We start from the raw sequence: 115,343 nt of genomic DNA, 5'->3' as shown, positions 1-115,343 counted from the left end.
CGCACCAGATCCGGCAGTTCCTCGACGGCTACGTCATCGGGCAGGGTAACGCCAAGAAGGCCCTCGCGGTCGCGGTCTACAACCACTACAAGCGGGTGCAGGCGCAGGCCAACGGCCCGTCCAAGCGTGGCGACGACGACGGGGTGGAGCTCGGGAAGAGCAACATCCTGCTGATCGGTCCGACCGGCTGCGGCAAGACCTACCTCGCGCAGACCCTCGCCAAGATGCTGAACGTCCCGTTCGCCATCGCCGACGCGACCGCGCTCACCGAGGCGGGCTACGTCGGCGAGGACGTCGAGAACATCCTGCTCAAGCTGATCCAGGCGGCCGACTTCGACGTCAAGAAGGCCGAGACCGGGATCATCTACATCGACGAGGTCGACAAGATCGCCCGCAAGAGCGAGAACCCGTCGATCACCCGTGACGTCTCCGGCGAGGGCGTGCAGCAGGCGCTGCTGAAGATCCTCGAGGGCACGTCGGCGTCGGTGCCCCCGCAGGGCGGGCGCAAGCACCCGCACCAGGACTTCATCCAGATCGACACGACGAACGTGCTGTTCATCGTCGGCGGCGCCTTCGCCGGCCTCGAGCACATCGTCTCGTCGCGTGTCGGCAAGCGGCCGCTCGGCTTCAACAACAATCTCGACTCGCGCAAGCCCGAGAGCGAGGACCCGTACGCGGACGTCCGCCCCGAGGACCTGGTCAAGTTCGGCCTGATCCCCGAGTTCATCGGGCGTCTGCCGATGATCGCCTCGGTCGCCCCGCTCGACCGCGACGCGCTGATCCGCATCCTCGTCGAGCCGCGCAACGCGCTCGTCAAGCAGTTCAAGAAGCTCTTCGAGCTCGACGGCGTCGACCTCGAGTTCTCTCCGGACGCCGTCGAGGCGATCGCCGACCTCGCGCTGCTCCGCGGGACCGGCGCCCGCGGTCTGCGTGCGATCCTCGAAGAGGTCCTGCTGAACGTCATGTACGACGTCCCCAGCCGCGAGGACGTCGCCCAGGTCGTCATCACCGGTGAGGTCGTCCGCGACGCGGTCCTCCCGACCCTCGTCCCGCGCGAGAAGTTCGCCAAGCGCGAGCGCCGCGAGAAGTCCGCCTAGCCCTCTGCTCGTTCCGGAAAGTGGTCAGTCCGAGCCTTTCAGCACCGTCTGGAAGCGCTCGGGCTGACCACTTTCTGCCCATGGAAGGGCTGTACGCCAGTGGCTGAGGGCCCGTGAGCGACCGGGCCGCCTCAGCATCGACGCGTTGAGCAGGTCCTCCCAGGCCCGCAGGCGTGCGCCGTCCCACTCCCGGCCCAGCAGGTCGTCGGTCGACCGGATGATCGACGCGGCCTCGTTCAGCAGGTGCCGGGACGTGAAGCCGTGGCGCTGCCAGCTCGCGTCCAGCAGCAGACGGTCTCGCCTGAGGTCGTCGTCCTGCACCTCCGGCTCTCGGTGGACGCCGCCGTCGTACTCGTGGATCCGTCGCGTCCCGACCACCCAGAAGTCGGCGCGAGCGAGGAAGCGGCCGGCCGAGTCGTGGACGTGGTGCTGCGGCTCGACCGGGATGTCGGCTGCGATCTGCAGGACGCGCATGATCGACTCCCATGCGGACTCACTCCGCTCGTCCAGCAGCGGAATGACCTCGCGCAGCAGCGGTGCGCCCCGACGACGGTGCGACGCACAGATCTCCAGCTCGGTCCGCGTGACGTGCCCCGCACGGAGAGCGGAGTCGCCGAGCATCACGAGGTCGAGGACGCCGAGGTCGCGAGCCGCCGCCAGGATCGTCTCGGCCGGGGTGGTGAGCCGGAGACCGTCCTGGACCGTGACGCCGAACGACCGCGGGTGTCGGCACACCAGGAGCCCGGGACGTCGAGGGCGCGGCTCCGAGCGTCGCATCGCGACGAAGACCGGGTGCGGCGGGCTGCTCGGCAGCCACCACCGGTAGCGCTCGGCCGCGGTCAGATGGGTGAACGCCGACGTCGGCGGGAGCACGAGCGCCCAAGCCTCGAGCTCTGCCCGTCCGAACGGGGCCGTCGACGGCGGCGACCAGACGCCACGGGTCACCTGCTGCCACGTCCTGCTCGGCGCACGGCCGCGTACGGGTGTCTCCACGCCCCACTCTGCTGGCGCACGAGGAGATCGAGCCGGTGCCGACGCAGCCTGTGGACGGCCGGGGCGGCACGCGTCCCGCCTTGTGCAGAACCGGCCGCGCCTAAGTCACCCTCCGAAGCCGGCAAGTGGTCGGTCCGGCAGGAAATCTGCTGTTAGAACCGGTTCGGAGTGACCACTTTCGGGAGAGGGGTGGGGGTCTCAGGCCTTCAGGGCCTTGGCGACGTCGGGCTCCAGGGCGTCGGGGGTGGTGGTCGGGGCGAAGCGGTCGAGGACCTCGCCGTCGCGGCCGACGAGGAACTTGGTGAAGTTCCACTTGATCGCGCCGCCGAGGAGGCCGGAACGCTCCTTCTTCAGCCAGCGGAAGAGGGGGTGGGTGCCGTCGCCGTTGACCTCGATCTTGGCGAACATCGGGAAGGTCACGCCGTAGTTCATGGTGCAGAAGTCCGAGATCTCCTCCGCCTCGCCGGGCTCCTGGTGACCGAACTGGTCGCACGGGAAGCCGAGGACGACCAGGCCCTCGTCGCGGTGCTCGCGGTAGAGCCGCTCCAGGCCCTCGTACTGCGGGGTGAGCCCGCACTTCGACGCCGTGTTCGCGACCAGGACGACCTTGCCGTCGTACGTGGACAGCGGGGTCTCGACGCCGGTCAGGGAGGTGGCGGTGAAGTCGGAGAGAGGCACAGGTGCAGGGTAGTGCGGCCCCCCCGGAACCCGCTCGCCCGACGAACCTCCGGGCCACCCAGCAGCGCTGCGCAGCGTCCCCGCGTACGCCGCGCCCGGTCTGCTGGACTGGCGCCATGGACAGCGACACCGGACCCGACCGCGAACCCGACCCCGAGGCGCAGACGCTGCCCGACCCGCAGCAGGCAGGGGGACTGGTCGAGAGCGGGGCGGCGGACATCCCGGGCGTGCAGGACGCCGGTCCGGCAGACGTCGAGGAGGAGGTCGAGGGGGCGCAGCCGTTCTCGGACCGGCCGACCGGCAGTAGCTGACCGGGTGCGTCCACGATGCGGGAGCCGGCCGACGTCGGGAAGATCCGCCGGCCCGGACGCCTTGACGCAGACATGAAGAGCATCGTCTACCGCACCACCGGCGACCCGTCCGTCCTCGAGCTCGTCGAGCGCCCCGTGCCCGAGCCCGCCGCCGGCGAGGTCCGCGTCAACGTGGCCGTCTCCGGCGTCAACCCGACGGACTGGAAGTCCCGCGTCGGCAGCAGGCCCGGCGACGACCTCCCCTTCGCGGAGGTCACCCCCAACCAGGACGGCGCCGGCACCGTCGACGCCATCAGCCCCGAGGCCGCCGAGCTCAACCCGCAGCTCGAGGTCGGTGACCGCGTCTGGATCTTCCTCTCGCAGCACCAGCGCCCGTCCGGCACCGCGCAGGAGTACGTGACGGTCCCCGTCGAGCACGTCGTCCGGCTCCCCGACGGCATCTCCTTCGACGTCGGCGCCTCGCTCGGCGTGCCCGCCATGACCGCCCACCGCGCGCTGACCGTGTCCGACCAGGGCCCGTCGCGCCTCGCGCCCGGGACGCTGGCCGACAAGGTCGTCCTGGTCGCCGGGGGAGCGGGAGCCGTCGGCCACGCCGCCATCCAGCTCGCCCGCTGGGCCGGCGCCACGGTCGTCACGACCGTGAGCAGCGAGGAGAAGGCCACGCTCGCCCGCGCCGCCGGTGCCCACCACGTCGTGAACTACCGCGAGTCCGACGCCGCCCAGGCGATCCTCGCTGCCGTCCCCGACGGGGTCGACATCGTGGTCGAGGTCGCGCCGGGCCCGAACGCGGCGCTCGACCTGGCCGTCGTCAAGAACCACGGCACCATCGCGGTCTACGCCAACAACGGCGGCGACAGCGTGACCCTCGACGTGCGGCCGTTCTTCGCCCGCAACCTGCGGTTCCAGGGCCTGCTGCTCTACACCGTCGGCGAGGACGCCCTCCAGGTCGCGGCCGAGGACATCACCGCCGCGCTGGTCGACGGGGTGCTCGACGTCGGCGAGGCCGCGGGCCTCCCGCTGCTGCGCTACCCGCTCGAGCAGACGGCCGCCGCCCACGACGCCGTCGAGAACGACGCCGTCGGCAAGGTCCTCATCGACGTCGCGTAGGCGTACGCCAGGCCCTCCGGACGGCAGCAGCCGGTCGGAGGGCTCAGGCCTCAGGCCTCGGCCAGCGTGACCTCGACGGCGAGCGGGCCGTCGGCCTCGGCCCAGGCCACCTCGCCGGTGATGCGGCCGACGGCGCGCAGGTCGGCCTCGATCGAGCGCAGCCGGTCGACGGTCTCGACCGGCCCCCGGAACACGGCCCGCACGACCTCGGTCTTCATCGACACCTTCGCCGACGACTTGGCCCCGCGCAGCCCGGCGAGGGCGGCGGCGAGGTCGTCGAGCAGGACCGGGTCACCGCTGACGGCGAGCCCGTCGGCGGTCGGCCAGGCGGCGTGGTGGATGGAACCCTCCTGCCACCAGGACCAGACCTCCTCGGTGCAGAAGGGCATGATCGGCGCGAGCAGCCGGAGCAGCACGTCGAGCGCGAGGCCGAGCGCAGCGCGGGCCGACGCCGCGGCCTCCTCGCCCTGCGCGCCGTACGCCCGCTCCTTGACCAGCTCCAGGTAGTCGTCGCAGAACGACCAGAAGAACGACTCGGTCGCGTCGAGCGCACCGGTGTAGTCGTACGCCTCGAACGACGTCGTCGCCGCCTCGACCACCCGGGCGAGCCCGGCGAGCAGGGCCTGGTCGGCGGGTTCGGTGACTGCGGCCGCATCGAGCGAGCCGGCGCCGACGCCGAACCCGAGCACGAACTTGCTCGCGTTCAGCACCTTGAGCGCCAGCCGGCGCCCCACCTTCATCTCGCGCTCGTCGAAGGGCGAGTCCATGCCCGGGCGGGCCTTGGCCGCCCGCCAGCGCACGGCGTCGGAGCCGTAGCGCTCGAGGATCTCGGTGGGCACGACGACGTTGCCGCGCGACTTGCTCATCTTCTTGCGGTCGGGGTCCATGACGAACCCGCTGATCATGGAGCGCGCCCACGGCAGCGAGTGGTTCTCGTAGTGCGCGCGCACCACGCGGGAGAAGAGCCAGGTCCGGATGATCTCGTGCGCGTGCGTGTTCAGGTCCATCGGGAACGTGAGGGCGAAGAGCTCCGGGTCGCGCTCCCACCCGCACACGATCTGCGGGGAGAGCGACGAGATCGCCCAGGTGTCCATCACGTCGGGGTCCGCCACGAAGCCGCCGGCCTGCCCGCGCTGGTCCTCCGCGTAGCCGTCGGGGACGTCGCTGGTGGGGTCGACCGGCAGCCGCTCCTCGCCCGCCAGAAGGGGGTCCGCGTAGTCGGGGTCGCCCTCGTCGTCCAGCGGGTACCAGACCGGGAACGGCACGCCGAAGAACCGCTGTCGCGACACCAGCCAGTCGCCGTTGAGGCCGTTCACCCAGTTGTCGTAGCGGTACTTCATGTGCTGCGGGACCCAGGCGAGCTCCTCGCCGCGCTCCAGGAACGTCGCCTTGAGCGCCGCGTCCCGCCCGCCGTTGCGGATGTACCACTGGCGGGTCGACACGATCTCGAGGGGCTTGTCGCCCTTCTCGTAGAAGTTCGCCATGCGCTGGGTCGGGGTCGGCTCGCCGTCCAGGGCACCGGCCTCGCGCAGCTGGGCCACGACGGCCTCGCGCGCCGAGAAGGTCGTCTTCCCGGTGATGGCGTCCCAGGCGGGACCGGCGGCGAGCCACTCGGGGCGCTCGCGCAGGATCCGCCCGTCGCGGCCGATGATCACCCGGGTCGGCAGCCGCAGCTCGCGCCACCAGGTGACGTCGGTCAGGTCGCCGAAGGTGCAGCACATGACCAGGCCCGAGCCCTTGTCCGGCTCGGCCGCCTCGTGCGCGATCACCGGCAGCTCCACCCCGTACAGGGGCGAGGTCACGGTCTGACCGAACAGCCCGGCGTAGCGCTCGTCGTCGGGGTGCGCGATCAGCGCGACGCAGGCGGCGATCAGCTCGGGGCGGGTGGTCTCGATGTGGACCGGCCCGCTGCCGTCGGCCCGCTCGAACGCGACGCGGTGGTAGGCGCCGGGGTAGTCGCGCGCCTCGAGCTCGGCCTGGGCGACCGCGGTCTGGAAGGTCACGTCCCACAGGGTCGGGGCCTCGGAGAGGTAGGCCTCGCCGCGCTGGATGTTGCGCAGGAACGCCTTCTGCGCGACGGTCTGCGAGTCGTCCGAGATCGTCGTGTAGAGGCTCGACCAGTCCACGCTCAGCCCGACGCGGCGCCACAGGTCCTCGAACGTGCGCTCGTCGAGGTGGGTGAGCTCGTGGCACAGCGCGACGAAGTTGCGGCGGCTGATCGGCAGCTGGTTCTTGGGGTCCGGCTTGGCCGGCGGCGTGAAGTCGGGGTCGTACGGCACGGACGGGTCGCAGCGCACGCCGTAGTAGTTCTGCACGCGGCGCTCGGTCGGCAGGCCGTTGTCGTCCCACCCGATCGGGTAGAAGACGTGCTTGCCGGTCATCCGCTGGTAGCGCGCCACCAGGTCGGTGTGGGTGTACGAGAAGACGTGGCCCACGTGCAGCGAGCCGGACACCGTCGGCGGCGGGGTGTCGATGCTGAAGACCTTCGCCCGGCCGGCGGCCGGGTCGCCCTCGGGCCGCACGAACGCGTAGGTCCCGTCGTTCCGCCAGGTGTCGAGCCAGCGTTCCTCGAGCCCTTCCAGGGCGGGGCGGTCGGGGATCGCCGGGGCGGGGGCGGTGGTGGTCACGAGGAGCAATCTTAGGTAACGGGTACGGAACTAGACTTCACGAGCCATGCCTGACACCACGACGCACGCCGACACCCGTGTCGAGACCTCCGGAACCGCCACCGAACCACGTACGCACGCCGCCGTCGTGCGCGACCTCACGAACCGCTGGCCGGAGCACCGGGTCGCGCCCTCGCTCGGCCGGATCGCGGCGCTGACGGAGCTGCTGGGCGACCCGCAGCACGCCTACCCGGTCATCCACGTGACGGGGACCAACGGCAAGGGCAGCACGACGGCCATGATCGAGTCCCTGCTGCGGGCCGCGGGCCTGCGCACCGGCCGCTTCACGAGCCCGCACCTGACGTCGCTGACCGAGCGCATCTCGATCGACGGCGAGCCGATCTCCGACGAGCGGTTCGACGAGGTCTGGGCCGAGCTCGAGCCGTACGTCGCCATCGTCGACGCGCAGCAGATCGACGGCGTCGCCTGCACCTTCTTCGAGATCATGACGGCGATGGCCTTCGCGGCCTTCGCCGACGCCCCCGTCGACGTCGCCGTGATCGAGGTGGGGCTCGGGGGGACCTGGGACGCCACCAACGTCGCCGACGGCGGCGTCGCCGTGGTCACCCCGATCGACCTGGACCACACCCACCTGCTCGGCACGACGGTGGCCGAGATCGCCCGCGAGAAGGCCGGCATCATCAAGCCGGGCGCGCACGCGATCCTCGCCGGCCAGCCGCTCGAGGCCGCGCAGGTCCTGCTCGAGCGCTGCGCGGAGGTCGGCGCGCTGCCGCAGCGCGAGGGCATCGACTTCGGCGTCCTCGGCCGCCAGCTGGCGGTGGACGGCCAGCTCGTCCGGCTCAACGGGGCCGAGGGTCCCGTGGAGGACGTGTTCATCCCGCTGCACGGCGCGCACCAGGCGTCGAACGCCGGGCTCGCCCTCGCGGCGGTGGAGGCGTTCCTCGGGCTCAAGGGGCTCAACCCCGACGTCGTGCGCGACGGCTTCGCCGCGGTGACGGTGCCCGGTCGGCTCGAGGTCGTCCGCCGCTCGCCGACCGTGCTCCTCGACGCGGCCCACAACCCGCACGGCGCAGCGGCGGCCGTGGCGACGCTGGGGGAGGCCTTCGACCTCAACCCGCTCGTCGGGGTGATCGGGGTGATGGCCGACAAGGACGTGCGCGGGCTGCTGCAGACCTTCGAGCAGGCCCTCACCCACGTCGTCGTCACGCAGGTCTCCTCGACCAGCCGTGGCCTGCCCGCCGAGGAGCTGGGCGAGATCGCGGCCGAGATCTTCGGCGCCGAGCGGGTCACCGTCGCGCCGCGGCTCGACGACGCCATCGAGGTGGCGGTCGGGATGGCCGAGGGCGAGGGCGTCGGGACGCCCGGCGTGCTGGTCAGCGGCTCGGTCGTGCTCGTCGGCGAGGCGCGCAGCCTGCTGGTCAGCGGCGAGCGTCCCGCGGGGGCGCCGGCCGCGGCCGACCAGGAGGAGGACGCGGACGCCGACTGGGACCCGCTGGAGCGTGACCTCGGTGGCGAGGAGCCGACCGACGAGGAGCGGGAGAGCTGGACGTGAACCGATGACCACGCCCGCCGCCGCCTCGGCCCCGCCGCCCGTCCTGCCCTGGACGCTCACCCCCCGCAACCCCATGCGGGTGGTCCTGCTGTCGGCCCTGCTCTTCGAGTTCCTGCTCTTCGGGCTCTCGATCCCCGTGATGATCCTGGTGTCGGACGCCTCGCCCGCGCCGGCCGCGCTGCTCGGCAGCGGGGCCGCGATCCTGGCCCTCGTGGCCGCCGGCCTGCTGCGCAAGCCGGTCGGCTACCCGGTCGGCTGGGTCGCGCAGGTCGCCGGCATCCTGCTCGGCTTCCTCACCCCGGCCATGTTCGTCGTCGGGGCGATGTTCGCGGCGCTCTGGGTCGTGTCCTTCGTGCTCGGCAAGCGGCTCGACGGTCGAGCGGCCCCGACGGCCGCCTGAACCGCCCACGCCCCGGCCCGACTTCGTCCGGGGACCGGTGAGTCTTTTTCCCGTGCCGTAACGCGTTCGGTCCTGCCGGGGGCGCCACGGCCACTACGGTGCTCCCACCGGAGCGGGCACGGGCCCGCCCTCCGGTCGCGACAGGAGGCACCGCCGGTGGACGTGGTGGACGAGCTGACCTCGGGCCTGCTGTGGGTGGGCGGAGCGTTCCTGCTCTGCGTCGTCGGCGCGATCCTGCTCGGCCTGCTGCTCTGCCGGAAGACGCGGTTCGGACGGCAGTTCTGGCGCCTTGCCGGGCCCTACTTCAAGCCCCGCCGCGGTGACCGGTCGAGCTGGAAGCCGCTGCTGACGGCCCTGCTCGTCCTCGCGCTGACGGTCGTCGGCGTCCGGCTCGACGTGATCCTCTCCAACAACAACAACCGGCTGTTCACCTCGCTGCAGGAGCTCGACCAGCCGGCGTTCTGGCGGGCGATCATCTTCTTCTGCATCGCCGCCGCGGTGTCGATCCTGCTCGCCCTCGGCTCCTACCTGATCGGGCAGCTGCAGGTCATCCGCTGGCGGCAGTGGACCAACGGCCAGGTGCTGACCGACTGGCTCAGCGGCACCGCGTACCACCGCGCGCGCTACATCACGGAGCCGATCGACAACCCCGAGCAGCGCATCCAGGCCGACGTCGACTCGTTCACCGACACGTCCCAGACGCTCGTCTACGGCCTGATCTCGGCGATGCTCGGCCTGGTCTCGTTCTCGATCATCCTCTGGGGGCTGTCCGGGCCCCTGCAGATCGGCGGCATCACCTTCCCCCGCGCGCTGATCTTCATCGTCTACATCTACGTGATCGTCGGGACGGTCGTCGTCATCCGGATCGGCCGCCCGCTGATCCGGCTGAGCTTCCTCGCCGAGCGCCTCAACGCCTCGTACCGCTACTCGCTCATCCGCGTGCGCGACCACTCCGAGGCGATCGCGCTCTACGGCGGCGAGGGCGTCGAGGAGCGGGGCCTGATGAACCGCTTCTCCGCCGTCATCGCGAACGTCTGGGCCATCGTCTTCCGGAACCTCAAGTTCAACGGCACCAACCTGGTGATCAGCCAGATCGCGGTGATCCTGCCCTACATCGTCCAGGCGCCGCGCTTCTTCACCCGCCAGATCACGCTCGGCCAGTTCACCCAGTCAGCCGACGCCTTCGGCCAGGTGCAGGCGTCGCTGTCGTTCTTCCGCAACGCGTACGACACCTTCGCCGCCTACCGCGCGACCCTCGACCGTCTCACCGGGCTGCTCGACGCCGACGAGGAGGCGCGGGCGCTGCCGGTGCCGCTGCGGTCGTCGCGCACCGCCGGGCTCGAGGTCGAGGGCCTCGACGTGCTCATGCCCAGCGGCGAGCCGCTGATCCTCCGCCTCGACCTCGCCGTCGAGCCGGGGGAGTGGCTGCTGGTCCGCGGTCGTTCCGGGAGCGGCAAGACGACCCTGCTGCGCAGCCTCGCCGGGCTGTGGCCGTACGTCCGCGGCGTCGTCTCCCGGCCCCAGGGTCCCGTGATCTTCTGCTCGCAGCAGCCCTACCTGCCGAAGGGGGCGCTGCGCGCCGCCGTCACCTACCCGGCCCCGGCGGAGGAGATCCCCGACCACGCGGTGCGCCAGGCCCTGGTCGACGTGCAGCTCGGGCACCTCACGGACCACCTGGACGAGATCAAGGAGTGGATGGAGACGCTGTCGCCGGGCGAGCGGCAGCGGCTCTCGTTCGCGCGCGTGCTGCTGCTGCAGCCGAGCCTGGTGTTCTTCGACGAGAGCACCTCGGCGCTGGACGAGGGCATGGAGCACGTCCTCTACTCGCTGGTCCGCGAACGCCTGCCCCGCACGACCGTCGTCAGCGTCGGCCACCGCACCAGCCTGGGTGCGCTGCACCAGCGCGAACTTGTGCTGCTCGGCCGAGGCGCCTGGACCACCGGCGCGCTGCTGGTCTGACCCGGGCACGATGGCCCCGTGGCCGAGGCGTCCGGGGTGCGGGTGGCGTGGGCCGACCTGCCCCGGACCGTCCGGGCCGCGGTCGAGGACGTGCTCGGCTCGCCGGTCGTCGCGGCCGTCACCCAGCCCGGCGGCTTCTCGCCGGGCAGCGCCGACCGGGTGCGCACCGCGGACGGGCGCCGGGCGTTCGTGAAGGCCGTGGCCGGCTCCACGAACGTCCACTCGCCGATCCTGCACCGCCGGGAGATCGCCGTCACGGCGGCGATGCCCCCCGACGCGCCCGTCCCGCGGCTGCTCGGCAGCCACGACGACGGCGACTGGGTCGCCCTGGTGCTGTCCGACGTCGAGGGCCGGCACCCGCACCTGCCGTGGCGGGCCGACGAGCTCGAGGCCGTCCGCGTCGCCCTCGAGGCGCTGGCCGCCACGCCCCTTACCGACGGGCTCGCGGCCCTCTCCGGCACGGGGGAGGGGTTCGCGGACGACTTCGCGGGGTGGCGGCGGCTGTGCGACGAGCCCGACCCCGGGCTCGACCCCTGGGCGGCGCGGCACCTGGACCGCCTCGCCGAGACCGCCGCCCGGGCCGAGGCGGCGCTGGGGGGCGACGAGCTGGTCCACGGCGACGCCCGCGCCGACAACCTGCTGGTCCGTCCCGACGGCTCCGTGGTCGTCGTCGACTGGCCGTGGGCCACGCTCGGGGCGGGGTGGTTCGACCGGCTCGCTCTGCTGGTCAACGTCGGGCTGAACGACCCCGACGCCGACGTCGAGGGCCTGCTCGCCCGCTGGCTGCCGCACGTCCCGGCCGACGACGTGGACGCCGTCCTCGCCGGCCTCGGGGCCTACTTCGCCGACGTCGCGCGCCGCCCGGACCCGCCGGGGCTGCCGACCGTACGGGCGTTCCAGCGTGCGCAGGGCGCGATGGTCCTGCGCTGGCTCGAGCGCCGTTGGTCGATAAGGTCGCACGCATGACCGACACCCCCGTGCAGCGCTCCTTCGTCCTGATCAAGCCGGACGCCGTCCGCCGCGGCCTCGTCGGCGCGGTGCTGGGCCGCTTCGAGGCCAAGGGCCTGCGGCTCGTCACGCTGCAGCTGCGCCAGGTGACCGGCGAGGAGTCGGACCAGCACTACGCCGAGCACGTCGACCGTCCGTTCTACCCGCCGCTGCGGACCTTCATCACCTCCGGCCCGTCGGTCGCGCTGGTGGTCGAGGGTGACGAGGCGATCGAGGTCGTGCGCGCGCTGAACGGCGCCACGGACGGCCGCAAGGCCGCCCCGGGGACCATCCGCGGCGACTACTCGCTGTCCAACCGCGAGAACCTCGTGCACGGCTCCGACTCGCCCGAGTCGGCCGCCCGCGAGATCGCCTTCTGGTTCCCCGGGCTGGGCTGAGGCCGGTGGGCCGGGGCGTCGACGCTCCGGCCCCGTCCCCGACGCCGACTAAGGTCGGGGGTCCGCGCCGCCCACCCGACGAGGACCCCTCCCCGTGACCCTGCTGCTCCTCGTGCACCTCGGGGTCGCCCTCGTGGCGCCCTGGTTGCTGCGCGCGCTGCGCTGCCGGGCCTTCTACGTGCTGGCGCTGGTGCCCGCCGCGACCGCCGTCTGGACGGCGCTGCAGGGTCCCGCGGTGCTGTCCGGCACGGTGATCACCGAGTCGACCGCCTGGATCCCCGCGCTGGGGATCGACGTGTCGTTCCGGATGGGCGTCCTGCAGTGGGTGCTGACGCTGGTCGTCAGCAGCGTGGGCGCCCTGGTGCTCTTCTACTGCCGCAGCTACTTCGCCGACGACGAGCCGCCGCTGCGCACCGGCGCGGTGCTGCTCGCCTTCGCCGGCGCGATGACGGGTCTGGTCACCTCCGACGACCTGATCGGGCTCTACGTCTTCTGGGAGCTCACGACCGTCTTCTCCTACCTGCTCGTCGGGCACAACCCGCGCTTCGCGGCGAACCGTCGGGCCGCCCTCACCGCCCTCATGGTCACGACCTTCGGCGGGCTGGCCATGCTGACCGGGATCGTGCTCCTCGGCGTCCGCTACGCGACGTTCTCGCTGTCCGGGGTGCTGGCGGCCGCGGCCGAGAGCGGCGTCGGGTCCGCGTACGTGGTGACGGCCGTGATCCTGCTGCTCGTCGGCGCGCTCACCAAGTCCGCGCTGGTGCCGTTCCACTTCTGGCTGCCGGGCGCCATGGCCGCGCCGACGCCGGTCAGCGCCTACCTGCACGCCGCCGCCATGGTCAAGGCGGGCGTCTACCTGGTCGCCGTGCTGGCGCCGGTCTTCGCCGGCACGCCCGGCTGGCGCCCGGTCCTGCTCACGCTCGGCGCCGCCACGATGCTCATCGGCGGCTGGCGCTCGCTGCGCCAGTACGACATCAAGGTCCTGCTCGCGTACGGGACCGTGAGCCAGCTCGGCTTCCTCGTCGTCCTCTGCGGGATCGGCACGCGCTCCGCCGCGCTCGGCGGGATCGCCCTGCTCGTCGGGCACGCGCTGTTCAAGTCGACCCTCTTCCTCGTGGTCGGCATCGTGGACCACAGCACCGGGACGCGCGACCTGCGCCGCCTGAACGGTGTCGGCCGCCGGATGCCCGTCGTCGCCGGTGCCGCCCTGCTCGCCGGCGCCTCGATGGCCGCCGTGCCGCCGACGCTCGGCTTCGTCGCGAAGGAGGCGGGCTTCGAGAGCCTCACCTACCTGGTCGGCGGGGACGGGACGGCCGTGCCGCCCTTGCCCGCCGTCCTGCTCGCCGCCGCGCTCGTCGCGGGCTCCGCGCTGACCGTCGCCTACACCCTGCGCTTCTGGTGGGGCGCGTTCATGAGCAAGCGCGGCGCCTACTTCATCGACCCGTCCGGCACCGAGGCCCCGACGACGGCCGACCACCGGGTGCCCGCCGCCTTCGCGGCCGCACCGGTGCTGCTCGGGCTGGCCTGCCTCGTGGGCGGCTTCCTCGGGCACCCGCTCACCGACGCGCTGCAGGGCTACGTCGCCGCCTTCTCCGTCGGCGAGGAGAGTCACGGGATCGCGCTGTGGCACGGCTTCAGCGCGCCCCTGGGGATGACGGCGGTCTCGCTCCTCGGCGGCGTGGTCCTCTTCTGGCAGCGCGGGTTCATCGCGCGGGCCCAGTCGACGTTCCCCGCGCCGTACGAGGCCGAGACCGCCTACCAGCGGCTCATGCGGGGCCTGGACCGGCTCGCGGTCGAGACGACGGCCGTCACCCAGCGCGGCTCCGTGCCCGTCTACCTCGGCTCGATCCTGCTCGTGCTCGTCGTCTTCCCCGGCGGGGCGCTGCTGATGGTGCGCGACTGGCCGTCCGTGCGCCTCTTCGACACCCCCGCGCAGCTGCTCACGGGCATCCTCATGGTCGTGGCCGCCCTGACCGCCGCCACCTCGCGCGGCCGCCTGCGGGCGGTCATGCTCGCCGGGGTGACGGGCTACGGCGTCGCGGTGCTGTTCCTGCTGCACGGGGCGCCGGACCTGGCGCTCACCCAGGTCCTGGTCGAGACCGTCACGCTCGTCGTGTTCTCCCTGGTCCTGCGCAAGCTCCCGAAATACTTCACCACCCGCCCGCTGTCGTCGAGCCGCTGGTGGCGCCTGGTGATGGCCGTCCTCGTCGGCGCCGTGGTCGTCTGCATCGGCCTCGTCGCCGCCGGCGCGCGGATCGCGGTGCCGGTCTCGGCCACCTACCCCGAGGTCGCGTACACGTTCGGCTACGGCCGCAACGTCGTGAACGTGACGCTCGTCGACATCCGTTCCTGGGACACGATGGGGGAGATCTCGGTCCTGGTCGTCGCCGCCACCGGCGTCGCCAGCCTGATCTTCCTGCGCAGCCGCTACTCCGCCCGGCCGCTGCGGCCCGAGGGCCCGACGGGCGCCCCGCTCGGCGGTCGCACCGTCTGGCTGCGGGGCGGCGAGACGTTGTCGCCGGCGCGCCGCTCGATCATCTTCGAGGTCGCCACCCGGGTGCTCTTCCCGGTCATGATCGTCGTCTCGGTCTACCTGCTGCTCGCCGGCCACAACGCCCCGGGCGGAGGGTTCGCGGGCGGCCTCGTCGCCGGCATGGCCCTGATGATCCGCTACCTCGCCGCCGGCAGCCGCGAGCTCGACGAGGCCGCCCCGGTCGACGCCGGCAAGGTGCTCGGCGCCGGCCTCGCCCTCGCCGCGCTGGGCCTGCTGGCGCCCGCGGCGTTCGGCGGCCGGATCGGCCAGAGCTACGACATCTCGCTCGCCCCCGGCGCGCTCGAGTCGGTCTCGACGCCGTTCGGGGAGCTCGCCGTCCTCGGTTCGCCGCACCTGGTCACCTCGGTCTTCTTCGACGTCGGCGTCTACCTCGTCGTCGTCGGCGTGATGCTCGACCTGGCGCGCAGCCTCGGGTCCGGCATCGACACCCACGAGGCGGAGGACCGTGCGCCCTCGCCGAACCCGTCGGAGACCAGCGCCCGGCCGTCGCGCCGCGCGCCCCTGCCGGAGTCGTTCGGCGGCGGGCTGACGGCCACCTCGACGCAGGGTCGGGTGCGACCGTGAGCCCGAACCTCACGCTGGCGCTCGTCGCCGGCGCCCTCGTCGCCGCCGGGGTCTACCTCGTCCTGGAGCGGTCGCTCACGCGCATCCTGGTTGGCGTCCTGCTCGCCTCGAACGGCGTCAACGTGCTGTTCCTGGTGGCGAGCGGCGCGGCCGGCGGTGCCCCGATCACCGGCGTCACCGAACCCCAGGACATGAGCGACCCGCTCCCGCAGGCCTTCGTGCTCACCGCGATCGTCATCACGCTCGCGGTCACGGCGTTCCTGCTGACGCTGGCCTACCGCAGCTTCCAGATCGCCGGGCACGACGAGGTCTCCGACGACGTCGAGGACGCCGCGATCCGGCGCCTCGCCATCGACGACGAGACGTCCGGCAGCTACGACGCCGACGTCGCGGGCCACCCGGACGAGACGGGCTCGGCCACCGGCGAGGAGGAGGGCGAGCGGGTCACCACGGACCCGGAGGGGTCCGACGCGGACCCGGTCGGCTTCGAGGGCAGCACCGAGGCCGAGCCCGAGCCGGAGACGTCCGACGGGGCAGCGGCGGGCGCGGACGGCGGTTCGCCGGAGGTGCCCAAGGCCCGACGTGTGCCGGCCGGCTACCCCGTCACCCGCGACGACCAGGAGAGGGGACGCCCATGAACAACCTGCTGCCCCTGCCCGTCCTGCTGCCGCTGCTCGGCGCCGGGCTCGCGCTCGCCCTGAACCGCCGCCCGCGCGCCCAGCGCGTCGTCGCCACGGTCGCGCTCCTCGCCGTGACGACCGTCGCCGCGCTGCTCGTCTGGCTCACCGACGCGCGCGGCCCGCTGGTGCTGTGGGTCGGCAGCTGGCCCCAGCCGCTGGGCATCGCCCTCGTGGCCGACCGGCTCAGCGCGCTGATGCTGCTCGTGTCGTCGGTGGTCACGCTGTCGGTGCTGCTCTTCTCGATGGGCGCGCCCGAGGCCGAGCGCCGCCGCGAGACCCCGATCTCGATCTTCTACCCGACGTTCCTCGTGCTGTCCGCCGGCGTCTCCAACGCCTTCCTGGCCGGCGACCTGTTCAACCTGTTCGTCGGCTTCGAGATGCTGCTGTTCGCGTCGTACGTGCTGCTCACCCTCGGCGGCACCGGCGCGCGCGTCCGGGCGGGCAGCACGTACGTGCTGGTGAGCCTGCTGTCGTCGACGCTGTTCCTCGTGGCCATCGCCGCGGTCTACGCGGCGACCGGCACCGTGAACCTGGCCCAGCTCTCGATGCGGCTGCGCGACCTGCCGCACGACGTCTCGCTGGTGCTGCAGCTGCTGCTGCTGACGGTGTTCGCGATCAAGGCCGCCGTCTTCCCGATGTCGGCCTGGCTGCCGGACTCTTACCCGACCGCCCCCGCACCGGTGACCGCGGTGTTCGCGGGCCTGCTGACCAAGGTCGGCGTGTACGCGATCATCCGCACCCAGACGCTGCTGTTCGGGGACAGCCACCTGACGCGGATCCTCATGTGGGCCGCGCTGGTCACCATGATCGTCGGCATCCTCGGAGCCATCGCGCAGACCGAGGTCAAGCGCATGCTGTCCTTCACCCTGGTCAGCCACATCGGCTACATGATCTTCGGGGTGGCCCTGGCCAGCACCGCGGGCTACGCGGGTGCGATCTTCTACACCGCGCACCACATCACCATCCAGACCACGCTCTTCCTGGTCCTCGGGCTGGTGGAGGTCCGGGCGGGCACGACGTCGCTCACCCGGCTCGGCGGGCTCGCCGCCCTCTCGCCGGTGCTGGGCATCCTCTTCTTCGTCCCCGCCATGAACCTCGCCGGCATCCCGCCGTTCTCGGGCTTCATCGGCAAGGTCGGGCTCCTGGACGCCGGCGTCCAGCACGGGGGCGTGCTCGCGTACGTCCTCGTCGGGGGCGGGGTCGTCACGAGCCTGCTGACGCTCTACGCCATGGCCAAGGTCTGGAACCGCGCGTTCTGGCGGCCGCTGCGCACCGAGGCCGACGAGCTGGAGCTGAGCCCGGCCGAGGCCGCCGGGCAGTCGGCGGGTGACGAGCGCGACGAGGACACCGAGGACCTGCCCACCGGCCGCCGCCTGCCCTGGCCGATGGTCGCCACGACCGTCGTCCTGGTGCTGGTCGGCGTCGGGCTCACCGTCGTCGCCGGGCCCCTCTACGGCTACGCGCAGCGCTCGGCGGCCGACCTCGTCGGGGGCACCTCCTACGTCCGCGCCGTCCTGCCGGGCGGGACGCGATGAGCGCGGCGACCGGCGCCACGGGTGCGCCCGACGCCGACGGGGCGACCTCTGACCCCCTGGGCCGGGCCGGCACGCGCGGGCCGTCGCGGCGCCGCCCGAGCCTGGCGGCGGTCGTCGTGCTGACGCTCACCTGGGTGCTGCTGTGGGACCGCGTCTCGCTGTTCCTCGTGGTCACCGGCGTGCTGCTGTCGCTGCTGGTCTTCGTCGTGTTCCCGCTGCCGCGGATCGAGCGGGACGGGCGGGTCCGGCCGCTCGGCCTGCTGCGGCTGGCGGGCCGGCTGGTCACCGACCTCGTCCGGTCGAGCGTCCGGGTCGTCGGGCTGGCCTTCTCCCGCCGCACGCCCCGCGGCGCGATCATCCGCGTCCGCCTGCGCAGCCGCTCCGACGTCGTCCTGACCATGACCGCCGAGCTGGTCTCCCTGGTCCCCGGCAGCATCGTGCTCGAGGTCCGGCGCGCCGACAGCACGCTCTACCTGCACGTGCTCGACCCGGCCGACGCGGCCGCGCTGGAGCAGGCCGCCCAGGACGTCCTCGACGCCGAGGCGCGGGTGCTGCGGGCGTTCGGCACCGACGAGGAGGTGAGGGGCCTGTGAACCCCGTCCACACCGCCGTGCTCGTGATGGTCGGCCTCGGGGCGCTGCTCCTGGTCGCCGCCGCGACGCTCACGATCGCCCGGATGGCCCGGGGCCCGAGCAGCCTCGACCGGGTCGTCGCCGCGGACGTGCTCGTGGCGATCGTCATCGCGACGCTCGCCGCCGAGGCGATCGTCAACGACCACGCCACGACCCTGCCGGTCATGCTGGTGCTCTCGCTGCTCGGCTTCGCCGGGGCCGTGAGCATCGCCCGGTTCGTCGCCGAGCGCGACCTCGCCGTCCGCTGGCGCGACGCCGACCGGCCCGACCAGGGGCAGCAGTGAGCACCGGGGTCGGCGCGGGCGACGTCCTCGACCTGCTCGGCGCGCTCCTCGTGCTGCTCGGCTGCTTCCTCTGCTTCGCCGCCGCCCTCGGCCTGCTGCGCTTCCCCGACGTCGTGTCCCGCATGCACGCCGCCACCAAGCCGCAGACCCTCGGGCTGATCCTGCTGGCCGCCGGCGTCGCGTTGTCGCTGCGGAGCTGGGCGTCGTTCGGCACGCTGGTCCTGATCGCCGCCCTGCAGCTGACGACCGCGCCCGTCTCGGCGCACCTCGTCGGCCGCACCGTCTACCGCACCGACCAGGTGCGCCACGACCTGCTGACCCGCGACGACCTCGCGACCGACCTCGAGGCGGCCGGCTTCCAGCTGGGTCCGGCGCCCGAGGACGAGCCCGGCCCGGCCGACGACTCCCGGCTCTCCTAGCCCCGGCGGTTCCGCCGTTAGGCTGGTCCGACCATGACGGTCCTCGAGCACGCGCCCAGCCCGGACTCGCTCTTCGAGCGGGTCGAACCGTTGCTCGCCCGCGTGAGCAAGCCCGTGCAGTACGTCGGCGGCGAGCTCAACAGCGTCGTCAAGGAGTGGGGGAGCACCGAGGTCCGTTGGTGCCTGTCCTACCCCGACGCGTACGAGATCGGCCTGCCCAACCAGGGCGTCGCGATCCTCTACGAGGTGCTGAACGAGCGCGACTGGATCCTCGCCGAGCGCACGTACGCGGTGTGGGGCGACATGGAGGCCCTGATGCGCGAGCACGGGGTCCCGCAGTTCACCCTCGACGGGCACCGCCCGGTCGGGGCCTTCGACGTCTTCGGCCTGAGCTTCGCCACCGAGCTCGGCTACACGAACATGCTCACCGAGCTCGACCTCGCCGGGATCCCGTTGCACGCGGTCGACCGGCGCGAGCACGACCCGATCGTCCTGGCCGGCGGTCACGCGGCCTTCAACCCGGAGCCGATCGCCGACTTCATCGACGCCGCCGTGCTCGGCGACGGCGAGGAGATCGCGCTGGCGATCTCCGAGGTCATCCGCGAGTGGAAGGCCGAGGGGCGCCCTGACGGCCGCGACGGCCTGCTGATGCGCCTCGCGGTGAGCGGCGGCGTCTACGTGCCGAAGTTCTACGACACCGACTACCTGCCCGACGGCCGCATCCGGCGCATCGCGCCCAACCGCAGCGGCGTCCCGTACACGGTCCGCAAGCACACCCTGATGGACCTCGACGCGTGGCCCTACCCGCGCAAGCCGCTCGTGCCGATGGCCGAGACCGTGCACGAGCGCTACTCGGTGGAGATCTTCCGCGGCTGCACGCGTGGCTGCCGCTTCTGCCAGGCCGGCATGATCACGCGCCCGGTCCGCGAGCGCAGCATCGAGACGATCGGGCACATGGTCGCCAGCGGGCTCGAGGCCACCGGGCTGGAGGAGGTCGGGCTGCTCAGCCTGTCGAGCGCCGACCACTCCGAGATCGGCGAGGTCACCAAGCAGCTGGCCGACCGCTACGACGGCACGAACGTCTCGCTCTCGCTCCCGAGCACGCGGGTCGACGCCTTCAACATCGACCTGGCCAACGAGCTGTCGCGCAACGGCCGGCGCTCCGGGCTGACCTTCGCGCCCGAGGGCGGTTCGCAGCGGCTGCGCCAGGTGATCAACAAGATGGTCACCGACGACGACCTGATCCGCACGGTCGCCGCCGCGTACGCCAACGGCTGGCGCCAGGTGAAGCTCTACTTCATGTGCGGGCTGCCGACCGAGACCGACGAGGACGTGCTCGCCATCGGCGAGCTGGTCCGCCGGGTCATCGACACCGGCCGCAAGGTCAGCGGGCGGCGCGACATCCGCTGCACGGTGAGCATCGGTGGGTTCGTCCCCAAGCCGCACACGCCGTTCCAGTGGGCTGCGCAGTGCGAGGCCGACGTGATCGACGACCGGCTGCGCCAGCTGCGCGCCTCGGTGCAGAGCGACCGCCAGTACGGCAAGGCCATCGGGTTCCGCTACCACGACGGCAAGCCGGGCGTCGTCGAAGGGCTGCTGAGCCGCGGCGACCGTCGCGTCGGCCGGGTCATCGAGGCGGTCTGGCGCGACGGCGGCCGGTTCGACGGGTGGAGCGAGCACTTCTCGTACGAGCGCTGGATGCGCTGCGCCGCCGAGGCCCTCGAGGGCACCGGCGTCGACGTCGCCTGGTTCACGACCCGCGAGCGCGAGTACGCCGAGGTGCTCCCCTGGGACCACCTGGACTCCGGGCTGGACAAGGACTGGCTGTGGGAGGACTGGCAGGACGCCCTCGACGAGCGCGAGGTCGAGGACTGCCGTTGGACACCGTGCTTCGACTGCGGCGTCTGCCCGCAGATGGACACGTCGATCCAGATCGGCCCGACCGGGCGGCAGCTGCTGCCGATCGCCCAGGTCACCCAGGGCCTGACCGCGACCCCGTAAAGGCCGGGCCTCCGCCGGGGCGCGAGCCCTAGGCTGCGGTCATGGCCACCGCCCCCGCGACCGCCGGCACCGAGACCCCCGTCCGCACGCTCGACGAGCTCGTCGCGGTGGTGGGGGAGCCGAACGAGATCGCGGCCCACAAGGTCCAGGACCGCCTGCACGCCCTGCACCGGGAGTGGCTGGAGGCCTCGCCCTTCTGCGTGCTCGCCACGTCGGACGCCGAGGGCAACCTCGACGCCTCGCCCAAGGGCGACCCGGCGGGCCAGCTGGTCCACGTCCTCGACGACCGGACCCTGGCCATCGCCGAGCGGCCGGGCAACCGGCGCGTCGACGGCTACCGGAACGTGCTGTCGAACCCGCACGTCGGGCTGCTGTTCCTGGTCCCCGGCCGCGACGACACGCTGCGCGTCAACGGCCGCGCCCGCCTGGTGTCCGACGCGCCCTGGTTCGACGAGGTGGCGGTCAAGGGCCGCCGGCCGATCCTCGGCCTCGTGGTCGACGTCGACGAGGTCTTCACCCACTGCTCCAAGGCGTTCCTGCGCGCGAAGCTGTGGCACCCCGAGACCTGGGAGCCCGACGCCGTCCCCAGCCGGGCCGTCTTCTCCCACACCTTCGAGCGCACCGACCAGTCCCTGGCCGAGGTCGAGGCCCACTACGGCCCGGCGTACGCCGAGCAGCTGTACTGACCGAGGCGCTCCTGGAGGCGTCCGGGCGCACTGACCACGGAAGTCTCGTACTGACCACGGCAGATCTGCCGTGGTCAGCATCGGTCTTTCACGTAAACGTGAAAGTCCTGGGACGCGTGGGGCAGCGCACGCGAACCCCAGCCGTGCGTACGCGTGGTGCCGCGGGCCGGCGTCCACCCCCCTGAGGACGCCGGCCCGGGCGGTTCAGAGGGCCTGGATCGCGTCCAGGCCGGGGGCGAAGAAGTAGTCCCCGCCCTCCATCGTCACGAAGTGCGGCACGGCCAGCTGCGGCTTGTTCGTCGGGTCCTCGCTGAACGGCGCCGCCCCGAGGAACGGCAGCGTGCCGGTGTGCGGCTGACCGATGATCGGGTCCACCCCGCTGCCGACCTGGCTGAAGTCGGGCGCGTCGACCCAGGCCTGCTGCACGAACTCGAACTGCTCGGCCACCGAGGTGACGTAGCAGAGGAAGAGCAGCCCGCGCTGCTGCGTCGTGTGCCCGCTCAGCGCCTCCGCGTGGCTCAGCTCCGGCCCGAAGGAGATGCCGCGACGCATCATCCGGCGTGTCTGCGTGAACGCCTCCGCCTGCGCGACCTCCGTCTCGGTGGGCGTGGTGCTGTGCCGGACGTCGTCGCGCGGGTAGGCCTTGCGGACGTGCGCGGCCCAGGGGCAGCGGACCCCCTCGCGGTCGTCGCCGAACTCGAAGTCGTTGTCCCGCGGGCTCCCCTCCGCCAGCGACAGGTCGTCCTTGACCGGCGACAGGACCAGCGGCGCGCCGCTCTTCCAGCGCCCCACCAGCTGCGCCCCCAGCAGCTCGGCCGAGGCCGTGTCCACCCCGGTCGTCTGCCTGGCCAGCGTGCGGACGGAGGCGTCGAACTCCGGGACCTTCTGCGCCAGCCGCCGGAACACCAGGAACGCGCCCTGGTCCATGAACGGCACCGGGGGAGCGACGACCGCGCCCTGCTTGGCGAAGTCCGCGCCCGCGTCGCCGAGCTGCGGGTCCTGCCCGGGGTAGCCGAAGACGAACTCGCCCGGCCACAGCAGGTCCTGACCGAGCGCGCCCTGGTCGGGCCGGTCGTCGGCGTCCACCGACGGGGTCAGGATCGCCCCGTCCGGGGTGGTGCCCCGCACGCCCGGCTGCGAGACGCCGTCGGCGTAGCCGAAGTGCTCGTGGCCGTGCACCGGGTCGGGGCGGACCACGCCCGCCTCCTCCCGCACGACGGTCCAGCCGTTCGCCCCGGCCGGGGCCAGGTGGAGCGCGATGGTGTCGTCGATCTCGGCGCGGCTCGCCCCGGTGAGGACGAAGACGCCGTCGGCCGGGCGCTGCGGGCCGACGGAACGCCAGTGCGCCGGGTCGGGGTCGGACAGGACGGTCTGGCGCGCGGCCATGCCCGCCTCGAACTCGGTCAGCCCCGGGGCGCCCGACAGCCCGGTGACGCCGAGCTTGGTCAGGCCGTCGAACGTGAAGGCCACGTTCAACCCCGGCGCCGGGATCAGCGCGGTGACCCCGCGGCTGCGCCGGTCGGCGACCTCCGCGCGCTGGTCGAGCACGGTCTGCATGCTCGTCAGCGGCAGGCCCTTGAGGAAGGGCAGGAAGTCGCCGGGGTCGTCGATCCGGAAGAACAGCAGCAGCTCGTTCTTCTTCAGCAGCCCCGGGAGGAGGTCCCCCTGGATCCTGCTCGTCGCGAGCACGGGCTCGGCGTGCACGTCACGCGGCATGGTCGGTCCCTCGCGTCGTCTCCAGCACGGCAGACATCGGTCCCCCTCGGTGCGTTGCGGTCGCCCTGACGCGATCCGTCGGAGGGGAGAGGCGGGACGTCGTGGCCTGATACGTCCACGAAGCACCGGTAGGTTTCCGGCATGGCCCGAGAGCAGCCGGAGCAGCACGCGCCGCCCGTCCAGCGGCTGCGGATCCGCTACGCCAAGCGGGGCCGCGCGCGCTTCACCAGCAGCCGGGACTTCAGCCGCGCGTTCGAACGGGCCCTGCGCCGGGCCGGGGTGCCGATGGCCTACTCGTCGGGCTTCTCGCCGCACCCGCGCATCTCGTACGCGAACGCCTGCGCGACCGGCGCGGCGAGCGAGGCGGAGTACTGCGAGATCGGCCTGACCGAGCCGTGCGACCCCGAGCGGGTGCGCGAGGCGCTCGACGCCGCGCTCCCGACGGGCCTCGACGTGGTCGAGGTCTGGGTCGCGCCGACCGGTGCCCTGGCCGACCGGCTGACCGGGTCGCGCTGGTCCGTACGCCTGCCCGGTGCGGACCCGAGCGAGGTGGCGGGCGCGTTGGCGGCGTTCCTGGAGGCGGACGCCGTCGAGGTCCAGCGGATGACGAAGAACGGGCTGCGCACGTTCGACGCGCGGGGGTGCGTGGTCGAGGCCGCGGCGACGCCGGAGGGCTTCGACCTCCTCCTCGCGCACGAGACGCCGCTGGTCCGGCCCGACGACGTGCTGGCCGGCCTGGTCGTGGTCCGGCCGCAGCTGCGGCTGCCGGACCCGCCGATCCTGGCCCGCCTGGCCCAGGGCGTGCTCGACCGGGAGACCGGCCTCGTCGCGGACCCGCGGGAGGGGCGCGCGCCCGACGCAGTCTCCGAATGAGGAGGCGTGTGGGATACTCGGTGATGACCGGGACGCCGACCAGGCGGCCGGTCGTGGCGAGACCAGGCCGCGGGGTGACAGCCCGGGGCCCCGCGAGACCACGGTGTTCCACCGCGACGGGCGGCCGAGAGGCCCCTTCCTGACCGCGGGTCCCGTGCGCGGCGCCGGAACCCGCAGGCTTCCGTCCTCCCGGCCACGCCGGAGGGCGACCGACATCGGCGCGCACCCCCGTGCCGCGAATGGAGATCGAGTGCTCGACAACGAGCCCGACGCAGAGCAGACCACCAACCCCGCAGCCGCGACCCCGCCGCCCCGGCGACGTCGCGCCGCGAGCCGCCCGGCCGGACCGCCGGCCGCCGCCCCGGCGCCGACCCCGGTCGCCGAGGAGCCCACCCCGACGCCGGCCGCGCAGGGCGCCACCCCGGACGCACCGCCCCCTGACGGCCTCGAGCCGGCGACGAGCAGCGCGCCCGACCCGGTCTCGAACCCCGTCGCCGACCGCCTGGACGCCCTCGCGGCGGGCACGGCGCAGGCCGCCACCGAGCCCGCGGCTGCCGAGCCGGAGGCGCGACCCGCCCGCCGCCGCACCCGCAAGGCCGCCGCTCCCGCGGCGACGACCGAGGCCACGCCCGACGCCGAGGTGCCCGCCACGCCGGAGGCGCCCGTCGAGCGTCCCGCCCGCCGCCGGACCCGCAAGGCCGCCGCCCCCGCACCCGAGGCGGCAGCACCCGAGGCGGAAGCACCCGAGGCGGAGGCAGCCGAGACGGCCACCCCGGACGCGCTGACGCCCGACGTCCCCGAGCCCGCGACGGCGCAGGCCGAGACCCCGGCCGTCGAGGTCGACGTGCTGAGTGTCGACGAGCAGGTCGAGGCCGCCCCCGCGTCGGCCGAGGCCGAGACCGTCGTGCTGGACACCCCGTACGGCCAGACCGAGGTTCCCGTCGAGGACGTCGCCGCGACCCCGTTCGAGGACACCGAGGTTCAGGCGCCGACGGACGGGACGCAGCAGGACGACGGCGTCGTGACCGCCCCGGTCGACGACCCCGACGCCGCGACCGCCACCGAGGGCGACGACGAGTCCGAGGACGAGGACGACGAGGAGGACGCCGAGGACGACGGCGCCTCCGACAGCGCGAACGAGGGCGGGGACGGCAACCGCCGCCGCCGTCGTCGTCGCGGGGGTCGCCGTCGTCGCCGTACGGGTGACGGCGAGCCCGGCTCCGACGACGACACCGCCGAGGACGCCGAGACGTCCGAGGCCGACGAGACCACCGACGCGAGCGGCGAGGCCGCCGGCGACGAGGGCGACGCCACGGCCGACGAGCAGGGCGAGGAGGGCGACGGCACCCGTCGTCGCCGTCGCCGTCGCCGCCGTCGTGGCGAGGAGGCCGCGCCCGCCGCGGACGACCCCACCGAGGTCGTCGTCCGGGTGCGCGAGCCCCGCAAGGCCAAGGCCGCCCCGGCGGCCGAGGACCAGGTCACCGGCATCAGCGGGTCCACCCGCATGGAGGCCAAGCGCCAGCGTCGTCGCGAGGGCCGCGACGCGGGCCGTCGCCGCGCCCCGATCCTCAGCGAGGCCGAGTTCCTGGCCCGCCGTGAGGCCGTGACGCGCCGGATGATCATCCGGCAGCGCGACGACCTCACCCAGATCGCCGTCCTCGAGGACGACATCCTGGTCGAGCACTACGTGGACCGTGAGTCCGCGACGTCGCTGATCGGCAACGTCTACCTCGCCCGCGTGCAGAACGTCCTGCCGAGCATGGAGGCCGCGTTCGTCGACATCGGCCGCGGTCGCAACGCCGTCATCTACGCCGGCGAGGTCGACTGGGACTCCTTCGGCGCGCAGGGCCAGAACCGCAAGGTCGAGAAGGTCCTCAAGTCGGGCCAGACCGTGCTCGTCCAGGTGACCAAGGACCCGGTCGGGGCCAAGGGCGCCCGGCTGACGAACCACGTGTCCATCCCGGGCCGCTACATCGTCTACGCGCCCAGCGGCCACCTCTCGGGCATCTCCCGCAAGCTGCCCGAGAACGAGCGCAAGCGGCTCAAGGACATCCTCTCCGGCCTCGTCGGCGAGGCGAGCGTCATCGTCCGCACGGCGGCCGAGGGTGCCAGCGAGGACGAGCTGGTCCGCGACGTCAACCGCCTCAAGGCGCAGTGGTCCGACATCGAGAAGAAGGTGGCCACCGGGCACGCCCCGCAGCTGCTCTACGGCGAGCCGGACCTCACGGTCCGCATCGTCCGCGACCTCTTCACCGAGGACTTCTCCGAGCTCATCGTCTCCGGCAACGCCGGTCCCGACGACGCGTACGACGCCATCGCCGGCTACGTGGAGCACGTCGCCCCGCACCTGGCCGACCGGCTGAAGCGCTACGAGCCGGGGCCCGACGACGGCGACGACGTCGACGTCTTCACCCGCTTCCGCATCGACGAGCAGATCGCCAAGGCGCTCGAGCGCAAGGTCTTCCTGCCCTCCGGCGGTTCGCTGGTCATCGACCGCACCGAGGCGATGACGGTCATCGACGTCAACACGGGGAAGTTCACCGGCAGCGGCGGCAACCTCGAGGCCACGGTCACGAGCAACAACCTGGAGGCGGCGGAGGAGATCGTCCGCCAGCTCCGGCTGCGCGACGTCGGCGGCATCATCGTCATCGACTTCATCGACATGGTGCTGCCCGCCAACCGCGAGCTCCTGCTGCGTCGCCTGGTCGAGTGCCTGGGTCGGGACCGTACGCGGCACCAGGTCGCCGAGGTCACGAGCCTCGGTCTGGTGCAGATGACCCGCAAGAAGATCGGCACCGGCCTGCTCGAGGCGTTCAGCTCCGAGTGCCCGGTCTGCCACGGTCGCGGCTACGAGATCCACGACGAGCCGGTCGACAGCCAGCGCCAGGCCGACGGCGGTGCGCGCGAGCAGCGCGGCGGCCGCGGCGGCGGTGGTTCCGGCGGCAACGGCAACGGCGGTTCCGGCAACGGCAACGGCCGTCAGTCGGGCGGCGGCGGCAACGGCGGCTCCCAGGGCAACGGCGGTTCGCAGGGCAACGGCGGCTCCCAGGGCAACGGCCATGACCACGGGTCGGGCCAGGACTCGGGTGGCTCGGGCCGCTCCGGTCGCAGCCGCGGTGGTCGCGGTCGCGGTCGTGCGGACGACGCCCCGGAGCCCACGGCGGACGCGCCGGAGGCCTCCGGCGGCACGGACCCGGCCATCAAGGCGGCCGTGGCCCAGGCCATCGCCGAGGTGGCGGCGTCCGCGCGGACCACGACCGACGAGGCCGGCAGCTGACCCTCGCCGTCGCGGTGGTGGGCGCCGGTCCGTCCGGCGTCTACGTCGCGGAGGCGCTGACGCGCGAGGCGGCCCGGTCCGGGCTCGACGTGACGGTCGCGGTCCTGGACCGGCTGCCCGTCCCGTTCGGCCTGGTCCGCTACGGGGTCGCCCCGGACCACCCGTCGATCCGCTCGATCCGCAGCACGCTCGAGCAGACGCTCGACGCGCCCGGCGTCACCTTCTACGGCGACGTCCACATCGGCCGTGACCTCACGGTCGACGAGCTGCGGGCGAGCGTCGACGCGGTGGTCTACGCGTACGGCGCCGCCAGCGACCGCCGGCTCGGCATCGAGGGCGAGGACCTGCCGGGCAGCGTCGCCGCCCCGGAGCTCGTCACCTGGTACACCGGCCACCCCGACGTCCACCCGGACGACGGCGGCGTCGCGCCCGGCCACCCGTGGGTGCCGGGGCTGCTCGCCTCGGCCCGCGAGGTCGTCGTCATCGGCGCCGGGAACGTCGCGCTCGACGTCGTCCGGGTCCTCGTCCGCGGCGTCGACGAGCTCTCCGCCACCGACATGCCCGACGAGGTGCTCGAGGCCCTGACGACGCGCGGCGTGCGCGAGGTGCACCTGCTCGCCCGGCGCGGGCCCGCGTACACGGCCTTCACGACCAAGGAGCTGCGCGAGCTCGGCGACCTGGCCGACCTCGACGTGGTCGTCGACCCCGCCGACCTCGTGCTCGACGAGACCAGCACCCTGGTCGCCGAGCAGGACCGCGTCGCCTCCCGGAACCTGGCGGTCCTCGCCCAGTGGGCCGGCCGCCCGTCGACCGAGGCCACGCACCGCGTCCACCTGCACTTCTGGACCAGCCCCCTCGCGGTGCTCGGCACCGACCGCGTCACCGGCGTCCAGGTCACCCGCTCCGCCGTCGACGCCGACGGCCGCGTGCGCCCGGTGGGGGAGCCGTGGACGATCCCGGCCGACCTCGTCGTCCGCGCGGTCGGCTACCGCGGCCTCGCGCTGCCCGGCGCCCCGTACGACGAGAGCACCGGCCGCATCCCGCACGCCGAGGGCCGCGTCATCCGCGACGGCGCCTTCTCGCCGGGGGAGTACGTCACCGGCTGGATCAAGCGCGGGCCCACCGGCGTGATCGGGACCAACCGCTCGGACGCGGTGGAGACCGTGGTGTCGCTGCTGGAGGACGTCGACCGCGGCGTGCTCGTGCCCGGCGGCCACGAGGCGCCGCTCGGTCCGCTGCTCGCGGCCCGCGGGCTGCACCCGCTCGGCATGGCCGAGTGGCACCGGATCGACGCCGCCGAGCGGGCGCGCGGTCAGGAGCACGGCCGGCTGCGGACGACCCTCGCCCACCGCGGCGAGCTGCTGGACGCCGCCGACGGGCCGGAGCCCGGCGGGGCCTAGGACCTAGTCCCGACGCCGGGTCGAGCGCCGGACGACGAGCGTCGGCGTCAGGCGGGCGACGGGCTCGACCTGGCGGTCCTCGACGACGTCGAGCACCGTGGTGAGGATGTCGGTGCCGAGCTGGCGGAAGTCCTGGCGCATCGTCGTCAGCGGGGGAGCGAAGTGCTCGGCCTCCGGGATGTCGTCGAAGCCGACCACGCTCACGTCCTCCGGCACCCGGATCCCGCGCTCGGCGAGGGCGTGCACGCAGCCGAGCGACATCTGGTCGTTGGCCACGAACAGCGCCGTGAACCTGCGTCCGTGCTGGGTCAGCTGCTGGCCGATCCGGTAGCCGGAGCCCGGCGTCCAGTCGCCCTCCAGCGCTCGGGGCGCGACCAGCCCGTGCTCGGCCATCGTGTCGCGCCAGCCCCGGAGCCGCTCGGTGGCGTCCATCGAGTCGCCGGGCCCGGCCACGTGCACGATGTCGCGGTGCCCGAGCGCGATCAGGTGCTCGGTGGCCGTCCGGGCGCCCGCGTACTGGTCGATGGAGAGCGAGGGCGACGTCCGCCCGCTCGACTCGATGACCACGACCGGCACGCGCAGGCGCAGGCCGGCCAGGGCGTCGAGGATCCGCGCCCGGGACGCCACGACCACGAGGGCCTCGACGTGCTGGCCGAGGACCAGGCCGACGGCCGCCTGCACCGACTCGGGCTCGGTGTCGACGGCGGTGGCCAGCGAGACGGAGTAGTCGGCGGCCCGGGCCGCCGAGAGCAGCCCCAGCACGGTGCTGCTCGGGCCGTAGTCCGACGACCCGGTGGTGATGAGCCCGATGTTGCGCGAGCGCGCCCCCACCATGGCCCGTGCGGCGGCGTTCGGACGGTAGCTCAGCTGGTCCACGGCCTGCTGCACCCGGAGCCGCGTCGACTCCCGCACGCTGGCGTGGTTGTTGATCACCCGCGACACGGTCTGGTGGGACACGCCGGCCAGCCGGGCGACGTCGAAGATCGTGGGGGAGGTCCGGACGCGGGGCGTCGAGGAGGTCATCCGTCCGCCTCCCGTCCTCGAGCTCGCCGGCACCTGCTGCGCCGCAGGAGCGCGATGTTATCGCGAACATCTGAGATTCTCAGAACTGAAGCGCTGGATAGCGAAGCCATGAAGTGGTGGAACGACGGGCCTGGTCACGGGCAGATCACGATCTGCACGACTTCTCAGGTCGGGTGCGGCGCTACTTGACTTCGCCGCGGGCCGGTGGAATGTTATCGCTCACATCGGCGCCGATGCCCGGGCAGACGGCGCGCCAACGAGCGAGCACCCCACCCAACGAAGGCAAAGGGAAACGTCGTCATGGTCCACCTCCGCAAGTCCTCACTCTCCGTCGCCGTGTCGGTCAGCGCCCTCGCGCTGCTGGCCGCCTGCAGCACCGGCCAGACCGCCGGCAGCGGGGCGCCCGCCGCCTCCTCCGCCGCGTCCGAGCCCAGCGCCGCGGTCTCCCAGTCCGTGGGGGCCGACCAGAACGGCGTCCCCGCCGCGATCACCGCCGCCGGCGGCACCGAGAAGCTCACCACCCCGGTGCCCCAGGGCGTCGCGGCCGAGTACGGGCCCATCTGCAAGGGCTCCGACCTCGGCATCGGCAAGATCGACTTCAAGACCGACACGATCGGCTGGGCGCAGTCCGAGAAGGAGGCCAACCCCTTCCGGATCGCCTCGACGAAGTCGCAGGTCGACGCCGCCAAGGCCAAGGGCTGGAAGCTGCTGACCACGAACGCGCAGTCGAACGTGCAGCAGGAGAACAGCGACATCAAGGGCATGATCGACAAGGGCGCGAAGGCGATCATCTTCTCCCCGATCAACTCGACCGGCCTCGGCGACGCCATCTCCTACGCCAAGGAGAAGAAGGTCGCGATGATCCCGGTCGACCGGAACATCACCGGCGTCCAGGGCTGCGAGACCGTCGGCCCGCAGCTCGGCTCCGACTTCGTCGAGCAGGGGCGCCGTGCGGCGGACGCCATGATCAAGGCCACCGGCGGCAACGCGAAGCTCGCGATCCTGCTCGGCGCCTCCGGCGTGAACGTCACCGACGACCGCACCGCGGGCTTCCTCGACCAGCTCAAGGCCAAGAACGCCACGGGCATCGAGGTGGTCTTCCAGCAGACCGCCGACTTCACCCGCGAGAAGGGCAAGTCGGTCACCGAGACGCTGCTCCGCGCGCACCCGGACGTCAACGCCATCTACGCCGAGAACGACGAGATGGGCCTGGGCGCGCTCGCGGCCCTGGACGACGCCGGCAAGGCGGGCACCGACAACGTGCACATCGTCTCCATCGACGGCACCAAGGGCGCGGTCCAGGCCATCGTCGAGGGCAACTTCGACGCGGTCATCGAGTCCAACCCGGCCTACGGCGACTCCGCCCAGGCCGCGCTTGAGGCGTACGTGAACGGTGACGGCGCTCCGGCCGTGACGATCACCACCGACAACCAGTACGACTCCTCGAACGCGCAGCAGGCGCTGGACTCCGGCGCCGCGTACTGATCCGCACGGACGCGGGCGGCCCACGGGCCGCCCGCGTTCCTGCTGCCCGCACCCCACCGCCCCCGGGCGGACGGGGAGCGGGCCGCCCGGACCGACCGGTCCGACCTCAGAACCACCCCGAACCTGATCACGAGGAGACGCCATGACCGCCACCGCGGTGGAGGCTCCCACGCTCGCCGTGCGGGCGCTCAGCAAGACCTTCGGCGGCGTCCGCGCGCTCGACGACGTCTCGATCGACCTGCGGCCCGGCTCGGTGCACGCGCTGGTCGGCGAGAACGGCGCCGGCAAGTCGACGCTGATCAAGGTGATGACCGGGGTCTACCCGATCGACAGCGGCGAGGTGCTCTACCAGGGCCAGGCGACGACCTTCGCCTCGCCCCGCGCCGCGCAGCAGGCCGGCATCGCCACCATCTACCAGGAGGTGCACCTCGCACCCCAGCTCTCGGTGGCCCGCAACTTCTTCCTCGGCCGCGAGCTCAAGCGCCGCGGCTCGCTCGACCTGCGCCGGATGAACACCGAGGCCGCCGAGGGCCTGGAGCGCTTCGGCATCGCCGTGGACGTCCGCCGCCCGCTCGGCGAGCTGGGCCTCGGCATCCAGCAGATGGTGGCCATCGCGCGCGCCGTGTCGACGCAGGCCCGCGTCGTGATCATGGACGAGCCGACGTCGTCGCTGGAGCCCCGCGAGGTGGAGCGGCTGCTGTCCGTCGTCGGGCTGCTCAAGGAGTCCGGCGTCTGCGTGGTCTACGTCTCGCACAAGCTGGACGAGGTCTTCAGCGCCTGCGACACCATCACCGTGCTGCGCGACGGCAAGCTCGTCTGGACCGGCCCGACCGCCGAGACCAACCGCCGCCAGCTCATCTCCCGGATGCTCGGCCGCGACGCTGCCGAGCTCGACGAGGGCCGGCTGACCAGGCTGGCCGGGCGTCCGCCGGTGGCCGACGCGGAGCCCGTGCTGCGGGCCGAGCACCTGAGCCGCCGCCTCGTCCTCGACGACGTGTCGCTGGTCGTGCGCCCGGGCGAGGTCGTCGGCCTGGCCGGCCTCCTCGGCTCGGGCCGCAGCGAGACGGCGAAGACGATCTTCGGCGCCCTGCCGCTCGACTCGGGCGACATCAGCATCGACGGCCGCCCGCTGCGCCGGCAGTCGCCCGCGTCGCGGATCCGCAGCAAGATCGCCTTCCTGCCCGAGGACCGCAAGGCCGAGGGGATCATCCCGGAGCTGTCGATCCGCGACAACATCGGCCTCGCCGCGCTGCCGCAGCTCACCCGGCTCGGCTTCGTGAACCGCAGCAAGCTCGACGCGATCGTCAAGGTCTTCTTCGACCGGCTGCGGATCCGGGCGTACGGGCCGAGCCAGAAGGTCTCCGAGCTGTCCGGCGGCAACCAGCAGAAGGTGCTGCTCGCGCGGCTGCTCTGCCTCAACCCGCGGGTCCTGCTGCTCGACGAACCCACCCGCGGCATCGACGTGGGCGCCAAGGCCGAGGTGCAGGGCCTGATCGCCGAGCTGGCCGAGAAGGGCCTGGCCGTCGTGCTCATCTCCTCCGAGCTGGAGGAGGTCGTCGAGGGCTCCGACAGCGTCGTGGTCCTGCGCGACGGCGCGCAGCTCGGCTCGCTCTTCGGCGACGACATCACGGAGGACGCCATCATGGACATGATCGCCGACGCTGCCGACTCCGAGGTCGCCGAGGCGACGCTCGAGGGGCAGCCCGCCGCGGAGCCGGAGGCGTCGCGATGAGCGCCGCCACCACGGCCGCCGTGACGCCGGAGCCGGGCCGCAGCCCCGAGCAGCCGCCCTCCGCGTGGAAGGCCCGCCTCGGGCTGACCAACGGCTGGGCCGAGTGGCTGCGGGCCCGCGGCGTCTACCTGGCGCTGATCGTGCTCGTCGCCTACAACGCGCTCTTCACCTTCAACTTCCTCACCCTCGCGACGATCCAGCTGCTGTTCGCGCAGCTGCCGCCCGTGATCATCGTGTCGCTGGGCATGGCGCTGGTGATCGGCACCGGGGGCGTGGACCTCTCCGTCGGCGCGATCATGGCGATCGCCAGCGCGGTGCTGGCACGGTTCGTCCTCGCGCCCGGGGACGGTGGTCTCGGCGCCTCGATCGGCGTCGCGATGCTGTTCGCGGTCGTCGCCGGCGTCCTGGTCGGGGCGTTCAACGGCACGGTGGTCGCGGTCGCCCGGGTGCAACCCATCGTCGCCACGCTCGGCATGCTCGTCGCCGGGCGGGGGATCGCGCTGGTCATCACCGGCGGCGCGCTGATCGAGCTCTTCGTGCCCTTCTTCAAGACGGTCCGGCTCGGCAAGCTGCTCGGCGTCCCCTACGTCATGTGGGTCGCCGCGATCCTCGCCGTGGCGGCCGCGATCCTCGTCCGGCGCAGCGCGTTCGGCTACCGCCTCCTGGCCATCGGCGGCAACCGCCGGGCGAGCGTGCTCGCGGGCCTGCCCGTGCAGCGCACGCTGATCACGGTGTACGCGATCTCCGGCGGCCTCGCCGCGGTGGCCGGCGTCATCGCCACCGCGCGGCTGCGGGCCAGCGACCCGTCCTTCACCGGCCTGCTGATCGAGCTCACGGCCATCACCGCCGTCGTGGTCGGCGGCGGGGCGCTCGCCGGCGGCCAGGTCCGGATCCTCGGCACCGTCGTCGGCGCGGTGTTCATCCAGCTGCTCGAGACGACCCTGGTCTCGCACAACGTGCCGGACTCCGGCGCCCGCATCGTCGAGGCGCTGATCATCATCGCCGCCATCTACGTCCAGCGTTCGAGGAGCACCTCATGACCGTCGACCGTGACGAGGTCCGCGCGGCGGCCGACGGGTCGGGCGTCGCCGCCGTGGCCCCCGACCGCGGGGGTCGGGCCGCCGACCTGCTGCGCACCCGGAACCTGACGTCGATCGTCTCCCGGAACGCGGCGGTGGTCGGCCTGGCCGTCGTCGTCATCGTCGGCATCATCGTGGTGCCGACCTTCGGCTCGGTCGACAACTTCCGCAACGTCGCCCTGGCCGCGTCCTTCATCGCGATCATCGCGGTGGGCATGACCTTCGTGATCATCAACGGCGGCATCGACCTGTCGGTCGGCTCGACCTACGCGCTCGCGGTCATCCTCAGCGCGATGATGTCGCCGTACGGCTCGGCCGTCGCGGTGCTCGTGCCGCTGGTCGTGACCGCCGCGGTCGGGCTGCTCCAGGGCCTGATCATCGCCCGGCTCCGGCTGCCCGCCTTCATCGTCACCCTGGCGGGCCTGACCGGGATCCGGGGGCTCGTCTTCCTCATCACCCACGAGGGCAACGACGTCCCGCAGATCCCCGGCTTCAAGGTCTTCGAGATCCTCGGCACCGGGTCGTTCATCGGGATCGGCAACCCCGTCTGGATCGCGATCGTGCTCTTCGCGATCGGCTGGTGGGTCCTCAACCGCACCGCCTTCGGACAGAGCGTCCAGGCCGTCGGCGGCAACGCCCAGGCCGCCGAGCTCATGGGCCTGCCCGTCAAGCGCACCACCGCGACGGTCTACGTCATCAGCGGCCTGTGCGCCGGCATCGCCGGGGTCCTCACCACCGCGCTCTCGGGCGGCGGCCAGGAGGCCCGGATCGGGGACGCGTACGAGCTCCAGGCCATCGCGGCCGTCGTCATCGGCGGCACGCTGCTCTCCGGCGGCGTCGGGTCGATGGTCGGCACCGCGGCCGGCATCGCGCTGCTGTTCGTGATCCAGAACCTCATCGTCCAGGGCGCGAACCTCAACTCCTACGTCCAGCAGGTCGTCTCCGGCGGGTTCCTGCTGATCGTCGTCATCCTGCAGGCGACGGTCAGCCGTCGCTCCGGAAAGGCCACATGAGCACCGTCACCAGCGCCGTCGCCGAGGCGGCCCGCGACCTCGTCCTCGAGCTGCGCCGCGAGGTCGCCGCCCTGCACGCCGAGCTGCCCCGCAACGAGCTCGTCGTGTGGACCGCCGGCAACGTCTCCGCCCGGGTCCCCGGCCACGACCTGCTCGTGATCAAGCCCTCCGGCGTCCGCTACGAGGACCTGACCCCCGAGTCGATGGTCGTCACCGACTTCGAGGGCACCCTCGTCGAGGGCGATCGCAGCCCGTCCTCCGACACGGCGGCGCACGGCTACGTCTACGCGCACCTGCCCGAGGTCGGCGGGGTGGTGCACACGCACTCCACCTACGCGACCGCCTGGGCGGCCCGCGGCGAGGAGATCCCCTGCGTGCTCACGATGATGGCCGACGAGTTCGGCGGACCGATCCCGGTCGGGCCGTTCGCGATCATCGGCGACGACTCCATCGGGCGGGGGATCGTCGCGACCCTGCAGGGCTCCCGCTCCCGGGCCGTCCTGATGCAGAACCACGGCCCGTTCACGGTCGGCGCGTCCGCCCGCGCGGCCGTCAAGGCCGCCGTCCTCTGCGAGGAGGTCGCGCGCACCGTGCACGTCTCCCGCCAGCTCGGCGAGCCGCTGCCGATCGACCAGGCGCACGTCGACGCGCTGTACGACCGCTACCAGAACGCGTACGGCCAGCGCTGACGCGCTGACCACCCGAGCCACCCCACCTCAGCACCAGAAGAAGGAGCGTCATGCCGTCCTCCACACCCACCGTGTGGTTCCTCACCGGCAGCCAGGGCCTCTACGGCCCCGAGATCGTCGCGCAGGTCGAGCAGCAGTCGCAGGAGGTCGTGCGGCTGCTCGACTCCTCCGACGCGCTCCCCGTGAAGGTGGAGTGGAAGCCGGTCCTCACCGACTCGAACGCCATCCACCGCCTCGTCCTCGCCGCGAACGCGGACCCCGACTGTGTCGGGCTGATCGCCTGGATGCACACGTTCTCCCCGGCCAAGATGTGGATCAACGGTTTGGACGCCCTCCAGACGCCGCTGCTGCACCTGCACACGCAGGCCAACGTGTCGCTGCCGTGGTCCGAGATCGACATGGACTTCATGAACCTGAACCAGGCCGCCCACGGCGACCGCGAGTTCGGCTACATCCAGACCCGCCTCGGCGTGCACCGCAAGACCGTCGTCGGCCACGTCAGCGACCCGGCCGTCCAGCGCCGCGTCGCCGACTGGCAGCGCGCGGCCCTGGGCGTCGCCGCGGTGCGCTCGCTCAAGCTCGCGCGGTTCGGCGACAACATGCGCGACGTCGCCGTCACCGAGGGCGACAAGGTCGAGGCCCAGCGCACCTTCGGTGTGTCGGTGAACGCGTACGGCGTGAACGCCCTCGTGGCCGCGGTCGACGCCGTGGCCGAGAGCGAGGTCGACGCGCTGATCGAGACCTACGGCGAGCTGTACGAGATCGCCCCCGAGCTGCTGCCGGGCGCGGAGCGCCACGAGTCGCTGCGCTACGGCGCGAAGATCGAGGCCGGCCTGCGCGCGTTCCTGGTCGAGGGCGGCTTCGGCGCCTTCACGACGAACTTCGAGGACCTCGGCGGGCTGCGCCAGCTGCCCGGCCTGGCCGTGCAGCGGCTGATGGCCGAGGGCTACGGCTTCGGCGGCGAGGGCGACTGGAAGACGTCGGTCATGCTCCACACGATCAAGGCCATGAGCGTCGGGCTGCCCCAGGGCACCTCGTTCATGGAGGACTACACGTACCACCTCGGCCCGGGCCCCCAGAAGATCCTCGGCTCCCACATGCTCGAGGTCTGCCCGAGCATCGCGGCCGCCAAGCCACGCATCGAGATCCACCCGCTGGGCATCGGTGACCGGGAGGACCCGGTCCGCCTGGTCTTCGACGCGGCCCCGGGCTCCGGCGTCGTGGTCGGCATCTGCGACCTCGGCGACCGCTTCCGCCTCGTGCTGAACGAGATCGAGGTCACGGTTCCGGATCAACCGCTGCCGAAGCTCCCCGTGGCCCGTGCGGTGTGGGAACCTCTTCCGGACCTCCCGACGTCGGCCGAGTGCTGGATCGCCGCCGGGGGACCCCACCACAGCGTGCTGTCCAGCGCCGTCGGCACCGAGGTCCTCGACGACTTCGCCGAGATGCTGGGGGTCGAGCTCCTCGTCATCGACGGCGACACCCGGCCCCGCACGTTCACCCAGGAGATCCGCTGGAACCAGGCGTACCACCGCCTGGCCGCCGGCTTCTGATCCTCGCGGGCACCGGAAGCTCCGGCGCCCCCGACGCACGACACGCACGAGACAGAGTCCAAGGAGGACCGCAGTGAATGCACGCAAGCTCATGACCGTGGCGGCGCTGACCGCCGCCATGGCGCTTACCGCCGCCGGGTGCGGCGGCGGCCGCGCCGGCAGCGCCGCCCAGGAGACTCCCGCCGAGGGGCAGAACAAGGGCGCCCTCATCGGCGTCGCCATGCCCACCAAGACCTCCGAGCGTTGGATCGACGACGGCAACAACGTCAAGTCCAAGCTCGAGGGCATGGGCTACAAGGTCGACCTGCAGTACGCGAACGACTCCGTGCCGCAGCAGCAGCAGCAGATCGAGTCGATGCTGAACAACGGGGCCAAGGCCCTGATCGTCGCCTCGATCGACGGCACCGCGCTGACCCAGCAGCTGGCCGACGCCGGCAAGGACGGCGTCAAGGTCATCGCCTACGACCGCCTCATCAACGGCACGCCGGACGTCGACTACTACGTCACGTTCGACAACCAGAAGGTGGGCGTGCAGCAGGGGACGTCGCTGCTGACCGGCCTCGGGATCCTCGACGCGGACGGCAAGGACACCGGCAAGACCGGCCCGTTCAACATCGAGCTCTTCGCCGGCAGCCCGGACGACAACAACGCGCAGTTCTTCTTCAACGGCGCGATGAGCGTCCTGCAGCCCTACATCGACAAGGGCACGCTCAAGGTCGTCTCGAAGCAGACCTCCTTCAGCCAGGTCGCCATCCAGCAGTGGAAGCTCGAGACCGCGCAGGCCCGCATGGAGACGATCCTCAACGGGTTCTACGCCAAGGGCGACACCAAGCTCGACGGCGTGCTGTCCCCGTACGACGGCCTCTCCCGCGGCATCCTCAACGCCACCAAGGCGGCGGGCATCCCAAACCCGGTCGTGACCGGGCAGGACGCCGAGAAGGCCTCGGACAAGCTGATCCAGGAGGACGTGCAGTACTCCACGATCTTCAAGGACACCTCGAAGCTGGCGGGGACCGCCTCGACGATGGTCGACGCGATCCTCAACGGCAAGACGCCGGAGACGAACGACACCACGACCTACAACAACAAGGTCAAGGTCGTCCCGGCCTACCTGCACGAGTCCGTGATCATCACCAAGGACAACCTGCAGAAGGAGATCATCGACTCGGGCTACTACACCCAGGCCGAGATCGACAAGGGCGAGTAACCCCGTCGCACGGGTGGTCGGTGCCCTCGTCCCTCCGGGGCGGGGGCACCGACCCCTGTGCGGCTCAGCACGTCGAGGCAGCACGTCGAGCAGCACAGCACGAAGGAGCACGGAGCCAGATGACGAACGAGCCCATCCTGGCGATGGTCGACATCACCAAGACGTTCCCCGGGGTCAAGGCCCTGACGGACGTCAACCTGACCGTCGAGCGCGGTGAGGTGCACGCGATCTGCGGCGAGAACGGCGCCGGCAAGTCGACCCTGATGAAGGTCCTCTCGGGCGTCTACCCGCACGGCTCCTACGAGGGCGAGATCGTCTTCGAGGGGAAGCCCGCGAACTTCTCGGGCATCCGGGACTCCGAGCGTGCCGGCATCGTGATCATCCACCAGGAGCTGGCGCTCAGCCCGTTCCTGTCGATCGCGGAGAACATCTTCCTCGGCAACGAGCAGCAGCGCCACGGGCGCATCGACTGGAACGCGACGAACCTGAAGGCGGCCGAGCTCCTGCGCCGCGTCGGTCTCGCGGAGAGCCCGGTCACCAAGATCACCGACCTCGGGGTCGGCAAGCAGCAGCTCGTCGAGATCGCCAAGGCCCTCTCCAAGGAGGTCAAGGTGCTGATCCTGGACGAGCCGACGGCGGCGCTGAACGACACCGACTCGGCGCACCTGCTCGGCCTGATCGACGGCCTGCGCGAGCACGGCATCACCTCGATCATCATCAGCCACAAGCTGAACGAGATCAAAGCCATCGCCGACCGGGTCACGGTCATCCGCGACGGCCGCACCATCGAGACGCTCGACCTGCACGCGGACGAGATCTCCGAGGAGCGCATCATCCGCGGGATGGTCGGCCGCGACCTCGAGAGCCGGTTCCCCGAGCGCGAGGCGACCATCGGCGAGGAGGTGCTGCGGATCGAGGACTGGACCGTGCACCACCCGCTGGAGCACAGCCGGATCGTCGTCGACCACGCCAACCTGTACGTCCGCGCCGGCGAGGTCGTCGGCATCGCGGGCCTGATGGGCGCGGGTCGCACCGAGCTGGCCATGAGCGTCTTCGGTCACTCGTACGGCCGCGACATCAGCGGCAAGCTCTACAAGAACGGCCAGCCGATCCAGGCGAGCACGGTCAAGCAGGCCATCGCGCACGGGATCGCGTACGCGACCGAGGACCGCAAGCGCTACGGCCTCAACCTGATCGACGACATCAAGCGCAACGTCTCCGGCTCCGCGCTGGGCAAGCTCGCCCGCTGGGGCCACGTCGACGCGAACGCCGAGACGGTCGTCGCGAACGGCTACCGCAAGAGCATGCGCATCAAGGCGCCCGACGTCGGGGTGATCACCGGCAAGCTGTCCGGCGGCAACCAGCAGAAGGTCGTCCTCAGCAAGTGGATGTTCACGGACCCGGACGTCCTCATCCTCGACGAGCCCACCCGCGGCATCGACGTCGGGGCGAAGTACGAGATCTACACGATCATCAACACGATGGCGGCGCAGGGCAAGGCGATCATCGTGATCTCCTCCGAGCTCCCCGAGCTGCTCGGGATCTGCGACCGCATCTACGCGCTGTCGGCCGGCCGGGTGACCGGCGAGGTCGACGTCGCCACCGCCCAGCCCGAGAAGCTCATGCAGTACATGACCCAGGTGAAGGAGTAGCGGCATGTCCGCCTCGACGCAGACACTGACCGACGACACGCCCGTCGTCCCCCCGACCCCGGAGGGCAACGGTGCGGGCCTCGGCGCGTTCCTGAGCGGCCGCCTCCGCCAGGTCGGCATCTTCCTGGCCCTGATCGCCATCGTGATCCTGTTCCAGGTCCTCACGGGCGGGACGCTGCTCACGCCGCGCAACGTCACGAGCATCATCGGCCAGAACGCCTACGTGCTGATCCTGGCCATCGGCATGGTGATGATCATCATCGCGGGGCACATCGACCTCTCCGTGGGGTCGGTCGTCGCCTTCGTCGGTGCCATCAGCGGCATCCTGATCGTCCAGTGGGGCTGGCCCTGGTGGATCGGCGTCATCGCCGCGATCCTCATCGGCGGCCTGGTGGGCGCCTGGCAGGGCTTCTGGATCGCCTACGTCGGCATCCCCGCGTTCATCGTGACGCTGGCCGGGATGCTGACGTTCCGCGGGCTGACCCAGATGATCCTGCACAACGTCCCGATCACGCCGTTCCCGGACGCGTACGTGGCCATCGGCTCCGGCTTCCTGCCCGACCTCGGCGGCGGCACCTCGACCTTCGAGCCGTTGACCGTGGTCCTCGGCGTGGTGGCCACCATCGGCCTCGTCGGCTCGCAGTTCCGGGAGCGGGCCAAGCGCGTCAAGCTCGGCCTCGAGGACGAGCCGCGCTCGTGGTTCCTCTCGCAGGCGATCTTCACCGCCGTGTTCATCCTGCTGATCACCTTCACCCTCGCCAGCTACCGCGGCACCCCGATCGTCCTGGTCATCCTGGCCGCGCTGATCCTGATCTACAGCACGGTCATGCACCAGTTCGTCTTCGGCCGCCACATCTACGCCCGTGGTGGCAACCTGCACGCGGCCCAGCTGTCGGGCGTCGACACCAAGCGCGTCGACTTCCTGCTGTTCGTGAACATGGGCCTGCTCGCCGGCATCGCGGGCATCGCCTTCACCGCCCGCAGCAACTCCGCGCTCCCGGGCGCCGGCACCGGCTTCGAGCTGGACGCCATCGCGGCGGCCTTCATCGGCGGCGCGGCCGTCACCGGCGGCGTCGGCACGGTCACCGGCGCCATCATCGGTGGTCTGATCATGGGCGTGCTGAACAACGGCATGTCGCTGCTCGGCCTCGGCACCGAGGTGCAGTCCTTCATCAAGGGCTTCGTGCTGCTGCTCGCCGTCGCGTTCGACATCTTCAACAAGCGCCGCGCGGCGAACGCCAGCAAGTGAGCACGCCCGTGGGACCGGGGAGCACGACCCTCGGCGTCGAGCTGGGCTCCACCCGGATCAAGGCCGTCGTGATCGGTCGGGACCACGGGGTGCTCGCCACCGGGGGCCACGACTGGGAGAACGCCTTCGTCGACCGGCTGTGGACCTACCCCCTCCAGGACGCGTGGGCGGGGCTCCGCGCGGCCTGCGCGGGGCTGGACCTCGGCGCGGTGGACGCGCTCGGGGTGTCGGCGATGATGCACGGCTACCTGGCGTTCGACGCCGACGGGGAGCTGCTGACCCCGTTCCGCACGTGGCGCAACACGAACACCGGACCGGCGTCGGAGGCGCTCAGCGAGCGGCTCGGGCAGAACATCCCGCACCGCTGGAGCGTCGCGCACCTCTACCAGGCGCTGCTGGACCACGAGGAGCACGTCGGCCGGGTGGCCTTCGTGACCACCCTCGCGGGCTACGTGCACTGGCAGCTGACCGGGGAGAAGGTCATCGGCGTCGGGGACGCGAGCGGGATGTTCCCGATCGACCCGACGACCCGCGGCTACGACCGGGCCATGCTCGCGCAGTTCGACGAGCTGGCCGCCGGCCTCGGGCTCACCACGCCGCTGGTGGACCTGCTGCCGACGGTCCGGCTCGCCGGCGAGGCCGCGGGCGTGCTGACCGAGGAGGGGGCGGCGCGCCTCGACCCGACCGGTCGGCTGCGGGCGGGCGTCCCGCTCTGCCCGCCGGAGGGCGACGCCGGGACCGGGATGGTCGCGACCGCCTCGGTCGCCCCGCGCACCGGGAACGTCAGCGCCGGCACCAGCATCTTCGCGATGGTCGTGCTCGAGCGGGAGCTGAGCCGTCCGCACCGCGAGCTGGACCTCGTGACCACGCCGGCCGGGGACCCGGTGGCGATGGTGCACTGCAACAACGGGGCCAGCGAGCTGCAGGCCTGGGCGCAGCTGTTCGGCCAGTTCGCCGAGGCGCTCGGGACCACGGCGAGCAGCGAGAAGGTCTTCGCCACCCTCTTCGGCGCGGCCCTCGACGGGGATCCGGACGGCGGCGGCCTGCTCGCCTACAACTACCTCTCGGGCGAGCCGATCACCGAGCTGGAGGAGGGCCGGCCGCTGGTCGTGCGCACCCCCGGCAGCCCGCTCGAGCTGGGGACGTTCATGCGCACCCAGCTCTACAGCGCGTTCGCGACCCTCAAGATCGGGATGGACGTGCTGCTGGAGGACGAGGGCGTCGGGCTGGACGCGATGTTCGCCCACGGCGGCCTGTTCAAGACCAAGGGCGTCGCCCAGCGGTTCCTGGCCGGCGCGCTGCGGGTCCCCGTGTCCGTGGGTGACGTCGCGGGCGAGGGCGGGGCCTGGGGGATCGCCGTGCTGGCCGCGTTCCTGCGCGACCGGGAGGGCGACCAGACGCTCGCCGACTACCTCGACACCCGGGTGTTCCAGGGCGTCGAGCTCGCCACCGTCGAGCCCGACCCGAGCGACACGGCCGGCTTCGACGCGTTCATGGAGCGCTACGTCGCCGGTCTGGCCGTCCAGCGCGCCGCGGTGGACGCGCTGCGCTGACGGCACGGCCCTCGACGACGACGACCGGGTCCCGCCCGCACGGGGCGGGGCCCGGCGCGTCGTAGGATCTGGCGGTGTACTACTCGCTCGCGTACGAGAGCCAGGCCTCGGCGCCGCTGACGGAGCCCGACCTGCTGGACCTGCTCACCCACAGCCGGGACAACAACGCCCGGTCCGGTGTGACGGGGATCCTGCTCTACCGCCACGGCACCTTCCTGCAGGTCCTCGAGGGCCCGCACGCCGAGGTCGACGCGCTCTACGCCACGATCGCCCGCGACTCCCGGCACCACTCGGTCAGCACGGTGCTCGTCGAGGACCGCGACGAGCGGCGGTTCCCGGACTGGACGATGGGCTTCGCCGACGTCGGGGGCGACCTCGGTGACGTCGACGGCTTCAACGACGTGCTGATCGCCGCGCAGGGCCCGGACGGTCAGGAGAGCGAGAAGTTCCTCGAGCTCCTCGACCTCTTCGCCACCGAGGACTGAGCCCCGACCCGTCCGGCGACCCCGACGGGGTCAGCCGGCGCTGATCGTCCAGGACGCCGTGTGCTCCTGGACGCCGTCGAGCACGACGACGTCCTCGCCCGTGCTGAAGGCGTCCGGCGGGCAGGTCATCGGCTCGACGGCCAGGCCGACCCGGTTCAGCTCGGGCTCCGGACGGTCGGCCGTGTGCACCTGCACCCAGCCCAGCTCGGGTCCCCAGGTCATCTCGACGGCGAAGCCGTCCGGAGCCTCGAGGCGGACGCGGGCCCGGCCGTCGGCCGCACGCGCCAGCCCGGTGAAGGCGTGGTCGACCATGGCGTCGCCGATCGCGGTGGGCGTCCGGAAGTCCGGCCACGGGGCGTCGGTGACGTCCCGCTCGCCGGCGGGCAGCAGCCGCTCGCCCGCGGTCTCGACGTAGCGGTCGGCCGGGAGGGTCAGGACGGTGGCGTCGAGGGACGCGCCGCCCGCCGTGAGGTAGGGGTGCGCGGACGTGCCGTAGGGCGCCCGGCCCGACAGGCTCCGGGCCGTCACCGTCGTGGTGAGGCCGTCGTCGTCCAGCGCGTACGTGCCCTCGACGACGAGCCGGTGCGGGTAGCCGGCGCTCGGTGCGAGCTCGGCGGTGAGCGTCACGCTGTCCTCGGCGAGCGCCGTGACCTGCCAGTCCGCCCAGACGAGCAGCCCGTGCAGCGCGTGGCCGCGCTCCGGCTCGGTGAGCGGCAGCTGCTGGTCCTCGCCGTCGAAGGTGTAGCGCCCGTCGACGACCCGGTTGGGCCACGGCGCGAGCAGCGTGCCGCGGTACGCGGGCCGCATCCGGTCGGCGTGGAACGCCACGACGAGCGGACGGCCGTCGTGCTCCAGGGACCGCAGGCTCGCGCCCAGCGTGACGACGGAGGCCGTGTACGCCCCGTGGCGCAGGACGACCTCGCGGCCGGTCAGGGGGTGCGAGGAGGTGGTGGTGGGGGTGGAAGGCACGTCGGTCAGCATCCCATCCCGCCCTTCCCGCAGATCGGGGCGCTCAGGAGCGCCGTCAGGCGGGCGGGGCGACGAGACGTTCGAGCAGCTGGGCGAGGGTGCGGCCGGGGTGGGCGGTCATGCCGGCGTGCACCGGCGACGGCTGCACGACCGTGCTGCGCGGGGCGGTGAGCATGCCGAAGCGGACGGCCTGCCCCTCGTTCTCGCGGGCGAGGCCGACCGGGTTCCGGCAGGCCAGCACGACCGCGTCCGCCGACGTCCGCACGGCGTCGATGTCGACGTCCGGCGCGATCGCGCGGAGCCGCACGGGGTCGACGACGACCGACGCCTGCAGGAACTCCAGGGCCTGGCAGTAGAGGATCAGCCCGACGTTGACGAACTCGCCCCGGTCGACGCGGGGGACCGCCCGCAGGGTGGCGTAGACGAAGGCGTGCCGCCCGCCGGCTGCGGCCGGGGCGCTCACGGCAGCCACCGCTCGGCCTGCGCGAGCCGGGCCAGCAGGTAGTCGGCGTACGCGTGCCGGGCGCTGGAGGCGTCCGGGGGAGCGGCCGGGTCGGGCCGCGTCGGGTCGGGCAGCAGCCAGGCGTCCGGGACCAGCGCGAGCACGTCGGCGAGCAGCCCGCGGCTCACCTGCCCGGCCAGCTCCGCGTGCACCGAGCGGGGGTCGCCGACGCCGGCCAGCACGTGGTCGTCGTAGCGGTAGGCCGCGGTCGCGAAGGCCTCCGGCCGGCCCCACGCGTGGTGGAACCGCAGGCAGGCCCCGTGGTCGATCGCCCAGAGCGTCCGGTGCCAGACCAGCAGGTTGGTGTTCCGGGCGCTGCGGTCGACGTTGGCGACGAAGGCGTCCAGCCACACGATCCGCGCGGCCTGCTGCGCGTCGACCTCGAAGCTCGGGTCGTAGCCCACGGACCCGGGCAGGAAGTCGACGGCCAGGTTGAGCCCGGCGCTGGCGGTGACGAGCTCCTGCACCTCCTCGTCCGGCTCCCGGCGGCCGAGCTCGGCGTCGACGTCGATGAGGGCGAGGTCGGGGATGTCGACGCCGAGCGTGCGGCCGAGCTCGCCGACCACGATCTCGGCGACCAGGGCCTTGGGCCCCTGCCCGGCGGCGGTGAACTTCACGACGTACGTGCCGAGGTCGTCGGCCTCCACCAGGCCCGGCAGCGAGCCCCCCTCGCGCAGCGGCGTCAGGTAGGCGGTCGCGTGGACGTGCGGGAGCTCCGGCGGGGGAGTCGCGTCGAGCGCGTCGTCGAGCGTGCTCACGCGTCCGCCCAGGCGTCGTCGACCGGGGCGTAGCCGAGGGTGCGGCGGGTGTGCCCGAGCTCGGCCACGGCGTGCCGGTTGGCCGACGTGCCGTTCGCGACGACGAAGCCGTCGACCCCGGTCGGGAGGTCCGCCTCCACGGCGGCGCGGACCAGCTCGGCGGCGTCCCGCGGGCTCAGCCAGGCGGTCCGCTCCTGCAGGTCGCCGTCGGCGGGCGGCGGGTCGGCGTGGAAGTAGCCGATCCGCAGCGCCACCACGGACGTCGCCGTCGTCGCCGCGGTCATGGCGCCGACGGCCTCCGACCACGCCTTGGTCGCGCCGTAGAGGTTCGCCGGCCGCGGCTGGTCGTCGACCCGGCGCTGGACGGACCGGGGCAGCGCCGACACGGCGTGCAGGCTGCTCGCGAGCACCAGCCGGCGCACCCCGGCCTCGGCGGCGGCGCGGGCGACGGCGTACGGGCCGACCAGGTTGGGGGCGAGCAGGTCGTCGAAGGTCGCGTCCGGCGACGGGTCCGCCGCCAGGTGGACGACGGCGTCGGCCCCGGCGAACGCGGCCCGGCACGCGTCGAGGTCGGTGACGTCCAGGTCGAGGTCCAGGTCTGGCGTGCCGTCGGCCCCGGCTGCGCGAGCCGCGTCCGGGCGGTCGGTGCGGACCAGCTCCCACCGGTCGGCGAGGGCGCTCGAGACCGTGCGTCCGATCCGTCCGGCGGCCCCGGTCACCACCACCCGGCGGCGCGGGGGTGCGGCGGTGTCGTCAGGCATGATGGACACCGTAACGGGCACGTGCCCCTCAGATCTGGTCGCCGTTTGACCGGCCTTGAGCAGGGCACGTAACCTGGACCCTCGGTGCGCGCTCCGGTGCGCCCACGTACGGACCGCCTTCCTGCACGAGCAGACGGTGAGGCCGTACGGCTATCCCAGAATCTATGGAAGTAGGTCAGGCGTGTACGCAGTCGTGCGTAGTGGCGGCCGCCAGCACAAGGTCACGGTCGGCGACGTTCTCGAGGTCGACCGCATCCACGATGCGGCCGGTGCCTCGGTGTCCCTGCAGCCGCTGCTGCTGGTCGACGGCTCCTCGGTGACCTCGGACGCCTCGGCGCTCGCCTCGGCCTCGGTCACCGCCGAGGTCCTGGCCGAGACCAAGGGCCCGAAGATCCGCATCATGAAGTTCAAGAACAAGACCGGTTACCGCAAGCGTCAGGGTCACCGTCAGAAGCACACGCAGATCCGCATCACGGGCATCGAGAGCTGAGGCAGGCAGATGGCACACAAGAAGGGCGCAAGCTCTACTCGTAACGGTCGCGAGTCCAACGCCCAGCGCCTCGGCGTGAAGCGCTTCGGCGGCCAGCAGGTCAACGCCGGCGAGATCATCGTCCGCCAGCGCGGCACCCACTTCCACCCGGGCGAGGGCGTCGGCCGCGGCAAGGACGACACGCTCTTCGCGCTCCGCGCCGGTGCGGTCGAGTTCGGCACCCGTCGCGGGCGTCGGGTCGTCAACATCTCGCTGGTCCCGGCGGCTGCCGCCGCTCCGGTCGCCGTCACCCCCGAGGTCGCTGCGGTCTGAGACCGGCACTACGCACGACACGTCGAGAGGGTGGCCCTTCCGGGGCCGCCCTCTCGTCATTTCCGCAAGTCCTGCCCGCGCTCCGAGAGGGGGCCGCATGGCCATCCCCAGCTTCGTCGACCAGGTGACGCTGCACACGTTCGGCGGCAACGGCGGGCACGGCTGCGCTTCCGTGCACCGTGAGAAGTTCAAGCCCCTCGGCGGCCCCGACGGCGGCAACGGCGGGCACGGCGGTTCCGTGATCCTGCGCGTCGACCCCGACGTGACCACGCTCGTCGACTACCACCGGCAGTCCTACCGGCGCGCGACGAGCGGCCAGCCCGGCCGCGGCGACCACCAGAACGGCTCGAACGGCGAGGACATCGTCCTCGGCGTCCCCGACGGCACCGTGGTCAGCGACGCCGACACCGGTGAGCGCCTCGCCGACCTGACCGGTCCCGGCGCCGAGCTCGTCGTCGCGCAGGGTGGCCGGGGAGGGCTCGGCAACGCCGCGCTCGCCTCCTCCGCCCGCAAGGCCCCCGGCTTCGCGCTCCTCGGCGAGGACGGGCTCGAGCGCACCGTCACCCTCGAGCTCAAGGTCGTCGCCGACGTCGGTCTCGTCGGCTACCCGAGCGCCGGGAAGTCCTCCCTCATCGCCGCGATCTCGGCCGCCCGGCCCAAGATCGCCGACTACCCCTTCACCACGCTGATCCCCAACCTCGGCGTCGTCGTCGCCGGCGAGACCACCTTCACCGTCGCGGACGTGCCCGGCCTGATCGAGGGCGCCAGCGAGGGCCGCGGGCTCGGGTTCGACTTCCTGCGCCACGTCGAGCGCTGCGCCGCCCTGGTGAACGTCGTCGACTGCGCCACGTTCGAGCCCGGCCGCGACCCGGTCACCGACCTCGCCGTCATCGAGGCCGAGCTGACGGCCCACGGCGGCCTCGAGGACCGTCCGCGGCTCGTCGCGCTCAACAAGGTCGACGTCCCCGACGCCGCCGAGCTGGCGGAGATCGCCCGCGCGGACATCGAGGCCCAGGGCTACCGCGTCTTCGCCATCTCGACCAAGACCGGCGAGGGGCTGCGCCAGCTGACGTACGCGATGGCCGACCTCGTCGCCCAGCGTCGCGCCGCGCTCCCGCCGCCCGCGCCGGCCCGGATCGTGCTGCGGCCCGAGCCCGTCCGCGGCGGTCACGCCAAGCCGTTCACGGTCACCCGCGAGGGCGACCTGTGGCGCGTCCGCGGCGACAAGCCCGAGCGCTGGGTCCGCCAGACCGACTTCGGCAACCCGGAGGCCGTCGGCTACCTGGCCGACCGGTTCAACCGGCTCGGCATCGAGGACCGCCTGCTCGAGCTCGGCGCGCGCGCCGGGGACGGCGTGGCCATCGGCGGCACCGCCGACGGGTCGGGCGCGGTCGTCTTTGACTTCGCCCCGCAGGTCGACGTCGGCGCGGAGATCCTCAGCCGTCGTGGTGAGGACGTCCGGCTCGAGGAGCCGCAGCGCCCCGCCGTCGCGCGGCGCCGCGAGCTCGACCGCGAGTACCACGCGGCCCGCGAGGCCGAGGAGCACGAGAGCCGTGGTGCCCGCGGGCGCTGAGCGCGACCAGCCGGGCGACCGCGCGGTCGTCGCCACCGCCCACCGGGTGGTCGTCAAGGTCGGCTCCTCGTCGCTGACCAACCCGGGCGGCGGGATCGACCCCGAGCGCATCGGCGCCCTCGTCGACGCGCTGGTCGCGGCCCGGCTGGCCGGCCGCGAGGTCGTCCTCGTCTCCTCCGGCGCGATCGCCGCGGGCCTGGCCCCGCTCGGCATGCGCTCGCGCCCGCGTGACCTGGCCGACCAGCAGGCCGCCGCCTCGGTCGGGCAGAGCCTGCTCATGGAGCACTACGGGCGGCTGTTCGCCCGCGCCGGCCTCGGGGTCGGCCAGGTGCTGCTCACCGTCGACGACGTGACCCGGCGCGGCAACTACCGCAACGCGTTCCGCACCTTCGGCCGGCTCCTCGAGCTGGGCGTCGTGCCCGTCGTCAACGAGAACGACACCGTCGCCACCCACGAGATCCGCTTCGGCGACAACGACCGGCTCGCCGCCCTCGTCGCCCATCTCGTGCACGCCGACGCGCTCGTCCTGCTCAGCGACGTCGACGCGCTGTGGACCGCGCACCCCGCGACGCCTGGCGCCCACCGGATCGACGTCGTGACCGGCCCCGACGACCTCGCCGGCGTCGACGTGACCCGCCGCGGCTCCGCCGTCGGCACCGGCGGCATGCAGACCAAGATCGAGGCGGCCGGCATCGCCACCTCCGCGGGGATCCCCGTCGTCCTCACCGACGCCCCGCGCGCCGCCGCCGCCCTGACCGGCGAACGCGTCGGCACCCTCTTCACGCCCACCGGCAAGCGCCGCCCCACCCGGTTGCTGTGGCTGCGGCACGCGAGCGACGCCAAAGGCCGCCTGGTCCTCGACGCCGGCGCCGTACGGGCGGTCGTGCAGCGCAAGGCGTCGCTCCTGCCCGCCGGCATCACGCAGGTCGAGGGCCACTTCGCCTCTGGCGAGCCCGTCGACCTCGTCGACCCCGACGGCGTCGTCGTCGCGCGCGGCCTGGTCTCGTACGACTCCGACGAGCTCCCTGACCTCCTCGGCCGCACCACGCAGGAGCTGATGGTGGAGCGGGGTGCCGCCTACGAGCGCACGGTCGTGCACCGGGACGCCTTGGTGGTGCTCGCGGACTGACGCGGGTCTGGGTCGCGTGCGGGCAGGTCCGGTGCCGTCGCGCCCCGCACGCGCACCAGCCCGGGTCGGTGCCCGGCGCCGGGTCCCGCTGCTCTCTCGCGCGGCTCCGCTGCGGGTGCGGGAGGATGCCGGGGTGAGTGACGCCAGCAGCAGGTTCCGAGCGGTCGTGCGGCTCGAGCCGAAAACCGCGACGGGGATCGAGGTGCCGGCGGAGGTGCTGGCCGGGCTCGACGGCGGTGCACGACCGGCCGTGGTCGTGACCGTCGGCGGGCACACCTACCGGACGACGGTCGGGTCGATGGGTGGGCGGGCGATGATCCCGCTGAGCGCGGAGAACCGCGCCGCGGCCGGGGTGCAGGCCGGGGACGAGGTGGACGTCGAGGTGGCTCTCGACCTCGCGCCGTGGACGGTCGAGGTGCCCGAGGACCTGGCCGCGCTGCTGTCGGCCGACTCGGCGGCTCGGGCGACGTTCGACACGCTGGCGCCGGGGCAGCGCAAGGAGTGGGTGCGCTGGGTGACCGAGGCCAAGAGGGCGGAGACGCGGGCCGACCGGGTGGTCAAGACGATCGAGGCGCTCGCGGCGGGGCGGCGGACCCGGTGAGCACCGCCGGGCTGTTCTTCGACGCGTACGACACCCAGGTCGGTCTGATCGGGGTGCTGGCCGGTCCGGCCGGGTTGCGTCGGATCGGCTGGGGGCTCGACCCGGGAGCTGCGTCGACCGAGCCGGACGTGACGGTCCAGCTGGTGCTGGGGCAGCTCCGCGAGTACTTCGGCGGGCAGCGGGGCGACTTCGACCTGCCGCTCGACCTGCCGCGCCTCGAGCCGACGACCCTCGCGGTGCTGACCGCGCTGCGGGGTGTGCGGGCGGGGGAGACCGTGACGTACGCCGAGCTGGCCCGGCGCAGCGGCACGGGCGTGCCGGCGCGGGCGATCGGCTCGATCATGGCGGCCAACCCGGTGCCGCTCGTGATCCCGTGCCACCGGGTGGTGGCCGCGGACGGGCTCGGCGGGTTCTCCGGCGGCGAGCCGGGCCACGAGCTGGAGACGAAGCGCTGGCTGCTCGAGAACGAGGGGGCGCTGCCGCCGGTCCTGCTCTGAGCGGACGGCGGGCGGAGCCCGGTCGGGAGCGGAGCCGTGTCGGACGCGGGCGCCCGGGTAGGGGAGGGCCACGCCCCCGTCCGAGAGAGGAACGACCCGTGTCCCAGCCGTCCCAGCAGCAGCAGCCTCCCGGTTCCACGACCGAGATGACCCCGAAGCCCGACCACGGCGAGGAGAGCTACCGCGGCTCGGGCCGCATGGCGGGCAAGGCGACGATCATCACCGGCGCGGACAGCGGCATCGGTCGGGCCGTCGCCATCGCGTTCGCGCGCGAGGGCGCCGACGTGGTCATCGGCTACCTCGACGAGCACGAGGACGCGGAGGAGACGCGGCGCTGGGTCGAGCAGGCCGGGCGTCGCGCGGTGCTGGTGCCCGGCGACCTGCAGGACCCGGCGCACTGCCGCGAGGTCGTCGCGACCTGCGTCCGTGAGCTCGGCAAGGTCGACGTGCTGGTCAGCAACGCCGCGTTCCAGATGTCGCACGAGGAGCTCACCGACATCCCCGACGAGGAGTGGGACCGCACCATCGCCACGAACCTGTCGGCGTTCTTCCACCTGACCAAGGCCGCCGTCCCGCACATGGGCCCGGGCGGCAGCATCATCGGCAGCTCGTCGGTCAACTCCGACAACCCGGTGCCGACGCTGCTCCCGTACGACGCCACGAAGGCCGGCATCGCCAACATGTGCGCCGCGCTGGCCCAGCTGCTGGCGAGCAAGGGGATCCGGGCCAACAGCGTCGCGCCCGGGCCGATCTGGACGCCGCTGATCCCCTCGACGATGCCGGAGGAGCAGGTGGAGAGCTTCGGGCAGCAGTCGCCGCTGGGGCGCCCGGGCCAGCCGGCCGAGCTCGCTCCCGTCTACGTCCTGCTCGCGTCGGACGAGGGCAGCTACGTCTCCGGCGCCCGCATCGCGGTCACCGGCGGCACGCCGATCCTCTGAGCCGGGTCCGGGGTCCGGAGGGGCACGGCGGTGGACGCGTACCCGCTGCGGCTGACGGCGATGCCGCGGCCGCTGGTGTTCGGGGGCCACGAGATCGCGCGGCGTCTCGGCAAGGCCGGGCTCCAGGACTGGGCGGTGGCCGAGACCTGGGAGGTCAGCGACGTCGAGGGCCAGGGCGCCACCGTGACCAACGGCGGCCTGGCCGGCACCAGCCTCCGCTCGCTCGTGCGCGACCACCCGGAGGAGCTGGTCGGGCCGGGGTGGTCCGGCGCCTTCTTCCCCGTGCTGACCAAGATCATCGACGCCTCCGGCACCTTGCCGGTGCATCTCCACGCGGACGACGAGACCGCGCAGCGGCGCGAGGGCCAGGTCAACGGCAAGACCGAGGCCTGGCACATCCTCGCCGCCGCACCCGGGGCCAGCGCCCTGTGCGGGGTGCGGGAGGGCGTCGGTCGCGAGCGGCTGCACGAGGCGCTGCTGGCGCAGGACTTCGACGCTGTGTTGCGCCGCCTGCCCGTCCGGGCGGGGGAGACGTTCTACGTGCCCGGCGGGACGTTGCACAGCTTCGGCCCGGACACCCTCGTCTACGAGATCGAGCAGACCTCCGACGTCCAGCAGCACGCGATGCGGTGGGAGATGGAGGACGGCGCGGACGTCCCGGACGAGGAGTGGCACGCCAACCTCGACGCGCTCCTCGCCGAGGTGCGCCTCGATCCGCGGCCGGAGCCCACGCCCGGGCTGCCGGTGCGGCTGGGGGACGGCGTGCAGCGGGTCTTCTACTGCGCCGGCCCGTACTTCGCGCTCGAGCGGTGCCAGGCGGGCACGGCCGCGCCGCTGCGTCGGAACTTCCGGACCGCGCAGGTCCTCACGAACGTCGGCGCACCCGTCGAGGTGCGCACGCCCGCGGGCGTCGAGACCCTCGGGCGGGCGGAGACGCTGCTGCTGCCGGCGGCCCTCCGCGAGGTGGAGCTGACGGGGCCGGCCGACGTGCTGGTCGGGTACCTGCCCGACCTCGAGCGCGACGTCGTGGCCCCGCTGCTGGAGGCCGGCTACTCCCGGGCGCTCGTGGCGACGCTGGGCGAGGGCGTCGCACCCGACGCCGGAGCGCCTCTGGCAGGCTGACCGGCATGGACATCTGCGAGCTCATCCTGTCCGACCACCACGAGCAGCGGCGGATGTTCGCCATGCTCGACGACGTGCCCAAGGACGACACCCGCACGCTCGGGGTGATGTGGAAGCGGCTGTCCACGATGCTCGAGGTGCACGCCCAGGGCGAGGAGGAGCTCTTCTACCCCGAGCTGCTCAAGCTCGGTGAGCGCCTGCACACCGACGCCGAGGTCGAGGAGACCGAGGACGCGATCGGCGACCACAACGACATCCGCGACGGGATCCTGGCCAGCCAGGCGGCCGAGGTCGGCTCCGAGGCGTGGTGGAAGGGCGTGAACGACGCCCGCGAGGCCAACGACGAGCACATGGGCGAGGAGGAGCACGAGGGGCTCAAGGACTTCCGCGAGCACGTCGACCTCGAGACCCGGCACCGCATCGGCGTCGCCTTCGCCGCGTACGAGGCGGAGCACGTGGACGGCGTCCCGATTGTGGACAAGGACCCGGAGGAGTACGTCAAGGAGAACAGCTGAGGGCCTGCCCGGGGCCGTGACCTCGGGGCCCCCGTGGCCCTACCATCGGGCGATGGGAGCCGTCGCGGGCGTCGTGCAGGACATCCGCTTCGCGCGCTCGTCTGACGGGGTGCAGATCGCGTACGCGGTGCACGGTTCCGGGCCGCCGCTGCTCGTCGACTCCTGCTGGCTCAGCCACCTGCAGTTCGACTGGCAGAGCCCGGTCTGGCGCCACTACCTCGTCGAGCTGGGCCGCGTCGCCACGGTCGTGCGGTTCGACGAGCGCGGGCACGGGCTGTCCGACCGCGGGGTCACCGACCACAGCCTCGATGCCCGGGTCGCCGATCTGGAGGCCGTCGCGGACGCTGCGGGGCTCGAGGAGTTCGCGGTGCTCGCGATGGCGCAGGGCGGGCCGGTGGCCATCGAGTACACCGCGCGGCACCCGGAGCGCGTGAGCCGGCTCGCCTTCTACGGCAGCTACGCCGGGGCGCACGTGGACGCGTCCCCCGAGGGCCTCGCGCTGGACGCCGCCTTCACCGCGCTGATCCGGGTCGGCTGGGACCGGCCCACGCCGGAGTTCCGGCGGGTGTTCACCAGCCTCATGATCCCCGGCGGGACCGAGGAGCAGATGCGGTGGATCGACGACCTGCAGCGCATGGCGGTCGACGCGAGCACGGCCGTGATCGCCCGCGAGCAGCGGCAGGTCACCGACGTGAGCGCCCGGCTCCCGGAGCTCGACCTGCCCGTGCTCGTGCTGCAGAGCCGCGGCGACCAGATGAACGAGTTCAGCGGCAGCCGCCACCTCGCCACGAACATCCCCGGTGCGCGGCTCGTGGCGCTGGAGAGCCACAACCACATCGTGCTGGCCGACGAGCCGGCGTGGCCGGTGCTGCTCGCCGAGCTCACCCAGTTCCTCGCGCCGGAGCGGGAGCGCGCGGCGGTCGAGCCGGTGGACGCGCCCGACGTCGCCCGGCTGCTGTCCCCGCGCGAGCTCGTCGTGCTGCGGCTGGCGGCGCAGGGGTGCGACAACGACACGATCGGCGCGGAGCTCGTGCTGTCCGTGCGCACGGTCGAGCGGCACCTCCAGAACGCGTACGCGAAGCTCGGCCTCCGCGGCCGCGCCGCCCGCACCGCCGCGGTCGCCCGCCTGCTCTCACGCACCTGACCGCTACGCGCCAGCCCCCAGCCTCAGCCGTCGGCCGCGCCGGGGTTGCGCGTCGGCGCCGATGTGGAGGGGTGCCTCCGCTCCCTAGCGTCGTGGTCATCGACCACGGCGGAGGGAACCCCATGACCAGCACCACCACCACCCCGGCCCCGGCCGGACCGGCGGACCCGACCTCGGGCGCGGACGCGGCGCTCAAGGCCAAGCACGCCGCGATGTGGGCCAGCGGCGACTACCCCCGCGTGGCCGACGAGGTCGTCGGCGGCCTCGGCCAGGTCCTCGTCGACACGGTCGACGTGCAGGCGGGCCAGCGGGTCCTCGACGTCGCCGCCGGCACGGGCAGCTCGGCCCTGCCGGCCGCCCGGCGGGGCGCGGAGGTCACGGCCACCGACCTGACCCCCGCGCTGCTCGAGGTGGGCCGCCGTATGGCGGCCGCGGAGGGCCTGGGCCTCACGTTCGAGGTCGCCGACGCCGAGCACCTGCCGTACGGCGACGGCGCCTTCGACGTGGTCCTCTCGTGCATCGGTGTGATGTTCGCGCCGCACCACCAGGCCGCGGCCGACGAGCTCGTCCGCGTCTGCCGCCCGGGCGGCACCGTCGGGGTGCTCAGCTGGACGCCCGACGGGTTCATCGGGCAGCTGTTCGCGACCATGAAGCCGTACGCCCCGCCGCCTCCGCCCGGCGCGTCGCCCGCGCCGCTGTGGGGCCGCGCGGACCACGTCCGGACGCTGCTCGGCGACCGGGTGACCGACCTGGTGGGCCGGCAGCAGACGCTCGCCGTGGAGCGGTTCGCCGACGGAGTGGAGTTCCGGGAGTTCATGAAGGCGACGTACGGCCCGACCATCGCCGTCTACCGCTTCATCGCGGAGGACGCCGAGAAGGTCGCGGCGCTCGACGCGGAGATGGCGGCGCTGGGGGACCGGTTCCTGGCCGACGGGGTCATGGGCTGGGAGTACCTGCTCGTCACCGCTCGGCGGGTGTGACCGCGCGCGCTCCACTACCGTGGGCCGCATGGCGGTCCAGCAGCAGGCCCTCGCCGCCCGCGAGGCGGCCCAGACGCTCGCGACGACGACGCGGGCCCGGAAGGACGCGGCCCTCCACGCGATGGCCGACGCCCTGGCCAAGGCGGAGACGGCGGTGCTCGAGGCGAACGCCACGGACGTCGGGCGGGCCGAGCAGGCCGGGACCAGCGCGTCGATCGTCGACCGCCTGCGGCTCACGCCCGACCGGGTGGCCGGCATGGTCGACGGGCTGCGCGACGTGGCCGGCCTGCCGGACCCGGTCGGCGACGTGGTCCGGGGGTGGACGAACGCGAACGGCGTGCAGGTGCGTCAGGTCCGGGTGCCTTTCGGCGTCGTCGGCATCGTCTACGAGGCGCGGCCGAACGTCACCGCCGACGCGGCCGGGCTCTGCCTGAAGTCCGGCAACGCCGTGCTGCTGCGAGGCTCCTCGTCGGCGGCCGCCTCGAACGCGGCCGTCGTCGACGCCCTGCGCGACGGGCTCGCCGACGCCGGCCTCCCGCGCGACGCGGTCCAGCTCGTGCCGGGACCCCGCGAGGTGACCGACGAGCTCATGGGCGCGCGCGGCCTCGTCGACGTGCTTATCCCGCGGGGCGGGGCCGGGCTCATCGACCACGTCGTGCGCAACAGCGTCGTGCCGGTCATCGAGACCGGCGTCGGGAACTGCCACCTCTACGTCGACGCGACCGCCGACGCCAACATGGCCCTCGCGATCCTGCTCAACGCCAAGACGCAGCGCCCCTCGGTCTGCAACGCCGTGGAGACGCTGCTCGTCCACGCCGACGCGGCGCCGCGCTTCCTCCCGCAGGCGCTCGCCGCCCTCGCCGAGGCCGGCGTCACCGTGCATGGCGACGACCGCACCGCGTCGTACGGGTCCGGCGTGCAGGCCGCGACCGAGGAGGACTGGGAGACCGAGTACCTCTCGCTCGACCTGGCCGCCCGGGTCGTCGACTCCATCGACGACGCCCTGACCCACATCGCCACCTACTCCACCGGTCACAGCGAGACGATCGTCACCGATTCGGAGGCCGCGGCGCAGCGCTTCACCGCCCAGGTGGACGCCGCCGCGGTCCTGGTCAACGCCTCCAGCCGGTTCGTCGACGGGAGCGAGTTCGGCTTCGGCGCCGAGATCGGCATCTCCACCCAGAAGCTCCACGCCCGCGGACCGATGGGCCTCCCCGAGATGACCTCCACCAAGTACGTCGTGACGGGTTCCGGCCAGACGCGCTAGGCGAGCCCTCGCTGCGACCAGAGCCATTCCGCCGGGTTCCAGGCCAGGCGCGACCTGCCCACGGGCGCAAGGTCGTGCCGAGTGTCGTCGGTCTGGACGAGGCACATCATTCGGTGCCCGATCAACGCGCCCAGGCGGCACTGGTCGGCGACGATGTCCAGGACGACCTGGGCATCACGTGGGTCATCGCCGACGAAGTCGTCGAAGTGGTGGAGCACGAGCACTAGCCCGGTCCTCCTCAGGTCGGAGCCGTACTGGCCCTCTGCGACATCACCCAAGCAGTCGTTCAGCGCGTTCAGGTTGCGGCCGAAGTAGGCCGGGAAGCTCAAGGCGGTCGAGAAGCGATCAAGGAGCTCCAGCGTGCTCGGTCGACCGCTGGCATCGATCTCCACGATCTCGTAGTCCTGCCCGCGAAGGTTCGCAAGGGCGTCCTGCAGGACGCGCCGTCGCCAGAACAAGCTGACGAAGCTGTCTCGAATCAGGCGGTAGGCGAGGTCTTGATCAAGGTCGTCACCGACGTCGAAGGCTGCCACGGCTTCATCGTCGTCGACACGGTCGGCGATGGTGCTGCTGGAGGAGCGATCTGATGACTACCTGAGTCATGAAGTGCGCTAGCGCGCACCTCACGGCGGGTCCGGCGCCCGAGCGGTGTAGGCGTGGCCGGTCGGGGTGGTCGTCCGGACCGTGTGGGGCTGCTCGCCGAGCCCGTCGTGGATCACGGTCGCGGTCCAGCCAGGCTGCTCGCGGACGAGGTTGTGCCGGGCGCAGAGGCCACGGCCGTTCGCGAGGGTCGTGTCTCCGCCGTCGGCGTAGCGGTGGACATGGTCCAGGTGCCGTACGGGTGCGCCGCAGAACGGTTCGCGGCAGGTCTGGTCACGGACGGTGATCAGGTCGCCCAACGGGCCGGTGAACCGGCGCCGCCGCGCCTCGAGCCCGACCACATGGCCGGCGAGGGTGGCGCGCACGATCCGCCACCGCTTCACCCCGCTGCTCGCGTCGACGACCGCGTGGGCCAGCGGTCCCGGTAGCGGCCCGGCACCGGTGATGGTGGCGGTCCGGGACGAGCCCGGATCGCTGACCAGCTCGGCGGGCACCACGATCTGCACCTCGACGGCCACGTCGGTCGCCGTGGCCTGGCCGGTCAGGCGTTCGACGAGGGTGTCGGCCATGATCTGGCCGCGTGTGCGCTCGTCGCCGGTGGCGACGAGGCCGTCGGTGTGGCGGCGCAGCGCCGCCAGGCACGCGACGCCCTGCTCGACGGGCAGATAGCCGCTGAGCACGCTCATCGCGTCCGGCGCCGGACGCAGGTTAACCCGGCGGTGCTTCCGCTCGTGCCGACCGCGGGCAACGTACGCCTCGCGGTCGGCCTCGTAGGCGTACCGCCGGGCCAGCGCCGCGGCGTCGCGCATCCCCTTGCCGCCGAGGTCGGACGCATGCAGCCGTGCATCGACCGCACGACGGGTCGCCTCGTCGAGGTGCCGCGTCTCGGTCACCACCGCCTCGGCCGTCTGCTCGCTCACCGACCCAGCCGCGAGGGACGCGTACGTTTGCGGGAGGTCGAACCACCACGCTCGCGCTGAGCCGAGCCTGCGGGCGGCGGCGGTTGGAGAAAGCCGGCACGCCAGCCCGATCTCCTCGGCGATCCCACGGCCGATGTCGCGCGGGTGCACGTCCTCGGTCAGCTGTCGCTCGACCCGCGTCCGGGCGAACCGGACGACGGTCGCCGCCTGCACCGCCGCCACCGCGGCTCGGAGCCGTTCCAGCACGGCGATCTGGTCGACCAGGTCCGCCTCGGACGACTCGTCGTCCACCCCGCCGAGCGCGTCCGTGGTCATCGCGCTCAACTCGCCGAGCAGCACCTGCAGACGCCGCGAGACCGGGTGAGGAAGTTCCTCCACCTCGTCCACCACCCGCAGCACCATGACCCGAACCTACGGCGCACCACCGACACTATTCGAACGCTTGTTCACATCTGTGGACAACTCTGTGGACCGGTCAGTTCTCCGTGAGGAGGTGGCGCGCGAGCCACCGACGGGCACGCCGTGCGTCCCGCACGACGAGCGGGAGCGCCGCGGTGATGACGACCGCGGCGAGCAGGGCGCTCCAGCGGCTGAAGACCGAGGACGCGACAAGCGACTGCCCCAGGACGTACACGACGAACCCGCCGTACACGGGAACCATCGCGACCTGCCGCACGAGCGAGTCGGCGAGGGCGCCCGCGTCTTCCTGCTCCTCGGCAACCACGGGCAGATCTCGCCGGACCCGGGCGAGCAGGCGACGCCGTCGCTCCCGCGGGATGGTGGCGGTGGGGGAGTTCCAGACCAGTCGCAGCGCACCGGCCCGACGGGCGCGGACGCCCGTGACGACCACGGTCACGAGACCCGCTATCACGAGCACCAACCCCACGGCTTCCCTGGCGGCGCTGGCGCTCGACGGCTCCAGGAGCTCAACGGGGGCGCAGACGGCGACCGCCAGGCCCATCGCGAGGAGCACCACGAGGGCGACGACGATCAGGGTGATCCGCCGGCGCCTCACCCGAAGACGCGCCTCGTCCGCCGCCCTCGGAACCCCCGCCCGCGCGTCCCCGCCGCCCGGTCCGCGAGGACGACGACGCAGCGGGCTGGGCACAACCGCTACAGTGCCACCATGAACTTCGGACTGGCGCTCCTGGAGACCGAGCGTGAGCTGCCGATCCCGGCGTGGGGGTTCGGTCTGATCGCCTTCATCATCCTGCACCTGATGCTGGCCATCACGATCTCCATCGGCAAGGGCCGCCCGCACAGCTGAGCGTGCCCGCCCTCCTCCTGCCGCCCACGACGCCGGCACCCGTCCACGCCGTGCCGCGGTGACGATCCGGCATGCTCCCGACCACGTCGCCTCGACGGGTCTCGCGCGCCAGCCGCGCACGAACGGCGAGCGTCACCGTCTCGGTGTGATGGGCGGGACGTTCGACCCGATCCACCACGGGCACCTCGTCGCCGCCAGCGAGGTGGCCACCCGGTTCGCGCTGGACGAGGTCGTCTTCGTCCCCACCGGAGAGCCATGGCAGAAGGCCGACCGCGAGGTCTCGGCCGCCGAGGACCGCTACCTCATGACCGTCATCGCCACCGCGTCCAACCCACGCTTCAGCGTCAGCCGCGTCGACATCGACCGTCCCGGCCCGACCTACACGTACGACACGCTCGTGGACATCCGCGAGGAGCGCGGCGACGACACGGACCTGTTCTTCATCACCGGTGCGGACGCCCTCGACCAGATACTCACGTGGCGCCACTCGGACAAGCTCTTCGACCTCGCGCACTTCGTCGGCTGCACCCGGCCGGGGGTCGAGATCGACACCCCGAACATCGCCTCCCTGCCCAAGGAGCGCATGACCCTGCTCGAGATCCCCGCGCTGTCGATCTCGTCGACGGCCTGCCGGATCCGGGTGGCCGGGGCCGAGCCCGTCTGGTACCTCGTGCCCGACGGCGTGGTCCAGTACATCGCCAAGCGCGGGCTCTACCTGCCGTGACACCCGTGGGCGGGTTGGCCCGACCTGGCACTCTTGACAGGTTGAGCCCGCGCCCCGGGCGTAGCAAGCCCTGGACGATAGGAACACCATGACCGCCACCGAGCACGCGCTCGAGCTGACGCAGGCCGCCGCACAGGCCGCCGCCGACAAGCTCGGCACCGACATCGTCGCCTTCGACGTGTCCGAGCAGCTCGCCATCACCGACGTCTTCCTGGTCATCACGGCCACGAACGAGCGCCAGGTCGGCTCCGTCGTCGACGGCGTCGAGGAGGCCCTGCGCGAGCACGGCGCCAAGCCCGTACGCCGCGAGGGCGACCGCGAGCAGCGCTGGGTGCTGCTCGACTACCTCGACCTCGTCGTGCACGTGCAGCACGCCGACGAGCGCCGGTTCTACGCGCTCGAGCGCCTCTGGCAGGACACGCCCCCGATCAGGCTCGAGCTGGACATCCGGCGGTGACCGCCGACCGCCTCGTCCTGTGGCGGCACGGTCAGACCGACTGGAACGTCACCTCGCGGTTCCAGGGCCAGGCCGACATCCCCCTGAACGAGACGGGCGTGGCCCAGGCGTACGCGGCGGCCCCGGTGCTGGCCGCGCTCGCGCCGTCCGCGCTGTGGTCGAGCGACCTCGACCGGACGCAGCGGACGGCGGCGGCCCTCGCGGCGGAGACCGGGCTGGAGGTCCGGCTGGACCACCGGCTCCGGGAGATCGACGTCGGGTCGTGGCAGGGGCTGCGCGGCGCGGAGGTCGGCGCGGCGGACCCCGAGGCGTACGCGGCGCTGCGCCGCGGTGAGGACGTCCGTCGTTCGGCGACGGGCGAGACGGTGTCGGAGGTGGGGGAGCGCGTCGCGCAGGCCCTGACCGAGATCGCGGAGGCGGCCGACGACGAGGCGACCGTCGTCGTCACGACCCACGGGCTCGCCGGCCGTGCCGGCCTATGCCGGCTGCTGGAGCTCCCGTTCGCGCACTGGCGAGCGTTCGGCAGCCTCGACAACTGCGCGTGGGCGGTCCTGCAGCGTCACCACGGCGGCGGCTACTGGCGCGTGGCCGCGTACGACGTCTCCGTCCGGGAGACGATTTCGTGACCCCGCGGGGCGCTTGGTAGTCTTCTCGAGTTCGTGCGGCGGGGCTTGATCCCGAGGCCGGACACCCGCAAGGGGCTTTGGCGCAGTTGGTAGCGCGCTTCCATGGCATGGAAGAGGTCAGGGGTTCGAATCCCCTAAGCTCCACAGTAGAAAGCCCAGTCAGAGGGTGTTCGGAATCGAACGCCGCTGTTGATCACGTCGATCCAGTGGCCCCGGCAGCCTGACTGACAGCCGACCGAACCGAGCTTCGCTGCCCTTTGGTGGCTGAGCGCCGCTTGTCGCGGACGGGCGAGGCGCGGGCATACTCGGGGCGGAGCAGTGTTCTCAGGCAGCGGATCGAGGGTCGAAACGGGTGGCGAAGGCAGCGGCAGAGGGTGCCGGGAGCGAACCCGTCAGTGGTGACCAGTCCACGCGAACACCCGCCGTACGCCGGAAGCCGAGCATCAACGACGTCGCCCGCGGCGCCGGTGTCTCGTACCAGACGGTGTCCCGCGTCATCACGGGTTCGCCGTTGGTGAGTGCGACGACGCGGGCCCGGGTGCTCGAGGTGATCGCGGAGGTCGGCTACCGCCGCAACAAGGCGGCGACGGCGCTGGTGACGAACCGTTCGACCACGATCGGGATCGTGACCGACGACTCGCCCCGCTACGGTCCGGTGGCGACGTTGCTCGCGGTGGAGAGCGCTGCGCGCGCGGCCGGGTACGGCTCGGCGGTCGTCGGGGTCAAGGAGCCGTACGACCAGAGCGTGCCCGAGGCGATGGGATCGCTGGGCGACGCCGGGGTGGACGGCATCATCGTGATCGCCCCGCTGCGGACCATGGCCGCCGCGGTGCGCCAGGTGCACACGGACGTCCCGGTCGAGATGATCGCGGCGGGGGTGTCCTCGTCGGCGCACGAGCAGCTCTTCACCTTCTCCGAGAACCAGGAGCTCGGGGCCCGGATGGCGACGCAGCACCTGATCGACCTGGGCCACCGCGACATCGCCCATGTCGGCGGGTCGATGGCCTGGTTCGACGGTCGGGTGCGCAAGCAGGGGTGGGAGTCGGCGCTGCGGGAGGCGGGCCTGCCGCAGGGGTTCTACGCGGAGGGGGACTGGAGCCCGCTGTGGGCGTACCACCTCGGTCTGCGCCTGGTGCGAGAGGGCGTACCGGAGGCGATCTTCGCGGCCAGCGACCACACCGCGCTCGGGTTGATCCGGGCGTTCGTCGAGAACGGGATCCGGGTGCCGGAGGACGTGAGCGTCGTCGGCTTCGACGACATCGAGGGCTGTGACGTCTTCCTGCCTCCGCTCACCACGGTGCGCCAGGACTTCCCGGCGCTGGGGCAGGCCAGCATCGCGGTGCTGCTCGGGTCGATCGAGGGTGTCGAGGTGGACCGGACGCCGATCCCGCCGACCCTCGTGGTCCGCAGCAGCACCACCAGACACCGCCGCAGCTAGCTGCTGAGCCCCCTCCTCGTCCAAGCGCTCGAGGAGGGTCGGCGCAGGCGCGATCACGAGAACCGTGGGGCGACCGCTCTTGACACGGCTCTCTACGAACGTTCACACTCCTACCAGTTCGTTCCGCTGTGAACGTTCACACCACGACAGAGTTGTCGAAGGAGAAGGCATGCAGCTCGGGTACCACACCATCTGCTGGGGTGGGGTCGTCGGCGACGCGACCGGAGTCACCAGCGTGAAAGACCTCTTCTACCGCACGCCTGGATCGATGCGGACGGCCATCTCCGACATCGCGGCCGCGGGCTACGCCGGGATCGAGATGTTCGACGGGAACGTCGCCGACTACGCCGACCGGCCCGCTGAGCTGGAGGGGCTCCTGGCCGACGCCGGCCTCGAGCTGGTCTCGGTCTACACCGGCGGCAACTTCGTCTACGCCGACCTGCTCGACGACGAGCTGCACCGGGTCACACGGGCCGCGGACCTGGCGCAGCGGTTCGGTGCCGCCAACCTCGTGGTCGGCGGAGGGGCCCGGCGCGCCGCCGGCACGACGGACGCGGACTACACCGCGCTCGCGGCCGCCCTTGACCGGATCACCGACATCGCCGAGGAGCGCGGGCTCACCGCCTGCTACCACCCGCACCTGAGCACGATCGTCGAGAGCCCGGACGAGCTGGACCGGCTGATGCCGCAGACCCGGATCGGCTTCTGCCCCGACACCGCCCACCTCGCCGCCGGAGGGGGCGACCCCGCAGCGCTCATCCGTCGCTATCCCGACCGTGTCCGGCACGTCCACCTCAAGGACGTGCGGATCGAACCCTTCGCCTTCCTGCCGCTGGGCGAGGGTTCGATCGACTTCACCGACGTCCGGGCGGCGCTCGCCGAGATCGGCTACGACGGCTGGCTGATCGTCGAGCTCGACTCCTACGACGGCGATCCCGCCGTCGCGGCGCAGATCAGCAAGGCCTACCTCGAGCAGCTGCTCGCTTCCTGAGCCGCTCCCGCTCGGCCAGACCCGGCTCGAGCACCACGTCGCACCCCGCTCTGCTCGCGCACTCGTGCGCGCTGACGCATCCATGTTGATCTACGGACGGAGAAGATCATGAACAAGACCAAGCTCACCGCGGTGGCCGCCCTGGCCGCCTCGACGCTGATCGCCTTCAGCGGCTGCACGAAGGCGACCACGACCACCACGGCGTCCGACCCGGGCGTCTCGGAGCAGGCCGACCGGGCGCTCCAGGAGGTCACGGGCAAGGTGCTCTCGAAGGGCCCGAACGGTGAGGACCCCGCCCCGGCCTCGACCGCCGACCTGTCCCCGGACGAGATCGAGCAGATCAGGGCCAAGAACCTGAAGGCGGCGATCGTCATGCACTACGGCGGCAACGACTGGGCCAACGCCCAGATCGCCGGGCTGAAGGACCAGTTCGCCAAGCTCAACATCGAGGTGGTCGCGACGACCGACGCCAACTTCAAGCCGGACAAGCAGGTGTCCGACCTGGAGACGGTGATGAGCAAGAAGCCGGACATCATCGTGTCCATCCCCACCGACCCGGTGGCCACGGCCTCGGCGTACAAGAAGGTCGCTGCGGCGGGCGTGAAGCTCGTCTTCATGGACAACGTCCCTCAGGGGATGACGGCCGGCAAGGACTACGTCTCCGTGGTCTCCGCCGACAACCTGGGCAACGGCGTGGTCTCGGCGCACCTGCTCGCGAAGGCCACCGGGGGCAAGGGCGAGATCGGCGTGATCTACCACGAGGCCGACTTCTTCGTCACCAAGCAGCGCTACCAGGGCTTCAAGGACACGATCACCGCCGACTACCCGGACCTCAAGATCGTGGAGGAGAAGGGCATCGCCGGGCCGGACTTCGCCGGCGATGCCCAGGGCGCAGCGAACGCGATGCTCGCCAAGCACCCGAACCTGACCGGCATCTGGGCCGTCTGGGACGTCCCGGCCGAGGGCGTGCTGGCCGCGGCCCGGGCCACGGGTCGCGGTGACCTGAAGATCGCCACCGAGGACCTGGGCAAGAACGTCGCGATCGCGATGGCCAAGAACGAGCTCGTCGTCGGACTTGGAGCTCAGGTTCCCTTCGACCAGGGAGTCACCGAGGCAAACCTGGCCGCCGGTGCCGAGATCGGCAAGAAGGCCGCCCCGTACGTGGCGCTGAGCGCCCTCCCGGTCACCCACGACAACGTCCTCGACGCCTGGAAGAAGGTCTACCACGAGGACGCCCCGGCCGACCTGCAGTCGTCGTTCAAGCCGTGACCGAGCCGGCGACCCACGAGCCGGGGGCCGAGATGACGGACCAGGCATCGCCCGAGCCGGCGATCGCGATGATCGGCATCGAGAAGAGCTTCGACGGCGTCGTGGTGCTGAAGGGCGTGGACCTCGAGGTGGCCCGCGGAGAGATCCACGCCCTCGCGGGTGGCAACGGAGCGGGCAAGTCGACGCTGATGAAGATCCTCCAGGGCGTCTACAGCAAAGACTCCGGCCAGATCGTGATCAACGGCCACCCGGTCGAGCTGACCTCGATCCAGGCGGCGAAGGCGGCCGGCATCGGGATGGTCTTCCAGGAGTTCAGCCTGGTGCCGAGCCTGACGGTCGCGCAGAACATCTACCTCGGCGTGGAACCCATGTCCGGGGGCCTGATCGACGACCGGGAGGCGGTTCGCCGGGCGCGACGGGTGTTCGTCGACATGGGCGTCGACGTCGATCCGCGCGCCCGCGTCAGCGAGCTGAGCACCGCGTACTGGCAGCTCACCGAGATCGCGAAGGCCCTGGCCCAGGACGCCCAGGTGCTGATCATGGACGAGCCCACGGCCAGCCTCGCCCGGCACGAGACCGAGGCGCTGTTCGAGCTCATCGACCGGCTGAAGGCGCGGGGCATCGCCATCGTCTACATCTCGCACCGGATGGACGAGGTGTACCGGATCGCGGACCGGATCACGATCCTGCGAGACGGCAGCCGGCTGCTCACCCGACCGCTCGCCGACATCACCCCGGCTCAGATCGTCGAGGGGATCGTCGGCAAGGAGATGGGTGCCGAGATGGCGTACCGGGACCGCGGCCACCCCGAGCTCGGCGAGGTGCTGCTGGAAGCCAAGAACCTCCAGGCCCCACCTCGCGTGAACGACGTCTCCTTCACCCTGCGCGCCGGCGAGATCATCGGTCTCGCCGGGCTGATGGGCAGCGGAAGGACCGAGCTGGCCCGCGTGCTGTTCGGGATCGACGCACTCCGCTCCGGTGAGATCACCGTGCGGGGTCGCCGGGTGGACCTGTCCTCACCGCAACGCGCCATCTCCTCCGGTCTCGCTCTGATCCCGGAGGACCGGCGTGAGCAGGGGCTCGTGCTGGACCACTCGGTGCGGGAGAACCTGCTGCTGCCGCTGCTCGACCGGGTGCAGAACGGGGTGCTGCTGAGCAAGGCCAAGGGCCGGACGTTGTCCGACGACCTGATCAAGCGGTTCACGGTCAAGGTGGCCCATCCCCACCGGGCGGTCCGGCTGCTCTCGGGTGGCAACCAGCAGAAGGTGGTGCTGGCCAAGTGGCTGGGCACCGACCCGGACGTGCTGATCCTGGACGAGCCCACCGCCGGTGTCGACATCGGCACCAAGAGCGAGATCCTCGAGATGATCCGCCAGCTGGCCGACGCCGGCAAGGGAGTCATCGTCATCTCCTCCGAATATCCCGAGCTGCTCGCCGTCAGCGACCGCATCTTGATCGTGCGCGACGGGACCATCGCCGCGGAGATGCCCCGTAGCGAGGTCGCCGACGAGGAAGCCCTCCAGCTAGCCGTACAAGGAGTCCCCGCATGACCACCACCGTCACCACCCCGAGCGCGGCCCGGGACGACAGCCTGAGCGCACGGCTCAGGACGGTCGACTGGCGCCGCTACGTGATCTATATCGGGTTCGTCGTGATCTTCCTCGTGTTCGCCGTGCTGCTCGGTGACGAGGGGTTCCTGTCGGCGAACAACCTGCTCAACATCTTCCGCCAGACCGCGACGATCACCGTGATCGCGGTGGGCATGACCTACGTCATCGCCTGTGCGGAGATCGACCTCAGTGTCGGGTCGGTGGCCGGACTCTCGTCGGTCTGCGCCGCCATGGGGATCGCCGCGTTCGGACTGGTCCCGGGCATCATCGCCGGCCTGCTCGTCGGGGTGATCATCGGCGCGGTCAACGGTGCGCTGGTCAGCCTGCTGGGCATCCCGTCCTTCCTGGTCACCCTCGGCATGCTGGGCGTGGCCGCCGGTCTGGCGCAGTGGATCACGCAGTCCGCCCCGCAGCCGATCCTGAACGATGCCTTCATCGTGATCTTCGGAGGCGGCAACGTCGGTCCCATCCCCGGTCTGCTGGTGTGGAGCGCGATCTTCGTGGCGCTGGGCGCCGTGGCCATGAACAAGACCCGCTTCGGTCGTCAGGTGCTGGCCACCGGTGGCAACCGGACGGCAGCTCAGTTCACCGGGGTGAACACCAAGCGGATCAAGTTCCAGGTGATGCTCCTCTCCGGCGTCGTGGCCTCGGTGGCCGGCATGCTCTACGCGGGGCGGCTCGAGTCGGGACGGTTCCAGTGGGGCGCCGGGGACGAGCTGTCCGCCATCGCGGCGGTGATCCTGGGCGGCACGAGCCTGTTCGGCGGCGCCGGCTCCGTGGTCGGCACCCTCATGGGCGCGCTGCTGATCGGCTTGATCAACAACGGCCTGATCCTGGCCGGACTGGACTCCAGCCAGCAGCAGGTGGTGCGGGGAGCGATCATCATCCTGGCCGTCGCGCTGGCTCGGAAGAAGTGATCATGACGACCGAGACCGACACCTGGTTCGACCACCACCAGCGGGCCACCGTCGAGGCGGCGATGGCCCGCATCATCCCCACCGACGACCTCCCGGGGGCCCGGGAGGCGGGCACGGTCGACTTCCTGGACCGCTACCTCTCCGGGATCGACTTCATCTACGCCAAGCCGGACGGCAGCGGGTTCGAGACGCTGTCCGGTCGCAGCGCGGTGGCGTGGACGCGACGCGTCGAGCTGGCCCGGCAGAAGTACGACGACGGTGTACGCGAGCTGGACCGGCAGGCCCAGGCGCTGGCCGGCGTCGACTTCGTCGGGCTGACGGACGCGCAGCAGGACCGCGTCCTGGCCGCGCTCGAGCGCGGTGTCGACGCCGGGCCGGAGCTGGCCAAGCCCGAGGTGCCGTACGGCATCGAACCCGCCCTGCAGCAGACCAACGCGGAGTCCGAGCTGGACTTCTTCTCGCTGCTGGTCACCCACACGCGACAGGGCTTCCTGTCCGACCCGATCTACGGCGGCAACCGGGACCACATCGGCTGGCAGGTCATCGGGTTCCCCGGGCCGGCCTCGCTCGCCGAGGTTCATTCCGGTCGCTACAGCACGTCGGAGTACTTCGCCGACGACCGTCGCCATCCCACGCCCCACCGACAGCAACAGGGCCTGAACGGCCAGGAGGACGCGTCATGAGCACGCCCGTGCGCAAGCCCGAGAGGGTCGACGTCTGCATCGTGGGCGCCGGTGCCACCGGCGCCACGGCCGCCAAGGTGCTGACCGAGGCCGGCCGCACGGTGGTCGCCCTGGAGAAGGGACCGTGGCGGACCAAGGAGACGTTCGGCGGCGACGAGCTGGCCAACGTCAACCGCTACAACCTGTGGCCCGACCCGGCGCAGGATCCGCGCACGGTCAGGACCACGGCCGACGAGCAGGCGCACGAGGAGCTGTTCTGCCCCGTGCCGCAGATGGTCGGCGGCGGAACCGTGCACTGGCAGGGATGGTTGCCCCGCTTCACCCCGGAGGACTTCCGCCTGCGGAGCATCGCCGGTGAGGTGCCCGGCACCTCCCTGGTGGACTGGCCGATCAGCTACGACGACCTCGAGCCCTACTACTCGAAGGTGGAGTGGGCCTTCGGGGTCTCCGGCGAGGCAGGGGCGAACGCGTACGAGGGCTGGCGGAGCCAGGGTTACCCGTGCCCGCCGATGCCGCAGTCTCGTTACGCCGAGAAGTTCCACAAGGGCTGCGCGAACCTCGGCTGGAACTCGTTCCCGACCCCTCAGGCCGCGCTGTCCCGGCCCTTCAACGGCCGCCCGGCCACGGTGCTGAGCGCCTTCGCCCAGCAGCACGGCGACCCGAGCGGCACCCGTTCCAGCGCGCTCAACGTCTTCATCCCCGATGCCGTCGCCACCGGCCGGTACGACCTGCGGCCGGAGTCGTACGTCCGCGAGCTGGCGCTCGACAGCCGAGGCCGGGTCCGCGCCGCGATCTACGTCGACGCCCACGGCAACACCGTCGAGCAGGAGGCTGACGTGTTCGTCCTGGCGGGAGGAGCGATCGAGTCGGCCCGGCTCCTGCTCATGTCGCAGTCCAGACGTTTCCCTGACGGTCTCGCCAACGGCAGCGACCTGGTGGGCCGCAACGTCACGTTCCACGAGTACTCGGCCTCGGTCGGCACCTTCGCGGACCCGATCAACGCCTGGGCCGGCGGCGGCTACGTCAGTGCGAGCTCGTTCCAGTTCTACAACCACGACGCGTCGAGGGACTTCGTCAGCGGTGGTCACATCGCGGCCGCCGGCGTCGGGATCCCGCTGCCGATCAACTGGCACCTGCCCGGACGGCCGACCTGGGGAGCAGAGGCGAAGAAGGTCGACCGCGAGCTGTTCAACCACAGCATGGCGGTGGCGATGGTGCTCCACGACATGCCGCAGCACGACAACCGGGTCGACCTCGATCCCGACGTCACGGACGCCTGGGGGTTCCCGGTGGCTCGGGTCACGCTGAAGACGCACGAGAACGACCTGACCCAGGGGCGGTTCCTGGTCGACCGCTGCGGCGAGATCCTCGAGGCGGCGGGCGCGGCAACGGTGGACAAGGTCTATCCGACCCGGGTCACCGGCAACTGCTCCCACCAGCACGGCACCACCCGCATGGGCACGGACCCGGATGCTTCGGTCCTGACCCCGAACTGCCGGGCGCACGAGGTCGACAACCTGTTCGTGGTCGACGGTGGGCCGTTGCCGACCGCCACCGGGGCCAACCCGACCCTGACGTTGATGGCCAACGCATGGCGGGTGGCTGATCGGATCGTCGCCGGAGACTGATGCCAGCGCATGGAAGAGGTCAGGGGTTCGCGCTGGGTTGATGCGCTGCAGCCCGCGACGAGGGGCAGTGCCTCTACAGGTCGTCGGCGACGTGGGCGGCGAAGCGTTCCAGCACGTCCTCGTTGCGGCGGTAGTGCGTCCACTGTCCCAGGCGGTGGCTCCGGACCAGGTCGGCGCGTTCGAGGGCGGCCATGTGCTGCGAGGTCATCGACTGGGACGTGCCGGCACGGTGCTGGATGCTGCTGAGGCAGATCCCGTACACCGGCGAGTCGGGGTGTTCCTGGGGCTCGAACCCGTCCGGGCTGCGCAGCCAGGTGAGGATCTGTCGGCGCACGGGGTGGGCCAGCGCCTTGAAGATCAGCGACGTGTCGAGATCGGCCATGGCCAGAGTATAACGCGATTTCCTGATACATTAGATTATCGTGATCTACTGATTCAAGGAGTGCCGCTGTGGTCGTCGACGTCTCGCCGCTGTTCACCCCCTTCGAGCTGGGCAGCCTCCAGCTCCCGAACCGCTTCGTGATGGCTCCGATGACGCGCGAGTTCTCCCCGGGGGGCATCCCGGGTGCGGACGTCGCCGCCTACTACGCCCGTCGCGCCGCCGGAAACGTCGGGCTCATCGTCACCGAGGGGACCTTCATCGACCACGCCGCGGCCGGCGACAGGACCGACGTGCCGCAGTTCTACGGCGAGCAGGCCCTGCGGGCCTGGCAGGAGGTGGCGCAGGCGGTGCATGACGTCGGCGGCCGGATCGTGCCGCAGCTGTGGCACCGCGGCGCCCAGCGCCCCGCCGGCAGCGGCCCCCACCCGGAGACGGGCTCCGTCAGCCCCTCGGGCAGCTACCCGGGCCTGCCCGGGTCCCGGGCCATGTCGCTCGCGGACATCGACGAGGTCGTCGCCTCCTACGCCCGATCCGCCGCCGATGCGCAGCGCCTGGGTTTCGACGGCATCGAGCTGCACGGAGCGCACGGCTACCTCCTCGACCAGTTCCTCTGGTCGGGCACCAACCTCCGCACCGACGTCTACGGCGGGGGACCCGCTGCCCGGGCGCGCTTCGCCGCCGAGGTGGTCGCCGCCTGCCGAGCCGCGACGAGCCCCACGTTCCCCCTCGTCTTCCGCCTTTCGAACTGGAAGGCCGGGGACTACCAGGCCCGTCTGGCCCAGACGCCGCACGAGCTGGAGAGGCTGCTGACGCCTCTGCTCGACGCCGGGGTGGACGTCTTCCACGTCTCCACCCGGCGGCACTTCGAGCCGGCCTTCCCGGGCTCACCCCTGGGCTTGGCCGGCTGGGTCAAGAAGATCACCGCCAGACCCACGATCACCGTGGGCGGGGTCGGGCTCGACGGCGACCTGATGACGGCCTATACCGCCGGAGGCCGCGCCCGTACGGTGCCGCTGGACCAGCTGCTGGATCAGTTCGAGGAGGGGCAGTTCGATCTCGTCGCCGTCGGGCGAGCGCTGCTCAGCGATCCCGAGTGGGTCCTCAAGGTCCAGCAGGGCCGGTTCGACGAGCTGCGGTCCTTCGACGCCGCTGATCGTCAGAAGCTCGCCTGACCGGGGCCGGACCCGCTAGGACTCCGACGCCTCGGCGTCGGCCTCGCGAGCGACCGGGACCGGCTCCCGGACCTCGGGCACCGAGGCCTCCCGTACCTCGGGGACGGCGCAGAAGTCGCCCTCGCACGCGGCGGCCGTCGGGTCGCCGACGAGGACGAACGGACTGACCGGAGGGGTGCTCATCGCGCCGTGCTCTCGGCGTACGCCTGGTCCTGCTCGGCGCGGGCCTGCCGGAGCACCTCGGCGAAGGCAGCCGGCTCCTGCGCTCCGGAGACGCCGTACTTCCCGTCGATCACGAAGAACGGCACCCCCTGGATGCCGTAGGCCGCCGCCTGGGCGACGTCGGCCTTCACGTCGGCGAGGAACGTCTCCGCCTCGAGAGCGGTGACCACCTCGGCCCGGTCGAGCCCGATCTCGGCGGCGAGGTCCGCGAGGTCGTCGATGCGCCCGACGTGACGTCCCTCGACGAAGTAGGCCTTGAGGAGGCGCTCCTTCATGTCGAGCTGGCGACCCTTGCTCTTCGCGAGATGGATCAGCTCGTGCGCCTTGACCGTGTTGGTCTGGTGGACGTGCTCGTAGTCGAAGTCGAGCCCGACGCTCGAGGCGATGCCGGTGACGCGTTCCAGCATCTGCTCCACCTGGGCGACGGGCATGCCCTTGCGCTCGCTGAGGTAGTCGAGCGCGGTGCCCTCGTAGTCGACCGGGGTGTCGGGGGCGAGCTCGAAGGAGTGGTACTCCACCTCGACGTCGCCGCCGAACTGGGCGGCCCCGTCCTCGAACTTGCGCTTGCCGATGTAGCACCAGGGGCACTGCACGTCGGACCAGACGTCGACCTTCACCGCATCGCTCATGATCCGTGCAACCCGAACCCGTGGGAGCGGTATTCCGCCGGGCTGTGCCGCTCGGCTGTGGGGACGGCCGGCGGGGCCAGGCCTCAGCGTCCAATCCGCGGGCTCACCGAATCCCGATCCCGCGGGGGGCCCACGTCACCCGAGCGCAGCGGTCGACCCACGCACCACGAACGTCGGCTCGACGGCGTGGTGGGGCGCGGGCTCGCCCGTCGTGAGCTCGGCCTGGAGCATCCGGAACCCCTGGACGCCGAGCTCGCGGAAGTCGAGGCGCACGGTCGTCAGCGGCGGCGAGAAGTACGCCGCGGCCGGCATGTCGTCCGTGCCGACGATCGAGAAGTCGGCCGGTGCGTGCAGCCCGACCTCCTCCATGCCGCGCAGGAACCCGAGCGCGATCTCGTCGTTCGCGCAGAGCACGGCCGTGAAGTCCTCCGGTGGCCGCAGGTCGCGTGCGGCGGCGTAACCCCCGCTGGGTGACCAGTCCGTGGCCAGGTCGACGACGACCGGCTCGTGGCCGGCCGCGACCATCGCGTCGCGGTAGCCGCGGACGCGCTCGTCCGTCTCGTTCCGTCCGGGCGGGCCGGCCAGGTGGACGACCTTCACGTGCCCGAGGCCGAGGAGGTGCTCGGTCGCCGTCACCGCCGCGTCGTGGGAGTGGATGCTCGCGAGCGAGGTCAGCGTCTCGGGCCGGTCGGAGATGGCGACGAACGGGGTGGCGCCGCCCATGAGGTCGCGCAGCAGGCCCTCCACCCCCGCGTACGGGGTGACGACGAGGACCCCGTCCACCGGGATCGACATCAGGTGCTCCAGGCTCTGCCGGACCTCCGAGTGCCAGCGCTGGTCCCCCCGGTCGACGTCCATCTGGCTGATGGTGAGCGTCATCCCCACGGCGTGCGCCGCGACGCCCAGGCCGGTCAGGATCTCGGCGCTGCCGTAGTTGATCGGGCCCATCGAGAGCACGCCGATCATGTCCGTGCGCTGGGTCCGAAAGCTGCGGGCGGACTGGTTCCGGCGGTAGCCGAGGTCCTCGATCGCGGCGGCGATCCGCTCCCTCGTCTCCTCGCGGACGTAGCCGACGCCCGTGAAGTAGCGGGAGACCGTCTGGGTCGAGACCTGGGCGATCCGGGCGACGTCGGCCATGCTCGGCCGGGCGATCACGTGCTTCGTGGCGGTCATGGGTCCCTTCCGCTCGTCTGTGGGGAGGACCGTTGACGCACCCCTGGTGGGCTGTTAGGTTACCGGTCACCCACTCCAAGTTATCGATAACTCTCGCAATGAGTTATCGATGACTCACGGAGGACGGGAACCAGGGGAGCTCACCGACGTGCCCCACGAGAGGCAGGACCGCCATGCCGCAACGCCGCCGCCTGATCGTCGACACCGACGCGAAGAACGAGGCCGACGACCAGTACGCGATCGTCCACGCCCTGCTGTCACCGACGCTGGACGTCCGGGGGATCGTGCCGGCCCACTTCGGGACGGAGCGCAGCGCGTCGAGCATGCTCGACTCGCGGGCGGAGGTCGACCTGCTCCTGCAGCTCCTGGGTCTCGAGGGGCAGGTCGTGGTCGCGAACGGCGCCGAGCACGCCATCCCCGACGAGACCACGCCGGCCCCGTCCCCGGGCGCGGAGCTGATCGTGGCCGAGAGCCTGGCCGCGACGCCCGAGGACCCGCTGTTCGTGGTCTTCCTCGGTCCGCTGACCGACATGGCGACGGCGATCCTGACCGACCCCGCGATCGTGCACCGCGACGTGGTCGTCGTCTGGATCGGCGGCATGGGCCACGACGTCGACTGGTCGTACGACGCCGTGGAGTTCAACCTCCGCAACGACATCACCGCCGCGAACGTCGTCTTCGGCTCGGGCATCACGGTCTGGCAGATCCCGGCGACCGTCTACACGATGGTGTCGGTCGGCTACGCCGAGCTGGAGGAGCGGATCGGCGGGACGAGCAAGCTGGCCGACTACCTGATCGAGCAGCTCGTCGCCTTCAACGAGAGCCAGCACCCGGAGCCGATCGAGTCGCGCTCGCTGGGGGACTCGCCGGCGATCTCGGTCGTCCTCAACCCCCGCGGCGGGGTGTCGCGCACCGTGCCCGCCCCGCGCTTCGGCAGCCAGGGCGGCTACCTGCCGGGTTCCGGGCACCCGGTCCGGGTCTTCGACTCGGTCGACGTGCGCTACCTGCTCGAGGACATGTTCGCCAAGCTCCGCAAGTTCGGGCGCACGCAGGCCTGACGCGCCGACCACGCTCCACCGGCTGCGGCAGCACTGCCTCAGCCGTCACGGAAGTCCTTCAGACAAGGGAGACTGAGATGACCGGATCCTGGACGCGACGAGGGTTCCTCGGGCTGTCCGCCGCCGCCCTCGCGGCGGGGACCGCCGCGTGCACGGGGGCCGCGGCCCCCAGCGGCGGCAGCAACGCGGGGAAGACCCCCACCACCAACAACCTGCGGCTGTTCACGTACGAGGACGACACGACGATCGGCAACCTCAAGACCGCGGTGGCCGCCTTCGACGCCCAGAACGGCACGACCACGCGCGTCGACAGCCTCCCGGGGTCCGGCGCGGCGGTCTACCCGGACAAGCTGCGGGCGGAGCTGCTCGGCGGGGCCGGTCCCGACGTCTGGCGCATCTGGGGCGGCCAGATCGGCGCCCCGTTCGTCAAGGCGCAGCAGGCCATGGACCTCGCGCCCTACTACCAGCAGTACGGCTGGGACAGCACGATCAACACCAACGCCATCGCGGGCATGACGTTCAACGGCACGAAGGCCGGTGTCCCGATCGTCGTCGCCGCCATCGGCGCCTGGTACTCCAAGGCCGCCATGGAGAAGGCCGGCATCGCCGGCACCCCGAAGAGCTACGCCGAGCTCGAGGAGATGAACGACAAGCTCCTCGCCTCCGGGACCACCCCGGTGACGCTCGGCGGCAAGTACGGCTGGGACATCATGCGCCTGTTCGAGTACCTCCTCGAGGTCTCGGCCGGCCCGGACCTGCACGACAAGCTGCTCACCGGGGCCGAGTCGTGGGACCGCCCGGAGGTGGTCGAGGCGTTCACGAACTTCAAGAAGTGGCAGGACAAGAAGTGGCTGCCGAACGGCGCGCTCGGGCTCGACCCGAGCGACGTCGAGCCCGACTACGTCACCGGCAAGGCCGCCTACACGCTGACCGGCACCTGGACCGAGGCGCAGGCGATCCAGTCGGCGAAGAAGAGCTCGAGCGACTTCGGCACGTTCCAGCTCCCGACCGGCCACACGCCCGAGCGGCACTCCGGCTTCGTCGAGGGCTACATGATCGGCGCGCGGTCGGGCAACCCCGACAAGGCGGCCGCCCTGCTCGACTACCTGGTCAAGCCCGACCTGCAGGCCAAGCTCCAGATCACGTCCTCGACGGTGACGGGCGCGGAGCCGGACAAGACCAAGCTGCCGCTGTCGTACGAGTGGACCGAGATCAATAAGACGAGCCCGTTCTACACGATCCAGGACCAGGCCTTCCCCAAGCAGCAGGCCGACCAGTACTTCTCGGTCCAGAGCGACGTGCTGCAGGGCAAGATGTCGCCCGCCGACGCGGCCAAGCAGATGCAGACGGTCGTGTCCGCGATGGCCAAGCAGTAGCCGGGCGTGGCCACCGCCACCGCGGTCCGCGTCGACGCGCCGGCACCCGCCGTCGCGGCGCGCCGGAAGAGGTACGGGGGGCTGACCCCGTGGCTGTTCGCGATCCCGGCCCTCGCCGTCTACGCGACGTTCCTCGTCTACCCGGCCCTGACGTCGCTGTTCTTCAGCTTCACGAACTGGGACGGGCTGAGCCCGACCTACGAGATCGTCGGCGTGGACAACTACGTCAAGATGACGCAGGACCCGGTCGTCCGCCAGGCCCTGCTGAACAACGCGATCTGGACGGTCGTGACGATCGTGGTCCCGGTGGTCATCGGGCTCGCGCTGGCCACGCTGCTGAACGGCAAGGTCCGCGGCAAGACGGCGCTGCGGCTCCTCTTCTACACGCCCTGCGTCCTGCCGCTGGTCTCGATCGCCTCGATCTGGGGCTGGCTCTACAACCCCGACTCGGGCGTGATCAACGAGGTCCTGCGCACCGTGGGCCTCGGGAACCTGGCCCAGCCCTGGCTGGGCCAGGACTCCACCGCGCTGTGGGCCGTCATGGTGCCGGCGGTCTGGCTGCGCACGGGCTTCCCGATGCTGCTCTACCTCGCGGCGCTGCAGGGGATCCCGGACGAGCTGTACGAGGCGGCGACGGTCGACGGCGCCACCCGCGCGCAGCAGTTCTGGCACATCACCATGCCGAGCCTGCGGCCCGCGCACTACATCGTGCTGGCGCTGTCGTTGATCGACTCGTTCAAGGTCTTCGACATGATCTACGCGATGACCTACGGCGGTCCGGGCACGGCCACGCAGGTGATGGGGACGTGGATGTACGCGAACGTCTTCCAGTACTACCAAGCCGGTTACGGCACCGCCATCGCCGTCGTGATCACGGTCATCGCGGTCGCGGTCTCCATCCCGTACGTGCTCTCCCAGACGAAGGAGCACTCATGAGCGCCCCGGGGCTCGCGCCCGCGGCCGCCCTTCCCGACGCCGTCGTCGGCCAGGACCCGCTCACCCGGACGGCCCGGCCCCGCGGCGGGATCGTGCTGACGGTCGTCCTGGCCGTGGTGGCCTTGTTCTGGGTCTCGCCGCTGCTGCTGCTCGTCACCACCGGGCTCCGACCGCTCTCGGACTTCGTGGCGAACGGTCCGCTGTCGTGGCCGTCGGAGTTGACCTGGCAGAACTTCCGCGACGCGTGGGGGATCGGCAAGTTCGACGACACCTACCGCAACAGCGCGTTCCTGCTCGTGGTCAAGGTGCCGCTCGGCGTCCTGATCTCGGCCATGCTCGGGTTCGCGCTGTCCAAGCTCAAGATCAGGTTCCGGCGGACGATCATGTTCGCCGTGTTCCTGGGGCTCACGATCCCGATCTACATCACGATCGTGCCGGTCTTCATCATGCTGCGCAGCGCGGGGCTGACGGACAACGTGCTCGGGCTGATCGGGCCGTACCTGGCCTTCGGCATCCCGCTGGAGGTGCTGATCCTGCAGTCGTTCTTCCGCCAGATCCCCGACTCGATCGTCGAGTCGGCGCGCATCGACGGGGCGTCGGAGTGGCGGATCTTCTTCACCATCGTCGTGCCGCTGTCGGCTCCCGCGCTGATCACGGTGGCGATCCTCGACGCCGTGGCGACGTGGAACGAGTTCCTGTTCGCGCTGATCATCCTCAGCTCGGACACGAACAAGACCATCCCCGTCGGGCTGCTGAGCTTCCAGGGCCAGTTCTCGAACAACAACACCGGGCTGGCCGCCGGCATCCTCATCGCCGTCGTGCCGATCCTGGTCGCGTACGCCCTGCTGCAGCGCTGGATCGTCGGCGGCCTCACCGCCGGTGCCGAGAAGGGCTGAGCCGACGTCCGCGGACGGTGCCGGGCGGGAGGGTCCGGTGACCGCGGCGCCGCGGTGGCGGGAGACCGAGATCGTCTTCACGGGTCCCGACCTCGAGAACCCCTACGTCGAGGTCGAGGCGTGGGTCGACCTCGTGCACGCGAGCGGGGAGACGCTCCGCCGCCCGGTGTTCTGGGACGGCTGCACCACCTACCGCGTGCGGTTCGCGTCGACGTGGGACTCAGGCGCCTGGCGGTGGACCGTCGGGACCGCCTCGGCGGCGCACCGGCTCGAACCCGCCTCCGGGGTGCTCGAGGCCACCCGGCCCACGACCCCGAGCGTCCACCCCGCGCTCGACCGGGGCTTCCCGCGGATCGCTCCCGGCGCGCGGGCGATGACCCACCCGGACGGATCGCCCGCCTTCCTGGTCGCGGACACCGCCTGGGCGCTGCCCTTCCGCGCCACGCTCGAGGACGTCGCGACCTACGCGGCCGACCGGGCGGCGAAGCACTTCACCGCCGTGCTGCTGATGACCGTCCAGCCCGACATGGGCGCTCGGGGCCCGCGCGGCCGGGACGTCCCGGGGGGCTTCGAGGTCGGCTTCGAGGACCTGCCCGACGGGCACCTGAACCAGATCGTCACGGCCTACTGGCAGCACCTCGACCGGGCGAGCGCGATCCTCGTCGACCACGGGCTCACGCCGGTGCTCGTGCCGGTGTTCCACGGCTTCGGCTGGAAGGGGCTCGGCAGCGCGGGTCCGGTGATCTGCGCCGAGGAGTACGCGCGGTTCTGCCGCTACCTCGTGGCCCGCTACGGCGCCCGGCCCGCGGTCTACCTGGTCGGCGCGGACGGGACCGGCGAGGAGCAGGGCGTCGAGGCCGGCGGCGAGGAGATCGAGCGCTGGGACGCGTACGGCCAGCCCGTGGGGATCCACCACCGCCCGCACTCGCGGCTCGAGGCGCACCAGGACGCGCCCTGGCTGGACTTCCGGTCCTGCCAGACGGGCCACGACGGCGACCACGTGCCCGACCGGCTCGCGACGATGTGGATGCACCGTCCCGTGAAGGCGATCATGAACGGCGAGCCCACGTACGAGAACTCCGGGCGCCCGGGCAAGGCCACCGGCTGGTGGCAGGGCCACGAGGCCTGGTCGAACGTCTGCGCGGGCGGGCTGCTGGGCGTCGCGTACGGCGCGGGCAGCCTCTGGCAGTGGCGCCTCTCGCCCGAGGAGGAGGGGCACCCGGAGGTCTTCCTCGCCGAGGACGCCGGCTGGCGGGAGGCTCTGGACTTCGAGGGGAGCCGGTACGTGGGCCTGGTCGGCCACATCCTCCGCGGCCTGCCCCTCCAGGACGCCGCCCCCTGCTGGGACGTCCTGCTGCGCAGCCGGGGCCTGCTCGTCCCGGGCCGGCTGTTCCTGTCGTACGCCGAGCACGGCGGGCCGTGGGTCTTCCTGGACGCGGACGGGCGCATCCCCGACCGCTACTGGGTCATCGACCCGAGGACGGGCCGGCTGGTGGACGCCGGGACCCGCCCGCGGAACCTCGGCTCGATCCCCGGGGAGCCGGAGGTCCCGATGGTCCTGATCTGCGCGGACGAGCCCCCGCCGGTCGTCGTCGAGCAGCTGGGCTGAGCACGCCGGCGCCCTGGCGGACCAGGTCCACAGCACGCCGATGCTGAACCGGACCTGAGCGAGGTCGTCGCGACCCCGGCGTCCGTCGGTCTCGGCGGCCGGGAAGTCCCACCATGACGCAGACCTCCGCACCCGTACGGCCCGTCCGGGCCTCCAGCCGCCTCTACGGCATCCTCATCGGTCTCAGCACGCTGGTCGTCCTCCTCCAGGGACTCTGGGCGGGCCTGTTCGTCGTGGAGGGCCAGGACTACAGGGACGGCTGGGTGGAGGTCCACGCCCGCGGCGCGGACGTCGCCATCGGGCTGGCCCTCGTGGCCACGATCGTGGCGGTCGTCAAGCTCCGCTCGCGCCGCGACCTCGTGGTCGGGAGTGCGGCCTTCACGGTGCTGCTCGTCCTCGAGGCGTACCTCGGCGGCCTGATCGGCGACCACTCCGCCCTCACCGCCGTGCACTTCCCGCTCGCGATGGGCCTGATGGGTCTCGCCGTCTGGCTGCCGTTCCGCGCCGCACGTCGCTGAGGGCGACGGGCAGGGCGCGGGCCGTGCGGGAGCCGCCGTCGCTCCGGCGTCAGTCCCCGAACGTCAGCAGCACCTTGCCGGACCGGCGGGGGTCGCGGGCGATCTCGAGCGCGGCGAGCGCGTCGGTGACCGGGAGCTCGTGGGTGATCACGTCGTCCACGCGCAGGGAGCCGTCGGCGAGGGCGGCGACGACCGCGTCGATCTCGTCGTCGAAGCGGAACGAGCCGACCAGGTCGAGCTCGTGGGCGATGGCGGTGGCGACCGGGACGGGCTGGTCGCCCGGCGGGAGCAGCCCGAGCATGACGACGCGGCCGCCCCGCATGGTGGCGGAGATGGCGGTGGCGAGGCCGCGCGCGGACCCCGAGGACTCGACGGACACGTCCGGCTGCACGAGCGCGAGCGCCTCGGTGTCGGTGGCCAGCAGCGTCCGGGTCGCGCCGAGGGCGCGGGCCCGGGCCAGCGGCTCCTCGTGCAGGTCCACCGCGACGATCTCCGCGGCACCGGCGCGGGCGAGGACGGCGACGACCAGGGCGCCGATCGGTCCGGCGCCGACGACGAGCACCCGGCGGCCGGCGACGTCGCCCGCCCGGTGCACGGCGTGCCAGGCCACGCTCGCGGGCTCGACGACCGCGGCCGTGCGCAGCGGCAGGTCCGGCGGCAGGGCGCGGAGCATGGTGGCGGCCAGCGGCAGGTGCCGGACGAACCCGCCCTGGGTGTGCGGGAGGTGGGCGGCGCTGCCGAGGTAGGTGCCGGCGGGGGAGAGGTGCGGCCGGTCCGCGGGGTAGCGGACGCTGCCGTCCCCCGGGTCCTCACGGCCGGGGTGCACGGCGACCGGGGTGCCGGCGGCGGGTCCGGTGCCGTCGGCGGCGGCCGTGTGCACGACGCCGACGATCTCGTGGCCGAGCAGCAGCGGCTCCCGCAGGATCGACAGGCCCGCGGCTCCGTGCGCGCTGTAGTGCAGGTCGGAGCCGCAGATCCCGCCGTAGCGGACCTCGACGAGCGCCTCGTCCGGGCGGGGCGCCCGGACCGGGACGACCTCCACCCGTACGTCGCCCGCCGCGTGCACGACGAGCCCGACGGCCTCCGTCGGCAGCGCCCCGCTCACGATCGTCTCCCTCTGGACGTGACCGGCTCCTCGGGCTCGGGGTGGCGGGCGGCCGGTCGGCCGCGCGCGTCACCCTGATCGTCGCTCACGACGCGATCGACCTCCTGGCCGCACCCCGGCCGGTCCGGCGCGGGCGCGTCCGCGCGGCGTACTCCCGCGCCCGGTGGCTCGACAGCGCGAGCAGCAGCAGGACCGCGGTCGCGGTGTTCGGCAGGCCGAGCAGGGTGACCCGCCCCGAGCCGTTGAGGTTCGACACGAACGTCACCACGGTCGTCACCACCGCCGAGCCCATCAGCCACAGCCGCGCCCAGTCGCGGCCGGCGAGCGTGGCCAGTCCGAGGCCCAGCTCCACGAGGGCGAAGAGGGCGAGGGCGACCGCCAGCCCGACCGCGAAGCCCTGCTGCGCGAGCAGGCGGGGCAGGTCGGGCTCGTTCCGGACGAGCCGGGTGAGCATCGCCGGCGCGAGGAGGACGGCCGCGGCGGCCAGCAGGAAGAGCGCGCTGCGGACGAGGGCGACGAGCGCCCCGAACACCGTCTGGGCCGGCCGCCGGTCGCGGCTGTCGGTGGGCCCGGGGGCTGCGGCCTCCGGGGGTTCCGGGGACGGCCCGACCTGGACCACGGGCAGGTCGCCGTCGGTCTCGATCCGGTCCCCGCCGCCGTTGCGGGCGTGGAAGCCGGACGAGAAGTGCCGGATGACGTCCACCCGGACGCCCGGCACGGCGCCGGTGATCGTGGAGACGATGAAGTCGCGCTCGACGTCGGTGTCCGCCTCGATCTTGTGCGTCACCTGCAGCGTGAAGAGCGAGAGCCCGACGCTGCGGTCGTACGTGCCGGCGGCCAGCCAGTCGACGGCGGTCCCGCCCGGCAGGAACCAGCCGTCCGGGCAGCGCCAGAAGCGGACGTGGTGCCGCTTCGACGGGCTGCCCGCGACCTGCTGCTGGTAGGCGAAGTCCTGCTGGCGGTCGAAGAGCACGAGCGGGCTGACGGGTGCCGCCTCGTAGCTGCGCCCCCGCAGGGTCGTGGAGACGATGTGCAGGCCGGTGCGCAGCGAGAGGTCGTCGGCCCGGGTCCACCCGGCGGCCGTCATGGTCGCGTGCACCTGGGCCTCGCTGCCGCGGAGCGCGAGGTTGACCGGGTCGCCGAGCAGGCCGTCGCTCGTACGCGTCCGCCCGATGAAGTAGCCCGGGACGTAGACCCAGGTCAGGATGCGGTGGATCCGCGGCAGGGTCAGGTAGGTGACGAGGAGCCAGAAGGGCAGCAGGAGCAGCAGCGGCCAGCCGGGCCGGACGCCGACCCGGACGAGGAGGTAGGCGAGCCAGACGGCGGCGACGCCGGCGAAGCCGAACAGCAGGCCGTCGACCCGTCGCAGCACCCGGGTGCGCTCACGGACCGCCACCGCCCGACCTGCCACCGCTCGACCCGCCGCCGTGCGGTCGGGTCGAGCCGGCGCGGACGGTGGGACGGTCAGACGACCGGCGGGGTGCCGTCGATGTCGCGGCGCTCGACGACGCTGGTGCGGGTGGTGCCGCGCCCCCGCTGCTGCAGCAGCACGAGGGTCAGGAGGATCACCAGGACGCCGCCGCCCATGCAGATGTAGCCGATGGCGGTGAGGTCCACGGCGCTGAAGGAGTCCTTGACGCCGAAGGCGAGGATTCCTCCGATGACGAGCAGGGCGATGCCGGTTCCGAGACCCATGGTGGTCCTCACGTGAGATGCGGGTCCCTCCGGGCGAGGGCTGCAAGCGGACATTAACAGCGCCCGCTCCGCCGGGGGTCGGTTTACGCAGATCCCTCCAGCCCCACCCGCCCCAGCCCGACGAACCCTCGCCGGGCCCCTTCGTGTGTCGGTCGTGTGAACGTTCGTGACGGTCTGCCGCGCACGTCCGGACGACGACGACAAGCCGACGGAGCACTGATATACAAGGCCGACATCAGACGACGGACGGGGGAGCGTGGCGTGGCGGAGCAGGGGACGGCCGGTTCGCGGATCGCGGAGGTCGTGTCGGCGGCCCGCGCGGCGGACGTGCGGCTGATCCGGTTCGAGTACTGCGACGTCAGCGGCGTGGCGCACGCCAAGGCGGTGCACGTCGACCAGCTCGAGCACAAGCTGCTGGAGGGCGTCGGGCTCACCCGGGCGCAGATGTCGATCAACCTGCTCGAGCAGGTCGTGCCGGTGGCCGACATGGAGCCGGTGGGGGAGATCCGGCTGGTGCCGGACCCGGGGACGTTCACGGTGCTGCCCTGGTCCCCGGGCAGCGCCAGCGTGCTCTGCGACCAGCTGGACCACGACCGCACCGACTGGGGCGCCTGCCCGCGGTCGTTCCTCAAGAAGGTCATCGACCGGGCCGCGGGGATGGGCATCACCGTCCAGGCGACGTTCGAGAACGAGTACTACCTGGCCACGGAGGTCGAGGGCGGCTTCGCCCCGGTCGACGCGCCCACGCACTCGCCGGTCTACAGCGCCATCGGCCACGACCACCTCGACGGGCTGATGCTCGAGACCGTCGACGCGCTCACCGCGCAGGGGATCGTGGTGGAGCAGTGCATCAACGAGTACGGCCCCGGCCAGCGCGAGATCTCGGTCCGCCACACCGACGCTCTGGGCGCCGCGGACCAGCAGATGAAGTTCCGGGACACGGTGCGCGGCGTCGCCGCTAAGCACGGGATCCTCGCCTCCTTCGCCCCGAAGCCCTTCCCCGACGCCATCGGCAGCGGGGCCCACGTGCACCTCAGCCTCTGGGACGCCGAGGGGGCGCGCAGCCTGCTCTACGACCCCGCGGTGCCCGGCGGGCTGTCCGACCTCGGGCGGCGCTTCATCGCCGGCGTCGCCGAGCACCTGCCGGCGCTGACCGCGCTCACCGTGCCCAGCCACAACTCGTTCCGGCGGCTGGCGCCGAGCTCGTGGGCGTCGAACACCACGGCCTGGGGCTACGACAACCGCGAGGCCGCCCTGCGCGTGGCCTCGCCCTTCTACAGGAGGGAGGAGGCCAGCTACAACCTCGAGTACAAGGTCTCCGACGGCAGCGCCAACCCCTACCTCTCGCTCGGCGCGCTGATCGCCTGCGGCCTCGACGGCATCCTGCGCGGGCTCGACCCGGGCGAGCCCAGCGAGCACGACCCGGCGACGATGACGGCCGAGGAGCTCGAGCGCGGCCACGTCCGCCCGCTGCCGACGTCGATGGGCGACGCCCTGGACCTGCTCGAGGCCGACACGGTGCTGACCGAGGCGCTCGGTCCGCTGCTCACCCGCTGCTACCTCGCGGTCCGGCGCTCCGAGCACGAGGCCTTCTCCGCGCAGGACACGGCCTTCGAGGTCTTCCACCACTTCTACCGGTTCTGACGTGGCGGGTCGTGAGGTGGGCGCGCCCCCGGTCGTCGACCTGACCGACGTCGCCGTCGTCGACAACCACTGCCACTCCGTCGAGCGCCGCCAGGACCAGCGCGACGTCGCCGCGTGGCGGGCGTACTTCTCCGAGTCGCCCGACCGGGAGGCCCGCGAGGAGGTCGTCGCCACGACCGCCTGCTACCGGCGGATCGTCGCCGACACGGCCGCCTTCCACGGCGTCGAGGCGAAAGAGGAGGCGGTGCTCGCCGCCCGCGCCACGACCGACGGCGCCGCGCTCACGGGCCGGCTGCTGCGCGACGCGCACGTCGGCGGGCTCGTCGTCGACACCGGCTTCCCCGACCCGGCGACCGCGCTGAGCGTCCCCGAGCTGGCCGCGGCCGGCGGCTGCCCCGCGGTCCCGCTGCTCCGCCTCGAGCTCGCGTTCGCCGACCTCGTCGCGCGCGCCACGACGCTCGACGGGCTGCTCGACGCCACCCGGGCCGCGCTCGGCGACGCCCGCGCGCAGGGCTGGCACGGCTTCAAGTCCGTCGTCGGATACCGGACCGGGCTGGCGATCGAGCGCTGGGACGCCGACGACCAGGCCGCGGCGTTCGCCCTCGCGCGCGCCGAGGTGGAGGCGACGGGCGCCGTACGCCTCGGGCACAAGCCGCTGCTGGACACGCTGCTGCACGTCGCGTTCGCGCAGGCCGCGGCGCAGGAGCTGCCCGTGCAGGTGCACGTCGGCTACGGCGACCCCGACGCCGACCTGCGGCTCGCGAACCCGCTGCTGCTCCGCGCCGTCCTCGAGGAACCGGCCTACCGCGGCATGCCGCTCGTGCTGCTGCACGGCTGCTGGCCCTACGTCCGCGAGGGCGCCTACCTCGCCGCCGTCTACGGCAACGCGTGGCTCGACCTGTCGTACGGCATCCCCTACCTCTCGCGGGGCGAGATGCGCCGGGTCACCCGGGCGGCCCTCGGTGCGGCGCCGGCCGGACGGCTGCTCGCCAGCTCCGACGGCGCCCGGATCCCCGAGCTGCACTGGACGGGCGCCCACGACGCCCGCCGGCTGCTGGCCCAGGCGCTCGACGAGCTCGTCGCCGACGGCGACCTCGATCCCGACCAGGCCCGGCGGACCGGGGAGCAGGTGCTCCGCGACAACGCCTGGGCGCTCTACGACCTGGCGTCGGCCCCGACGTCCGCCCCCGAACCCGAGCCCGACCGCTGACGCTGCCGCGGCTCCGCCCGGACCGCGGCACGACCCCCCGAGGAGAACCCCTTGTGCCGACTGCTCGCCACGGTGTCCCGCACCCCGATCACGGTCGACGAGGTCCTCGGCGAGCGCCGCGACGACTTCTTCGCGCTGGCCCGCAAGCACGGTGACGGCTGGGGCCACGCCTGGAGCACCGGGTCCGACCTGCACGTCCGCAAGGACCCGGGCTCGGCGCTGACCAGCCCCGAGCTGGCCGCGCTGGCGCGGGACGAGCCCGCGCTCGCGGCGGTGACCCACCTGCGCTGGGCGACGCTGGACCTCGCCGTCGGCACCGAGAACACCCACCCGTTCACCGACGGAACGGTGGCCTTCGCCCACAACGGGTCGATCAAGCCGCCGGCCGCCCTGGACGCGCTCGTCGACCCCGACCTGGCGGGGGAGCGCCGCGGCACGACGGACAGCGAGCGCTACTTCCTGGCCCTGCGCTCCCGGATGCGCCACGAGGAGCCCGGCACCGCGCTGGTGCGCACGGTCGACGCGATCGTCCGCGGCGGGGGGACCGTGAACAGCCTCAACGCCATGCTGCTGACCCCCGACCATCTGTACGCTGTGTGCTCCTACGACCCCGCTTCCGACGAAGACCCGCACTACTACCCGCTGCTCCACCGTCAGGTCGACGGGCACGTGGTCATCACCTCGACCGGGTGGGCGGACAGCGCCGGATGGAGCACCGTGAGCAACGGGCAGATGCTGGTGGTCGACCGGAGCACGCTCAACACCTCGGTGGTCCCGGTCGCGGTGCCGGGCCGCGTGCGGGCGGCGGCCGCCGGATGATCACGTCGACCGTGACGGAGCCGCGGGCCAGCGACCGCGCGTACGACCTGCTGCTCGAGATGATCCTGGACCTGCGGCTGCCGCCGGGTTCGGTGGTCAACGAGGCCCAGCTCGCGGCGGACGTCGGCTTCGGCCGGATGCCGGTGCGCGAGGCGGTCGCGCGGCTGGTCACCGACCGGTTCATCACGGTCGTCCCGCGCCGGGGCACCTTCGTCACCCCGGTCGGGCTCGAGGACGTGCTCGACATGTTCGAGGCGCGCGAGGCCATCGAGTGCGGCGTCGCCTACATCGCGGCCCGGCGCGCGACGGACGCGGACCTGGCCGAGCTGCGGGTGCTCGTCGCGGCGGCCGACCGGGCCCGGGCCGGTGACCGGGCGGAGGAGTACCTCCTCGACGACCAGCGCATCCACGCCTTCCTCGTCCGGATGGCCGGCAACGGGCTGCTGCAGGACGCGGCCGAGCGGCTGCTGCAGCACAACCTCCGCTTCTGGCGGTCCTACTGGGCGACGCGGCCGGCGCAGCACTCGTCGATGCTGTCGCACGAGGCGCTCCTGGTCGCCCTCGAGGCGCGCGACCCCGAGGCCGCCGAACGGGCCATGCGCGAGCACATCGCGGTCTCCCGCGAGCTGCTGCAGGACGTCTTCCTGCGCTAGCGGTGCACCGCGCCGTCAGTGGCCGCGGGCGAGGCCCAGCAGGAGGCCGTCGGCCAGCACCGCCGGGCTCGAGGTGACGAAGAGCGGCACACCGTCCTCGGGTGCGCGCACCTCGTGCAGCACGCCGCCGAGCAGCCCGCTCACGGTGCCGAGCAGGTCGCCCTCCGCCACGACGGCGCCGGTCCCGACCGCCGCCTCCCACCAGCCGGCGACCGGGGTCCGCAGCCAGTGCCAGCCGTCGTGCTCGCTCGCGGTCCGGCCGGCCAGGGCGGCTCCCGGAACCGCCTCCCCGGCGAGCACCCCGAGGTGGCGCAGGGCGTTCGTGAGCCCGGTCGTGTGGCGGTCGACGGCGACCGGGTCGAGGACGCCGTTCTGGCCGGACTCCGCCACGACCGCCGGGACGCCCAGGTCCGCGGCGGCGGCGCAGGTGCTGCCGCCGACCGTGCGCGCGGCGGCGCTCTGCCGCACGACGTGACCCAGCCCGTACGCCAGCGCGAGGTCGCGCGACGCCCCCTCGACGGGGGACTCCTCGTAGAGGGCGAAGGGTTCGAGCGCCTCCGGCAGGTCGCCGGCGTGCAGGTCGAGCAGGGCGTCGGCGCCGACGACGAAGGTCTCGACGAGGTGGTGCGCGAGCACCTCGGCGTCGCTGCCGTCCGCCCTGCCCGGGAAGCTGCGGTTCAGGTTGAGCCCGTCGGCCGGGACGACGAAGGGCGTCCGCGACCAGAAGGCCGACGGGTTGACCAGGGGGACCGCGGTCACACGGCCCGCGACGACCGTGCCCTCGCGCTCGAGGACCGCGGCGAGGCGCCGGACGGCGGCGATCGAGGTGTACTCGGTGCCGTGCACGCCGGCGATGACGGTGACGTGCGGGCCGTCGGCGGGCCCGCGGACGTCCACGTAGCCGATCTCCTCGTCGCCGCCCCGCAGGCCCGTGACGCGCAGGACCTCGCGGCTCACGCGGGGACCTTCCCGGCCTCGGGCACCGCCTCGAGGAGGAACGCCCGCACGGTCCGCTGGAACAGCTCGCGCTCCTCGACCTGCGGCGAGTGGCCGGAGTGCTCGAACACCACGAGCTGCGCTCCGGGCACGAGGTCGGCGATGGTCTCCGCCGCGGAGACGGGGGTGACCCAGTCCGTCCGGCCCACCGTCACGAGCACCGGGCAGGTGAGCGCGGGCAGCTGCGCCTTGAGGTCGTAGGCGGGCATGTTGTGCTGGAAGCACCAGTTGTGGGCTTCGTGGCGGTAGATCCCGGCCTCGACGGCGGCGGCGGAACGCTCGGCGTCGTAGTCGTGGTCGTAGAGCGGGATGAGCTCGGCCCACAGGGCCTTGAGCTCGGCGTCGCTGCGCACGGTCCCGCCCCAGTAGCGGTCGAAGTGCTCCCAGTCGATCGGCACCCGCGTCTGGCGGCGGGCGTTCTCCCGAGCCAGGTCCAGGGTGGTCGCGTCGGCGGCGGTGTCGCGCAGCACCACGGCGAGCACCCGGTCGGGGTGGGCGACCGCGTACTCCAGGCTGATGAACCCGCCGTACGACCCTCCCGCGACCACGCACCGCTCCGCGCCGGCCCACGCCCGCAGCGCGTCCACGTCGGCCACCCACTGGGCGTGCGAGAAGGGCGGGACGGCCTCGCTGCGCCCGCACCCGCGGGCGTCGAAGACGAGCACCCGGAAGACGTCGGCGAGCGGGCCGAAGGTCGCCCGGGGCTCGGCCAGCGAGCCGATCCCGCCGCCGCCGTGGTGGGCGATCAGCAGGGGGCCGTCCTCGGATCCGAAGACCTCCACCTCGAGCTCGGCCCCGTTGATCGGTACGCGCACGTGTCCTCCTTGAGTCCAGCGGGTGTGGTCAGGGCAGCCAGGTCTCGCCCAGCGCCCGCAGCGCGTTCGCGCCGAGGACGAGCGCGACGTCGTCGTCGCTCCAGCCGTGCTGCACCAGCCAGCCGGCGATGTTGGCGAAGCACTCCGTCGGGTTCTCGAGGCCGTCGACGTACGGGACCCGCTCGTGCGGCGGGGCGCCGACCGTCGCGCCGCCCATCAGGTCCGCGAACACGGTGTGCAGGCCCACGTGGTCGCCGTAGAGCGTGTCCGGCCCGAAGCCGAGGTGCTCGACCCCGACGAGGGCGGCGACGTGCTCCGCGTGGTCCATGACCGAGGCGATCGAGTGGCGCGGGTGGGCCGTGGAGACGGTGGTGTGGGGCGCCGCGGAGATGCCGATCACCCCACCCGTGCCGGCGACGGCGCGCAGCACGTCGTCCGGCATCATCCGCGGGATGTCCCAGACCGCGCGGGCGCCGCCGTGGGTGAGCAGGACCGGCCGGTCGCTGACCGCGCACACGTCCAGCGCGGTCTGCGGCGAGGAGTGCGAGACGTCGATCGCCAGCCCGAGCTGGTTCATCCGGCGCACGGCCCGCCGCCCGAAGCTCGTCAGCCCGCCGTCGCGGGGCTCGGCCAGGCCGCTGCCGAGCGCGTTGCTGTCGGAGTAGGCGATGCCGATCTGGCGCAGCCCGAGCCCGTGCAGCACGTCGAGGCGCTCGACCTCGTTCTCGATCGGCGTGGCCGCCTCGAGGCCGAGCACCAGCCCGACCCGGCCCTCGGCCTTGACGCGCGCGACGTCGGCGACCGTGCGGACGACAACGACGCGGTCCTGGTGGGCCAGGTCCGCCTGCCGCATGCCGAGGTCGGTGACGACGTCGTCCCAGCGCCACGGGGCGTGGCCGGTGACGCAGGCGGTGCCGTCCATGAGGTTGTCGAACACGACGGTGAGGCCGGACGCGGCGAGGCCGGCGTACGCGGTGTGCTGCCGGCCCGTCCGGTTGTAGGCGGGGGTGTCGGCCATGTCCGCGGGGAAGCGGACGGGGTGGTCGTGGAGGCTGATCACGACGTTCTCGCGCAGCAGCCGGTCGGCGCGCGCCCGCTCGTCGGCGGTCAGCCCGCCGTCGTACGGGGGCACGCGGCCCAGCTCCGGCGCCAGCGGGAAGGGCAGGGCCAGCGGCGGCTCGAGGTAGCTGTAGGCGAGGTAGCCGTCCGTCCCCGCCCCGGGGTCAGAAGATGCCATGGCCGCCGTCGATCGCGATCGTCTGGCCGGTGACCCAGGACGAGGCCTCGGCGGTGAAGAACCGGACGCCGTTGGCGATGTCCTCGGCCCGCCCGAGGCGTCGCACGGCGATGCCCTCGACCAACGCGGCCTGGCCCTCGGGGCCGTACGACGCCCACTGGCGCTCGGTGCTGGGGTTCGAGAGGACGAAGCCGGGGGCGATGCAGTTCACGGTGATGCCGAACCGGCCGAGCTCGTGGGCGGTCTGGCGGGTGAGGCCGATCTGCCCGGCCTTCGCGCTCGCGTACGCCTGGATGCCGGTGAGGCTGACGCTGCGGCCGGCGCCGGAGGAGATGTTCACGATCCGGCCCCAGCCGCGCTCCTTCATGCCGGGCACGACGGCGCGGGTGCAGACGAAGGTGCTGGTGAGGTTGGCGTCGACGACGGCGCGCCAGTCGTCGTCGCTCACGTCCTCGAGCGGGCGCCCGGTCTGCCCGGCGACCCCGCCCGCGTTGTTCACGAGGACGTCGACGGGTCCGACCCGGTCGACGAACGCGGCGACGGCGGCGCTGTCGGTGACGTCGAGCGGCTCCACGCCGGGTGCGGCCACCCGGTCGACGCCGTGCACCGTCGCCCCCTCGGTGGCCAGGGCGGCCGCGATCGCGGCGCCGATGCCGTGCGCGGTCCCCGTCACCAGGGCGACCCGGCCGGCGAGCCCGGTCGCGCCGGCCCCGCTCACGACTGCCCCGGTCACGCCAGCACCGCCTCGACGGCGGCGGCGACGGCCAGCAGCGCGGCGTCGGCGTCGCGGCGGCCGGCGAGCTGCAGGCCGACGGGCAGGCCGTCGGCCGTGCCGCAGGGGAGGACCAGCGCGGGCTGGCCGGTGAGGTTGGCGGTCATCGAGAAGAGTCCTTCCAGCTCGCCCTCGGGCGAGTCGAGCACGGGGGTGGTGGGGGGAGCGACGAAGGCGACGGCGGGGCCGACGAGGGCGTCGAGGCCGTGGCCGTCCGGACCGTCGAGCACGGCGTCGGCCGCGGGCAGCAGCTCTGCCCGGAGGGCGAGCGCCGCCCGGTAGGCGTCGTCGGTGACCGTGGCGCCGAGCCGCAGCAGGCGGTCGGTGTCGGGCCCGAACCACGCCGGGTCGGCCCTGGCCCGCGGGCCGTGCTCGGCCCAGGCCTCGTGCAGGATCACGGGCTCGAAGGTCAAGTGCAGGGCCTGCAGCGGGGCGACGTCGACGTCGACCAGCGTCACGCCCGCCGCCGCGAGCCGGTCGAGGCCCGCGACCAGCGCAGCGCGGACGGACGGGTCGACGCGGGGGTCGTCCAGCTCGCCGCGCAGCACGCCCAGGCGCAGGTCGGCGGGTGACCGGACGGGCAGGGGCGCCACCTCGCCGATCACGGCCAGCAACGCGGACGCGGTCGCGACGTCGGCGGCCAGCACCCCGACGTGGTCGAGCGAGGGCGAGAGGACGGTCACCCCGTCGGTCGGCACGAGGCCGTGGGTGGGCTTGAGGCCGACGCAGCCGACGTACGCGGCGGGGATCCGGATCGAGCCGCCCGTGTCGGTGCCGAGCGCGGCCGGGCAGACGCCGGCGGCGACGAGCGCCGCCGAACCGCCGCTGGACCCGCCCGCCGTGCGGCCCGGGTCCACCGGGTTGCGGGCCTCCTCCAGGTCGGGGTGCTGGGCGCCGGCCGCGTACTCGAGCAGGGCGGCGGTGGCGAAGACGTCGGCGGCGCCGGCCCGGAGCCGGGCCACGACGGGCGCGTCGGTCGTGGCGGGCGCCTCGCGCATGGCGCGGGGGTTGCCGTTGCCGCGGGTCACGCCCGCGACGTCGACCATGTCCTTGACCGCTACCGGCATCCCCAGCAGCGGTCCGTCGGCGGTGCGCGCGGGGGCGGGCAGCGCGGCGACGACGGCGTGCAGCGGCCGGCCCAGGCGCTCGAGCCGCTCGTACGCCGCGAGCAGGTCGAGGTTCGCCACCTCGCAGCGCCGCTCGCCCCGCTCGATGGCGCGGACCAGCTCCACCACGTGCCCGGTCAACGGGCCCGCGAGCCCGGCCAGGTCGTCGACCTCGGTCTTGCGGTGACGCACCGCGAGGTCGCGGTAGACCCCGGTCCGGGCCTTGGCGCTGGCGCGGTTGAAGACCACGAGCCGGTCCAACGAACCCTCGAGGTCGTCGGGGTCGAAGCCGTCGAAGGGTTCGGGGCGCACGGGCGCCTGGGCCAGGACCTCCCGGGCGAGCCCGAGCATCAGCGGCCGGTACGCGGGGTCGCCGAGGGCGTCGGCGATGGTGAGGTCGGAGACGGCGGTGGCGAAGAGCATGGCGCCGTACGCCTCCTTGCTCCACAGGTAGCCGGTGATGTTCGTGGTGGCCTCGGCCCAGGGGAGCGCCCCGGCCAGCGCGAGGACGCGGTCGGTGAGGGTCCCGTCGATCTCGCCGACCCGGAACGTCGCGACGTTGCCCTGCATCACCACGCCGGGCTCCAGGTAGTCGGCGCCGAAGTTCACGAAGCCGAGGACCACGCGCTCACGCCCGAGCGCAGCCGTCAGCACGTCGGCGTTCAGGCCGTTCTGCAGCGACAGCACGAACCCGTCGGGGGCGAGCCGGGGCGCCAGCAGGGCGGCGGCGTCGGCGGTGTGGTGGGACTTCACCGCGACCAGCGCCACGTCGACCACGTCGGGCAGGTCCGCCGGCAGCACCGCCCGCACCTCGACCGTCAGCTCCTCGACGGGCCCGACGACCCGCAGGCCGTGGGCGTTCATCGCGTCGACGTGCGCGGGGTCCGCGTCGCACAGCAGGACGTCGTGGCCGTCCCGCACCAGCCGGGCCGCCACGCTCCCGCCGATCGCCCCGGCACCGACCACCACGCATCGCACGAGAGCACAGCATGGCAGCGCGTCGGTCCCTCGCCTAGAGCGTCACACAGCCTTAACATACGCGTGATCAACGGCTGACATAACAGGTACAGGGTGGTCCTCGGTTCCGCCCTCCACGCTCGTCACCTCCCGGGAGTCACCTTGCGCAAGCCCCTCGCCGCCCTCGCCGCGGCCGTCCTCGTCCTCGGTGTCGCGGCCTGCGCCGACAACGGCTCGACCCCCGCCACGAACGGCAGCGCCGGCGCGGCCGGCGGGAACCTGACCATCGTCCGGCCCCAGGACTCGGTCTCGATGGACAACACCATGGTGTTCAGCAACGCCTCGATCTGGGTCTTCCAGCAGATGTTCGAGTCCCTCTACGAGGTCACCCCGGACGGCAAGGGCGTGCAGCCGCTGCTGGCCGAGAGCCACACCCTGTCCAAGGACAAGCTGACCTGGACCTTCAAGCTCAAGCAGGGCGTGAACTTCTCCAGCGGCGCGCCGATGACCTCGGCCGACGTCAAGTTCTCCCTCGACCAGGCCCGCAGCACCAAGGGCGGCTGGGAGTTCCTCGACGTGGCGATCAAGTCCGTCGACGCGCCCGACGCCTCGACCGTCGTGGTCAAGACCAAGTACCCCTGGGCCCCGCTGCTGGCCGACCTCGCGAACTTCAGCAACGCGGTCGTGCCCAAGGACTACGCGGGCCAGTCCAAGGAGGACTTCTACAAGGCCCCGGTCGGCACCGGCCCCTTCAAGTGGGACCACTGGACCAAGGGCAGCGAGATCGAGCTCGTCAAGAACGCGGGCTACTGGGACACCGGCAAGCCGGCGCTGGACAGCGTGACCTGGAAGGTCGTCCCCGACGACAACTCCCGCAACGTGCAGATCCAGGGCGGCCAGGCGCAGATCAACGAGAACCCGCCGTTCTCCAGCGTCGAGCAGCTCAAGGGCCAGCCGGGCGTCGGCGTCACGCTCTTCCCGAGCACCAAGACCGACTACATCCTCATGAACCAGAACAAGAAGCCGTACGACGACGTGCACGTGCGCCGCGCGATCTCCTACGCCATCGACCGCGAGGCGATGGTCAAGACGCTGCTCTTCGGCAACGGCACGGTCGCCAACTCCTTCCTGATGCCGAACGTCCCGTTCTACGACGCGGCCACCCCGGGCATCACGTACGACATGGCGAAGGCCAAGGAGGAGCTGGCGAAGTCGTCGGTCCCCAACGGCTTCACCACGACCTTCCTGGCCAGCTCCGGTGACACCACCGACCAGGCGATCGCGCAGATCCTGCAGTCCTCCCTCAAGGAGCTCGGCATCACCGTCGACATCCAGAACGTCGACCCGAGCGCCGCGCACGACCTGCAGGACGCCCAGAAGTACGAGATCAGCCACAGCTACTGGACGATGGACATCGCCGACCCCGACGAGCTCGTCACCTTCGCGGTCGACCCCTCGGCGGGCAGCAAGTCCTTCTACACCAGCTACAACAACCCGCAGGTGATCGCCGACACCAAGAAGGCCGAGCAGACCTTCGACGACGCCGGTCGCCAGGAGCTCTACAGCGCGATCCAGAAGCAGGCGGCCGACGACGCGTTCCTCGGCTTCCTCTACTACTCGCCCTTCAGCTACTCCTACAGCACCAAGGTGAGCGGGTTCCAGGTCTACCCGACCGGCAACTACCACCTCGAAGACGTGACGCTCGGCTCGTGAGCGTGCCCGTCACCCACCTGAGCAGGACTGCCCACCGCCCGCGGCGGCGGTGGGCAGGGAGGAGGTCGAGGACCGCATGAGGCACCTCGCGTACGTGGGCCGTCGGCTCCTGGCGATGATCCCGGTGGCCTTCGGCGTCACCCTCATCGTCTTCTTCATGATCCACCTGGTGCCGGGCGACCCGGCCCGCACGCTGCTCGGGGTCCGGGCGACGGACGACGCGGTCGCCGCCCTGCACGTGAAGTTCGGGCTGGACCAGCCGCTGTGGAGGCAGTACCTCGACTTCCTCGGCCGGCTGGTGCACGGCGACCTCGGTCAGTCGTTCTTCTACAACGTCGACGTCAGCGAGCTGGTCGTCGGACGGCTGCCGGCCACGATCTGGCTGCTGGTGGCCGCCACCGTCCTGGCGCTGGCGATCAGCCTCCCGCTCGCGGTGCTGGCCGCCACGCACCAGGGCCGCCCGGTCGACCAGGTCGTCCGCGCGGTGCCCCTGCTCGGGCTCGGCATGCCGTCCTTCTGGGTCGGCATCATGCTCGTCCTGCTGCTGGGGCTGAAGGTGCGCGCCTTCCCGGTGTCGGGCTTCGGCACGACGCCGGCGCAGCACGTCAGCTCCATCGTGCTGCCGGGCCTGACCGTCGCGCTGGCCCTGACGCCGATCCTCATCCGCAGCCTGCGGACCTCGCTGATCGGCGTGCTGGACAGCGACTACGTGGTCACGGCCCGGGCCAAGGGCCTGGGCCGCGGCCGCATCATCGCCGCGCACACGCTGCGCAACGCGGCGGTCTCCTCCGTCACGGTGCTCGGCGTGAACATCGCCTACCTCGTCGGCGGCACCCTCGTCGTCGAGCGGGTCTTCGGTCTGCCCGGGCTCGGCACCCTGATGCTCGACGCCATCTTCAACCGCGACTTCCCGGTCGTGCAGGGGGTCACGCTGGTGTTCGCCGTCATGGTCGTGCTGATCAACCTGGCGACCGACGTGGTGCACGGCGCGCTCGACCCGCGGGTGGAGCTCGCATGACCGCCGTCGTCGCCGGCCCGGCGGGTTCCGCGAGCCCGGCGGGACGCGCCGGCCGCGCCTCCCGGGTCGCCTCGCTCCGCCTCAACCCGGTCCTCGTCACGGGGCTGTCGCTCCTCGGCCTGATCGTGCTGATCGCCCTCTGCGCGCCGCTCCTCACGCACTGGGACCCGGTCCAGCAGGACCTGAAGAGCTCGCTGCTGCCGCCGGGGAACGGGCACCTGCTCGGCACCGACCAGCTCGGCCGGGACGTGTTCGCGCGGCTGCTCTACGGGGCCCGGACGGACCTGCGGGTCGGCGCGCTCGCCGTGCTCTTCCCGTTCGTCCTCGGCGGCACGCTCGGGCTGCTCGCCGGCTGGTTCGGCGGGTGGTTCGACCTGGTGCTGATGCGCATCGTCGACATCGTCGTGGCGTTCCCGTTCTTCGTCCTCGTGATCGCGCTCGTCTTCGTCCTCGGTCAGGGCACGTCGAGCATCTACATCGCGATCACGCTCGTCGGCTGGGTCGCGTACGCCCGCATCGTGCGCAGCGAGGTGCTCGTGGCCAAGGAGCAGGAGTACGCGATGGCCGCGCGGGCCAGCGGCCTGCCGACCTACCGCATCCTGCTGCGGCACCTGCTGCCCAACGTGCTGCTGCAGGCGTTCGTGTTCTCGATGAGCGACGTCGTGCTCTCGATCCTCGCCATCGTCACGCTGGGCTACCTCGGCCTCGGCGTGCCGCCGCCCACGCCCGACTGGGGCTCGATGATCCAGGAGGGGCAGGCCTTCGTGTTCACCCGCTGGTACCTCGCCGCGGTCCCCGGCTTCGCCGTGGTGATCACCGGACTGTCGCTCGCCCTCATCGCCGACGGCTTCGTGAAGCGGAGCGGACGCCGATGAGCGCGCTGCTGGAGCTGCACGACGTCGACGTCGAGATCCCGCTGCCCGACGGGACGCTGCACGCGGTGCGCGGCGTCTCGCTCAGCGCCTCCCGCGGCCAGGCCGTCGGCCTGGTGGGGGAGTCGGGGTCGGGCAAGAGCCTGACCCTGCGGGCCGCGATGGACCTGCTGCCGGTGCCCGCCCGGGTGACCGGGGGGACGATCGTCGTCGACGGCGTGGACGTCACCGGCCTGACGCCGGAGCGCCGCCGCAGGCACCTGTCCTCGGTGATGGCGATGATCTTCCAGGACTCGCTCACCGCGCTGAACCCCACGATGCGGATCGGCGACCAGGTCGCCGAGGTGCCGCGCGTCCGGCTGGGCATGAGCCGGTCGGCCGCCCGCGCGCGGGCGCTCGACCTGCTGGACCAGGTCGGGATCCGCGACCCGGAGAGCCGCTACCGGGCCTTCCCGCACGAGCTGTCCGGCGGCATGCGCCAGCGCGTCTGCATCGCCATCGCGCTGTCGGCCGAGCCGGCCCTGATCCTGGCCGACGAGCCGACGACCGCGCTGGACGTGACCATCCAGGCCCAGGTGCTCGGGGTCCTGGCGCGGCTGCGCGAGGAGCGTGGCGTCGGGCTGATGCTCGTCACCCACGACCTCGCCGTGGTCAGCGGGACCTGCGACGAGCTCAACGTCATGTACGCCGGGCGGATCGTCGAGCACGGCCGTACGGAGGTGCTGCTCGACGCGCCGCGGCACCCCTACACCGCGGCCCTGCTGCGGTCGGTGCCCGACCCCGACCAGCCGGTCCACCGGCTGCTCACGATCGCCGGCCAGCCGCCGGACCTCCTGCACCCGCTGCCCGGCTGCCCGTTCGCGCCGCGCTGCCCGGCGGTGGTCGAGCGGTGCCGGACCGAGGTGCCGCCCCTGCTGGACGTGTCGGCGGGGCACCAGAGCGCCTGCTGGCGCGCCCACGAGCCCGAGGAGTGGCCGCGCGTCATCTCCGAGGCCGCCCTGGAAGGGGTGCTGCGGTGACCGCCACCACGAACGACCCGGCCACGGACGACCCGGGCAGGGGCGAGCCGGGGGGCACGGGCGAGGAGCTGCTCGCCGTGCAGGGCCTGGTGCAGCACTACCACCGCCGCGGCGGGGTCTGGAAGCGGCTGGGCGGGCACGGGTCCGCCGTGGTCAAGGCCGTCAACGGGGTCGACCTCGCGGTCGGCCGCGGCGAGACCCTCGGCCTGGTCGGGGAGTCCGGCTGCGGCAAGTCGACGCTGAGCCGCTGCGCCGCCGGGCTGCTCCGGCCCACGTCCGGCACGGTCCGCTACGCGGGCCAGGCCCTCGACGGGCCGCCCGACCGGGAGCAGCGCCGCCTCGTGCAGATGGTGTTCCAGGACCCGTACAGCTCCCTGAACCCCCGGATGACCGTCGGCCAGACCCTCGGCGAGGTGCTGCGCTACCACCGGGTCGTGCCGCGGGCGCAGGTGGCGGACCGCGTACGCGAGCTCGTCGACCTCGTCGGGCTGCCGCCGCGCGCGGTCGACCAGCTGCCGCGCTCGTTCTCCGGCGGCCAGCGGCAGCGCATCGGGATCGCCCGGGCCCTGGCCCTCGAGCCGCGGGTGCTGATCGCCGACGAGCCGGTGTCCGCGCTCGACGTCTCCGTGCAGGCCAACATCATCAACCTGCTGCTGGACCTCAAGGAGAGCCTGGGCCTCTCCATGCTCTTCGTCTCCCACAACATGGCCGTGGTGCGGCAGATCAGCGACCGCATCGCTGTCATGCACTCCGGGGTCGTCGTCGAGGAAGGATCGACCGACCAGGTGTTCACCTCACCCCAGCACGACTACACGAGGCTGCTGCTCTCGTCCGTGCCCCGGCTGGCCACGCGGCGCATCCCCGCCGTCGAGGCGGCGACCGCATGACCGCGCCGGTCGTCATCGGCTCGGAACGCAGCGAGATCGGGCTGCCGCTCGCCATGGAGGTGCTGCGCGACGGCGGTTCCGCGCTGGACGCCGTCGAGGTCGCCATGCGGGCGTGCGAGGACAACCTCGCCGACCACTACGTCGGCACGGCGGGGCTGCCCAACGCCCGCGGCGTCGTCGAGCTGGACGCGTCGGTCATGGTCGGGTCCACCCGGTCCTTCGCCGCCGTCGCCGCCCTGCAGGGCTACCCGAACCCCATCTCCGTGGCCCGCGCCGTCCTCGAACGCCTCCCGCAGCACTGCGTGCTCGTGGGGGAGGGGGCCGCGACCTTCGCCGCCGAGTGCGGCTTCGCGACCGCCGACCTGCTGACCGACGCGTCGCGCACGATGTTCCGCGAGGCGCTGGCCGAGGCCGAGGGCAACGTCGAGGGCGAGCGGATGATGGGCTCGCCCGGCGACCGCCGCTACCGCGAGGCGGCGCTGGAGCTCGTGCAGCGGTTCGCCCCGCACGACGGCCCGTGGGGCACGATCAACATCCTCGCGCTCGACGAGTCGGGCGAGCTGGTCAGCGGCGTCTCGACCAGCGGCTACCCGTGGAAGTACCCCGGTCGCGTCGGCGACTCCGCCCTGCCCGGAGCCGGGACCTGGTCCGACGTGCGCTTCGGCGCGGCGGCCTGCACCGGGCGCGGCGAGCTGAGCATGCGCGCCGGCACCGCGCGTTCCGTGGTCGAGGCCCTGGGTCGCGGCGAGGACCTCGAGCAGGCCTGCCGCGAGGCGCTGGCCGATGCCGCGACCCTGCCCGACGAGTTCCGCGCCGAGCTGCGCGTGCTGGCCCTCACCCCCGACGGCCGCCACGGCGGCGCGGCCGGCGTGCAGGGCTCGACCTACGCCGTCATGACCCCGGCCTCGGCCGGGCCCGAGATCCGCCCGAGGAGCGTCCTGTGAAGATCTTCCTGTCCTCCGACATGGAGGGCACCGCCGGTGTCGTGGACTGGAGCCAGTGCATCGGCCCCGGCCCGGAGTACCAGTACTACCGGCGGCTGCTGCAGGACGAGGTGAACGCCGCCATCGACGGGGCGCTCGCGGCCGGCGCCACCGAGTTCCTGGTCAACGACTCGCACTCGTCGATGCAGAACCTGCGTCCCGACGAGCTGCACGGCAACGCGCGCTACCTCTCGGGCCGGCACAAGCCGATGTACATGATGCAGGGGCTCGACTCCTCGTTCGACGCCGTGTTCTTCGTCAGCTACCACGGCTCCATGGCCAGCGAGGCGTCGACGCTGTCGCACACCTACAACCCCAAGGCGATCAGCCGGGTGCTGCTGAACGGCGTCGAGGTCGGCGAGTCCGGCATCAACTGCCTGGTCGCGCTCGGGCACGGCGTCCCGGTCGTGCTGATCACCGGGGACACCACCACGGCCGAGGAGGCCGCGCGCGTCTCACCCGGCATCACCACGGCGGTGGTCAAGGAGTCGGTGACCCGCTTCGCGGCCGACTCGATGCACCCCGCCGAGGCCGTCGCGCTCATCCGGTCGGCCGCGGAGACCGCCGTGCGCGGGCTGGCCGACGCGAAGCCGCCGGCGATCGAGCTGCCCGCGACGCTGCAGATCGACTTCGGCAACGGCGACTTCGCCGAGATGGCGACCTGGGTCGACGGCGTCCGTCGCGTCGGCACCCGCACGGTCGAGGTCAGCGGTGACGACCCCGTACGGCTGTTCCGCAGCTTCGTCACCGTGGTCATGCTGACCCGGGCGATCGTCGAATGAGGCTCTCCGGACGGGTGGCCCTGGTCACCGGCGCCGCGGGCGGGATCGGCGCGGCCACGGCCCGGGCCCTGGCCGCCGACGGTGCCCGCCTCGTGGTCGCCGACGTCGCGGACGGCGCCCGTACGGTCGCCGAGATCGAGGCCGCCGGCGGCGAGGCACTCGCGCTGCACTGCGACGTGTCCGACCCCGTGCAGGTGGAGGCGGCCGTCGCCGGCGCCGTCGAGCGCTTCGGCGGCCTCGACGTGCTGGTCAACGACGCCGGGATCTCCGGCGGCTCGAGCCTCGCCCACGAGACCGAGGTCGAGGTGTGGACGCGCGTGCTCGCGGTGAACCTCACCGGCACGTTCCTGTGCACCCGCGCGGCGATGCCGCACCTGCTGGAATCCGGTCGCGGCCGCATCGTCAACGTCGCCTCGACGTACGGGCTCGTCCGTGCCCCGCTCGCGCCCGCCTACTGCGCGTCGAAGGGCGGCGTCGTGAACCTCACCCGGCAGCTCGCGGTCGACTACAGCGGGCTCGGCGTGCGCGTGAACGCCGTCTGCCCGGGGTACATCGACACCGACATGGGCGGCTACCGCGCGAGCCTCGGGCCCGAGGGCCAGGTGGCGGCGAACGCCCGCCGCGAGGCCGCCGCCGCCCTGCAGCCGATCGGGCGGCAGGCGTCGGCCGAGGAGGTCGCGAGCGTCGTCGCCTTCCTCGTCTCCGACGAGTCGTCCTTCATGACCGGCTCGGTCGTGACCGTCGACGGCGGCTGCACCACCACCTTCAACCACGGCTGACCCCCGGCCGTCACCCATCCTCCGAGGAGAACGCACCCCATGCTCGCCACCCTGATCCACGGCCCCCGCGACGTCCGCAGCACGGAGGTCGACGACCCGCGGGTCGAGAAGCCGACCGACGCGGTCGTCCGCGTCGTCGCCTCCTGCATCTGCGGGTCGGACCTGTGGCCCTACCGCGGGGTCCAGCAGACCAAGAAGACGCACCCGATCGGCCATGAGTTCGTCGGGGTCGTGGAGAGCGTGGGCGACGAGGTCACCACGGTCCGTCCCGGGCAGTTCGTCATCGCCCCCTTCATCGTCAGCGACGGCACCTGCGTGAACTGCCGCAACGGCGTGCAGACCTCGTGCCTGCACGGCGCGTCCTGGGGTTCCGAGGACGAGGACGGCCTGCCGGTCAGCGGCGGCCAGAGCGCGCTCGTCCGGGTGCCCTGGGCCGACGGGACGCTCGTGGGCACCGACGAGATGCCGCCGGAGGACCTGATCCCGTCCCTGCTCACGCTGTCCGACGTCATGGGCACCGGCCACCACGCCGCCCTCTCGGCGGGCGTCGGCCCGGGCAAGACCGTCGCGGTCGTCGGCGACGGCGCGGTCGGCCTCTGCGCGGTGCTCGCCGCCAAGCGGCTCGGCGCGGAGCGCGTCGTGCTGTTCTCGCGGCACCCCGACCGGCAGGCGCTGGGCCGGGAGTTCGGTGCGGACACCGTGCTCGAGGAGCGCGGCGACGCGGGCGTCGAGGCCGTGAACGCGCTGTTCGACGGCGTCGGCCCGGACTGCGTGCTCGAGTGCGTGGGGACGTACGAGTCGATGGACCAGGCGCTGCGCTCGGTGCGGCCCGGCGGGTTCGTCGGGTACGTCGGCGTGCCGAGCGGCGGCGCCGAGCTGCCGATCCGGCTGATGTTCAACGACAACGTCAACGTGGCCGGCGGCGTCGCCCCGGTCCGCTCCTACATCGCCGAGCTGCTGCCCGACGTGCTCTCGCGCACGATCGACCCGGGCCGCGTCTTCGACCTGACGCTGCCGCTCGCCGAGGTGGCGGACGGCTACCGGGCGATGGACGAGCGCCGGGCGATCAAGGTCCTGCTGCAGCCCTGACCAGGAAGATCAGGACGTGCCGGAGATGATCATCGACCCGTCCGGGCCGCCGCTCGCCTCGCTGGCCGGGCGCACCGCCCTCGTGACCGGCGCCGCGAGCGGCATCGGCGCGGCGATCGCGCTCGCGCTGGCCCACGCGGGGGCCGGGGTGTGCCTCGCCGACCGGGCGGCCGGTCCGGCGCTGGAGGACGTCCGGGCGCGCTGCGCCGCGTACGGGGTCGAGGCGGTGGCCGTGCGGGCCGACGTGTCCGACGAGGCGCAGGTGGAGCGGATGTTCGACGAGGCGCGCGAGCGGCTCGGCAGCCCGGACACGGTGGTCAACAACGCCGGCATCCTCACCGAGGTGCGGGTGGCCGACATGACGACGGCCGTCTTCGACGAGATGGTGGCCGTGAACCTGCGCAGCGTCTTCCTCTGCTCGCGTGCCGCCCTGCCGCCGATGCTCGAGGCGGGCTTCGGCCGGATCATCAACGTCGCCTCCCAGATCGGCCAGCGCGGCGGCGCCGGGATGGCGCACTACGCGGCGGCCAAGGCCGGCGTCATCGGCTTCACCCGCTCGCTGGCCCGCGAGCTCGGCCCCACCGGCGTCACCGCGAACTGCATCGCCCCGGGTCCGGTCAACACCCCGCTCGGCGGCCCCCTCTCCGACGACTGGACGGCCACCCTGCACGCCGGGCTGCCGCTCGGGCGGTCGGGGGAGCCGTACGAGGTGGCGCCGACCGCGGTGCTGCTGGCCAGCGTGCCGGGCGGCAACCTCTACACGGGCCAGACGCTGGGCCCCAACAGCGGGGACGTGATGCTGTGAGCGACGCGGGCGCGAGCGCCAGGAATCAGGCCGACAGCCCGGTGCTGCTGGTCACCGGCGCCGCCAGCGGGATCGGCCGGGCGACCGTCCTGGCCGCCGCGGCGGCGGGTTACGCGGTCGGGGTGGGCACCTTCGCCGGCGACCCGTACGACGCGGCCGCCGTGGTCGCGGAGGTCGTCGCGATCGGGGGCCGGGCGCTGGCGGTCGACGCGGACGTGCGCGACTCCGCCGCGATGACGGCGGCGGTCGAGCGGCTGGTCGGCGAGTGGGGCCGGCTGGACGCCGTCGTGGCGAACGCCGGCGTGCTGAAGCGGGCGCGGCTGGAGGAGCTGCGGGACGAGGACTGGGAGCGGATCCTCGACATCGACCTGACGGGGGTGATGCGGACGGTCCGGGCCGCGGCGCCCGCGCTGCCGGCCGGGGGTGCGGTGGTGCTCGTGTCCAGCATCGCCGGCCCCGCCCTCGGCTGGGCCGGCCACACCCCGTACGCGGCGGCGAAGGCGGGCCTGCTCGGCTTCCTGCGCAGCGCGGCCCTCGAGCTCGGTCCCCGCGGCGTCCGGGTGAACGCCGTGCTGCCCGGCGTCATCGAGTCGCCCCAGTCGCTGGACCCGGTGAACTCCGGCGGGCCGGACGGGCTGGTCGAGTCGGCCCGGTCGGTCCCGCTCGGCCGGGTCGGGCAGCCGGCCGACGTGGCGGACGTGATCGTGTTCCTGCTGTCCGACGCCGCGCGCTACGTCACGGCCCAGACCCTGACCGTCGACGGGGGGCTCACGACCGTCTGGCCCGGGTGATGCCGCAGGGCCCACTAACGTAGGTCCGCGCACGTCGTGCGCGCAGGACCCGCTAGGAGACCCGGACCGTGATTCTTGCCGCCGTGGCCGCGTTCGCGGCGGCGTTCTCGTTCGCGCTCGGGTCGGCGCTCCAGCAGCGCGTCGCCGGCGGCACGACCCCGGACGAGGAGAGCCACGGCTCCTTCTTCGTGCGGATCGCCCGGCACCCCTCCTGGCTCGCGGGCCTCGGGCTGAGCGCGCTCGCCTTCGCGCTGCACGCGTTCGCCCTGAGCCGGGGCGACCTCGCGCTCGTCCAGCCGATCATCGTCAGCGGCATCGTCTTCGCCGTGGTCATCCGCTCGGCGCTGGAGCGCCGCTTCCCGGCCGCGCGGACGCTCGTCTGGCTGGTGATCACCTGGGCCGGGCTCGCGCTGTTCCTCGCCGTGCGGCCGCCGACCGCGGACCAGGCCCCGAGGAACGGCCTCGGCGCGGTGCTCGTCGTCGTCGGGGTGGTCCTCGCCCTGGCGGGCATGGCCGTGGCGTCGCGGACGAAGACGCCGCAGCTGCGCGGAGCCGTCCTGGCCGGCGTGGCCGGGCTGCTCTTCGGCCTCGTGGCGGGCCTGGTCAAGCTGGTGCTGGCCCGGTTCGGCGACGGGTTCACCGCCGTCCTCGGGTCGTGGTCGCTGTGGGCGCTCGTGGTCACCGGCGTGTGGGCCGTGCTGCTCAACCAGCGCGCCTACCAGGCCACCCGCCTGTCGGTCACGACCCCGATCCTCAACGTCGTCGAGGTCGCCGTCGCGATCGGCTTCGGTCTCCTCGTGCTGGGCGAGGACCCCGGGCAGTCCCCGGCCATCGTCGCCGGCGAGGTGGCCGGGCTCGCCCTGGTCATCACCGGGGTGATCAAGCTGGCCTCGGCCGAGGGCCCCGCGGTCGAGGGCGAGCCGGCGCCCGCGGCGGAGGTCGAGGCCCGCGTCGACTGAGGCGCCCGCTCCACCCGCCCGTCGACCCGGCGTGTGCGCGAATGGCGCCACTCGACCCACGACACGCCTCGTACGCGTGCCCGGTGGCGCCACTCGTCGCGGTCGGCCTGAGCTGGCGGGCAAGGGCCCAGCAACCGGCCCCGCCGCTACGCCAGCCGCCCGGTGAGCAGGTAGGCGAGGGCGCCGACGACCGCGGCCGCGGGCAGCGTCAGCACCCAGGCGAGCAGGATCTCGCGGGCCACGCCCCACCGCACCGCGGAGAGGCCGCGGGTGCTGCCGACCCCCATGACCGAGGCCGTGACCACCTGGGTGGTCGAGACCGGCGCCGCGACGACGAACGCGGTCAGGTAGAGCACGGAGGACGCGGTCAGCTCGGCCGCGAAGCCGCTCACCGGACGCAGCGGGAAGATCCGCCGCCCGAGCGTGCGCATGATCCGCCAGCCGCCCGACGAGGTCCCGGCGGCCAGCGCCAGCGCGCAGAGGCCGATCACCCACAGCGGCACCGCGTACGTGTCCTGGTAGCCGAGCGTGACCAGGGCCAGCACGATCACGCCCATGCCCTTCTGCGCGTCCTGCAGCCCGTGGCCGACGGCGAGGCTGGCGGCGGAGAAGACCTGCGCGACGCGGAAGCCGCGCTCGACGCGGTGCGGGTTGGCCCGGCGCAGCGCCCAGAGCGCCACGAGCATCAGCCCGTAACCGCCGACGAGGCCGATGACGGGGGAGACCACCATCGGCACGAGCACCTTCCCGACCACGCCGCTCACCCACTCCACCGCGCTGCCGGACGCGAGCCCGGCGCCGACGAGACCGCCCACCAGGGCCTGCGAGGAGGAGGACGGCAGGCCGAAGTACCAGGTGACGAAGTTCCAGACGATCGCGCCGACGAGCGCTGCGAGCACCACGGCGATCCCCGCCCGGCCCTCGGGCGGCACGATGATCGAGGCGGCGATGGTCGTGGCGATGCCGGTCGACAGCAGGGCCCCGACGAGGTTGCCGACCGCCGCGAGCAGCAGGGCGACCCGCGGGGTGAGTGCCCGGGTGGAGACCGCGCTGGCGATGGCGTTGGCCGCGTCGTGGAAGCCGTTCGTGTAGTCGAAGAGCAGCGCCATCACGACGACGAGCAGGAGCAGGCCGAGCACCGCCTCAGGACTCCTTGGCCGCGACGGACTGCACCACGTTGGCCAGGTGCTCGAAGGCGTCGGCCGCCTCCTCCAGCCGGTCGAGCACCTCCTTGACCTTGAGCAGCGCGATCGCGTCGGTCTCGGTGTCGAAGAGCCGGGCCAGGGCGGTGCGGTAGACCTCGTCCGCCTCGTTCTCGAGCCCGTTCACCCCGACCCAGAAGTCGGTGAGCCCGTCCAGGCTCGCGAGCCCCTGCATGGCGGGCACGGTCAGCTCGGCCGCGCGCTCGAGCAGCGCGACCTGCTGGTGCACGCCGTCGGGCAGCGAGCCGATCCGGTAGAGCTGGGTCAGCTGCGCGGCCTCCTCGAGCTCGTCCAGGACGTCGTCGAGCCGGGCGGCGAGCAGCGCGATGTCCTCCCGGTCGAAGGGGGTGATGAAGCTGGTGTTCAGCGCCTTCATCACCTCGTGGACGCAGGTGTCGCCCGCGTGCTCCAGCTCGACCATCCGGGCCACCAGCGGCGCCCGGGCGGGGGGCTCCGCGGCCACCAGCGCCGCCATCACGTGGGTCGCGTCGAGGACGTGCTCGGCCGCGGTGCGGAAGAGGTCGAAGAACTGGGTGTTGCGCGGCGTCAGTCGCACGGCGGGGCCTTCCTGGGGAGGGTTCGCGGGGGTGCCTACCCCGCCCGACCCCCCTCGACCCGGCGAACGGGTCGCGCACTACGAATGTGTAAACCCTTCCCGACCCGGCCTCGCGGAGTGGGCATGTGCGCAGGACGCGTGGAACACTGAGCGGCGCCGTCGGCCGGACGAGAGATCTTCCGGCGACCGGCGTCTGGCTGACCACAAGTCCTGCCGACCTTGCCCTTCCGGATCGGAGAACCCATGTCCTACGTCCCCTCGCGCCGCGGGCGCGTCCTCGCCCTGGGCGCGGGCCTCGCGGCCTCGGCCCTGCTCCTCACCGCCTGCGGCGGAGGCGGTGGCGGCACGACCGCCGGCAGCTCCGCGGGTGCCACCGGCGGCACGCTGGTGATCGGCACGACCGACAAGATCACCTCGCTCGACCCCGCCGGCTCGTACGACAACGGCTCCTTCGCCGTCATGAACCAGGTCTACCCGTTCCTGCTGAACACCCCGTACGGCAGCCCGGACGTGCAGCCCGACATCGCCACCTCGGCCGAGTTCACCTCGCCGACGGAGTACACGGTCAAGCTGAAGCCGGGCCTGAAGTGGGCCAACGGCCACGACCTCACCTCCTCGGACGTGAAGTTCACCTTCGACCGCGACGTCAAGATCGCCGACCCGAACGGGCCGTCCTCGCTGCTGTCGAACCTCGACTCCGTGAGCGCCCCGGACCCGACCACCGTCGTGTTCAAGCTCAAGGCCGCGAACGACCAGACCTTCGCCCAGGTGCTGTCCTCGCCCGCGGGCCCGATCGTCGACGAGGAGGTCTTCGCGGCCGACGCGGTGACCCCGGACAAGACGATCGTCGACGGCAAGGCCTTCGCCGGGCAGTACACGATCGCCAGCTACGACGTGAACAACCTGATCCAGTACAAGAGCTACGACGGCTACCAGGGCCTGCTCGGCCCGGCCAAGACCGGCACCGTGAACGTCAAGTACTACGCCGACGCGTCGAACATGAAGCTCGAGGTCAGCAACAACTCGATCGACGTCGCGTTCCGCAGCCTCTCGGCCAACGACATCGCCGACCTGCGCACCAACGACAAGGTCAAGGTCGTCGACGGCCCCGGCGGCGAGATCCGCTACATGGTCTTCAACTTCGACACGATGCCGTTCGGCACCAAGACCTCCGACGCCGACGCGAAGAAGTCGCTGGCCGTCCGCTCGGCCGTGGCCGACCTGGTCGACCGCGACGCGCTGTCCGAGCAGGTCTACAAGGGCACCTACACCCCGCTCTACTCCCAGGTCCCGAAGGGGCTGACGGGCGCGAACGACGCGTACAAGGAGCTGTACGGCGACGGCAACGGCGCCCCGAGCGCCGACAAGGCCAAGCAGGCCCTGGCGGACGCGGGCGTCAGCACCCCGGTCGACCTCAAGCTGCAGTACAACACCGACCACTACGGGCCCGGCTCGACCGACGAGTACGGCCTGATCAAGAGCCAGCTCGAGGCCTCGGGGCTGTTCAAGGTCGACCTGCAGTCCACCGAGTACGTGCAGTACTCCAAGGACCGGGTCAAGGACGCGTACCCCGTCTACCAGCTCGGCTGGTTCCCGGACTACTCCGACGCCGACAACTACCTGACGCCGTTCTTCAGCAAGAACAACTTCGTGGCCAACCACTACGACAGCGCGCCGGTGCAGAAGCTGATCGGCGAGCAGCTCGTCCAGACGGACAAGACCAAGCGGGCCGAGCTCATCGGCCAGATCCAGGACGCGGAGGCCAAGGACATCTCCACGCTGCCGCTGCTCCAGGGCTCGCAGGTCGCGGTCGTCGGCTCGACGGTGTCGGGCGCCGACCAGACGCTCGACGCGTCGTTCAAGTTCCGCTACGCGGCGCTGTCGAAGAGCTGATCTTGGACACGTCCACCCGTCGACAGGCTCAGGGCTCGTGCCCTGAGCCTGTCGCAGGGCCTCGCCGATGAGCGAGGTCTCGACGGTCGAGAACGCCGGGCTCGTCCCCGCGCAGCGCCGCCGTCCCTCCGGGGGCGGCGGCCTCGGCCGCTACCTCGTGATCCGCGCGCTGCTGATCATCCCGACGGTGTTCATCCTCGTCACGCTGGTCTTCCTGCTGATGCGGACCACCGGCGACCCGATCACCGCGGCGCAGGGCGGGCGGCTGCCCCCCGAGCAGCTCGCCGAGCGGATCCACGCGGCCGGCTACGACCGGCCGCTCCTCGTGCAGTACGGCGACTACCTCGCGAACGTGCTGCGCGGCGACTTCGGCACCACGCTCAGCGACAACCGCCCCGTGACCGAGGTGCTCGTCACGTACGGCACGGCGACGCTGGAGCTGGCCGTCTACGCGCTGATCGTGGCGTTCCTCGTCGGCATCCCGCTCGGGATGCTGGCCGCGTACCTGCGCGACCGCTTCGGCGACGCCGTGCTGCGCGTCTTCGCGATCCTCTGCTACGCCACCCCGGTCTTCTTCGCGGGCCTGCTGCTCAAGCTGGTGTTCGCGATCAAGCTGGGCGTGCTGCCGGTCTCGGGGCGGGCCAGCACCGGCACCGAGCTGAACCTCCAGCTGCTCGAGGGCAAGACCGGCATCTACCTGGTCGACGCGCTCCGGCTCGGCGACCCCGCCGCCGTCGTCGACGTCCTGCAGCACGCGGTGCTCCCGGCCGTCGCGCTCGGCCTGCTGACCGCGGGCATCTTCCTGCGCCTCGTGCGCACCAACGTCATCGGGACGCTCGGCACCGAGTACGTCGACGCGGCCCGCTCCCGCGGGGTGAGCGAGTACCGGCTCGTGCGCAAGCACGCCTACCGGCCCGCCCTCATCCCGATCGTCACCGTCATCGGCCTCCAGATCGCGCTGCTCCTCGGCGGCGCGGTGCTGACCGAGACGACCTTCGAGTGGAAGGGCCTGGGCTTCCAGCTGGCCGAGTACCTGCGCGCCCGCGACTTCGTCGCCGTGCAGGGCATCGTCGCCCTGCTGGCGGTGATCGTCGCCGTCACGAACTTCGTCGTCGACGTCCTGGCCGCCCTCATCGACCCGCGGGTGCGCTACTGATGGCCGCGACCTCCACCGCCCCGGCCGCGCTCAGCCGGCGGCACCGCACGTGGCGCGACCTGCCGGTCGTCCACCAGCTGCGCCAGAGCGTCGGCGTCCAGCGCGGGATGCTGGTCGCCGGCCTGGTGCTGACCGCCGTGTTCGTGCTGGTCGCGCTGCTGGCCCCGCTGATCGCGCCGTACTCCTGGGCGCAGCGCGACGCGGACGGCCGCGCCTTCGACACCCTGCAGCCGCCGGGCGGCGACCACCTGCTCGGCACCACGCAGGGCGGCTACGACGTGCTGTCCCGGGTGGTCTGGGGTGCGCAGACCGCGCTCGAGACCATGGTCGTCGCCGTCGTGCTGTCGATCTTCGTCGGCGTCGCGCTCGGGCTGGTGTCCGGCTACGTCGGCGGCTGGCTCGACCGGGTGCTCGTCGTCGTCGGCGACGCGATCTACGCCTTCCCGACCCTGCTGCTGGCCATCGTCGTCTCCATCGCCATCTCCGGCGGGCAGTCGAGCAAGTGGGGCGGCATCCTGGCCGCGGCCTTCTCGATCACCGTCGTCTACATCCCGCAGTACTTCCGGGTGATCCGGTCGGAGACCGTGCGGATCAAGGCCGAGGCGTACGTCGAGTCGGCCAAGGTCGTCGGCGCCTCGACCGGCCGGATCATGCTGCGCCACGTCCTGCGCAACGCGACCCGCACGCTGCCGCTGATCTTCACGCTGAACGCCAGCGAGGCGCTCCTGACGCTCGCCGGGCTGGGCTTCCTGGGCTTCGGCATCGAGCCGAACTCCGCGGCCGAGTGGGGCTACGACCTCAACCGCGCGATCTCCGACGTGACCAGCGGCGTGTGGTGGACCGGGCTCTTCCCGGGCCTGGCCATCGTGCTGTTCGTCCTCGGGGTCACCCTGGTCGGCGAGAGCCTGAACGACCTCGCCGACCCGCGCCTGCGGGGCCGGCGCCGCGTCACCGCGGGCGGCGGGACCGTGGCGGCGACGTCCGTCGTCCCGGGCGGCACGCTCGACTCGGCCGCCGGGCTGGAGACCCCGGGCGGGGCCGCGTACGACCGCGTCGACGGAGGGGCGGACCGATGAGCCTGCACGACCACCTGCACGACGCCCAGCGTGACGCTCAGCACGACACCGCGGGCCCCGTGGTGGACATCCGCCACCTCGAGGTGTCCTTCGCCAGCGACCGCGGCTCGGTCAAGGCCGTCGCCGGGGTCAGCCTGCAGGTCGCGCCCGGCGAGGTCCTCGCCGTGGTCGGCGAGTCCGGCAGCGGCAAGACGGTGACGGCCAAGAGCATCCTCGGGCTGCTCCCGGCCAGCGCCACGGCCTCGGGCATGGTGCTGCTCGGCTCCAAGCGGGGCCACGCCGCGACTGACGTGGTGGCGGTGCCGAAGGCCCGGCTGCGGGAGCTGCGCGGGACCGACGTCGCCATGGTGTTCCAGGAGCCGTCGGCCGCCCTGAACCCCGTCTTCACCGTGGGCTGGCAGATCGCCGAGGGCCTCCGCGCGCACACGTCGATCAGCCGCGGCGAGGCGCGGGCCAAGGCGATCGACGTCCTGCGGCGGGTCGGCATCCCCGACCCCGAGGAGCGCGTCGACTACTACCCCCACCAGCTCTCGGGCGGGCAGAAGCAGCGGGTCGTCATCGCCATGGCCCTCGTCCTGGACCCGGGCCTGATCGTCGCCGACGAGCCGACGACCGCGCTCGACGTCACCGTGCAGGCCGAGATCCTGGACCTGCTGCGCCGGTGCCGCGACGAGTTCGGGACGTCGATCCTGCTGATCACGCACAACCTCGGCGTCGTCGCCGACCTCGCCGACCGGGTCGCCGTCATGTACGCGGGCGAGGTCGTCGAGCAGGCGAGCACGACCGAGCTCTTCGCCCACCCGCGGCAGGACTACACGCGCCGGCTGCTCGCCGCCGTGCCGTACGTCGGGCAGGGCCGCGAGCGCACCGCCGCGCGGGCCGTCGCCCGGGAGGCCGCGCACGCCGGCGGCACCGCGCCGGAGACGGTCGTCGTCGCCGACGACCTGCGCATCACCTACCCGGGCCGGCTCGGCCGGGCGGGCTTCACCGCCGTCGACGGGGTGTCCTTCACGCTGCGCTCGGGCGAGGTGCTGGGCCTGGTGGGGGAGAGCGGCTCGGGCAAGACGACCATCGGGCGCGCGATCGCCGGGCTCACCCGGGTGACCGGCGGCTCGCTGACCGTGCTCGGGCAGGAGATGCGCGGGGTCCGGGAGCGGACGTTCCGTCCGCTGCGGCGCGACATCGGCTTCGTCTTCCAGGACCCGGCGTCCAGCTTCAACCCGCTGCTCACCATCGCCGAGTGCGTGGCGGAGCCGCTGATCGTGCACGGCCGCAGCGGCGACCCCCGCGCCGCGCGCGCCCGGGTCGACGAGCTGCTCGAGTCGGTGCAGCTGCCGCGGGCGTACGGGGACCGCTACCCGCACGAGCTGAGCGGCGGCCAGCGCCAGCGGGCCAGCCTCGCCCGGGCCCTCGCCCTCGACCCCAAGCTGCTGATCGCCGACGAGCCGACCTCCGCCCTCGACGTGTCGGTGCAGGCCCGGGTGCTCGAGCTCTTCGCCGAGCTGCAGGCCGAGCTCGGCTTCGCGTCGCTGTTCATCAGCCACGACCTCGCGGTCGTCGACCTGCTCGCCGACCGGATCGCCGTGCTCTACCACGGGCAGCTGGTCGAGGAGGGCACGGGCGAGCAGGTCCTCGGGGCCCCGCAGCACCCGTACACGCAGCGGCTGCTCGCCTCCCTGCCCGTGCCCGACCCGGCCGCGCAGGCCGAGCGCCGGGTCGAGCTCGGCCGTCTCCGCGCGCTGGACGCCGACCGGGCCTGACCCGACGCCGCCGCGCCCGGGCTGCGATGATCGGGCGCGTCAGCAACGAGGTCGGGACGAGGGCAGGGGGACGCGCGGTGTCGGGCCAGCGGTCCACGGCGGAGCGGCGGAGCTCCCTGCGGACGTACGGTCGCGACCCGAGCCTGCTCGACCCGATCGCGCCCGACTGGGTGGTCCGCATCCTCGCGCCCAAGAAGGCGCCGGTGCCCTGGGTCGACATGGTCCGCTGCATGCTGACCGTCCCGCCGCTGCTCGGGGCGGGGCTGCTGCTGGGCCAGCCCGGGCTGGCGGTGTTCGCCGGGATGGGCGGCATGGTGGGCGCCTTCGGCGACAACGGCGGCACGTTCCGGGCGCGGTTCCGGCGGGTGCTGCTGGGCGGGGTCGGCGGCCTGGTGGGCCTGCTGGCCGGCCGCTACATCGAGCAGGGCCTGGCCGCGGTGCTGGCGTTCGCGGTGCTGGGGGTCGTCTCGGCCCTGCTGAGCTCGCTGAGCTCCAACCTGTCGTTCGCGGGGCTGCAGCTGCTGGTCTACGCCGCCGTCGCGGCCGCCCTGCCCTCCGGGGTCGGGGCGCACGTCGTCGCGGGCGCCTACCTGGCCGGGCTGGCGTGGTCCGTGGCGCTGTCGTTCGTGCAGACACGGCTGGACCCGGAGCAGAACGAGCCGCGAGCCGTGGAGATCTCGGTGCTCACGCAGCTGGCCGGGGAGCTCCGCCGTCCGCCCGAGGCGCCGGACGCGGTCGCCGTGCACGACCGGCGGGCAGCGCTGACGCGTGAGCTCTCCAAGGCCGTCGACCAGATCGTCACCGCGCGCTCGACCTCGGCAGGCCGGCGCGACGACCTCCGGCGGCTGTCGTCGGCGCTGACGGCGACCTTCTCGCTGGTCACGGCCGTCTTCGACCTGCAGCTGCGGGCGCCGGCCGCCCGTCCCGGGCTCGCCGACCTGGTCGACCGGCTCGCGGCGCTCGTCGGGCAGCGCCGGGACCGCGCGGTGCGTGGCGAGCTCGACACGCTCGAGGACGACGTCGACCGTGCCGCCGCCGAGGACGTCGTGGCCCAGCCGGTCCTGACGGCGCTGACCCAGGTCGTCCGCACGGTCGAGGGCCGCGCGGCGTCGCCGTCGGGCAGCGACCGTCCCTCCTGGGCGAGCTACGTGCCCGCCCGCAAGGCGTGGACGTTCGCCGCCCGGCTGGCCGTGACGATGGCCGTGGCCGAGACCGTGCGGCTGCTGGTGCCGCTGGAGAAGCCCTACTGGATCGTCCTCACCGCCGCCCTGGTGCTGAAGCCCGACTTCGGCTCGATCTTCGCCCGCGGGGTGCAGCGCACCCTCGGCACCATGGTCGGCGTCGTCCTCGGCGTCGCGGTCGTCGCGGCCGTGCCGCACGGCGCCTGGCTGCTGCTGCCGATGGCCGTGCTGGCCTTCGCCTTCCCGTACGGGCGGAGCCTCAACTACGGGCTGCTGTCGACCTTCCTCACGCCGCTGGTGCTGCTGCTCATCGACTTCGGTACCCGGGTCGACGGGCGGGTGGCGCTCGACCGGCTGCTGGACACGGCGATCGGGGCCGGGGTGGTCCTCGTCGTGGGGTACCTCTGCTGGCCCGGCACCTGGCACCCGCGGCTCGGCGAGCACATCGCCGCCGGGGTCGAGGCGCTCGCCGGCTACGCGCGGGTGGCGTTCGGCTCCGACCGCAGCCTGGTCGGGCCCGCACGGCGACGCGCGTACGCGGCCATGTCCGACATCCGCTCGGAGCTGCAGAGCACGCTCGCCGAGCCGCCGCCGGTGTCGCGGCAGGCGGCGGCGTGGTGGCCGATGATCGCCCAGCTCGAGAAGACGACCGACGACCTCAGCGAGGCCGCCGCCCGCGCCCGGCACCCCGCGGCGCGCCCGCCCGCGGACGACGCCGCGCAGCTCGTCGCCGGGTTCGACGAGCTGGCCGGCGCCCTGCGCGAGCACCGCGCGCCGCGGGAGCTGCGGCCGCCGGGTTCCGCGCTGCTCGACGACCTGGCGGGCGACCTGCGGGGCCTGCAGGGCATCGCGCGGGGGCCGATCGGTGTCTGACGGGTCCGAGGGGTTCGACGAGCTCGAGGAGGGGACGATGACGGGACGCACGGAGCTCGAGCTGGCGGACTGGCGGCGGCGGGTGGCGGGGCTCTACGCCGACGTCCGCGCCGAGGCCGACCCGGCGACGGCGCACGGCCTCTGGCGCGCGGGCCGGGACGCGCTGTTCCGGGAGCACCCGCAGAGCGCCCTGCCGGCCGGGAGCCCGCTGCGCGAGACCGGCCTGCCGTTCTGGCCGTACGACCCCCGGTTCCGCTTCGAGGTCGAGCTCGCCCCGGTGCCCGAGGGCACCCGGGCCCTGGAGCTGCCGAGCGGCGAGACCGGCAGCACGCTGCTCCGGGCCGTCGGCGTCGTCGAGCTGCCCGACCCCGTCGGTGCGAGCGTCACGCTGTGGTGGCTCGAGCAGTACGCCGGGGGGATGTTCCTGCCGCTGCGCGACGGCACGGCCGGGGACGCCGACCCGACGGCGGGCAGCTACGGGGGCGGGCGCTACCTGCTGGACACCGCCAAGGGCGCCGACCTCGGCGCGCACGGGTCCCGGCTCGTCGTCGACCTGAACTTCCTCTACCACCCGTCCTGCCGCTACGACGACGCGTGGCTCTGCCCGCTCGCTCCCCCCGAGAACACCGTCTCCGCCCGCGTCGAGGCGGGGGAGCGGATGGCCTGAGAGCCCTCCTCGTCGGCGCGGCCGGCCCCGGGACGCAGCGGGCCACGGACGTCGGTGACGTCCGTGGCCCGCTGCGGGTGGTGCCGGGATCAGCTGTTCTGCGCCTCCCAGGTGAAGCCGATGGCGGCGGTGCCGCCCTGGGTGTCGTTCGTGGTCTCGGTCTT

General features: G+C 72.7%; 108 protein-coding genes and 1 tRNA gene (1 of these 109 running past the window's edge). 83 read left to right on the top strand and 26 right to left on the bottom strand.

Annotated features, from left to right (window positions below; genetic code table 11):
* A protein-coding gene (gene clpX / locus ABD665_RS13645) for an ATP-dependent Clp protease ATP-binding subunit ClpX (RefSeq protein ID WP_204913210.1) crosses the window boundary here: on the top strand, positions 1-1,097 show its 3' portion. 193 nt of this gene lie to the left of the window's left edge; 1,097 of the gene's 1,290 nt are visible here — the last part of the coding sequence; its start codon lies off the left edge, out of view; its stop codon occupies positions 1,095-1,097.
* Positions 1,098-1,121: 24 nt separating this feature from the next.
* On the opposite strand, the gene ABD665_RS13640 is transcribed toward clpX, so the two are convergent.
* Both ABD665_RS13640 and ABD665_RS13635 read right to left on the bottom strand, forming a co-directional pair.
* A complete protein-coding gene (locus tag ABD665_RS13640) occupies positions 1,122-1,970 on the bottom strand; it encodes a hypothetical protein (RefSeq protein WP_204913209.1) in 849 nt (282 codons plus the stop codon).
* Between the two features lie 318 nt (positions 1,971-2,288).
* Positions 2,289-2,768 (bottom strand): glutathione peroxidase, encoded by a 480-nt coding sequence (locus tag ABD665_RS13635; RefSeq protein ID WP_204913208.1) that lies wholly within the window; start codon positions 2,766-2,768, stop codon positions 2,289-2,291.
* Between the two features lie 116 nt (positions 2,769-2,884).
* Here ABD665_RS13635 and ABD665_RS13630 point away from each other — a divergent pair, with 116 nt between their 5' ends.
* Positions 2,885-3,079 (top strand): hypothetical protein, encoded by a 195-nt coding sequence (locus tag ABD665_RS13630; protein WP_204913207.1) that lies wholly within the window; start codon positions 2,885-2,887, stop codon positions 3,077-3,079.
* A gap of 72 nt (positions 3,080-3,151) precedes the next feature.
* On the top strand, positions 3,152-4,186 hold the full coding sequence (locus ABD665_RS13625) for a zinc-binding dehydrogenase (protein ID WP_204913206.1): 1,035 nt from the start codon (positions 3,152-3,154) through the stop codon (positions 4,184-4,186).
* A gap of 50 nt (positions 4,187-4,236) precedes the next feature.
* Here the strand turns inward: ABD665_RS13625 and valS are convergent, their stop codons facing one another.
* Positions 4,237-6,813, bottom strand: a complete 2,577-nt coding sequence (gene valS / locus ABD665_RS13620) for a valine--tRNA ligase (protein ID WP_344742450.1) — start codon at positions 6,811-6,813, stop codon at positions 4,237-4,239.
* Between the two features lie 46 nt (positions 6,814-6,859).
* Between valS and ABD665_RS13615 the strand changes: the two genes are divergently transcribed.
* From ABD665_RS13615 to ABD665_RS13555, 13 genes are all read left to right on the top strand, one after another.
* Complete coding sequence (locus tag ABD665_RS13615) at positions 6,860-8,365, top strand: glutamate ligase domain-containing protein (RefSeq protein ID WP_204913204.1); 1,506 nt, start codon at positions 6,860-6,862, stop codon at positions 8,363-8,365.
* Between the two features lie 4 nt (positions 8,366-8,369).
* Positions 8,370-8,765 (top strand): DUF4233 domain-containing protein, encoded by a 396-nt coding sequence (locus ABD665_RS13610; protein WP_344742449.1) that lies wholly within the window; start codon positions 8,370-8,372, stop codon positions 8,763-8,765.
* 156 nt (positions 8,766-8,921) lie between these two features.
* Positions 8,922-10,724, top strand: coding sequence for an SbmA/BacA-like family transporter (locus ABD665_RS13605; protein WP_204913203.1), 1,803 nt, complete (start codon positions 8,922-8,924; stop codon positions 10,722-10,724).
* A gap of 18 nt (positions 10,725-10,742) precedes the next feature.
* Positions 10,743-11,690: a phosphotransferase gene (locus ABD665_RS13600; RefSeq protein WP_204913202.1), complete on the top strand. Its 948-nt coding sequence runs from the start codon at positions 10,743-10,745 to the stop codon at positions 11,688-11,690.
* Positions 11,687-12,109, top strand: coding sequence for a nucleoside-diphosphate kinase (gene ndk / locus ABD665_RS13595; RefSeq protein ID WP_204913201.1), 423 nt, complete (start codon positions 11,687-11,689; stop codon positions 12,107-12,109). Before ABD665_RS13600 ends, ndk begins: the two co-directional genes overlap by 4 nt.
* 94 nt (positions 12,110-12,203) lie before the next feature.
* On the top strand, positions 12,204-15,227 hold the full coding sequence (locus ABD665_RS13590) for a Na+/H+ antiporter subunit A (RefSeq protein ID WP_204913200.1): 3,024 nt from the start codon (positions 12,204-12,206) through the stop codon (positions 15,225-15,227).
* A complete protein-coding gene (locus ABD665_RS13585) occupies positions 15,224-15,865 on the top strand; it encodes a Na(+)/H(+) antiporter subunit C (protein ID WP_204913199.1) in 642 nt (213 codons plus the stop codon). The genes ABD665_RS13590 and ABD665_RS13585 overlap by 4 nt, the downstream gene beginning before the upstream one ends.
* A complete protein-coding gene (locus tag ABD665_RS13580; RefSeq protein WP_204913198.1) occupies positions 15,862-17,442 on the top strand; it encodes a Na+/H+ antiporter subunit D in 1,581 nt (526 codons plus the stop codon). Before ABD665_RS13585 ends, ABD665_RS13580 begins: the two co-directional genes overlap by 4 nt.
* Positions 17,439-18,035, top strand: coding sequence for a Na+/H+ antiporter subunit E (locus ABD665_RS13575; protein ID WP_204913197.1), 597 nt, complete (start codon positions 17,439-17,441; stop codon positions 18,033-18,035). Before ABD665_RS13580 ends, ABD665_RS13575 begins: the two co-directional genes overlap by 4 nt.
* The gene (locus ABD665_RS13570; protein ID WP_344742448.1) at positions 18,032-18,358 is read left to right on the top strand and encodes an MrpF/PhaF family protein; all 327 of its coding nucleotides are present in this window, start codon (positions 18,032-18,034) and stop codon (positions 18,356-18,358) included. The genes ABD665_RS13575 and ABD665_RS13570 overlap by 4 nt, the downstream gene beginning before the upstream one ends.
* Positions 18,355-18,777 carry a monovalent cation/H(+) antiporter subunit G gene (gene mnhG, locus ABD665_RS13565; protein WP_204913196.1) on the top strand — a complete coding sequence of 141 codons (423 nt, stop codon included), beginning with the start codon at positions 18,355-18,357 and terminating at the stop codon, positions 18,775-18,777. The genes ABD665_RS13570 and mnhG overlap by 4 nt, the downstream gene beginning before the upstream one ends.
* A gap of 33 nt (positions 18,778-18,810) precedes the next feature.
* On the top strand, positions 18,811-20,778 hold the full coding sequence (locus ABD665_RS13560) for a TIGR03960 family B12-binding radical SAM protein (RefSeq protein ID WP_204913195.1): 1,968 nt from the start codon (positions 18,811-18,813) through the stop codon (positions 20,776-20,778).
* 41 nt (positions 20,779-20,819) lie between these two features.
* The gene (locus tag ABD665_RS13555) at positions 20,820-21,464 is read left to right on the top strand and encodes an MSMEG_1061 family FMN-dependent PPOX-type flavoprotein (protein ID WP_204913194.1); all 645 of its coding nucleotides are present in this window, start codon (positions 20,820-20,822) and stop codon (positions 21,462-21,464) included.
* A gap of 204 nt (positions 21,465-21,668) precedes the next feature.
* Here the strand turns inward: ABD665_RS13555 and ABD665_RS13550 are convergent, their stop codons facing one another.
* Positions 21,669-23,180 carry a hypothetical protein gene (locus ABD665_RS13550; protein WP_204913193.1) on the bottom strand — a complete coding sequence of 504 codons (1,512 nt, stop codon included), beginning with the start codon at positions 23,178-23,180 and terminating at the stop codon, positions 21,669-21,671.
* A gap of 141 nt (positions 23,181-23,321) precedes the next feature.
* Between ABD665_RS13550 and ABD665_RS13545 the strand changes: the two genes are divergently transcribed.
* The 3 genes from ABD665_RS13545 to ABD665_RS13535 all read left to right on the top strand — a co-directional run bounded on the left by ABD665_RS13545 (position 23,322) and on the right by ABD665_RS13535 (position 28,730).
* Positions 23,322-24,053 (top strand): TIGR03936 family radical SAM-associated protein, encoded by a 732-nt coding sequence (locus ABD665_RS13545; protein ID WP_204913192.1) that lies wholly within the window; start codon positions 23,322-23,324, stop codon positions 24,051-24,053.
* A 250-nt stretch (positions 24,054-24,303) separates the two neighbouring features.
* The gene (locus ABD665_RS13540) at positions 24,304-27,330 is read left to right on the top strand and encodes an Rne/Rng family ribonuclease (protein ID WP_344742447.1); all 3,027 of its coding nucleotides are present in this window, start codon (positions 24,304-24,306) and stop codon (positions 27,328-27,330) included.
* Positions 27,331-27,344: 14 nt separating this feature from the next.
* On the top strand, positions 27,345-28,730 hold the full coding sequence (locus ABD665_RS13535) for an FAD-dependent oxidoreductase (protein WP_344742446.1): 1,386 nt from the start codon (positions 27,345-27,347) through the stop codon (positions 28,728-28,730).
* Between the two features lie 3 nt (positions 28,731-28,733).
* On the opposite strand, the gene ABD665_RS13530 is transcribed toward ABD665_RS13535, so the two are convergent.
* Positions 28,734-29,753 carry a substrate-binding domain-containing protein gene (locus ABD665_RS13530; RefSeq protein WP_204913190.1) on the bottom strand — a complete coding sequence of 340 codons (1,020 nt, stop codon included), beginning with the start codon at positions 29,751-29,753 and terminating at the stop codon, positions 28,734-28,736.
* 300 nt (positions 29,754-30,053) lie between these two features.
* Between ABD665_RS13530 and ABD665_RS13525 the strand changes: the two genes are divergently transcribed.
* The 11 genes from ABD665_RS13525 (at position 30,054) to ABD665_RS13475 (ending at position 43,450) form a co-directional block, all read left to right on the top strand.
* Positions 30,054-31,238: a substrate-binding domain-containing protein gene (locus tag ABD665_RS13525; protein ID WP_204913189.1), complete on the top strand. Its 1,185-nt coding sequence runs from the start codon at positions 30,054-30,056 to the stop codon at positions 31,236-31,238.
* A gap of 142 nt (positions 31,239-31,380) precedes the next feature.
* Entirely contained in the window at positions 31,381-32,970 is a 1,590-nt protein-coding gene (locus ABD665_RS13520; RefSeq protein WP_204913188.1) for an ATP-binding cassette domain-containing protein, read from the top strand.
* The gene (locus tag ABD665_RS13515) at positions 32,967-34,010 is read left to right on the top strand and encodes an ABC transporter permease subunit (RefSeq protein ID WP_204913187.1); all 1,044 of its coding nucleotides are present in this window, start codon (positions 32,967-32,969) and stop codon (positions 34,008-34,010) included. The genes ABD665_RS13520 and ABD665_RS13515 overlap by 4 nt, the downstream gene beginning before the upstream one ends.
* On the top strand, positions 34,007-35,062 hold the full coding sequence (locus tag ABD665_RS13510) for an ABC transporter permease subunit (RefSeq protein ID WP_204913186.1): 1,056 nt from the start codon (positions 34,007-34,009) through the stop codon (positions 35,060-35,062). The genes ABD665_RS13515 and ABD665_RS13510 overlap by 4 nt, the downstream gene beginning before the upstream one ends.
* Positions 35,059-35,751 carry an L-ribulose-5-phosphate 4-epimerase gene (locus ABD665_RS13505; protein WP_204913185.1) on the top strand — a complete coding sequence of 231 codons (693 nt, stop codon included), beginning with the start codon at positions 35,059-35,061 and terminating at the stop codon, positions 35,749-35,751. Before ABD665_RS13510 ends, ABD665_RS13505 begins: the two co-directional genes overlap by 4 nt.
* A gap of 50 nt (positions 35,752-35,801) precedes the next feature.
* Entirely contained in the window at positions 35,802-37,304 is a 1,503-nt protein-coding gene (gene araA, locus ABD665_RS13500; RefSeq protein ID WP_204913184.1) for an L-arabinose isomerase, read from the top strand.
* 73 nt (positions 37,305-37,377) lie between these two features.
* Positions 37,378-38,511 carry a multiple monosaccharide ABC transporter substrate-binding protein gene (gene chvE / locus ABD665_RS13495; protein ID WP_344742445.1) on the top strand — a complete coding sequence of 378 codons (1,134 nt, stop codon included), beginning with the start codon at positions 37,378-37,380 and terminating at the stop codon, positions 38,509-38,511.
* A 119-nt stretch (positions 38,512-38,630) separates the two neighbouring features.
* Complete coding sequence (gene mmsA, locus ABD665_RS13490) at positions 38,631-40,163, top strand: multiple monosaccharide ABC transporter ATP-binding protein (RefSeq protein WP_204913183.1); 1,533 nt, start codon at positions 38,631-38,633, stop codon at positions 40,161-40,163.
* Positions 40,164-40,167: 4 nt separating this feature from the next.
* The gene (gene mmsB, locus ABD665_RS13485) at positions 40,168-41,412 is read left to right on the top strand and encodes a multiple monosaccharide ABC transporter permease (protein WP_204913182.1); all 1,245 of its coding nucleotides are present in this window, start codon (positions 40,168-40,170) and stop codon (positions 41,410-41,412) included.
* Positions 41,409-42,965 carry an FGGY-family carbohydrate kinase gene (locus ABD665_RS13480; protein WP_204913181.1) on the top strand — a complete coding sequence of 519 codons (1,557 nt, stop codon included), beginning with the start codon at positions 41,409-41,411 and terminating at the stop codon, positions 42,963-42,965. Before mmsB ends, ABD665_RS13480 begins: the two co-directional genes overlap by 4 nt.
* A 74-nt stretch (positions 42,966-43,039) precedes the next feature.
* Positions 43,040-43,450: a BLUF domain-containing protein gene (locus ABD665_RS13475; protein WP_204913180.1), complete on the top strand. Its 411-nt coding sequence runs from the start codon at positions 43,040-43,042 to the stop codon at positions 43,448-43,450.
* 30 nt (positions 43,451-43,480) lie between these two features.
* On the opposite strand, the gene ABD665_RS13470 is transcribed toward ABD665_RS13475, so the two are convergent.
* From ABD665_RS13470 to ABD665_RS13455, 4 genes are read right to left on the bottom strand one after another with little or no spacing between them, the layout of a single operon-like run.
* Positions 43,481-44,419, bottom strand: coding sequence for an aldose 1-epimerase family protein (locus tag ABD665_RS13470; RefSeq protein ID WP_344742444.1), 939 nt, complete (start codon positions 44,417-44,419; stop codon positions 43,481-43,483).
* Positions 44,420-44,474: 55 nt separating this feature from the next.
* Complete coding sequence (locus ABD665_RS13465) at positions 44,475-44,891, bottom strand: DUF3037 domain-containing protein (RefSeq protein ID WP_344742443.1); 417 nt, start codon at positions 44,889-44,891, stop codon at positions 44,475-44,477.
* Complete coding sequence (locus ABD665_RS13460; protein ID WP_204913178.1) at positions 44,879-45,679, bottom strand: HipA family kinase; 801 nt, start codon at positions 45,677-45,679, stop codon at positions 44,879-44,881. Before ABD665_RS13460 ends, ABD665_RS13465 begins: the two co-directional genes overlap by 13 nt.
* Positions 45,676-46,440, bottom strand: coding sequence for an NAD-dependent epimerase/dehydratase family protein (locus ABD665_RS13455; RefSeq protein WP_204913177.1), 765 nt, complete (start codon positions 46,438-46,440; stop codon positions 45,676-45,678). Before ABD665_RS13455 ends, ABD665_RS13460 begins: the two co-directional genes overlap by 4 nt.
* A 181-nt stretch (positions 46,441-46,621) precedes the next feature.
* Here ABD665_RS13455 and rplU point away from each other — a divergent pair, with 181 nt between their 5' ends.
* The 12 genes from rplU (at position 46,622) to ABD665_RS13395 (ending at position 57,008) form a co-directional block, all read left to right on the top strand.
* Positions 46,622-46,930: a 50S ribosomal protein L21 gene (rplU, locus tag ABD665_RS13450; RefSeq protein ID WP_204913176.1), complete on the top strand. Its 309-nt coding sequence runs from the start codon at positions 46,622-46,624 to the stop codon at positions 46,928-46,930.
* Between the two features lie 9 nt (positions 46,931-46,939).
* A complete protein-coding gene (gene rpmA / locus ABD665_RS13445; RefSeq protein WP_204913175.1) occupies positions 46,940-47,242 on the top strand; it encodes a 50S ribosomal protein L27 in 303 nt (100 codons plus the stop codon).
* 97 nt (positions 47,243-47,339) lie between these two features.
* Positions 47,340-48,815, top strand: a complete 1,476-nt coding sequence (obgE, locus tag ABD665_RS13440; protein ID WP_204913174.1) for a GTPase ObgE — start codon at positions 47,340-47,342, stop codon at positions 48,813-48,815.
* Positions 48,799-49,944 carry a glutamate 5-kinase gene (proB, locus tag ABD665_RS13435; protein ID WP_204913173.1) on the top strand — a complete coding sequence of 382 codons (1,146 nt, stop codon included), beginning with the start codon at positions 48,799-48,801 and terminating at the stop codon, positions 49,942-49,944. The genes obgE and proB overlap by 17 nt, the downstream gene beginning before the upstream one ends.
* 133 nt (positions 49,945-50,077) lie before the next feature.
* A complete protein-coding gene (locus ABD665_RS13430) occupies positions 50,078-50,545 on the top strand; it encodes a YdeI/OmpD-associated family protein (protein ID WP_204913172.1) in 468 nt (155 codons plus the stop codon).
* A complete protein-coding gene (locus ABD665_RS13425; RefSeq protein WP_344742442.1) occupies positions 50,542-51,042 on the top strand; it encodes a methylated-DNA--[protein]-cysteine S-methyltransferase in 501 nt (166 codons plus the stop codon). Before ABD665_RS13430 ends, ABD665_RS13425 begins: the two co-directional genes overlap by 4 nt.
* Before the next feature lie 98 nt (positions 51,043-51,140).
* Positions 51,141-51,980 (top strand): SDR family oxidoreductase, encoded by an 840-nt coding sequence (locus tag ABD665_RS13420; RefSeq protein WP_344742441.1) that lies wholly within the window; start codon positions 51,141-51,143, stop codon positions 51,978-51,980.
* 30 nt (positions 51,981-52,010) lie between these two features.
* Positions 52,011-53,102, top strand: a complete 1,092-nt coding sequence (locus tag ABD665_RS13415; RefSeq protein WP_204913171.1) for a class I mannose-6-phosphate isomerase — start codon at positions 52,011-52,013, stop codon at positions 53,100-53,102.
* A 5-nt stretch (positions 53,103-53,107) separates the two neighbouring features.
* A complete protein-coding gene (locus tag ABD665_RS13410) occupies positions 53,108-53,617 on the top strand; it encodes a hemerythrin domain-containing protein (RefSeq protein ID WP_204913170.1) in 510 nt (169 codons plus the stop codon).
* A 52-nt stretch (positions 53,618-53,669) separates the two neighbouring features.
* The gene (locus ABD665_RS13405; RefSeq protein ID WP_204913169.1) at positions 53,670-54,761 is read left to right on the top strand and encodes an alpha/beta fold hydrolase; all 1,092 of its coding nucleotides are present in this window, start codon (positions 53,670-53,672) and stop codon (positions 54,759-54,761) included.
* A 122-nt stretch (positions 54,762-54,883) separates the two neighbouring features.
* Entirely contained in the window at positions 54,884-55,741 is an 858-nt protein-coding gene (locus ABD665_RS13400; protein WP_204913168.1) for a methyltransferase domain-containing protein, read from the top strand.
* A gap of 19 nt (positions 55,742-55,760) precedes the next feature.
* Entirely contained in the window at positions 55,761-57,008 is a 1,248-nt protein-coding gene (locus ABD665_RS13395) for a glutamate-5-semialdehyde dehydrogenase (RefSeq protein WP_344742440.1), read from the top strand.
* Here the strand turns inward: ABD665_RS13395 and ABD665_RS13390 are convergent.
* The 3 genes from ABD665_RS13390 to ABD665_RS13380 form a co-directional block, all read right to left on the bottom strand.
* On the bottom strand, positions 57,005-57,541 hold the full coding sequence (locus ABD665_RS13390) for a barstar family protein (RefSeq protein WP_204913166.1): 537 nt from the start codon (positions 57,539-57,541) through the stop codon (positions 57,005-57,007). The two genes, ABD665_RS13395 and ABD665_RS13390, sit on opposite strands and share 4 nt — an antisense overlap.
* A gap of 90 nt (positions 57,542-57,631) precedes the next feature.
* Positions 57,632-58,930 (bottom strand): DUF222 domain-containing protein, encoded by a 1,299-nt coding sequence (locus ABD665_RS13385; protein ID WP_204913165.1) that lies wholly within the window; start codon positions 58,928-58,930, stop codon positions 57,632-57,634.
* Between the two features lie 73 nt (positions 58,931-59,003).
* Positions 59,004-59,543, bottom strand: coding sequence for a hypothetical protein (locus tag ABD665_RS13380; protein ID WP_204913164.1), 540 nt, complete (start codon positions 59,541-59,543; stop codon positions 59,004-59,006).
* A 111-nt stretch (positions 59,544-59,654) separates the two neighbouring features.
* On the opposite strand from ABD665_RS13380, the gene ABD665_RS13375 reads away from it, so the two are divergent.
* The 12 genes from ABD665_RS13375 to ABD665_RS13320 all read left to right on the top strand — a co-directional run bounded on the left by ABD665_RS13375 (position 59,655) and on the right by ABD665_RS13320 (position 70,138).
* Complete coding sequence (locus ABD665_RS13375; protein ID WP_183337029.1) at positions 59,655-59,795, top strand: hypothetical protein; 141 nt, start codon at positions 59,655-59,657, stop codon at positions 59,793-59,795.
* 64 nt (positions 59,796-59,859) lie between these two features.
* Positions 59,860-60,519 carry a nicotinate-nucleotide adenylyltransferase gene (nadD, locus tag ABD665_RS13370; protein WP_344742577.1) on the top strand — a complete coding sequence of 220 codons (660 nt, stop codon included), beginning with the start codon at positions 59,860-59,862 and terminating at the stop codon, positions 60,517-60,519.
* An 88-nt stretch (positions 60,520-60,607) separates the two neighbouring features.
* The gene (gene rsfS, locus ABD665_RS13365; RefSeq protein ID WP_204913163.1) at positions 60,608-60,976 is read left to right on the top strand and encodes a ribosome silencing factor; all 369 of its coding nucleotides are present in this window, start codon (positions 60,608-60,610) and stop codon (positions 60,974-60,976) included.
* Positions 60,973-61,602: a histidine phosphatase family protein gene (locus ABD665_RS13360; protein WP_204913162.1), complete on the top strand. Its 630-nt coding sequence runs from the start codon at positions 60,973-60,975 to the stop codon at positions 61,600-61,602. Before rsfS ends, ABD665_RS13360 begins: the two co-directional genes overlap by 4 nt.
* A gap of 71 nt (positions 61,603-61,673) precedes the next feature.
* Positions 61,674-61,746, top strand: a tRNA-Ala gene (locus ABD665_RS13355).
* 208 nt (positions 61,747-61,954) lie between these two features.
* On the top strand, positions 61,955-63,040 hold the full coding sequence (locus ABD665_RS13350) for a substrate-binding domain-containing protein (protein WP_204913161.1): 1,086 nt from the start codon (positions 61,955-61,957) through the stop codon (positions 63,038-63,040).
* A 169-nt stretch (positions 63,041-63,209) separates the two neighbouring features.
* Complete coding sequence (locus ABD665_RS13345) at positions 63,210-64,031, top strand: TIM barrel protein (RefSeq protein WP_204913160.1); 822 nt, start codon at positions 63,210-63,212, stop codon at positions 64,029-64,031.
* 108 nt (positions 64,032-64,139) lie between these two features.
* Positions 64,140-65,300, top strand: a complete 1,161-nt coding sequence (locus ABD665_RS13340; RefSeq protein WP_204913159.1) for a substrate-binding domain-containing protein — start codon at positions 64,140-64,142, stop codon at positions 65,298-65,300.
* The gene (locus tag ABD665_RS13335) at positions 65,297-66,850 is read left to right on the top strand and encodes a sugar ABC transporter ATP-binding protein (RefSeq protein WP_344742439.1); all 1,554 of its coding nucleotides are present in this window, start codon (positions 65,297-65,299) and stop codon (positions 66,848-66,850) included. The genes ABD665_RS13340 and ABD665_RS13335 overlap by 4 nt, the downstream gene beginning before the upstream one ends.
* On the top strand, positions 66,847-67,827 hold the full coding sequence (locus ABD665_RS13330) for an ABC transporter permease subunit (protein ID WP_204913158.1): 981 nt from the start codon (positions 66,847-66,849) through the stop codon (positions 67,825-67,827). The genes ABD665_RS13335 and ABD665_RS13330 overlap by 4 nt, the downstream gene beginning before the upstream one ends.
* 2 nt (positions 67,828-67,829) lie before the next feature.
* The gene (locus tag ABD665_RS13325; RefSeq protein WP_204913157.1) at positions 67,830-68,510 is read left to right on the top strand and encodes a gluconate 2-dehydrogenase subunit 3 family protein; all 681 of its coding nucleotides are present in this window, start codon (positions 67,830-67,832) and stop codon (positions 68,508-68,510) included.
* The gene (locus ABD665_RS13320) at positions 68,507-70,138 is read left to right on the top strand and encodes a GMC oxidoreductase (RefSeq protein WP_204913156.1); all 1,632 of its coding nucleotides are present in this window, start codon (positions 68,507-68,509) and stop codon (positions 70,136-70,138) included. The genes ABD665_RS13325 and ABD665_RS13320 overlap by 4 nt, the downstream gene beginning before the upstream one ends.
* A gap of 73 nt (positions 70,139-70,211) precedes the next feature.
* Here the strand turns inward: ABD665_RS13320 and ABD665_RS13315 are convergent, their stop codons facing one another.
* A complete protein-coding gene (locus ABD665_RS13315; protein WP_204913155.1) occupies positions 70,212-70,520 on the bottom strand; it encodes a helix-turn-helix transcriptional regulator in 309 nt (102 codons plus the stop codon).
* 68 nt (positions 70,521-70,588) lie between these two features.
* Here ABD665_RS13315 and ABD665_RS13310 point away from each other — a divergent pair, with 68 nt between their 5' ends.
* Complete coding sequence (locus ABD665_RS13310) at positions 70,589-71,692, top strand: oxidoreductase (RefSeq protein ID WP_204913154.1); 1,104 nt, start codon at positions 70,589-70,591, stop codon at positions 71,690-71,692.
* Between the two features lie 15 nt (positions 71,693-71,707).
* Here the strand turns inward: ABD665_RS13310 and ABD665_RS13305 are convergent, their stop codons facing one another.
* The 3 genes from ABD665_RS13305 to ABD665_RS13295 form a co-directional block, all read right to left on the bottom strand.
* Entirely contained in the window at positions 71,708-71,875 is a 168-nt protein-coding gene (locus ABD665_RS13305; protein ID WP_204913153.1) for a hypothetical protein, read from the bottom strand.
* Positions 71,872-72,543, bottom strand: a complete 672-nt coding sequence (locus ABD665_RS13300) for a DsbA family protein (protein WP_204913152.1) — start codon at positions 72,541-72,543, stop codon at positions 71,872-71,874. Before ABD665_RS13300 ends, ABD665_RS13305 begins: the two co-directional genes overlap by 4 nt.
* Before the next feature lie 135 nt (positions 72,544-72,678).
* Entirely contained in the window at positions 72,679-73,716 is a 1,038-nt protein-coding gene (locus ABD665_RS13295; protein WP_204913151.1) for a substrate-binding domain-containing protein, read from the bottom strand.
* Between the two features lie 173 nt (positions 73,717-73,889).
* Between ABD665_RS13295 and ABD665_RS13290 the strand changes: the two genes are divergently transcribed.
* The 6 genes from ABD665_RS13290 (at position 73,890) to ABD665_RS13265 (ending at position 80,109) form a co-directional block, all read left to right on the top strand.
* Entirely contained in the window at positions 73,890-74,774 is an 885-nt protein-coding gene (locus tag ABD665_RS13290) for a nucleoside hydrolase (protein WP_204913150.1), read from the top strand.
* Between the two features lie 77 nt (positions 74,775-74,851).
* The gene (locus tag ABD665_RS13285; protein ID WP_204913149.1) at positions 74,852-76,150 is read left to right on the top strand and encodes an extracellular solute-binding protein; all 1,299 of its coding nucleotides are present in this window, start codon (positions 74,852-74,854) and stop codon (positions 76,148-76,150) included.
* 6 nt (positions 76,151-76,156) lie between these two features.
* The gene (locus ABD665_RS13280) at positions 76,157-77,086 is read left to right on the top strand and encodes an ABC transporter permease subunit (RefSeq protein ID WP_204913148.1); all 930 of its coding nucleotides are present in this window, start codon (positions 76,157-76,159) and stop codon (positions 77,084-77,086) included.
* Complete coding sequence (locus ABD665_RS13275; protein ID WP_204913147.1) at positions 77,083-77,982, top strand: ABC transporter permease subunit; 900 nt, start codon at positions 77,083-77,085, stop codon at positions 77,980-77,982. Before ABD665_RS13280 ends, ABD665_RS13275 begins: the two co-directional genes overlap by 4 nt.
* Before the next feature lie 37 nt (positions 77,983-78,019).
* Positions 78,020-79,591, top strand: coding sequence for an apiosidase-like domain-containing protein (locus tag ABD665_RS13270; protein ID WP_204913146.1), 1,572 nt, complete (start codon positions 78,020-78,022; stop codon positions 79,589-79,591).
* Positions 79,592-79,704: 113 nt separating this feature from the next.
* The gene (locus tag ABD665_RS13265; RefSeq protein ID WP_204913145.1) at positions 79,705-80,109 is read left to right on the top strand and encodes a hypothetical protein; all 405 of its coding nucleotides are present in this window, start codon (positions 79,705-79,707) and stop codon (positions 80,107-80,109) included.
* A 49-nt stretch (positions 80,110-80,158) separates the two neighbouring features.
* On the opposite strand, the gene ABD665_RS13260 is transcribed toward ABD665_RS13265, so the two are convergent.
* The 3 genes from ABD665_RS13260 to ABD665_RS13250 all read right to left on the bottom strand — a co-directional run bounded on the left by ABD665_RS13260 (position 80,159) and on the right by ABD665_RS13250 (position 82,909).
* The gene (locus ABD665_RS13260; RefSeq protein WP_344742438.1) at positions 80,159-81,214 is read right to left on the bottom strand and encodes an L-idonate 5-dehydrogenase; all 1,056 of its coding nucleotides are present in this window, start codon (positions 81,212-81,214) and stop codon (positions 80,159-80,161) included.
* 85 nt (positions 81,215-81,299) lie between these two features.
* Positions 81,300-82,610 (bottom strand): LssY C-terminal domain-containing protein, encoded by a 1,311-nt coding sequence (locus ABD665_RS13255; protein WP_344742437.1) that lies wholly within the window; start codon positions 82,608-82,610, stop codon positions 81,300-81,302.
* A gap of 68 nt (positions 82,611-82,678) precedes the next feature.
* Positions 82,679-82,909, bottom strand: coding sequence for a DUF6458 family protein (locus ABD665_RS13250; protein ID WP_204913144.1), 231 nt, complete (start codon positions 82,907-82,909; stop codon positions 82,679-82,681).
* Positions 82,910-83,170: 261 nt separating this feature from the next.
* On the opposite strand from ABD665_RS13250, the gene ABD665_RS13245 reads away from it, so the two are divergent.
* From ABD665_RS13245 to ABD665_RS13230, 4 genes are read left to right on the top strand one after another with little or no spacing between them, the layout of a single operon-like run.
* The gene (locus ABD665_RS13245) at positions 83,171-84,553 is read left to right on the top strand and encodes a type I glutamate--ammonia ligase (RefSeq protein ID WP_204913143.1); all 1,383 of its coding nucleotides are present in this window, start codon (positions 83,171-83,173) and stop codon (positions 84,551-84,553) included.
* A gap of 1 nt (position 84,554) precedes the next feature.
* Positions 84,555-85,763 carry an amidohydrolase family protein gene (locus ABD665_RS13240; RefSeq protein WP_204913142.1) on the top strand — a complete coding sequence of 403 codons (1,209 nt, stop codon included), beginning with the start codon at positions 84,555-84,557 and terminating at the stop codon, positions 85,761-85,763.
* 51 nt (positions 85,764-85,814) lie between these two features.
* Complete coding sequence (locus ABD665_RS13235) at positions 85,815-86,582, top strand: class II glutamine amidotransferase (RefSeq protein ID WP_204913141.1); 768 nt, start codon at positions 85,815-85,817, stop codon at positions 86,580-86,582.
* An 11-nt stretch (positions 86,583-86,593) separates the two neighbouring features.
* On the top strand, positions 86,594-87,235 hold the full coding sequence (locus ABD665_RS13230) for an FCD domain-containing protein (RefSeq protein WP_204913140.1): 642 nt from the start codon (positions 86,594-86,596) through the stop codon (positions 87,233-87,235).
* Between the two features lie 15 nt (positions 87,236-87,250).
* Here ABD665_RS13230 and ABD665_RS13225 read toward each other — a convergent pair whose 3' ends face one another.
* From ABD665_RS13225 to ABD665_RS13205, 5 genes are read right to left on the bottom strand one after another with little or no spacing between them, the layout of a single operon-like run.
* Positions 87,251-88,192: a succinylglutamate desuccinylase/aspartoacylase domain-containing protein gene (locus ABD665_RS13225; protein ID WP_204913139.1), complete on the bottom strand. Its 942-nt coding sequence runs from the start codon at positions 88,190-88,192 to the stop codon at positions 87,251-87,253.
* Positions 88,189-89,046: an alpha/beta fold hydrolase gene (locus tag ABD665_RS13220; RefSeq protein ID WP_204913138.1), complete on the bottom strand. Its 858-nt coding sequence runs from the start codon at positions 89,044-89,046 to the stop codon at positions 88,189-88,191. The genes ABD665_RS13225 and ABD665_RS13220 overlap by 4 nt, the downstream gene beginning before the upstream one ends.
* A gap of 28 nt (positions 89,047-89,074) precedes the next feature.
* Positions 89,075-90,283: a membrane dipeptidase gene (locus tag ABD665_RS13215; protein WP_204913137.1), complete on the bottom strand. Its 1,209-nt coding sequence runs from the start codon at positions 90,281-90,283 to the stop codon at positions 89,075-89,077.
* Entirely contained in the window at positions 90,270-91,016 is a 747-nt protein-coding gene (locus ABD665_RS13210; RefSeq protein ID WP_204913136.1) for an SDR family NAD(P)-dependent oxidoreductase, read from the bottom strand. The genes ABD665_RS13215 and ABD665_RS13210 overlap by 14 nt, the downstream gene beginning before the upstream one ends.
* The gene (locus ABD665_RS13205) at positions 91,013-93,130 is read right to left on the bottom strand and encodes an amidase family protein (RefSeq protein ID WP_204913135.1); all 2,118 of its coding nucleotides are present in this window, start codon (positions 93,128-93,130) and stop codon (positions 91,013-91,015) included. Before ABD665_RS13205 ends, ABD665_RS13210 begins: the two co-directional genes overlap by 4 nt.
* A 150-nt stretch (positions 93,131-93,280) precedes the next feature.
* Here ABD665_RS13205 and ABD665_RS13200 point away from each other — a divergent pair, with 150 nt between their 5' ends.
* From ABD665_RS13200 to ABD665_RS13145, 12 genes are all read left to right on the top strand, one after another.
* Positions 93,281-94,831, top strand: coding sequence for an ABC transporter substrate-binding protein (locus ABD665_RS13200; RefSeq protein WP_204913134.1), 1,551 nt, complete (start codon positions 93,281-93,283; stop codon positions 94,829-94,831).
* A gap of 76 nt (positions 94,832-94,907) precedes the next feature.
* Entirely contained in the window at positions 94,908-95,849 is a 942-nt protein-coding gene (locus tag ABD665_RS13195) for an ABC transporter permease subunit (protein ID WP_204913133.1), read from the top strand.
* Positions 95,846-96,724: an ABC transporter permease subunit gene (locus ABD665_RS13190; protein WP_204913132.1), complete on the top strand. Its 879-nt coding sequence runs from the start codon at positions 95,846-95,848 to the stop codon at positions 96,722-96,724. Before ABD665_RS13195 ends, ABD665_RS13190 begins: the two co-directional genes overlap by 4 nt.
* Positions 96,721-97,740: an oligopeptide/dipeptide ABC transporter ATP-binding protein gene (locus tag ABD665_RS13185; protein ID WP_204913131.1), complete on the top strand. Its 1,020-nt coding sequence runs from the start codon at positions 96,721-96,723 to the stop codon at positions 97,738-97,740. The genes ABD665_RS13190 and ABD665_RS13185 overlap by 4 nt, the downstream gene beginning before the upstream one ends.
* Positions 97,737-98,627 carry an ATP-binding cassette domain-containing protein gene (locus ABD665_RS13180; RefSeq protein WP_204913130.1) on the top strand — a complete coding sequence of 297 codons (891 nt, stop codon included), beginning with the start codon at positions 97,737-97,739 and terminating at the stop codon, positions 98,625-98,627. Before ABD665_RS13185 ends, ABD665_RS13180 begins: the two co-directional genes overlap by 4 nt.
* Entirely contained in the window at positions 98,624-99,571 is a 948-nt protein-coding gene (locus tag ABD665_RS13175) for an isoaspartyl peptidase/L-asparaginase (protein ID WP_204913129.1), read from the top strand. The genes ABD665_RS13180 and ABD665_RS13175 overlap by 4 nt, the downstream gene beginning before the upstream one ends.
* On the top strand, positions 99,568-100,392 hold the full coding sequence (locus tag ABD665_RS13170; RefSeq protein ID WP_204913128.1) for a M55 family metallopeptidase: 825 nt from the start codon (positions 99,568-99,570) through the stop codon (positions 100,390-100,392). The genes ABD665_RS13175 and ABD665_RS13170 overlap by 4 nt, the downstream gene beginning before the upstream one ends.
* Positions 100,389-101,171 (top strand): glucose 1-dehydrogenase, encoded by a 783-nt coding sequence (locus ABD665_RS13165; RefSeq protein ID WP_204913127.1) that lies wholly within the window; start codon positions 100,389-100,391, stop codon positions 101,169-101,171. Before ABD665_RS13170 ends, ABD665_RS13165 begins: the two co-directional genes overlap by 4 nt.
* A 39-nt stretch (positions 101,172-101,210) precedes the next feature.
* Positions 101,211-102,260: a zinc-binding dehydrogenase gene (locus tag ABD665_RS13160; protein ID WP_204913126.1), complete on the top strand. Its 1,050-nt coding sequence runs from the start codon at positions 101,211-101,213 to the stop codon at positions 102,258-102,260.
* 25 nt (positions 102,261-102,285) lie between these two features.
* Positions 102,286-103,065 (top strand): SDR family NAD(P)-dependent oxidoreductase, encoded by a 780-nt coding sequence (locus ABD665_RS13155; RefSeq protein ID WP_344742576.1) that lies wholly within the window; start codon positions 102,286-102,288, stop codon positions 103,063-103,065.
* Entirely contained in the window at positions 103,062-103,856 is a 795-nt protein-coding gene (locus ABD665_RS13150; RefSeq protein WP_204913124.1) for an SDR family oxidoreductase, read from the top strand. The genes ABD665_RS13155 and ABD665_RS13150 overlap by 4 nt, the downstream gene beginning before the upstream one ends.
* A gap of 68 nt (positions 103,857-103,924) precedes the next feature.
* On the top strand, positions 103,925-104,815 hold the full coding sequence (locus tag ABD665_RS13145) for a DMT family transporter (protein ID WP_204913123.1): 891 nt from the start codon (positions 103,925-103,927) through the stop codon (positions 104,813-104,815).
* A gap of 146 nt (positions 104,816-104,961) precedes the next feature.
* Here the strand turns inward: ABD665_RS13145 and ABD665_RS13140 are convergent, their stop codons facing one another.
* Together ABD665_RS13140 and ABD665_RS13135 are read right to left on the bottom strand one after the other, a co-directional pair.
* Positions 104,962-105,954, bottom strand: a complete 993-nt coding sequence (locus ABD665_RS13140) for an inorganic phosphate transporter (protein ID WP_425562162.1) — start codon at positions 105,952-105,954, stop codon at positions 104,962-104,964.
* A 4-nt stretch (positions 105,955-105,958) separates the two neighbouring features.
* Entirely contained in the window at positions 105,959-106,573 is a 615-nt protein-coding gene (locus tag ABD665_RS13135) for a DUF47 family protein (RefSeq protein ID WP_204913122.1), read from the bottom strand.
* Positions 106,574-106,816: 243 nt separating this feature from the next.
* Here ABD665_RS13135 and ABD665_RS13130 point away from each other — a divergent pair, with 243 nt between their 5' ends.
* The 6 genes from ABD665_RS13130 (at position 106,817) to ABD665_RS13105 (ending at position 115,179) form a co-directional block, all read left to right on the top strand.
* Positions 106,817-108,466: an ABC transporter substrate-binding protein gene (locus tag ABD665_RS13130; RefSeq protein WP_204913121.1), complete on the top strand. Its 1,650-nt coding sequence runs from the start codon at positions 106,817-106,819 to the stop codon at positions 108,464-108,466.
* A 67-nt stretch (positions 108,467-108,533) separates the two neighbouring features.
* A complete protein-coding gene (locus tag ABD665_RS13125) occupies positions 108,534-109,622 on the top strand; it encodes an ABC transporter permease subunit (RefSeq protein ID WP_204913120.1) in 1,089 nt (362 codons plus the stop codon).
* Positions 109,622-110,698 carry an ABC transporter permease subunit gene (locus tag ABD665_RS13120; protein ID WP_204913119.1) on the top strand — a complete coding sequence of 359 codons (1,077 nt, stop codon included), beginning with the start codon at positions 109,622-109,624 and terminating at the stop codon, positions 110,696-110,698. The genes ABD665_RS13125 and ABD665_RS13120 overlap by 1 nt, the downstream gene beginning before the upstream one ends.
* Positions 110,695-112,458 carry a dipeptide ABC transporter ATP-binding protein gene (locus ABD665_RS13115; RefSeq protein WP_204913118.1) on the top strand — a complete coding sequence of 588 codons (1,764 nt, stop codon included), beginning with the start codon at positions 110,695-110,697 and terminating at the stop codon, positions 112,456-112,458. The genes ABD665_RS13120 and ABD665_RS13115 overlap by 4 nt, the downstream gene beginning before the upstream one ends.
* Positions 112,459-112,535: 77 nt before the next feature.
* Positions 112,536-114,512: an FUSC family protein gene (locus tag ABD665_RS13110; RefSeq protein ID WP_344742436.1), complete on the top strand. Its 1,977-nt coding sequence runs from the start codon at positions 112,536-112,538 to the stop codon at positions 114,510-114,512.
* Between the two features lie 37 nt (positions 114,513-114,549).
* Entirely contained in the window at positions 114,550-115,179 is a 630-nt protein-coding gene (locus ABD665_RS13105) for a DUF1684 domain-containing protein (protein ID WP_204913116.1), read from the top strand.
* Positions 115,180-115,343 lie beyond the last annotated feature (164 nt).

The organism is Microlunatus spumicola, from assembly GCF_039536445.1.
GTDB lineage: Bacteria > Actinomycetota > Actinomycetes > Propionibacteriales > Propionibacteriaceae > Microlunatus > Microlunatus spumicola.
Note: the sequence above shows the minus strand (reverse complement) of the source record. Positions and strands in the feature narration are given on the sequence as shown.

Coding starts and splice junctions, on each gene's coding strand:
- ABD665_RS13630 (WP_204913207.1), top strand. CDS start 2,885: ATGGACAGCGACACCGGACCCGACCGCGAACCCGACCCCGAGGCGCAG.
- ABD665_RS13625 (WP_204913206.1), top strand. CDS start 3,152: ATGAAGAGCATCGTCTACCGCACCACCGGCGACCCGTCCGTCCTCGAG.
- ABD665_RS13615 (WP_204913204.1), top strand. CDS start 6,860: ATGCCTGACACCACGACGCACGCCGACACCCGTGTCGAGACCTCCGGA.
- ABD665_RS13610 (WP_344742449.1), top strand. CDS start 8,370: ATGACCACGCCCGCCGCCGCCTCGGCCCCGCCGCCCGTCCTGCCCTGG.
- ndk (WP_204913201.1), top strand. CDS start 11,687: ATGACCGACACCCCCGTGCAGCGCTCCTTCGTCCTGATCAAGCCGGAC.
- ABD665_RS13580 (WP_204913198.1), top strand. CDS start 15,862: ATGAACAACCTGCTGCCCCTGCCCGTCCTGCTGCCGCTGCTCGGCGCC.
- ABD665_RS13575 (WP_204913197.1), top strand. CDS start 17,439: ATGAGCGCGGCGACCGGCGCCACGGGTGCGCCCGACGCCGACGGGGCG.
- ABD665_RS13560 (WP_204913195.1), top strand. CDS start 18,811: ATGACGGTCCTCGAGCACGCGCCCAGCCCGGACTCGCTCTTCGAGCGG.
- ABD665_RS13555 (WP_204913194.1), top strand. CDS start 20,820: ATGGCCACCGCCCCCGCGACCGCCGGCACCGAGACCCCCGTCCGCACG.
- ABD665_RS13550 (WP_204913193.1), bottom strand. CDS start 23,180: ATGCCGCGTGACGTGCACGCCGAGCCCGTGCTCGCGACGAGCAGGATC.
- ABD665_RS13545 (WP_204913192.1), top strand. CDS start 23,322: ATGGCCCGAGAGCAGCCGGAGCAGCACGCGCCGCCCGTCCAGCGGCTG.
- ABD665_RS13530 (WP_204913190.1), bottom strand. CDS start 29,753: ATGACCTCCTCGACGCCCCGCGTCCGGACCTCCCCCACGATCTTCGAC.
- ABD665_RS13525 (WP_204913189.1), top strand. CDS start 30,054: ATGGTCCACCTCCGCAAGTCCTCACTCTCCGTCGCCGTGTCGGTCAGC.
- ABD665_RS13520 (WP_204913188.1), top strand. CDS start 31,381: ATGACCGCCACCGCGGTGGAGGCTCCCACGCTCGCCGTGCGGGCGCTC.
- ABD665_RS13515 (WP_204913187.1), top strand. CDS start 32,967: ATGAGCGCCGCCACCACGGCCGCCGTGACGCCGGAGCCGGGCCGCAGC.
- ABD665_RS13510 (WP_204913186.1), top strand. CDS start 34,007: ATGACCGTCGACCGTGACGAGGTCCGCGCGGCGGCCGACGGGTCGGGC.
- ABD665_RS13505 (WP_204913185.1), top strand. CDS start 35,059: ATGAGCACCGTCACCAGCGCCGTCGCCGAGGCGGCCCGCGACCTCGTC.
- araA (WP_204913184.1), top strand. CDS start 35,802: ATGCCGTCCTCCACACCCACCGTGTGGTTCCTCACCGGCAGCCAGGGC.
- mmsA (WP_204913183.1), top strand. CDS start 38,631: ATGACGAACGAGCCCATCCTGGCGATGGTCGACATCACCAAGACGTTC.
- mmsB (WP_204913182.1), top strand. CDS start 40,168: ATGTCCGCCTCGACGCAGACACTGACCGACGACACGCCCGTCGTCCCC.
- ABD665_RS13455 (WP_204913177.1), bottom strand. CDS start 46,440: ATGCCTGACGACACCGCCGCACCCCCGCGCCGCCGGGTGGTGGTGACC.
- rpmA (WP_204913175.1), top strand. CDS start 46,940: ATGGCACACAAGAAGGGCGCAAGCTCTACTCGTAACGGTCGCGAGTCC.
- obgE (WP_204913174.1), top strand. CDS start 47,340: ATGGCCATCCCCAGCTTCGTCGACCAGGTGACGCTGCACACGTTCGGC.
- ABD665_RS13410 (WP_204913170.1), top strand. CDS start 53,108: ATGGACATCTGCGAGCTCATCCTGTCCGACCACCACGAGCAGCGGCGG.
- ABD665_RS13405 (WP_204913169.1), top strand. CDS start 53,670: ATGGGAGCCGTCGCGGGCGTCGTGCAGGACATCCGCTTCGCGCGCTCG.
- ABD665_RS13400 (WP_204913168.1), top strand. CDS start 54,884: ATGACCAGCACCACCACCACCCCGGCCCCGGCCGGACCGGCGGACCCG.
- ABD665_RS13385 (WP_204913165.1), bottom strand. CDS start 58,930: ATGGTGCTGCGGGTGGTGGACGAGGTGGAGGAACTTCCTCACCCGGTC.
- ABD665_RS13375 (WP_183337029.1), top strand. CDS start 59,655: ATGAACTTCGGACTGGCGCTCCTGGAGACCGAGCGTGAGCTGCCGATC.
- rsfS (WP_204913163.1), top strand. CDS start 60,608: ATGACCGCCACCGAGCACGCGCTCGAGCTGACGCAGGCCGCCGCACAG.
- ABD665_RS13345 (WP_204913160.1), top strand. CDS start 63,210: ATGCAGCTCGGGTACCACACCATCTGCTGGGGTGGGGTCGTCGGCGAC.
- ABD665_RS13340 (WP_204913159.1), top strand. CDS start 64,140: ATGAACAAGACCAAGCTCACCGCGGTGGCCGCCCTGGCCGCCTCGACG.
- ABD665_RS13330 (WP_204913158.1), top strand. CDS start 66,847: ATGACCACCACCGTCACCACCCCGAGCGCGGCCCGGGACGACAGCCTG.
- ABD665_RS13325 (WP_204913157.1), top strand. CDS start 67,830: ATGACGACCGAGACCGACACCTGGTTCGACCACCACCAGCGGGCCACC.
- ABD665_RS13320 (WP_204913156.1), top strand. CDS start 68,507: ATGAGCACGCCCGTGCGCAAGCCCGAGAGGGTCGACGTCTGCATCGTG.
- ABD665_RS13315 (WP_204913155.1), bottom strand. CDS start 70,520: ATGGCCGATCTCGACACGTCGCTGATCTTCAAGGCGCTGGCCCACCCC.
- ABD665_RS13305 (WP_204913153.1), bottom strand. CDS start 71,875: ATGAGCACCCCTCCGGTCAGTCCGTTCGTCCTCGTCGGCGACCCGACG.
- ABD665_RS13300 (WP_204913152.1), bottom strand. CDS start 72,543: ATGAGCGATGCGGTGAAGGTCGACGTCTGGTCCGACGTGCAGTGCCCC.
- ABD665_RS13295 (WP_204913151.1), bottom strand. CDS start 73,716: ATGACCGCCACGAAGCACGTGATCGCCCGGCCGAGCATGGCCGACGTC.
- ABD665_RS13290 (WP_204913150.1), top strand. CDS start 73,890: ATGCCGCAACGCCGCCGCCTGATCGTCGACACCGACGCGAAGAACGAG.
- ABD665_RS13285 (WP_204913149.1), top strand. CDS start 74,852: ATGACCGGATCCTGGACGCGACGAGGGTTCCTCGGGCTGTCCGCCGCC.
- ABD665_RS13275 (WP_204913147.1), top strand. CDS start 77,083: ATGAGCGCCCCGGGGCTCGCGCCCGCGGCCGCCCTTCCCGACGCCGTC.
- ABD665_RS13265 (WP_204913145.1), top strand. CDS start 79,705: ATGACGCAGACCTCCGCACCCGTACGGCCCGTCCGGGCCTCCAGCCGC.
- ABD665_RS13250 (WP_204913144.1), bottom strand. CDS start 82,909: ATGGGTCTCGGAACCGGCATCGCCCTGCTCGTCATCGGAGGAATCCTC.
- ABD665_RS13215 (WP_204913137.1), bottom strand. CDS start 90,283: ATGGCATCTTCTGACCCCGGGGCGGGGACGGACGGCTACCTCGCCTAC.
- ABD665_RS13195 (WP_204913133.1), top strand. CDS start 94,908: ATGAGGCACCTCGCGTACGTGGGCCGTCGGCTCCTGGCGATGATCCCG.
- ABD665_RS13190 (WP_204913132.1), top strand. CDS start 95,846: ATGACCGCCGTCGTCGCCGGCCCGGCGGGTTCCGCGAGCCCGGCGGGA.
- ABD665_RS13185 (WP_204913131.1), top strand. CDS start 96,721: ATGAGCGCGCTGCTGGAGCTGCACGACGTCGACGTCGAGATCCCGCTG.
- ABD665_RS13175 (WP_204913129.1), top strand. CDS start 98,624: ATGACCGCGCCGGTCGTCATCGGCTCGGAACGCAGCGAGATCGGGCTG.
- ABD665_RS13165 (WP_204913127.1), top strand. CDS start 100,389: ATGAGGCTCTCCGGACGGGTGGCCCTGGTCACCGGCGCCGCGGGCGGG.
- ABD665_RS13160 (WP_204913126.1), top strand. CDS start 101,211: ATGCTCGCCACCCTGATCCACGGCCCCCGCGACGTCCGCAGCACGGAG.
- ABD665_RS13155 (WP_344742576.1), top strand. CDS start 102,286: ATGATCATCGACCCGTCCGGGCCGCCGCTCGCCTCGCTGGCCGGGCGC.
- ABD665_RS13130 (WP_204913121.1), top strand. CDS start 106,817: ATGTCCTACGTCCCCTCGCGCCGCGGGCGCGTCCTCGCCCTGGGCGCG.
- ABD665_RS13125 (WP_204913120.1), top strand. CDS start 108,534: ATGAGCGAGGTCTCGACGGTCGAGAACGCCGGGCTCGTCCCCGCGCAG.
- ABD665_RS13120 (WP_204913119.1), top strand. CDS start 109,622: ATGGCCGCGACCTCCACCGCCCCGGCCGCGCTCAGCCGGCGGCACCGC.
- ABD665_RS13115 (WP_204913118.1), top strand. CDS start 110,695: ATGAGCCTGCACGACCACCTGCACGACGCCCAGCGTGACGCTCAGCAC.
- ABD665_RS13105 (WP_204913116.1), top strand. CDS start 114,550: ATGACGGGACGCACGGAGCTCGAGCTGGCGGACTGGCGGCGGCGGGTG.